Raw genomic sequence first — 115,343 nt, 5'->3', positions numbered from 1 at the left:
GACCGCCAAAAACATTGGCCCGGTTAAGCAAGTAGTAGAGCTGATAGACCGGCTGCCGTTTGCCGAAATCTTCCGGCAGAGGCCAGACCGACTGGTAGCCCGCCAGGATCTCCGCAGGAAGTTCGGGATGCCAGGCCAGCATGGCCAGATCGCACTCTCTGTCACCCCAGTAGCAGGCGGGATCGAAAATACAGGGTCCCTGGTCGCTGGCGGCACAGTTGGCGGGCCAGAGATCACCGTGCAGCAGCGAGGGTTGTGGGTTATGCGCAGACAAAACCCGCTGCGCGCAGCGAATAATCAGGTCGATATCACCGTAGAGTATCCCTTTTTCTGCCGCCAGCTGTAGCTGCCAGCCAATGCGCTGCTCGGCGAAAAAGAGTGACCACCGCTTAAGCCAGCTATTGGGCTGCGGGGAGGTGGTGATGTTGTTGTCGTAGTCCAGACCAAACTGAGGCTGCTCGCTCCACTGATGCAGACGCGCCAGCGCACTGCCAAGCTCCCGGGCATCCCGACCTTCAAGCGGGCGGAGTGGGAGGTATTCCAGCAGCAGAAAGCTAACGTCACGATCGCTGCCTGTGCCATACACGGCAGGGACGCGCACGGTTTTTGTTCGGGCCAGAAGCTGGAGCTGCTCGGCCTCCCAGGCGAAAAGATCCCGCATATCACGACTGTTGCACTTAACGAATACGTCATATTCGCCGTAGCGGATGCGCCACGCCGGGTGAATATCCCCACCGGGTAACTCGGTACGCTGGCTGATTTCGGCGTTACCCAACTGCTCATTTAACAGACGACCAATGGCTGACCACATTTGGGTTTCTCCCATTCGCTGTTTACTGCAGGATGCGCTGATGTTAACGCCTAAATAATAATCAAAACCTGCGCTTGCGCACGGCCAGAGCAACTTTTACCGGATTTATTTTTATTTATTGGTCCGCTTTTAAAAATTCCTGCCACGTCTGAATCACCACCTCAGGCTTGTCGCCCAGCGCCAGTTCACCCAGACCTTCAGCCTGTTCACGCACGGCATCCTTTTCCAGCGCGCTAACGATACCAAAGCTGTTCGTACCCAGTTCGTGTGGATGACCTTCTTTATCGTGCAACGTGGTGGTAAAACCCCCATTAACCAGCGCGCTGGTGAGTTCCAGCACGTCGGTCAGGCCTTCTTCCTGATAGTGAAAAGTTACCACATACTGCTCGACGTCTAATGCACTCATGATTCACCTCTTTGTTTAGCATAATGTTTTAGCATAGCCCACTGACGTAAAAGAGGAAGCCGGAAAGCGCTGATTGATAATGCAATTAATTATCATTATTATCTTCGCTCTTATCCCGAGAGTTATTGGAGTCTGATGTGCTGTCCGTTGCTCGTTTTGCTACCACCTTCGCCCTGATGGCCTGTGCCGCCCCAGCCTTTGCGACTACCTTCCCGGTCACGCTGACCGACAGCGACGGGCAGCAGGTCACCCTCACTCATCAGCCGCAGCGGGTTGTTCTGCAGGATGGCCGCGACATTCTCGCGCTGGCGCTGCTGGACCGTGATGACCCCTTTCAGCGTCTGGTGGCGTGGAATAACCTGCTGAAAAAAAGCGACCGCCCGACCTGGGAGCTGATGGCGAAGAAGTGGCCCGCTGCGCAGAAAATTGTTGATATGGGGTTCAGTGATAAAGGGGATGTCAATCTGGAAAGTGTGGTTGCCCTGCATCCCGATTTAATGATCGCCCAGCTTCGCGCCAAACCTTCACTCAGCCAGACCGGGGTGCTGGATAAAATGCATCAGCTTGGCATCCCCGTGCTGTTTATCGACACCTTTAAGGATCCGGTCAAAGATACCCCCAAAAGTATCACCCTGCTGGGCATCGCACTTGACCGTGAGTCGGAAGCCCGCGCCTACACGGATTTCTATCAGCGCCACTATCAGGCTATCCTTTCTGCAACCCGCCGTGTTACGCCACAGCCCCGGGTCTTTATTGAAGCTAAGGCCGGGTTGGGCGGGCTGGAATCATGCTGTTTTACCCATGCTAACGTCGGCTGGGGTGCAATGGTCGAAGCCGTAGGCGCGAAAAATATCGGTACCAGCCTGCTGCCGGGTGCCACTGGTGATATCTCCCTTGAAAAGGTGATTTCGCTTAAACCGGATGTCTATATCGTGTCGGGTTCGCAGTGGGCGAGTAAAAGTAATGCTGCCATTCCTTTCGGTTACAACGTCACGCAAAATCAGGTTGACGCCGCTTTCGACAAAATGAAGCAGCGGCCTGGTTTTTCACAGGTCTCCGCCATCAGCAACAACCGCTTTTACGGCATTTACCATAATTTTTATAACCATCCCTACAATATTGTTGGGCTGGAGTATCTGGCGAAGTTTATCTACCCGCAGCAATTTGCCACGCTCGATCCGGCCAATACCTGGAAAGAAATTGTCACCCGCTTTACCGCAGTCCCACTGGGGGAAGGTGTGTTAGGCGCACAGGCCCCGGCAAAATAGGGCAGCAATAGGGACGCGACAGGGCCAGTGGTGTAAAACGGGGGTTCTGCCGCGTCCATTTTAAACCCCAAACAGGGTGTGAGAATTATTCCGTCAGCCGAGACACCTTGTAACATCCTGACACTTTATTTTCACTTTTGCGGAATAAATCTTATTTACTGCTGGCTGTAAAGCAATCAATTAACCTTTATACTACGCGACGTTAATAAGACTTCTCTCATTCAGAACACCTTTTTGACAGGTTGCTTAGTTAAAAGAGTGATCTAACAAAATGTTACGATTATTTCCGTAAATTGCGTTGATCGTCTTTTAAAAATCTTCAGACTCACTCATCTCAAACTGTCGTACGGATCACATTTAATGAAAGCCTTTAACAAGCTGTCTGTAGCTCTTTTGCTCTCCTGCGGAACTTTGTGCCACCAGGCGCTCGCGGACAATAACGTCTTTACGGTCATGGATGATCCCTCCACGGCGAAGAAATCTTTTGACGGCAATGCCTCTGCGGGTTATCTGGCTCAGACCGGAAACACCACCAGCTCCTCGCTGACAGCAAATACCACCATGACCTGGTATCAGCCAAAAACAGCATACAGCCTGTGGGGCAGCGCCAGTAACACCTCTTCTAACGACGAACGCTCTTCTGAAACCTATCAGCTGGGTGGACGTACGCGTTACAACATGACTGACTTTGACTACCTGTTCGGTCAGGCAAGCTGGCTCAGCGACCGCTTTAACGGGTATGACGGCCGTTCAATTCTGGTAGCCGGTTATGGTCGCCAGCTGCTTAACGGTCCCGTGCATTCACTGCGCATAGAAGCCGGCCCCGGCGTACGCTATGACGACTACCACGACGGTGGCAGTGAAACGCAGGCCCTGGCATATGGCGCACTGAGCTATCAGTGGCAGCTGACAGATACCACTAAGTTCATACAGGGTGTATCGGTACTGGGCAGTGACGACACCACTGTTAACTCCGAAACGGGCCTGCAGGTCGCTATCAACCAGCACTTCTCGCTGAAGGTGGCTTACAACGTCACCTGGAACCAGAATCCACCTTCCTCTGCACCGGATAAAACGGATACCAAGACGACCGTCATGTTGTCATACGCCATGTAAACCGTCCCGGTTCGCTGTTTTTGTGACGGGCCGGCAGTGCCGGCCCGTTAATCTGTAGTCCGATCTTTCTCTGTTATTTCCCCTCACTGACTCTTTTTATTGCAAACTAAAAAAACTCTGCCTTCGCTTTCTTTGACCTGGGGGTCATAGCGTGTAAGATGTTCGCCCTTAAGGCGTTTTTGCTGAAAGAAACGTTTTACCCGTGTACCAGGCTGGGACCAAACTGACAACTGTGAGTCGGTTTCAAGTCACCATGGCCTGAAGTATATGAATTAACTCATTTTTGTATGTAGCCTTGCGTATGGGTTACCACTGCAATTAAGGATGTATGATGCCTGTTATTACTCTTCCTGATGGAAGTCAGCGGACTTTCGACCACGCCGTCAGCGTGATGGACATTGCCCAGGATATCGGTCCGGGCCTGGCGAAGGCCTGCATTGCTGGCCGCGTGAACGGTGAACTGGTTGATGCCGTCGATCCCATTACTGCCGATGCCAGTGTCGCGATAATTACCGCAAAAGACGAAGCGGGTCTGGAAATTATTCGTCACTCAACCGCTCACCTGCTGGGGCATGCCATCAAGCAGCTGTGGCCTGATACCAAAATGGCGATTGGCCCGGTGATCGATAACGGTTTCTACTATGACGTTGATATTGACCGCACTCTGACTCAGGAAGATATCGAACAGCTCGAAAAGCGTATGCATCAGCTGGCCGAAACGAATTACGACGTCATCAAGAAGAAAGTAAGCTGGCAGGAAGCGCGTGACGCCTTCGCTGCCCGTAACGAAACGTACAAGATGACCATTCTTGATGAGAATATCAGCCGTGATGACCATCCGGGCCTGTATCATCATCAGGAATACGTGGATATGTGCCGTGGCCCACACGTGCCGAATATGCGCTTTTGTCACCATTTCAAACTGCAAAAAATCTCCGGTGCCTACTGGCGCGGCGACAGCAATAACAAAATGCTGCAGCGCATCTACGGTACTGCCTGGGCGGATAAAAAACAGCTGGCGGCCTATCTGCTGCGGCTGGAAGAGGCTGCAAAGCGCGATCACCGTAAAATTGGCAAGCAGCTTGATCTGTATCATATGCAGGAAGAAGCACCGGGTATGGTATTCTGGCATAATGACGGCTGGACCATTTTCCGCGAGCTGGAAGTGTTTGTTCGCAGCAAGCTGACCGAATATGACTACCAGGAAGTGAAAGGTCCGCTGATGATGGACCGCGTGCTGTGGGAAAAAACCGGACACTGGGAAAACTACAAGGAAGCAATGTTCACCACCTCCTCGGAGAATCGTGAATACTGCATCAAGCCCATGAATTGTCCTGGTCACGTGCAAATTTTCAATCAGGGTCTAAAATCATACCGCGACCTGCCGCTGCGAATGGCTGAGTTTGGTAGCTGCCACCGTAATGAACCTTCCGGTGCGCTGCACGGCCTGATGCGCGTACGCGGCTTTACCCAGGATGATGCCCATATCTTCTGTACAGAAGAGCAGGTGCGTACCGAGGTGAATAGCTGCATCCGGATGGTGTACGACATGTACAGTACCTTCGGCTTTGAAAAAATCGCGGTCAAGCTTTCAACCCGTCCGGCGAAGCGTATTGGTACGGATGAACAGTGGGATCGTGCTGAAGCCGACCTGGCTGCCGCGCTGAAGGAGAACGACATTCCGTTTGACTATCAGCCGGGCGAGGGCGCGTTTTACGGTCCGAAAATTGAATTTACCCTGCATGACTGTCTCGATCGTGCCTGGCAGTGCGGCACGGTCCAGCTGGACTTCTCTTTACCGGGTCGTCTGAGCGCCTCTTATGTGGGCGAAAATAATGAGCGTCAGGTGCCGGTGATGATTCACCGTGCAATTCTGGGTTCAGTGGAGCGCTTTATCGGTATTCTTACCGAAGAGTATGCCGGTTTCTTCCCTACCTGGCTGGCTCCTGTACAAGTTGTGGTGATGAATATCACCGATGGCCAGTCCGAATATGTTGCAGAATTGACCCGAAAATTGCAGAATGCGGGCATTCGTGCAAAAGCGGACTTGAGAAACGAGAAGATTGGCTTTAAAATCCGTGAGCACACTTTACGTCGTGTCCCTTATATGTTGGTCTGTGGTGATAAAGAGGTGGAAGCAGGCAAAGTTGCCGTTCGCACCCGCCGTGGTAAAGACCTGGGAAGCATGGACGTAAATGACGTAATCGCGAAGCTGCAGGCAGAAATACGCAGCCGCAATCTTCATCAATTGGAGGAATAAGGTATTAAAGGCGGAAAAAGAGTTCAACCGGCGCGTCCTAATCGCATTAACAGAGAAATTCGCGCCACTGAGGTTCGTCTTACGGGCATCGATGGCGAGCAGATTGGCATTGTCAGTCTGGATGAAGCTTTGGAAAAAGCAGCAGAAGCAGGTGTTGATTTAGTTGAAATCAGCCCTAACGCCGAGCCGCCCGTTTGTCGTATCATGGATTACGGCAAGTTCCTTTATGAAAAAAGCAAATCTTCTAAAGAACAGAAGAAAAAGCAAAAAGTTATTCAGGTTAAGGAAATCAAATTCCGTCCTGGAACCGATGATGGCGACTATCAGGTAAAACTACGCAACCTGGTTCGCTTTCTCGAAGAGGGCGATAAAGCCAAAATCACGCTGCGTTTTCGCGGTCGTGAAATGGCGCACCAGCAGATCGGCATGGAAGTGCTTAACCGCGTCCGTAAAGATCTGTGTGAAGACATGGATTTGGCTATTGTTGAATCCTTCCCTTCAAGGATTGAAGGACGTCAAATGATCATGGTGCTCGCTCCGAAGAAGAAGCAGTAGGCCATAAAGTAATAAAAGCCGTCGCGGTTTCGTGCCGTGCGGTTTTTTATTCGCCTGTCTGATTCATTTTATTAACAATGCGAAGTGGATGTTTTAAATGCCAAAGATTAAAACTGTACGTGGCGCGGCTAAGCGCTTCAAGAAGACCGCCTCTGGTGGCTTCAAGCGTAAACACGCTAACCTGCGTCATATTCTGACCAAAAAATCGACTAAGCGTAAACGCCACCTGCGCCCTAAAGGCATGGTATCTAAAGGCGATCTGGGTCTGGTTATTGCCTGCCTGCCTTACGCATAAGTAGTCCCTTTTTTAGTACCCGAGTCACATCGGGTAAAACAGAATATTGAACAGGAGAGCTAAATGGCTCGTGTAAAACGTGGTGTAGTTGCTCGCGCACGTCACAAAAAAATCTTAAAACAAGCTAAAGGCTATTACGGTGCACGTTCACGTGTTTACCGCGTTGCCTTCCAGGCTGTTATCAAAGCTGGTCAGTATGCTTACCGTGACCGCCGTCAGCGTAAGCGTCAGTTCCGTCAGCTGTGGATCGCGCGTATTAACGCAGCGGCCCGCACTAACGGTATGTCTTACAGCCGTTTCATCAATGGCCTGAAAAAGGCTTCGATCGAAATCGACCGTAAGATTCTGGCTGACATCGCCGTATTCGACAAAGTGACTTTCACAGCACTGGTTGAAAAAGCGAAAACAGCTCTGGCGTAAGTCAGGTGGAAGAGGGAGCTCGTCTCCCTCTTTTATTATCCGCGATATCGTCACAAATTCCGTTCTCTGACCCCGGGCAGCCAGTATGGCGTGGGAACATGAGGCCCCTTAAATCCACAAGGTAACACCTGCATGAACGCTCATTTTCGTTTCTTTTTTTACTTTAGCACCTGAGCATCGGGGGCTGGCGCAAAGAGAAGAAACGAAAAATCGCGCTAAAAGCCTCCCTCGTGGAGGCTTTTTTATTTCTGGCGAAGCGAATAACGGACGACACCTCGTCCCCATAAAAACAAACCAGCTCTGATGGCTGGAAGAAGAGGAAAGCATGTCACATCTCGCAGAACTGGTGGCGAACGCGAAAGCGGCCATTACTGATGCCCATGATGTTGCCGCGTTAGACACGGTACGCGTTGAATATCTGGGGAAAAAAGGGCATCTGACGCTGCAGATGACCACGCTGCGCGAGCTGCCAGCAGAAGATCGACCTGCCGCCGGTGCGGTAATCAACGATGCCAAACAGCAGGTGCAGGAAGCGCTCAACGAGCGCAAAAACACGCTGGAGTCTGCTGCGCTCAATGCGCGCCTCGCGGAAGAGACCATTGACGTCTCGCTGCCGGGTCGCCGCATCGAAAACGGTGGTTTACACCCGGTCACCCGCACTATCGATCGCATCGAAACTTTTTTTGGTGAACTGGGCTTTGCAGTGGAAACCGGCCCTGAAATTGAAGATGACTACCACAACTTTGATGCGCTGAATATTCCGGGCCACCACCCGGCGCGTGCTGACCATGATACCTTCTGGTTTGATGCCACTCGCCTGCTGCGTACCCAGACCTCTGGGGTGCAGATCCGCACCATGAAAAATCAGCAGCCGCCAATCCGCATTATCGCCCCGGGCCGCGTCTACCGTAATGATTACGATCAGACCCATACCCCGATGTTCCACCAGATGGAAGGGCTGATCGTGGACAAAAACATCAGCTTCACCAATCTGAAGGGAACGCTGCACGACTTCCTGCGCAACTTCTTTGAAGAGGATCTCCAGATTCGCTTCCGTCCGTCCTACTTCCCGTTTACCGAACCTTCCGCAGAAGTGGATGTGATGGGTAAAAACGGTAAGTGGCTGGAAGTGCTGGGCTGCGGCATGGTGCACCCCAACGTCTTGCGCAACGTAGGCATCGATCCTGAAGTCTATTCAGGCTTTGCCTTTGGTATGGGCATGGAGCGTCTGACCATGCTGCGCTATGGCGTAACCGATCTGCGCGCCTTCTTCGAAAATGATTTACGTTTCCTCAAACAGTTTAAATAAGGGCGGGTAACACCAATGAAATTCAGTGAACTCTGGTTACGTGAGTGGGTTAACCCGGCCATTGATAGCGCGGCACTGTCAGAACAAATTACCATGGCAGGTCTGGAAGTTGACGGCGTAGAGCCGGTTGCCGGCGTTTTCCACGGCGTGGTGGTGGGTGAGGTGGTCGAATGCGGCCAGCATCCTAATGCTGATAAGCTGCGCGTGACAAAAATTAACGTTGGCGGCGACCGTCTGCTGGATATCGTCTGTGGTGCCTCCAACTGTCGCCAGGGCCTGAAAGTGGCCGTAGCCACCGTGGGCGCGGTACTGCCTGGCGATTTCAAAATCAAAGCCGCGAAGCTTCGCGGCGAGCCTTCCGAAGGGATGCTGTGCTCCTTTTCTGAGCTGGGCATTTCCGTTGAACAGGATGGAATTATTGAGCTGCCGCTTGATGCCGTTCCAGGCACGGATATCCGTGAATTCCTGCAGCTCGACGACAGCACCATTGAGATAAGCGTAACGCCTAACCGTGCCGACTGCCTGGGCATTATTGGCGTAGCGCGCGACGTGGCCGTGCTGAATAAAATATCCCTCACTGAGCCTGACATTACGCCAGTAGCGGCAACCCTCCAGGACAGCTTCCCCATCCGCGTGGATGCCCCGGATGCCTGCCCGCGCTATCTGGGCCGCGTGATCAAAGGGATCAACGTTAAAGCAGCCACCCCGCTGTGGATGCAGGAGAAGCTGCGCCGCTGCGGCATTCGCTCTATTGATCCGGTTGTGGATATCACTAACTTTGTTCTGCTTGAGCTGGGCCAGCCAATGCATGCTTTCGATCTGGATCGGATCGAAAGCGGTATTGTGGTGCGCATGGCGGAAGAGGGTGAGTCCCTGACGCTGCTTGACGGAACAGTGGCAAAACTGAACGCCGATACCTTAGTGATTGCCGATCATCAAAAAGCGCTGGCCATGGCCGGGATATTCGGTGGCGAACACTCCGGCGTGAATGAAGAGACGACTAATGTGCTCTTTGAGTGTGCATTCTTCAGCCCGCTGTCGATTACCGGTCGCGCCCGTCGTCACGGATTGCACACCGATGCCTCTCATCGCTACGAGCGCGGCGTCGATCCCCAGATGCAGTATCGTGCGCTGGATCGGGCAACGCGCCTGCTGCTGGACATTTGCGGCGGTGAGGCTGGCCCGGTTATTGATGTGTCCAGCCCGGACAGCCTGCCCGCGCGTGCCCCAATTATGCTTCGCCGTGAAAAGCTGGATCGTTTGATTGGTCACGTGATTGCCGATGAGGCCGTAACGGATATTCTCCGTCGTCTGGGCTGTGACGTAAGCGTTGCCGCCGGTGAGTGGAAAGCGGTGCCGCCGTCATGGCGTTTCGATATGGAAATCGAAGAGGACCTGGTGGAAGAGGTCGCGCGCGTCTATGGCTACAACAATATTCCTGATGTGCCGGTGCAGGCAGGTCTGATAATGACCCGTCATAATGAAGCCAGCCTGTCGCTAAAACGTGTTAAGACGCTACTGGTTGATAAAGGGTATCAGGAAGCGATTACCTATAGCTTCGTCGACCCTAAGATCCAGGCACTACTGCATCCCGGTGTGGAACCGCTGGTTCTGCCCAGCCCTATCTCCAGCGATATGTCGGCGATGCGCCTGTCACTGTGGACCGGCCTGCTGACGGCGGTGGTGAATAACCAGAATCGTCAACAGAGCCGCGTGCGTCTGTTTGAAAGCGGCCTGCGCTTTGTGCCTGATACAGCGGCACCTCTTGGGGTTCGCCAGGATGTTATGCTGGCGGGTGTGGTCACCGGTACGCGCAACGAAGAACACTGGGATCTGGCGCGTCAGGCGGTAGACTTCTATGATTTGAAAGGTGATTTAGAGTCGGTTCTGGATTTAACGGGCAAAATGGATGACATTCAGTTTCGTGCTGAAGCCACTCCAGCACTCCATCCGGGCCAGAGCGCGGCAATTTATTTGCACGATCAACGCATTGGTTATATCGGTGTGGTGCATCCGGAACTTGAACGGAAACTGGATCTTAACGGTCGTACCGTCCTGTTTGAGCTGGAGTGGAACCAGGTGGTAAACCGCGTCCTGCCTGACGCGAGCGAGATTTCACGCTTCCCGGCTAACCGCCGCGACATCGCCATTGTGGTGGCTGAAAGCGTCCCGGCAGCAGATGTTATTGATGTGTGTAAGAAAGTTGGCGTAAATCAGGTAGTTGGCGTAAACTTGTTTGACGTGTACCGCGGTAAGGGCGTTAAAGAAGGTTTTAAGAGCCTTGCTATCAGCCTGATATTGCAAGATACCGGCCGGACACTCGAAGAAGATGAGATTGCCGCTACCGTTTCAGGATGTGTAGAGGCACTGAAAGAGCGATTCCAAGCATCCTTGAGGGATTGAACCTATGGCGCTTACAAAAGCTGAAATGTCCGAATACCTGTTTGAAAAGCTGGGGCTTAGCAAGCGGGATGCCAAAGAGCTGGTAGAGCTGTTTTTCGAAGAGGTACGCCGCGCTTTGGAAAATGGCGAACAGGTCAAACTGTCAGGTTTTGGCAACTTCGACCTTCGCGACAAAAATCAACGTCCAGGACGTAACCCTAAGACCGGTGAAGATATTCCAATTACGGCACGTCGGGTGGTGACTTTCCGCCCGGGGCAGAAGCTTAAAAGCCGGGTTGAGAACGCCTCGCCAAAAGAAGATTAATTCCTGCACTATAAAAGGCCGCATTTATGCGGCCTTTTTCATTATCAGCCACGAACTATTTTCTGCGGATCCTGAATTACGCTGATGACATCGCTATCTCTACTGCGGGAACGTGCCAGACGGCACGATAAGCGCTGGCTGGGCGCGCTGGCTCTGATTGCTCTGCTAATGCTGATACTCAGCCTGTGCGCAGGCGACCGCTGGATTTTGCCTGACCGTTGGATGGATCCTGACACCCGGCTGTTCGTCTGGCAGCTGCGTCTGCCACGCTCGCTGGCAGTGCTGCTGGTGGGGGCGTCGCTGGCAGTCACGGGTGCAGTGATGCAGGCCCTGTTTGACAATCCGCTGGCCGAGCCGGGGCTGCTTGGCGTCTCTAACGGTGCCGGTGTCGGCCTGGTGGTGGCGATGTTTGCCGGCGCCGACGGCATCTGGCAGCTTAGCGTTGCTGCGGTACTTGGGGCGTTAAGCGTTACGCTTATCCTGCTGCACCTGTCGCGTAAACAGCTCTCCAACAGTCGGTTACTGCTGGCGGGCGTCGCGCTGGGTATCATAGGGAGTGCAGCAATGACCTGGCTGGTCTGTTTCAGTACCAGTCTGGACCTGCGCCAGCTTATGTACTGGATGATGGGGGGTTTTAGCGGTATTGACTGGCGAAACGGCTGGCTGATGGTGGCACAGGTGCCGGTTTTGCTCTGGCTATGCTCACGCTGGCAGGTGCTTAACCTGCTGGCGCTGGGCGAGATGTCTGCGCGCCAGCTGGGGTTGCCGCTGGTGCTCTGGCGTAACCTGCTGGTGGTCGCTATCGGCTGGCTAACCGGCACTGGCGTTGCGCTGGCCGGTGCTATCGGCTTTATTGGTCTGGTCATACCGCATATCCTGCGCCTCAATGGCATCAGCAATTATCGTATTCTGCTTCCTGCCTGTGCGTTGGGTGGGGGTAGCGTACTGCTGGCGGCAGATATCCTTGCTCGCCTGGCGCTCGCCTCCACAGAGCTTCCCGTTGGAGTGGTAACTGCTACGCTGGGCGCACCCCTATTTATCTGGCTACTATTGAGAAACCGTCCCTGAAATCAGGGCCTGAACCTTCCCACTTAAACAGGAAAAACTGATGAGTATTTTTGACACAAAACTGACCACGCTGGATGGCGAACAGACTTCACTGGCGAAATGGCAGGGTAATGTACTGCTGATCGTCAATGTCGCCTCTAAATGCGGCCTGACCCCGCAGTACGAACAGCTGGAAAACATTCATAAAGCCTGGCATGACAAGGGCTTCACGGTACTGGGCTTTCCCTGCAATGCGTTTTTGGGCCAGGAGCCGGGTAGTGATGATGAGATCAAAACGTTTTGCAGCACCACCTACGGCGTGACCTTTCCGATGTTCAGTAAAACGGAGGTCAACGGGCCCGATCGTCACCCGCTTTATCAGCAGCTGATCGCCGCCAAACCCGAGGCAGTTGAGCCGGAAAACAGCGGTCTTCTGGAGAAGTTAAGCAGCAAAGGGCAGGCACCCAAAGCCCCTGGCGATATCCTGTGGAACTTTGAGAAATTCCTGATTGGGCGCGATGGCACCATTGTGCAGCGTTTCGCACCGGATATGCAGCCAGAAGATCCCATCGTGATGGAGAGCATCAAGCTGGCGCTGGCAAAATAAGTGCTGCTTGAGTGTCAGGGCGTTGCGGTAGCGCAGCGCCTTGCTCCCTTTGATGCGGAGGTAGGGCAGGGGGAGCTGATCCACCTGCTGGGGCCAAACGGCGCAGGGAAGAGTACGCTGCTGGCCTGCCTGGCCGGACTGCTTCCCGCTCGTGGGCGGCTGATGCTGGCTGGCCGTCCAATAAGTGAATGGTCTCTCGCCATGCTGGCGCGTCAGCGTGCCTGGCTTTCGCAGCAGCAGGCACCTTCGGGCAGAATGCCGGTCTGGCATTATCTGAGTATGCACCAGTCCCACCCCCCCAGCCTGAAAGAACGAGACCGAACGCTGCTCGCCCTGTGTCAGCGCTTTCAGCTGGAACAGAAGCTGGCCTCCCCGCTGAGCAATCTGTCCGGTGGCGAGTGGCAGCGGGTCAGGCTCGTGGCAATATTAGCGCAGATATCACAGCCGGAAGGAAAGCTTTTGCTGCTCGACGAGCCAATGACCGGGCTTGATCTTGCGCAGCAGGCCGTTATGGATCGCTATCTGGCAGAACGGGTGGCGGAGGGGCTGACGGCGGTGGTTAGCGGCCACGACATCAATCATACGCTGCACCATGCCCAGCACGTCTGGCTGATGAAAGAGGGTAACATGATCTGCCAGGGTGAGGCGAAAGCGGTGCTTCAACCCGATCTGCTCAGCCAGATTTACCAGTTGCCTTTTCGTCGTCTGAAGGTTGAGAACCAGGAAATTCTCACCACATTCCTCTGATTAACCTTAGAATGTTGCCTGCAATACCCTTTTGCGAGTAGAGTAAAAAACAACACCCTAAGGATCCCCGTCTGATGCGCTTCTGGCTTCTGGTATTTATTCTCACCGTTGCGGGCTGTAGCCGCCATGCGCCTCCCCCGAACGGCCGACTTTCTGATTCGATTACCGTTATTGCACAACTCAACGAACAGCTGGGGCAGTGGCGTGGTGCGCCCTACCGCTATGGCGGTCTGGGACGCGGTGGCGTCGACTGTTCGGGTTTCGTCTATTTAACCTTTCGCGATCGCTTTGAACTTCAGCTGCCAAGGACAACGCGAGCGCAAACGGATATTGGTACGCGCATTGATAAAGACGATCTGCTGCCGGGCGATCTGGTGTTTTTCAAAACGGGGCGTGGGGAAAACGGCCTGCATGTTGGAATATACGATACGGATAACCAGTTTATCCACGCCTCGACAAACCAGGGGGTGATTCGTTCCTCGCTGGAAAATGTGTACTGGAAAAAGGTATTCTGGCAGGCGCGCCGTATTTAGGTCGCCCATTTATATAGCCTGCTAATAATTATAAGAAAAAGCCCATTTCTTCATCATTTGGTTTATGAGATGCTAATTAGCATAAACCCTAAGACTGCCGGGACTGAGGCACAATTGGGCTTAAGTTGGCAATACTCTCGCCGTTTACTCAAATTTTAGTAAAGATGTTGTAAAGTAATCAGAGGGCGAGGGATTTTTTGCGATATTATCTTTTTGACCAGGCACATATTTATCTGAGTTATGTGGTAGCGTAACGTTTTTTCCGGGCGTAGAGTCTCATTCCGGGTAAACGTGTAGAAACAACACCTTATAATGGCACTGTTGATTGTCGTATTTCGTTGATATAGGATGCGCAGATTGCCAATTCATCATGGCTGAATAAAATGAAAATCCATCTGGAAGCGGATTATAAAAGTTCCACCGCATTTTACCCGATCTATAGCTTCACGGGTCAGCTTATCTCCGTTGAGCTACTGACACACTTTTCTCACAGCACAGCAAATGTTGCTATTCCTCAGGATATGCTGCTGCCGCAGCTTGATGATGAACAACGCGTTTTACTGTTACAAAAACAAATAAATAGTATCGAAAAGCATCAGGATTTTTTCTGCCAGCACAATGTAAAGGCGACGCTAAATATCGACGCCACGCTCGCTGACACAATACTTAAAAGTGAATTTCTCGCGCGGAAAATGGAGTCGCTCGATTGGCTCGCCCTGGAGATTAATGAACGTTTTCCTGATTTAAGCCTGGGGAGAGAAAATCCTTCACTGCTGGCATTAAGTGAGCGTTTTGACTTAAGTCTGGAAAATTACGGCGCGGGACGTTCCTCGTCGAAAGCCATATACGACAACCTTTTCTTCAGAATAAAACTTGATAAGGGCTTTATTCAGCGAAATTTAAACCGACTCTCGTTTAAGCCGTTTATTAGCACCGTGCTGGAGCACATTAAACCTCACTGCGAACAGGTGATAGTACAGGGCATTGACGATGTATCAGGCCTGAAGAAAGTTAGCCGCTTTGATTTTGACGGCATACAGAGCCCTCTATTTTCACCGGTAGGTGAAAATTCCCTCTCTACGTTGATTGATCCCCCCGAGGGATTTGCGGAATTATTGCATTAATAACCCTTCACTGACTCCGTGTTAAGCACCCCCGCGGAGGTTTATACTCATCAATCTGTAGGTTGCATGCCGATTGGCCTTTATCGTTCATTCCCGATACTGCCCAGAGTCAGCTCCCGGGAGGGCTTGCCGCATTGTGCCGTCATGCAATTCTCATTATGTGAATATTGACAGAGCGTACTCAGGCGCCGCTGATAACGCAGCGTCGGGAGTAACGACCGAAGGTAACGCCATGCAATTTACTAATACCTGGCATCAGGAGCTTGAGGGATTCTACACCGCCCTTAAACCCACGCCGTTAAAGAATCCACGGCTGCTGTATCACAGCCAGGCACTGGCTGCCGATCTCGGCCTGGATGAAAGCTGGTTTGACGAGCAGCATGTTTCCCTTTGGAGTGGCGAAACGCTACTGGCGGGCATGCAGCCGCTGGCTCAGGTTTATAGCGGGCATCAGTTTGGCGTTTGGGCAGGGCAGCTTGGTGACGGGCGCGGCCTGCTGCTGGGGGAACAGCAGCTTGCTGATGGTCGCAAGGTAGACTGGCATCTGAAAGGTGCCGGACTGACTCCATATTCCCGCATGGGCGATGGCCGGGCGGTTTTACGATCGTCACTGCGTGAGTTTCTGGCTTCGGAAGCGATGCACCACCTCGGTATTCCCACCTCCCGTGCGCTAACGGTGGTAACCAGCGACGAGCCGGTGTGGCGCGAGACGCAGGAACGCGGTGCCATGCTGCTGCGCGTGGCAGAAAGTCACGTGCGTTTCGGGCATTTCGAGCATTTTTTCTATGCCCAACAGCCGGAAAAGGTTCGTCAGCTCGCTGAGTATGTTATCCGTCATCACTGGCCGCAGTGGCAGCAGGAAAATGACCGCTATCTGCTGTGGTTTAGCGATGTCGTGAAGCGCACCGCGCGCCTTATCGCTCACTGGCAGAGCATCGGTTTCGCCCATGGGGTGATGAATACGGATAATATGTCCATTCTGGGTCTGACGCTGGATTACGGGCCCTATGGTTTCCTGGATGATTACCAGCCTGACTTTATCTGTAACCACTCCGATTATCAGGGGCGCTACAGTTTTGAAAACCAGCCGATGGTGGGGCTGTGGAATCTTAACCGACTGGCCCATGCGCTGTCGGGTCTGTTAACGACCGAACAGCTGAAGCTGGCGCTATCCGGATATGAGACAGAACTGATGCGCTGCTGGGGCGAGCAGATGCGTGCGAAGCTGGGGCTGATGACGGCGGATAAGGACGACAATAATATTTTGACCGGGCTGCTGTCGCTGATGACGAAGGAGGCGAGTGATTATACTCTGACTTTCCGGCTACTGTGCGAGACCGAGCAGCAACAGTCTCACTCCCCGTTGCGCGATGAGTTTATCGATCGGGAGGCTTTTGACAGCTGGTACAACATTTATCGTCAGCGTTTGCTGCAGGAAGGTGTGAGCGATGCGGAGCGTCAGCAGAAGATGAAGCAGGCCAATCCGGCGATTATATTAAGAAATTATCTGGCGCAACAGGCGATAGAGCAGGCGGAGAAGGATGATATTAGCGTGCTGTCACGCTTGCACCGTGCGCTGAGCGATCCTTTCACCGACTCACCGGAGTTCGCCGACCTGATGCGTCGACCACCTGACTGGGGCAAGAAGCTGGAAGTGAGCTGTTCCAGCTGAGTGGTGCTTAGAGCCGTTGTTACAGGTGTAGGCTGCAATATCTGCTGAGTCGGAGGGCAATCCAGGCGCTCTCTGGTTAGTTGTTTGCGCTTTAATATCTGCGATACCGGTGGAGAATCCCAGCGTTTGCCGGTTAGTTGTTTGGGCTGTATACCTGCGATACCGGTGGAGAATCCCTGCGGGTGCCGGTTAGTTGTTTGGGCTGTAATACCTGCGATACCGGTGGACAATCCCAGCGGGTGCCGGGCGGTCCTCGCGCCACGCTTCGCGTGGTGCCTTTGGCTCCGACTCCAGGCCGGACGGCCCGGTCGCGAGCGGGCGTCCTGCCCGCCGCTCCCTGAGTGCAGCATCCCTGCTGCCCTCGCCTGGCCTTCCGTCTGCGCCGCAGCGCTGCGGATTACCCGTCAACCGCAGGGATTGTCCCCCTCTCGGGCTGCTGAGCTGCTTTGAGTAAAACCGTTTAGCTCTCCGCAGGTATCATCAGCACGACTTCCAGTTAAGCCATATTAACACTCAGGCTTTGTAGCCCGCCCGGCCCATTTGCAGGTAATTCGGTAATGTGCTTTTGATGGCGCCTGCCCAGCCGATAGCTCTGAGTTTTTTGCAGGGTTCTTCTTCTTCCAAACCTGCTGAAAGAGTTTCCTGTAACCCTGGAACCGATGTTACCCGCAGCCAGCACAATGCAATAAGCCGACGGGTGGGGCCCGGTGACAGGCAATCCGCAGCGCTGAGAGAAGAGAGGAAGACCCGGATGGGCCAGCAGGGAGGCTGGCACAAGGGCATGCCGGGTCAGGGATGTCCCGTCATGCCCGGTCCGAAAGGTCGACGAGCGGAGCGAAGGCACCGCGCCACGCGCGGCGTGAGGACCGCCAGGCACCGGGCCCCACCCGCAGGCGCCCCCTCAGGCCTGTGCAGCACCGGACCCCACCCGCAGGCGACCCCTCAGGCCTGTGCAGCACCGGGCCCCACCCGCAGGCGACCCCTCAGGCCTGTGCAGCACCGGGTCCCCACCCGTAGGCGATCCTCCAGCCTTAGCAGCATCGGGGACTGGCCTCAGGCGAAACCCATCGACCCTTTGGCATCAGTGAAACCGATCGCTATCAAAAACGTGAATCAACGGCCCCGGCCAGCAAAGCCAGCACTTCCTCGCTATCCTCCCAGCCCAGACAGGGATCGGTTACAGACTGACCGTACACCAGTGGAATACCCGCCTGCACCTTCTGCGTACCCTCCTGCAAAAAGCTCTCAATCATCACGCCGGCAACCGCCCGTGAGCCATCGCGAATTTGCTGAGCCACTGAGGCGGCAACCTCCCTCTGTCGACGATGCTGCTTAAGACAGTTGCCATGACTGAAATCTATCACCAGCTGTTCCGGTAACCGGGCCTCGCGTAGCAACACTGCCGCAGCAGCAATGTCCTCTGCGTGATAATTTGGCTGCCTGCCGCCGCGCATAATAATATGCCCCGAGGGATTCCCACTGGTCTGATAAATCGTCATCTGACCGTATTTATCGGGGGACAAAAACATATGGCTGGCGCGCGCAGCACGAATGGCATCCACGGCAATCTGAATATTGCCATCGGTACCGTTCTTAAAGCCCACGGGGCAGGAAAGGGCAGAGGCCATCTCGCGGTGTATCTGGCTCTCGGTGGTGCGTGCGCCAATCGCGCCCCAGCTAATCAAATCGGCGATAAACTGACCTACCACCATATCGAGGAATTCGGTGGCGGTCGGCATACCCAGCGCATTAATATCCAGCAGCAGCTTACGTGCGATCTCAAGGCCGTGATTTACCCGGTAGCTGCCGTCGAGGTCAGGATCGGAGATCAACCCCTTCCAGCCGACGACGGTACGCGGCTTCTCGAAATAGGTGCGCATAACAATTTCAAGTCGGGAGTGATATTTCTCGCGCAGCAGGTTAAGTCTGGCGGCATAGTCCAGCGCCGCCTGCGGGTCGTGCAGGGAGCAGGGGCCGATAACCACCAGCAGACGCGGATCGTCGCCGGACAGGATGCGGGCGATGCGCTGGCGTGAGGCGGTAACGTTGGAGGCTATTGCTGGCGTGATCGGATGCCGCTGCGCCAGCTCGTCAGGCGTAATCAGGCTCTCGATGCGCGCGGTCCGCAGTTCATCTGTTTTGTTCATTGCACTCTCTAAATTTTGTCTTCGCTGCGGCAAAAGTGCCGGGAAGTGATGGCGATCACAATAAACCAAATGGCGATGAATTCAACAGCAAACGGAGGCGAATCGGGCGTAACGCGATAAATATCACTTTTTACGCCCGCTGCTTTTGAGTGACTATCCTGATCTGCTACGTCAATACATGCGGCGCGTCAGCCCGGTGATATCCAGGATTCGGGTAGCGATCTCCTCTACCGAATAGTTCGTGCTGTTGAGGTAGCGAATTTTATGGGTACGGAACAGCGCTTCAACCTCACCGACCTCCAGCCGACACTGACGCATTGAGGCGTAGCGGGTATTCTCTGCGCGCTCCTGCCGAATGGCGGCCAGCCGCTCGGGGTCGATAGTCAGACCAAACAGCTTATGCTGGAAGGGCTTCAGGGCAGGGGGAAGCTTCAGATTATCCATATCATCGGCGATAAAGGGATAGTTGGCCGCGCGGATACCAAACTGCATCGCCAGATAGAGGCTGGTGGGCGTCTTGCCGCAGCGTGACACGCCCAGCAAAATAACCTGAGCATCTTCCAGCCCACGCAGAGAAATGCCGTCATCGTGTGCCAGCGTATAGTCTATCGCCGCAATACGCGCGTCATACTTACCCAGATTACCAGCCGTAAGGCCATGAGTGCGGTTGGCGACGGGCGAAGGCGCAATGCCCAGCTCCTGCTGTAGCGGGCCTACCAGCGACTGGACGATATCCTGACAGAAACCGTCGCTTTGCAGGATGATCTCGCGTATTTCAGGTGTGACAATTGAAATAAAAACCAGCGGACGTGCCCCGCTTGTGGCGTATAAAGCGTTGATCTGCGCCTTGACGGCCTGTGCGCGCTGCACGTTCTGCACAAACGGCAGGGTCACGCTGTTGATAGCAACGGGAAACTGTGAAAGAACCGCGTGACCCAGCACCTCCGCGGTGATAGCCGTACCATCTGAGATATAAAACACACTTCGTTCGTTATTCACGTCAGTTTCTCTCCCGTTATTATCATTCCTGCAGACTAAATTAAGCCGGTAGCAGAAAGCAAATTGTGATAACAACAGCAAAATAAAACAAATAGTTCACAATTATTTGATATGAACTATTTGTTTTTATAAAGTCCTTACATCTTCATAAAAGCTATTGCTGGTTAATAAAAACCGCTTTGTCATTCCTAAAAATAGCACTTTAAAAAGATATCATTCTTAAAGAGAATTAATGCGCGTTGCGCAACGGGTAAAATCCCATGAAATTCAGTTAAAGCCTATATTATTGATTAAATTAAGAATATTTTATTTATCCGTTGCGCAACGTCTGCGTGGGGCGCGGAGTTTTCCGAAAAGATGGACATTTTGGCTGCTTGATCGATTCAACAGTTTTATTCCGCGGTACGAATATGCCAGGCTCATAACGTCATACTCAGTCCTCATCATCTTAATTAAATCAAAAAGGATTGCTTCGATGTCCAATAATGGCGAACTGCCGCTCGTGCTTTGGTATAACCAGCTTGGCATGAACGATGTTGATCGGGTGGGGGGCAAAAATGCCTCTCTGGGAGAAATGATTACTAATTTGTCTTCGCTGGGCGTATCCGTGCCCAACGGCTTTGCCACGACGGCGGAGGCGTTCAATCAGTTCCTTGATCAAAGCGGCGTTAATCAGCGGATTTACGCGTTACTCGATGTGACCGATATTGATGATGTTGACGAACTGTCTAAAGCAGGCAAACAGATCCGCCAGTGGATTGTGGATACCCCATTCCAGCCTGCGCTGGAGCAGGCGATCCGCGAGGCTTACCAGCAGCTATCGGCTGATGATGCTGAGGCTTCCTTTGCCGTGCGCTCATCGGCCACGGCCGAAGATATGCCCGATGCCTCCTTTGCCGGTCAGCAGGAAACTTTCCTCAATGTACAGGGATTCGATGCCGTGCTGGTCGCGGTAAAACACGTCTACGCCTCGCTGTTTAACGATCGTGCTATTTCCTATCGTGTGCACCAGGGGTACGACCATCGTGGCGTGGCGCTTTCGGCGGGGGTCCAGCGCATGGTGCGTTCAGACCTGGCCTCTGCTGGTGTGATGTTCACCATCGACACGGAATCGGGCTTCGATCAGGTGGTATTTATTACGGCTGCGCTGGGGCTGGGTGAAATGGTGGTACAGGGAGCGGTAAACCCTGATGAATTCTATGTGCACAAGCCCACCCTGGCCGCTGGCCGCCCGGCCATCGTGCGCCGGACCATGGGCTCGAAAAAAATACGCATGGTCTATGCGGATTCGCAGGAACATGGTGAGCAGGTCAAAATCGAAGATGTGCCGGAGGCGGATCGCGATCGTTTCTGCCTGACTCAGGAAGAGGTAGAAGCGCTGGCTGCCCAGGCCGTGCAGATAGAAAAACACTATCAGCGACCCATGGACATTGAATGGGCCAAAGACGGTCACACCGGTAAGCTGTTTATTGTGCAGGCCCGCCCGGAAACCGTACGTTCTAACGGCCAGGTGATGGAGCGCTATACGCTGCAGGGTAAAGGTCAGGTCGTGGTCGAAGGACGCGCGATTGGGCACCGTATCGGCGCGGGGGAGGTCAAGGTTATTCACGATATCAGCGAGATGAATCGCATCGAAAAAGGTGATGTGCTGGTAACGGATATGACCGACCCGGACTGGGAACCGATTATGAAGAAAGCGTCTGCGATTGTGACCAATCGCGGTGGCAGAACCTGCCATGCAGCCATTATCGCCCGTGAACTGGGTATTCCCGCCGTGGTGGGCTGTGGTCATGCGACCGACGTGCTAAAAGATGGCCACAAGGTGACCGTCTCCTGCGCCGAAGGCGACACCGGCTACGTTTACAACGATCTGCTCGACTACGAGGTGAAAAGCTCGCAGGTCGATGAAATGCCGCCGCTGCCGCTAAAAATCATGATGAACGTAGGGAATCCGGATCGCGCGTTTGATTTCGCCTGCCTGCCCAACGAGGGCGTGGGACTGGCGCGACTGGAATTTATTATTAACCGCATGATAGGCGTGCATCCAAAAGCGCTGCTGGAATTTGACCAGCAGACGCCGGAACTGCAGCAGCAGATCCGCCTGATGATGAAAGGCTTTGACGATCCGGTTGAATTCTATATCGGTCGCCTGACTGAGGGGATTGCCACGCTGGGGGCGGCCTTTGCGCCTAAGCGCGTTATCGTGCGTCTCTCTGATTTCAAAACGAATGAATATGCCAACCTGGTGGGCGGTGAACGCTACGAACCTGAAGAGGAAAACCCCATGCTGGGCTTCCGTGGCGCGGGTCGCTATGTGGCCGACAGCTTCCGCGACTGCTTTGCCCTGGAGTGTGCCGCAGTGAAGCGGGTGCGTAATGATATGGGGCTGACCAATGTTGAAATTATGGTGCCCTTTGTCAGAACCGTAGACCAGGCGAAGGCCGTGGTTGAGGAGCTGGAGCGTCAGGGGCTGAAGCGCGGCGAAAATGGGCTGAAAATCATTATGATGTGTGAAATCCCATCGAACGCGCTGCTGGCGGAGCAGTTTCTGCACTATTTCGATGGTTTCTCCATTGGCTCAAACGATATGACGCAGCTGGCGCTGGGCCTCGATCGGGATTCTGGCGTTGTTTCGGCGCTGTTCGACGAACGCAATGACGCGGTTAAGGCGCTGCTGTCGATGGCGATCCGGGCGGCGAAGAAACAGGGGAAATATGTTGGCATCTGCGGGCAGGGCCCCTCCGATCACGAAGACTTTGCCGCATGGCTGATGGATGAGGGAATTGATAGTTTGTCACTTAACCCAGATACGGTAGTGCAAACCTGGCTCAGCCTGGCGGAAATAGCTGAAAAATAGCGTGATTTACGACCAAAACACCTAAAAGGCCAGATTATCTGGCCTTTTAGGTAGATAACGGGCAAAAAAAAGCCCACCACATGGGATGGGCAAAGACTACACACAGCAATTCTTTATTTAACCCGGGGTGTAAAAGGTTGTTTAAAAATCAGCAGCTTGATCGTAAGCGTATGATTCATAATATTCAGATGGGCCTGACGAGTCATTAAGAATCCTCTCATTAGTTTAAAAGCGATAATCTTTCGTAGCCCGGCAGCCACAGAAACGGAGTTAAAAGTGTATTAAAGGTAATCATTATGGGGAGTGAAGAATTGAAAAGGCTTAAAAAGAAGCTTTTATGATAAACGGCCCTAATCAAAGCGCGTTAAGCCCTGGGGCGATCATTTTAACCAGGTAGTGAGGGCGGTCACCAAAATGACCGCCCGGGGAAACTATTTTGCGTTAATGTGCGCTTCGTGCTCAATTTCTGCCAGTTCTTCCACCACTTCCAGCGGATCGTCTTCGGGAGCGGGGACATCATGCACCCACACCGACACCAGACGGTAAGAAACCGCCAGCACCACCGGCCCAATAAACAGGCCAATCATTCCGAATGCGACCAGGCCACCAATGACGCCGGAGAGGATTAAAATCATCGGCAGATCGGCACCCATACGGATCAGCATCGGACGCAGTACGTTGTCCAGCGTGCCGACCACGCAGCTCCATACCAGCAATACCGTTCCCCAGGTGGTATCACCACTCCAGTAGAGCCAGACGATGGCCGGCACCAGTACGACCAGCGGGCCGAGCTGCACCAGGCAGGAGAAAATCATCAGGACCGTGAGAATAGTCGCGTAGGGGATGCCGGATATGGCCAGGCCAATGCCACCCAGAATGCCCTGAACCAGCGCGGTGACCACCACCCCGAGCGCCACGGCGCGGATGGCCTGACCGGCCAGCAGCACGGCGGCGTCGCCCCGTCGTGAACCCAGGCGGAAGGCAAAATGGCGAATACCATGGCCAACCTGTTCCCCCCGTGCGTAGAGCAGTACGCTGAACAGCAGCATCAGACCCAGGTGCAGCATAAAGCGGCCAAAATGTCCTGCCTGGGCAAACAGGAATACGCTGGTGCGGCCGATATAAGGCTGAATGGTGGTCATCATCGCGCTGCCGCCGCCCTGGACCAGATGATGCCAGCCAGAGTAGAGCTTTCTGCCTACCAGGGGAATACTGGTCATCCAGTGCATATCCGGCAGTAGTAAATGGCCGGAGGTGGCCCAGGCTATCACCGGGCCACTGTTCTCAATCAGGCTGTTAACTAAAATTCCTATCGGAATAATGAACAGCAGGATCAGAATCAGCGTCATAGCAATCACTGCCAGTGAACGTCGCCCCCAGAGCCAGTGCTGAAGTTTGATCATCAGTGGCCAGGTAGCGATAACAACCATGCTGGCCCAGGCAAAACCCAGCACAAACGGCTGAACCACCCAGAAACAGGCAACAATCATCAGGGTTATAAACATCAGGGAGAAGACGATTTGCGGCAAATCCCAGCCTTTTTCTACGTTCTTCATGCGTAAACATTACCTCGGGTAAAATAAGAACGATGCGGAATAATGGTGCGGGCAGCGGCAGGCAGCCAGCGCGCTGCACCCGCCTCCTTATCATGATGTATTAAACGCATTTACGACAGATGCCGTGCAGGATTCTTTTATCCACGTTTTTTTGAAACCGCGACAGTTGATAAAAAAATATGATAAAACCGTTGAATCAACAGAAATGCATAATCTACATTTGGTCACCCGAAAATGATCCCACAAATTTCTCAGGCGCCAGGCCTGATTCAACTGGTGCTGAATTTTTTGCAGGCGTTAGAGCAGCAGGGTTTCACTGGCGATACCGCGACTCACTATGCCGATCGCCTTAGCGTCTCCACCGACAACAGCATTTACCAGCTTCTCCCTGATGCCGTTATTTTTCCCCGTTCCACCGCCGATGTGGCGCTAATAGCCCGCCTGGCGGGAGAGGCACGCTTTAGCGATCTCATCTTTACCCCGCGCGGAGGGGGAACCGGTACCAACGGGCAGTCGCTTAATCAGGGAATTGTGGTGGATATGTCCCGCCATATGAACCGCATTCTTGATATTAACGTTGAGCAGGGATGGGTAAAGGTTGAAGCGGGTGTGATTAAGGATCAGCTGAATGCATTTCTCAAACCCTATGGTTTTTTCTTCTCTCCTGAGCTTTCCACCAGCAACCGGGCCACGCTGGGCGGGATGATAAATACCGACGCGTCGGGTCAGGGATCGCTGGTGTACGGTAAAACGTCCGATCACGTGCTGGCCCTGCGCGCCATTCTGCTGGGTGGTGATATCCTTGACACGCGTAGCATTCCCGTCGCACTGGCAGAAAAGCTGGCAGCGGAGGCGACGGCGGAAGGAAACATCTACCGCACCGTGCTGGCAAGCTGCCGCGATAATCGCCAGCTGGTGCTGGATAAATTCCCGAAAATTAATCGCTTCCTGACCGGATACGACCTGCGCCATGTGCTGAGTGACGATCTGCAACAGGTTGACCTGACGCGACTGCTGTGCGGCTCAGAGGGAACGCTGGCCTTTATTACCGAGGCCCGGCTTGATATCACGCGTATCCCTAAAGTGCGCCAGCTGGTTAACATCAAATATGACTCTTTCGATTCCGCTCTGCGTAGCGCCCCCTTTATGGTGGAGGCAAAGGCGCTGTCGGTAGAGACGGTTGATTCAAAGGTGCTGAACCTGGCGCGGGAGGATATCGTCTGGCATTCGGTGAGCGAACTGATTACCGATGTGCCGGGCAGCGACGTGGCGGGACTCAATATTGTTGAGTTTGCCGGTGACGACGGCGCCGCGATTGCTGAACAGGTCGCGGCGCTTTGCCAGCGGCTGGATGCGCTGATCGCCGCCCATGAGGCAGGCATTATCGGCTATCAGATTTGCAGCGATCTGGACGGCATTGAACGTATCTATGCCATGCGTAAAAAGGCGGTAGGCCTGCTGGGCAATGCCAAAGGCGGTGCCAAGCCTATTCCCTTCGTGGAAGACACCTGCGTGCCCCCGCAGCATCTGGCCGATTATATTACTGAGTTCCGCGCACTGCTGGACGGACATGGCCTGAGTTACGGCATGTTTGGCCATGTGGATGCCGGGGTGCTGCACGTGCGCCCCGCGCTGGATATGTGCGACCCGCAGCAGGAGATGATGATGAAGCAGATCTCCGATGAAGTGGTGGCCCTGACGGCACGCTTTGGTGGCCTGCTGTGGGGCGAGCACGGCAAGGGATTTCGCGCGCAGTACAGCCCGGAATTCTTCGGCGAAGCGCTGTTCAATGAACTGAGGCGCATCAAAGCGGCATTCGATCCGGCCAACCGGCTGAACCCGGGGAAAATCTGCACCCCGTTTGGCCTTGATGCACCGATGATGGCTGTGGATGCGGTTAAACGCGGAACCTGGGATCGGCAGATCCCCATTAATGTCAGAACCGACTGGCGCGGGGCGATGGAGTGCAACGGTAACGGTTTGTGCTTCAACTTTGACGTCCGCAGCCCGATGTGCCCTTCGATGAAGATCACCGCTAACCGTATTCACTCGCCGAAGGGGCGCGCCACGCTCACCCGCGAATGGCTTCGCCTGCTGGCCGAGCAGGGGGTTGATCCGGTGGCACTGGAGAAAAACCTGCCGAAGGAGAAGGTCAGCCTGCGCGGGCTGATTGCGCGAACGCGAAACAGCTGGCATGCCCAGCGTGGGGAGTATGATTTTTCGCATGAGGTTAAGGAGGCGATGTCGGGCTGCCTGGCCTGTAAAGCCTGCTCGACTCAGTGTCCGATTAAAATTGACGTGCCCGGCTTCCGGTCGCGCTTTTTGCAGCTGTATCACACTCGCTATTTGCGTCCGGCCAGCGACTATCTGGTCGCCAGCGTGGAGAGCTATGCCCCGCTGATGGCGAAAGCCCCCAGGGTGTTTAACTTTTTTCTGCGTCAGCCGCTGCTGCGCGATCTGAGCAGAAAACATATTGGCATGGTGGATCTGCCCCTGCTCTCCTCTCCGTCGCTTAAAAAAGAGCTGGCGGGACAGCAGGCAATGACCACCACCCTCGAACAGCTTGAGGCGATGAGTAGCGTACAGCGCGAACGCTATGTGCTGGTGGTGCAGGATCCCTTCACCAGCTATTACGAAGCCCGACTGGTCGCTGATTTTGTCAGCCTGATCGAAAAGCTGGGCTACCAGCCAGTGGTACTGCCGTTTTCACCGAATGGTAAGGCCCAGCATGTAAAGGGATTCCTGCAACGCTTTGCGCGCACGGCCCAGAAAACCGCCGATTTCCTTAATCGCGTGGCGCAGCTGGGGCTACCGCTGGTGGGCGTCGATCCGGCGCTGGTGCTGTGCTATCGCGATGAATACCGCCTGACGCTGGGCGAGCAGCGGGGTGATTTCCATGTTCAGCTGGTGCACGAGTGGCTACAGCAGGCTCTCCCTCAGAGCAACCCCAGGCCGCAAAGCGGGGAGAGCTGGTATCTGTTCGGGCACTGTACGGAAGTGACGGCGCTGCCCGGCTCGACCAGGCAGTGGGAGAGCATTTTTGCCCGCTTTGGCGCCCGGCTGGAGAACGTCAGCGTCGGCTGCTGCGGCATGGCGGGGACCTATGGTCACGAAAGCCAGAATCTGAAAAACTCACTCGGTATTTATGAGCTATCCTGGCATCAGGCGCTGCAAAAGCTGCCCAGGCAGCGCTGCCTGGCGACGGGTTACTCGTGCCGCAGTCAGGTGAAGCGCGTGGAAGGGAATGGCGTGCGCCATCCCCTCCAGGCGCTGCTGGAGATTATTTAATGGCTATCTGGCAACGTAAGATGACCCTGGCAGAGCTAAACCAGCTGGGACGGGGCAATCTGGCTGAAACGCTGGGTATCGTCTTTACCGCTATCAATGAGGAGACGCTGGAGGCGACGCTGCCGGTCGATTCTCGCACCCGTCAGCCCTTTGGTCTGCTGCACGGCGGTGCCTCGGTCGCGCTTGCCGAGACGCTGGGGTCGGTGGCGGGTTATTTATGTACATCCGGGGAGGAGCGGATCGTCGGGCTGGAAATCAACGCCAGTCATCTGCGCCCGGTAAGGGAAGGGGAGGTGCGCGGCGTGTGTCGTGCGCTGCACACCGGGCGTAACCACCAGCGCTGGCAGATAGACATTTTTGACCCCCGACAGCGGCTGTGCTGCTCGGTCAGACTGACCACCGCAGTTTTGTCAGCCAGGGGCAAAGAGTGATATCATGCTGCCCCTTCTGAAAAGGGGGGGGCAGGCTGTGGGCATGGGGCCGGGCCAGAATAGCGGTAGGGTCGGGATGTGCTCACCGGGATAAGGCCGGATCGGGTTAAGGCAGCCCGGTTGTTAAATAATCCACGCGGCATGCTTTACAAAATCGCTCTGCAGGCGGGTGGCGCGATCCCAGTCGCCGGTTAGCGCCAGCTCGTGGCACAGACGGGTAAGGGAATGTCGGGCCAGCTGCCAGGCCTGCATCCGAAACAGCCTGTCGCGTTCGGGGTTACCCAGCTCGACCAGTAAGCGGTGATGGAGCTTACCCAGCGCGTGCAGGTAACTGCGGTCATCGCCGTTTAGCTGGCACAGCTCGGCCATGTCCAGGCAAATATCATTGAATCGACGCAGGTGTTCAAGGCTGCACTGTGGCCGGTTGAGTTTGGCCTGAGCCATGTAGAAATCAACGGTGATATCGCGAACTGAAAACGTGTAGTCGTCAATCTTCTGGTGCAGCCAGGCGCTTATCGAAAGATTCATCTCAGGGCTCGTTCGTGCTAATGATAATCATTATCATATTATAAATGACGCATTATTCAACGTTTCCGGCGGAAAATTTTTACCCATAAATGCTGCCTCTCATAAAAATTGGTAATAACGATACGCGGCATGTCTGAAAGCGGTAAAATATCTATAATTCACGGTCATCACAGCGTGGCCGTTATTTACTGGCCTTTTTTCAATGTGTTATAATTTCGTTAAATCGGAGTGTAATGCCGATCGTCATCCTCTTCACAGGGTCTAAACTGTATAAAAAGGGCTAAAAAAGTCCCGTTGGCCTTAATCCCTGCAAAACAAGAGGTTGAAGCGATATTCAATATCACTAACATAGAGACATTAGCCCTCAGGGCTATCGACTCGCGAGGTAACTTTATGCCATCAGCAACTACTGCTTCTTTTTCACCGGATGACTTCGTCTGGAAAGGCCTGACGCTCACTGATAGTGCAGCCCAGCAAATCATTGCGCTGGCAGCCAACGACCCGCATGTGAAGGGCCTGAAGCTGGGTGTGAAGACATCCGGCTGTGCTGGCTTTGGCTACACCATGGATCTGGTGAAAGAGCCCGCCGCAGACGATCTGGTCTTTACTCATCAGGGCGCGCATCTCTACGTGCCGTTACAGGCAATGCCTTTCATCGACGGAACGGAACTGGATTTTGTTCGTGAAGGCCTGAATCAGATTTTCAAATTTAATAATCCTAAAGCTCAACACGCCTGTGGCTGTGGTGAGAGCTTTGGCGTTGAGTAAACTTTATGTCCCGAATTACTGAAACATCGGATGATGTGCAGATCTGGGAAGGAAACCAGAAGTACAAAGAGGGTTTCTTCACCCAGCTGCAAACCGAAGAGTTCGAAAATGGCCTCAGCGAAGACGTTGTGCGCGCCATTTCCGCCAAGCGCAACGAGCCCGAGTGGATGCTGGAATTCCGCCTGAAAGCCTATGCTGCCTGGCTGGAGATGGAAGAGCCGCACTGGCTGAAAGCTAACTATAAGTCGCTGAACTATCAGGATTACAGCTACTATTCCGCGCCCTCCTGCGGCAACTGTGATGACAGCTGTGCCTCCGAGCCGGGTGCCACGCAGGCCTCGGGTTCACAGGCGCCCGACTATCTGACAGAAGAAGTGGAGAACGCTTTTAAACAGTTGGGTGTGCCGGTGCGTGAGGGGCAGGAAGTCGCGGTTGATGCGATTTTTGACTCTGTTTCAGTTTCAACCACCTATCGCGGCAAGCTGGCAGAGCAGGGCATTATCTTCTGTTCGTTCGGTGAAGCCATCCACGACCACCCGGAGCTGGTAAAACAGTATCTGGGTACGGTGGTGCCCGCGAATGACAACTTTTTCGCTGCCCTGAACTCGGCCGTCGCCTCCGATGGCACCTTTGTCTACATTCCTAAAGGCGTGCGCTGCCCGATGGAGCTGTCGACCTATTTCCGCATCAACGCGGCGAAAACCGGTCAGTTCGAGCGCACCATCCTGATTGCCGATGAAGGCAGCTACGTTAGCTATATCGAAGGCTGTTCAGCCCCGGTGCGTGACAGCTATCAGCTGCATGCGGCGGTGGTGGAAGTGATCATCCATAAAGATGCCGAGGTGAAGTACTCCACCGTGCAGAACTGGTTCTCCGGCGGCGAAACGGAAGGCGGTATTCTGAACTTTGTGACCAAGCGTGCGCTGTGTGAAGGTGAAAACAGCAAAATGTCCTGGACGCAGTCAGAAACCGGCTCGGCCATCACCTGGAAGTACCCGAGCGTGATCCTGCGCGGTGATAACTCTATTGGTGAGTTCTTCTCGGTCGCGCTGACCAGCGGTCATCAGCAGGCTGATACCGGCACCAAAATGATCCACATCGGCAAAAATACCAAATCGACCATTATCTCAAAAGGGATCTCGGCGGGTAAAAGCCAGAACACCTATCGGGGCCTGGTCAAGATCATGCCGACGGCGACCAACGCCCGTAATTTTACCCAGTGTGACTCCATGCTGATTGGTGCCGAGTGCGGTGCGCACACCTTCCCCTATGTTGAAGTGCGTAATAATACTGCCCAGCTTGAACACGAAGCGACAACGTCACGTATTGGCGAAGACCAGCTCTTTTACTGCCTGCAGCGCGGCATTAGCGAAGATAATGCCATTTCCATGATCGTTAACGGCTTCTGTAAAGACGTCTTCTCCGAGCTGCCGCTTGAGTTTGCGGTGGAAGCACAAAAACTGCTGGCGATAAGCCTTGAACACAGCGTGGGCTAATGGCCCACGCGTACGGTCACTGAGCGCAGTGCTGGACGGCACTGCCAGGGAAACACTATGTTAAGTATTAAAGATTTACAGGTTAGCATTGAAGACAAAGAGATCCTGCGTGGGCTGGATCTTGAAGTAAAACCGGGTGAAGTCCACGCCATCATGGGCCCTAACGGCTCAGGAAAAAGTACGCTCTCTGCCACGCTGGCCGGGCGCGAAGAGTATGAAGTGACCGGTGGTTCCGTTAGCTTTAAAGGTAAAGATCTGCTTGAACTCTCTCCGGAAGACCGGGCAGGGGAAGGCATCTTTATGGCGTTCCAGTATCCGGTTGAGATCCCGGGCGTCAGCAACCAGTTCTTTCTGCAAACCGCAGTGAACTCGGTGCGTCAGTATCGCGGCAGCGAAGCGCTGGATCGTTTCGACTTCCAGGACTTTATTGAAGACAAAATTCACCTGCTGAAAATGCCGGAAGACCTGCTGACGCGTTCAGTTAACGTTGGCTTCTCGGGTGGTGAGAAAAAGCGTAATGATATTCTGCAGATGGCAGCGCTTGAACCCGAGCTGTGCATCCTGGATGAAACCGACTCAGGTCTGGACATCGATGCGCTGAAAACGGTCGCTAATGGCGTTAACACGCTGCGTGACGGTAAGCGCGCATTCATTATTGTGACGCACTATCAGCGCATTCTGGACTATATCAAGCCGGACTTCGTTCACGTTCTGTATCAGGGCAAAATCGTCAAATCCGGCGACTTTACACTGGTGAAACAACTGGAGGAGCAAGGCTATGGCTGGCTTACCGACCAGGAGTAGTGACAACACCCTGCAGCAGTGGCATCACCTGTTTGAAAGCCACGGCGCAAGCCGTTCGCTTCAGGCACAGCACCACTGGCAGCAGGTATTGCGTCTCGGACTGCCGACGCGCAAGCAGGAAAACTGGAAATATACCCCGCTGGAGAGTCTGTTTGGGCAGAACTTTGTGCAAACGCACTCCCCTGAACTGAGCGCGGCTGATGTTACAGAACGCGCCCTCGAGATCGACGCCGTCAAACTGGTGTTTGTCGACGGGCGTTTCAGCAAAGCCCTCAGTGACAGCAGCTATGATCTGTTTGATATCCAGATTTCTCAGGCGGGTGAGCGCCGCGAACTTAACGCGCCGCTACAACCTGAGGTATTCCTGCACCTGACGGAAAGTCTGGCAGAAGAAGTGACGCTGGTGCGCCTGGCGCGCGGAAAACAGGCGCCGCGCGCGCTTTACCTGCTGCATATCAGCAGCGGCAGCGCCCAGGCAGAGATGAATACGTCACACTATCGTCATCATCTCCAGCTGGACGATGGCGCACAGGCCTCGGTGATTGAGCACTACGTCAGCCTGAACGAAGCCAGTCACTTTACCGGCGGCCGCTTTACCGCAGAAGTGGGCGACAATGCAGCACTGACGCACTACAAGCTGGCCTTTGAGCACAACAGCAGCTTCCACTTTGCCCATAACGATCTGGTTATTGGCCGTGACGCGCGCGTTCAGAGCCACAGCTTCCTGCTGGGAGCGGGTCTGACCCGGCACAATACCAGCGTTCAGCTGAACGGTGAGGGCAGTGAGCTGGGCATTAACAGCCTGATGCTGCCGATCGAGAAAGAAGTTTGTGACAGCCGCACCTGGCTTGAGCACAATAAAGGCTACTGCCAGAGCCGACAGCTGCATAAAACTATCGTTCGCGATAAAGCGCGCGCGGTTTTTAACGGCCTGATAAAAGTGGCTAAGCATGCGCTGAAAACCGACGGCCAGATGAACAATAACAACCTGCTGCTGGGCCGGCTGGCTGAGGTGGATACTAAACCCCAGCTGGAAATCTACGCTGACGACGTTAAGTGCAGCCACGGTGCCACCATTGGGCGTATTGATGACGAGCAGATGTTTTATCTGCGCGCGCGCGGTATTAGCGAAGCGTCAGCGCAGCGTATGATTATCTATGCGTTTGCCGCAGAATTAACCGAAGCCATTACGGATGACGTGCTGAAAGAGGCGGTAATGCAACGTATCGCACAGCGTTTTCCCGGAGGCATTCAATGAGTTTTGACCTGACACGCGTCAGGGCTGATTTTCCTATTCTGGCGCGAGAAGTGAATGGCCAACCGCTGGCCTATCTTGACAGTGCAGCCAGCGCACAAAAGCCGCAGGCGGTCATCGACGCTGAGAGTCATTTCTATGCGAATGGCTACGCAGCCGTGCATCGGGGTATTCATACCCTGAGTGCGGAAGCGACCACCGCAATGGAAGACGTGCGCATTCAGGCGGCACGTTTTCTGAATGCCGCGTCGCCGGAAGAGATTATCTTCGTCAAAGGCACCACCGAGGGGATCAACCTGGTGGCGAACAGCTGGGGAAGCCGTCAGCTGCAGGCCGGTGACAATATCCTGATCACCGGGATGGAGCATCACGCCAATATCGTTCCCTGGCAGATGCTGGCCGAACGTGTTGGCGCAGAAGTACGCTTTATCCCGCTGACCGAAACCGGTGAGCTGGACCTGTCCAACCTCTCCACGCTGATAGACAGCCGCACCCGTATGCTGGCAGTCACCCACGTCTCTAACGTTCTGGGCACGGTTAACCCGGTGAAAGAGCTGGTAGCGCGGGCAAAAGCGGCCGGGGTGACCACGCTGATTGACGGTGCGCAGGCGGTGATGCATCAGCAGGTCGACGTCCAGGATCTGGACTGCGATTTTTACGTCTTTTCCGGCCATAAAATTTACGGCCCCACTGGTATTGGCATCCTTTACGGGCGTAAGGCCCTGCTGGATGAGATGCCACCGTGGGAAGGCGGTGGGTCGATGATAGCCACCGTCAGCCTCACGGAAGGCACGCGCTTTGCCGCTGCGCCGTGGCGCTTTGAGGCAGGCACGCCCAATACAGGCGGTATTATCGCACTGGGCGCGGCACTTTCCTGGATAACCGCACTGGGTCTGGATGTGATCCACCAGCGTGAGCAGGCGCTGATGCGCTATGCGCTGGATAAACTGGCTTCGGTCCCTGGCCTGGTTATCTATGGTCCTCAGGCGCGTTCAGGCGTGATCGCGTTCAATCTGGGTCAGCATCATGCCTATGACGTCGGCAGCTTTCTGGATCGTTATGGAATAGCGATTCGCACGGGTCATCACTGCGCGATGCCGCTGATGACGCATTACGGCGTACCGGCAATGTGCCGCGCTTCTTTCGTTTTGTATAATAGCGAAGAAGAGGCCGATCGACTGGCGGCAGGCCTGACACGTATACACCGTCTGCTGGGCGGCTAAATAGCTGTTCCAACGCGCCTGACCGCTGAATGAAGCGGTCAGGCGCAGTTGTTCAGGGCTGCCCACCGATAAGGGAGAGAGTAATGGCAAGTTTGCCAGATAAAGAGAAACTGGTGCGCAACTTTACCCGCTGCGCGAACTGGGAAGAGAAATACCTGTATATCATCGAGCTGGGTGCCCTGTTGCCCGCGCTGCCTGATGCATTGCACCAGCCCGGGAATGCCATATCGGGCTGCCAGAGTCAGGTATGGATAATTATGGACACCGATAGCAGCGGCTACGTCACCCTGCAGGGCGACAGTGACGCGGCGATTGTTAAGGGACTGGTGGCGGTGGTTTTCATCCTCTATCAGAATATGACACCTGCTGATATCGTTGGCTTTGACGTTCGTCCTTTCTTTGAGCAGCTGGCGCTGGCGCAGCATCTTACGCCTTCCCGCTCACAGGGTTTAGAAGCAATGATCCGTGCAATTCGCCAGAAGGCCGCTACGCTAAGCTAATCACTACGCCTTCCCGGCAGGCTTCCCGCACTGCTGTCGGGAGGTTTCTCTCCTGCTCATCGAGAAGCCTCTATGAAACGCTGTCTGATGCATCTTTCATCGTTGTTGCTGCTCCTGTTCGCCTCATCCTGCGTCAATGCCACAGAATATCCGCTGCCGCCCGAAAACAGCCGTCTGATCGGCGAGAACACCATCTACGTCGTTCCCGATGATGGTCGCCCGCTTGAAAGCGTCGCGGCCGCCTATAAAACCGGGCTATTGGGGATGCTGGAGGCGAATCCCGGAACCGATCCCTGGCTACCTGCACCCGGTACAAAGCTGACCATACCTTTACAAATGCTGCTGCCCGATACCCGACGGGAAGGGATAGTGGTTAACGTCGCCGAGCTGCGCCTTTACTATTACCCTAAAGGCGGGGACCGGGTCATTGTTTACCCGATTGGTATTGGTCAGCTGGGGGCGAATACGCCACCGATGGTAACCCGCATCAGTCAGAAAATCCCAAACCCTTCATGGACACCGACGCCCAATATCCGTAAACGCTATGCGGCAGAAGGGAAAACGCTGCCCGTTACCGTGCCCGCCGGCCCGCAAAACCCGATGGGGCTTTTCGCTCTGCGCCTTGCCTGGGGGGCGGGGCACTATCTGATACATGGAACTAATGCGGATTTTGGTATTGGGATGCGCGTCAGTTCGGGCTGTATTCGTCTGCGGCCCGCTGACATTAAAGCCCTGTTTGACAGTGTTCCCACGGGTACACGCGTACAGATAGTCAACCAGCCGGTGAAATATGCCACAGAGCCGGACGGCAAGCGCTATATCGAGGTGCATCAGCCGCTTTCGCATAGCGACCGCGACGATCCGCAGACCATGCCCATTTTGCTCACTTCTGGCGCGAAAAAATTTATTAACAGTGGGCTGAGCGACGGGCAGGTTATCGGCGACGCACTGAAACGCCGTTCTGGAATGCCGGTGCTGGTGAATAGCGGCGAGCCAGAGCAGGGGACTCTGCCTTACAGCCGCCACCAGCAGGATTCAGACGCATCACCGTCACAATCGACACCCTGAGCCACCGCATGCCGCAGGCACGTTAGCATGGCTTGTGGAGCGTTTAAGCCGGGGCAGCATCTTAAGCCGCGTGATGAATAGTAACAGGTAGGTTTGCAGGACAGGGTATGGATAAGAAGCTTCGGGGCGTTACAGGGGGATTAATCAGCGGTAGCTGTACGGTAAATTAAGACGACTCACTACCGGCGGGCAGCTTAAGTGAGGGGGCATTTTAGACAAAAAAAATGGCGCACACTGTGCGCCATTTTCATAACCAGAACTCTTACTTACGGTAAGAGTGAGCCTGGTTGTCCAGACGCTGGTTAGCACGAGCTGCGTCATCTTTAGCAGCCTGAACGTCAGAACGGATTGCGTTCACGTCGTTGCTCAGCTGGTCAACTTTAGCGTTCAGAGTCTGAACGTCGGTAGACAGCTGGTCGATTTTAGCGTTGCTTGAGCAACCAGCCAGCAGAGTTGAACCCAGGATTACCGCGCCCAGTACCAGTTTAGTACGATTCATTATTTATACCCTCTAGATTGAGTTAATCTCCATGTAGCGTTACAAGTATTACACAAAGTATTTTCTAATGAGAATAAATTTTTGATGGGAAGGTGCTTAAATTTGATCGTTCGCTCAAAGAAGCATCGTCTTTGCACTTAAGTACAAAAAAATTAGCTAAAACAGGCGCGTTTAATTGGACACTTCTTAAGTTTGTAAAATTTTGAGGGGATAATTTCAGGCAGATGTTTTGTGGTGTTTCCAGATGATGACTATAAAAAAAGCGCCACTCGGGCGCTTTTTTAATCTCTAACCCTAATCTGAAATTACAGAACGTGTACGGATGCGGTATTGGTTGTTCCGCTTGGCACCAGGGCACCAGAAACCATCACCACCACATCGCCTTTTTGACCATAGCCGCTGGCAAGCGCGACTTCTTTACCCAGGCGGTAAAAGTCATCGGTTGAAGCAATTTCGTCGACGACGCTGGTCACAATGCCTTTGCTCAGCAGCAGCTGGCGAGCGGTGAGTGCATTGGTGGTCAGCGCGAGAATGGTGGCGTTAGGGAAGTATTTACGCACGGATTTGGCCGATTTACCGCCTTCTGTGGCAACCACGATCAGGGGGGCTTCCAGGTTTTCTGCCGTCTCTACCGCGCCACGGCATACTGCTTCAGTAATGCGCATTTTACGGTTGTCATGATGCGAATCGATACGGCTCTTCATAACGCGATCGGTACGTTCGCAGATGGTCGCCATAATGGTGACTGACTCCAGGGGATAACGTCCTTTCGCGCTTTCGCCCGACAGCATAACCGCATCGGTGCCATCGAGAATGGCGTTAGCCACGTCGCCTGCCTCCGCGCGGGTAGGGCGTGGGTTCTTGATCATCGAATCAAGCATCTGAGTGGCTGTGATAACCACCTTACGTGCGCGGTTACATTTTTTGATCATCATCTTCTGAGCGAAGATAACTTCTTCAACCGGGATCTCAACGCCCAGATCGCCACGCGCAACCATGATGCCGTCGGACGCATCAAGGATTTCGTCGAAGTTATTCAGGCCTTCCTGGTTTTCGATCTTGGAGATGATCTGAATATGCTCGCCGCCGTGCTGCTTAAGATGCTCACGGATCTCCAGCACGTCTGAGCGCTTACGGATAAACGACGCCGCGACAAAATCAACGCCCTGTTCACAACCGAAGATCAGGTCACGCTTGTCTTTTTCAGCCAGCGCAGGCAGCTGGATAGAAACGCCCGGCAGGTTAACGCCTTTGTTTTCACCCAGGTCACCATTGTTAAGGACTTTACAGACCACGGTGTTTTCTGTGACTTCAACCACTTCCATGCCGATCAGGCCGTCATCCACCAGCACGGTATTGCCGATTTTGAGATCTGATGCAAAACCCGGATAGGTGACCGCCACGCGTTCGGTGTTACCCACCACGGACTGGTCGGTGGTAAAGGTAAAGGTCTGGCCTGCTTTCAGCGCGGCGTCGTTGCCACCCTCCAGCTTCATGGTACGGATTTCCGGGCCTTTCGTGTCCAGCAGGATCGCCGCCTGGTGGCCGGTGTTACTCATTACGGCGCGCAGGTTGGCAATGCGCTTGCCGTGCTCTTCATAATCGCCGTGAGAGAAGTTAAGGCGCATTACGTTCATTCCCGCATCCAGCAGGTGAGTCAGCATTTCTTCCGATTCGGTTTTTGGTCCGATAGTACAAACAATTTTGGTCTTTTTCATGACGAGTTATCTATTAAGTTGTAATGGATGTGAGAGTGACAATCCCGGCGCCGGTAAAAAAAGCCCCGGAGAAGAATTTTTGCTTGAGTCGTAAACTGCGGTACAGATTAAGAATAGGTGACAGTAGGGTCGTTTGCAGAGGAAGTTGAGACGCAGTTTCAGCGCATGCGCAGCGAAGGGCGCAGGACGCTATCGTTTTTTGTAAAGGGCCAACCATACGCTGAAACCATTCAAATGAAACAACGTCGGTGATTATAGCGAGTCGGGTAGACGAAAACCAACTAAAAAGCATGATCTTATCAGTCAATTATTGCGTTAGCGCATAGTGTTGCGCAATAAAAACGGGCCCAGGGGCGTCACAGCAGGGGACGAGCACAGTGCAAAGCGGGAGATTCGTTGACGGAGAAACAGAGAAAAAGTTAACGCAGGAAGTGGCTGTCAGGAGTGGTGCGTTCTAGAGGACTCGAACCTCCGACCCCCACCATGTCAAGGTGGTGCTCTAACCAACTGAGCTAAGAACGCATAAATGCTGGTGCGTCCGAGTGGACTCGAACCACCGACCCCCACCATGTCAAGGTGGTGCTCTAACCAACTGAGCTACGGACGCACTGTGGTGCGTTCTAGAGGACTCGAACCTCCGACCCCCACCATGTCAAGGTGGTGCTCTAACCAACTGAGCTAAGAACGCATCATTACTGTATTACTAACAGCGGGGACGAATATTAACGACAGCGTTACCGCCTGGCAAGCAGAATCCGCTTTTTTCTGTGTGACTGCTGCGCAACTGTGCGAAGCGCAGCATATTTAAGCATGCCTGCACAAAAAATGCCGGAAAATTAGTGTGCTGCACGTGCCAGAATCTGCCCGGCTGGCTGACGCTGCAGGCGGCGGATACGCCAGACCATCATGATTGCCGCGGAGGTCAGACCGATGATAAACCCCATCCAGAAACCCGCCGGGCCCAGCGGTGCAACCACCCAGTCTGTCATCGCCAACACATACCCACAGGGCAGGCCGAGCACCCAATAAGCTGTAAAGGTGATAAAGAAGATCGAACGCGTATCTTTGTAACCGCGCAGAATGCCACTGCCAATCACCTGGATTGAATCGGAAATCTGGTATACCGCAGCCAGCAGCATCAGCTGAGCGGCCAGCGTAACCACGGCCGGATTATCGTTGTAAAGCAGCGCTATCTGCTCGCGAAACATCACGGTAAACAAAGCGGTCACACAGGCCATGGTTATCCCGACGCCCTGTGCCGTCCAGGCGGACACCCGTGCCGCGTCGGCCGATCCCTGCCCAAGCCGGAAGCCCACGCGGATCGTCGTCGCCACGCCCAGTGAAAGCGGCATAACGAACATTAGCGAACTGAAATTCAGCGCGATCTGATGCCCGGCAACCTCGACGATCCCCATAGGGGAGACCAGCAGCGCGACAACCGCGAACAGCGTGACCTCAAAGAACAGCGCAAGCGCAACCGGCAGGCCTAACGTAAACAGGCGCCAGAGCACCGACCTGTCTGGCGCGCTCAGGCGCGTCGGCAGGCGGATATCACGCAGTGAATGCGCGCGGCGGGTCCAGAGTTTCATTACCACAAACATTACCCAGTAGACCGAGGCCGTCGCCACGCCACAGCCCACGCCGCCCAGCGCGGGCATGCCAAAATGACCATAGATAAAGATATAGTTAACCGGGATATTTACCATCAGACCCAGGAAGCCAATAATCATGCCGGGCAGGGTTTTGGCCAGTCCTTCGCACTGATTGCGCGCCACCTGAAAAAACAGATAGCCTGGCGCGCCCCACAGCAGCGCATGCAGATAGCCTGTGGCTTTATCCGCCAGCGTCGGGTCAATATTGTGCATGCTGCGGATGACAAAACCGGCGTTATAAAGCAGCACCATCACCACGGCGGTAGCCACCGCCGCCAGCCAGTATGCCTGGCGTACCTGATGCGCAATACGGTCCCGACGACCCGATCCATTATACTGCGCCACCACCGGCGTCAGTGACAGCAGCAAACCGTGTCCAAAGAGAATGGCGGGTAGCCAGATTGAGGTGCCCACGGCAACCGCGGCCATATCCGTGGCGCTGACAGCGCCTGCCATAATCGTATCGACGAATCCCATAGCGGACTGAGCCACCTGAGCAAAGATCACTGGGATCGCCAGCGCTAATAACTGACGCGCCTCAATAAGGTACTTCTGCACACGAACACCTGTTTATATTTATGTAGGAGGGAGCCTGGCTGCCGCAATATCGCACTGAACACCACGTTTAACAGCAGGGCTGGCCGATCAGTGTAATGATCGCAGAGCAAATAGCCAATCTTAGCCGGAAAAATAGCGCAGACTGTCGGAGTAAAAAAACCGTGGGCGTTTGGATTTACGCGTAAGCCAGGGCAAACTAACAGGTAGAATACTCTATTTGAGGTGATAACCATGTTTACCGGTATTGTGCAGGGCACCGCCGAACTGCTCGCGATTAACGAGAAGCCTAATTTCCGCACCCACACCGTGCGACTTCCGCCCGACATGCTGCCAGGTCTGGAGTTGGGCGCGTCCGTTTCTCATAATGGCTGTTGTCTGACGGTGACGGGAATAAACGGCGATCGGGTAAATTTCGATCTGGTCAAAGAGACGCTGCGCATCACTAATCTGGGCGATCTCAGTACTGGCGATTATGTCAATGTCGAGCGGGCAGCAAAATTCAGTGATGAAATTGGTGGTCATCTCATGTCTGGCCATATTATGACCACGGCAGAGATTTGCAAAATTCTTATCTCAGAAAATAACCGCGAAATCTGGTTTAAACCGCGTGATGCGGAGCAGATGAAATATATCCTGCATAAAGGATTTGTTGGCATTGATGGAATAAGCCTGACGATTGGGGAAGTGACCAAAACCCGTTTCTGCGTACACCTTATTCCTGAAACGCTGGCGCGGACCACGCTGGGGGCCAAACGTCTGGGGGATCGCGTGAATATTGAAATCGATCCGCACACTCAGGCGATCATTGAAACCGTCGAACGCGTACTGGCACAGCGTGACGCCCTGCTTAGCCAGGCCGTCGCTCAGGACGCTCCAGAGCAACGCTAAACCGCCTCTGCGTTAAACAGCCTGTAAGCTTTAGCGGATAAAAGCGCCATAGCGAAATGCCAGGCATAAAAAGGCCGGCGTAAATTACGCCGGCCTTTTAGCGGAACAGGATTAATGCGGGACGCGAAGTCCCCCTTCAATTCCGTGCGTAAACATCACCTGCCAGAGCTGCATATGGCGCGCACGAAAGGCCCCTGCACAGGCATTAAGATAATAAATAAACATGCGTTTAAAGCGCTCACCGTACTTTTCAGAGAGCTCAGGCCACACTGCAAGAAAACGGTCAATCCACGCCATCAACGTGGTGTCATAGTCCGGGCCGAAATTATGCCAGTCTTCCATAACGAAGTGAGGTTCGCTGGCCTCAGCAATATGGCTTACCGAGGGCAGGCGACCATTAGGGAATATATATCTGTCCAGCCAGGGATCAACATTCTCGCCGGTCGTATTCGCCCCAATGGTATGCAGCAGGAAAAGCCCATCCGGCTTCAGATTTCGGTTCACCACGTTAAAGTAGGTGGCGTAATTCTTAGGGCCGACATGTTCAAACATCCCCACGGAAACAATCCGATCGTACTGTTCATTCAGATCGCGGTAGTCCTGTAACAGGATAGTGACATCCAATCCTTCACAGCGCTGCTGAGCCATTTTTTGCTGTTCGGCAGAGATAGTGACGCCAGAAACGCGAACGCCATAGTGACGCGCCGCATATTCTGCCAGCCCGCCCCAGCCGCAGCCGATATCCAGAAGGGACATACCGGGTGCTAATTGCAGCTTTTCGCAAATCATTTTTAATTTTGCATTCTGCGCATCCTCCAGCGTCCGGGCTTCCTTCCAGTAGCCGCAGGAGTACTGCATATGGGAATCAAGCATCAGAGAAAACAGATCGTTGCCGAGGTCGTAATGTTCCTTTCCCACAATCCACGCGCGCTTTCTTGACTGCTGATTGGTTAGTCTTGCGGCGGCAATACGTAAGGTATCTTTGAAATGATGGGGGAGTTTCTCATCGAGCTTCGCCAGTAATACGCGATGAAAGAACATGTCCATTCTTTCACACTCCCACCAGCCATCCATATAGCTTTCACCCAGCCCCAGTGAGCCTTCCTGTAGCACGCGCTTAAAAAAGGCAGGGTTGGTTACCTGGATATCCCACGGTCGGGTACCATTAATGTCGATATCTGCACTGCGCAACATCTCCTGAACGATTCTGTACCACTGATTCTCTTCCAGGCTCACTTCTTCTATACACGATGAACTCATAGTCTCTCCATCACCCTGTGTGGTTGATACCCGAGAAATAGAAAAAACAATTCCTACGGGATTTTGAGAATACGCACTCGCTAGCGTACGTTTGATTTCCGGCGTTACAGAGGATTGAATATAAATATTAGCAGAGTAGAGCAACGGGGATGCACGGATTAAAACCCAGACTACCCTGTCAGAATTGAAAATTTACCTTTTATTTCTCGTTTAACCGTCAGACTTGCTAAAAGCATAAGAGGCCTGGCAGGTATTCCCGATATCCTTCACCCTGCTGGCAGGTTATCTGCCAGCATAGCGGAGGGTTATCAGGCGGAAATTGTTATTTTTTTACCCAGCGAAACGAGTATATGCTCACCCCTGACAATATTCAAATGTTTATTGTTAGGTTGCTAACTAAAAGTATTCAGCAGGTTAACGACTACTTTCAGCGCGATGCAGTGACGTTTCTGCCGCTTTTGTACGCTGTAAAATATAGCCGATTATGGCAAATAGGACAGTCGACAGCATAACCAGCGAGGTAGACCACAGCGGGCGGGTAAGAAATGAGGAGATCAGCAGGCTGGCCACGCAGCAAAGCCCCAGCTGGAGCGTATTTTGCAGCGCCGCGGCCTTACCGCTGGCCTGTGGGAAGGGAAGCAGGGCATTCGAGACAACAATCGGATACAGCGCACCGTTCGCCAGGGCAATGCCGCAGAACGGCAGCAGCAGCGCATACACAGAGGGGATCGCCTGCTGAGCCGCGATAAAAAATGCAATAATGCTCAGGCTGTACAGGCCAAGCAGCCAGGGCAGAAGTGAGCCGCCTTCCGTACGCTTAAGCAGGGTTCGGCAGCCATAGCCGCCGGTCAGAAAGGCCAGCGTCTGAGGGAAGTAGCTCAGGCCAATGCTGCCAGGTGACATGCCCAGCGCGGATAAGATAAACGGCGAACCGGTCAGCCAGGCAAAGAAGCTGGCAGAGCAGGCGGCGTACATCAGCACGTTACCGCTGTAAACAGGAGATTTCAGCAGGGTTAGAAAACCCGTCTTCTTATCGCCGTTTTTTGGCATAACGCGTGGTGTTGCTGTCAAAAAGAGCGTGCAAACCAGCAGTAGTAGCGTAATGACCATCAGGGCAATAAAAATTGCGCGCCAGCCGAAATGGTTGAGCAGCCAGGCGCCTAGCAGGGGAGCCAGTGCCGGAGAGAGTGCTACCAGCGGCATGATTGTGGCAAAAACCTTGCTGGCCTGGGTGGCGGAATAGCGGTCAATCACCAGCGCCTGCCAGGTTACGGCGGCCGCGCAGATGCCAATGGCCTGCACAAAGCGCAGCACCAGCAGCAGGGTGGCATTGTGCACCCACCACATTCCGGCACAGCTGATGGCAAACAGGCTCAGACCCATTAGCAGCACCGGACGACGGCCGATTCGATCGGAGAGAGGGCCCCATATCAGCTGCGCACAGGCAAAGCCCGCCAGAAAGAGACTCAGGCTGGCACCGATCGCTCCCGCGTCGGTTTGCAGATCCTGCTGCATCAGCGTAAAGGCAGGCAGATACATATCGGTGGCCAGAAAGCCGATGACGCTAAGCAGCGCCAGGTAAAGGGTAAAAAGTTTTGCAGGCATTTTTTTGCTCTTAATTTCAGAAGAATATAACGGCGCAGAGTGTAAATGCGTGCCAGAGTCGTTGTGAAACGCTAATATTTGTCCATTGCGTTCAAAAAATTTGCAGGCAAAAAATGTGGTCAGAACATTCCCTCGAAGTGATTGATGCCGTTGCCCGAAACGGCAGCTTTACCGCCGCGGCTGCTGAGCTGCACCGGGTCCCCTCCGCTATCAGCTATACCGTACGTCAGCTGGAAGAGTGGCTGGCCGTTCCGCTGTTTACACGCCGTCATCGCGATGTCGAACTGACCGAGGCGGGACGCTACTTCATTCAGGAGGGGCGGAGCGTAATCAAAAAAATGCTTGCCACCCGGCGTCAGTGCCAGCAGGTAGCAAACGGCTGGCGCGGGCAGCTAAATATCGCCGTAGACAGGATAGTGAAACCCCAGCGCACCCGGCAGCTGGTTGTCGATTTCTACCGTCATTTCCCGGATATGGAATTACACCTTTCCCCGGAGGTGTTTAATGGCGTGTGGGATGCGCTGGCGGATGGCCGGGTAGATGTAGCGATTGGCGCAACTCAGGCAATACCCGTTGGCGGGCGCTTTGCCTTTCGCAATATGGGCGCGCTGAACTGGCGCTGTGTGGTTAGCGCCCGCCATCCTTTGACAGAAATCTCAGGACCGGTCAGCGAGGAAGCCATCCGCGAATGGCCCTCTCTGACGCTGGAAGACACATCCCGCGCGCTGCCCAAGCGCACTACCTGGACGCTGGATAATCAGCGTCGGCTGGTGGTGCCCGATTGGGAGAGCGCTGCGGACTGCCTGCTGGGCGGGCTTTGCGTCGGAATGGTGCCAGGACATTTTGCCCGTCCGCTGCTGAGCAGCGGCGCATTAACTGAACTTGTGCTTACCGCGACATTCCCCGACAGCCCCTGCTGCGTCAGCTGGTCGCAGCAGCAGGCCAGCCCCGCGCTGGGCTGGCTGCTCGACTATCTTGGCGACACCGGGACGCTCAATAATGAGTGGCTGAACGAGGGGGCAGAGGAATGAGCAGGCGGCTAATGGCGTTAGCGGCGATAGTCTACAAAGGGACCATCCGCCACTGAACGACGCTCGATCAGGCTGGGATGAACTTCAATCGTCTGTGGCTCCTCACGCTTGCTGGTAATACGATCCAGCAGCATTTCAAAGGCCGTTTCGCCCAGCCTCTCTTTTGGCTGGTGAACGGTGGTCAGGGCCGGGGTGAAGTAGCGCGCGTTGCGCACGTTATCATAGCCGATGACCGAGATATCCTGGGGAACGCGCAGACCCATCTCATCAGCGGCACAAATCGCCCCCATCGCCATAATATCGCCGCCGCAGAATACGGCGGTAGGCCGCTGCTTCTGGGATAAAATTTGCTGCATGGCACGATAGCCAGATTCGGGTTCGAAATCACCCTGTACCAGCCACTCATCGCGCAGGGTGATCCCCGCTTCGGATAGCGCCTTTAGAAAACCGGCATGACGGCCACCGCCGGTGTTACGCTCCAGCTGACCGGGAATGACGCCAATATCGCGATGGCCGCGCTCAATCAGATAGCGGCCTACCAGATAACCGCCCTCAAAGGCGTTATCCAGCACCGTATCCGTAAAATCACCGCGTGACTCGCTCCAGTCCATGACGACCATAGGAATATTTCGGTTATCTTCAAGCATCTGGATCAGTTCATCAGGATACTCGGAGCACATCACCAGCAGGCCATCGACGCGCTTTTGCGCCATCATTGACAGATACGCCTGCTGTTTGACCAGATCGTTGTGCGCATTGCCCAGAATCAGGGTGTAACCGCTGGCAAAGCAGCTGTTCTCCACGGCTTCAATAATCTCGGCAAAGTAGGGTGCCTCGCTGGACGTTGCCAGCAGGCCGATGGTCCGGGTGTGATTAACCTTGAGACTGCGGGCGACCGCACTTGGCGAATAATGCAGTTCGCGGATGGCAGTCCATACTGCTTCCCGCGTGGCTTCGGCCACAAAGCGCGTTTTATTAATGACGTGGGACACCGTGGTGGTCGACACCCCGGCGCGTTTAGCCACATCTTTGATTGTTGCCATGAAATCACTACTCCTGTACTTACCGCAACTTGCTGATAAGTATATTGTTAAACGATTGCCTGAAACGGCAAAATCCGTCGCCGTTTTTTATGAATATTCGGTGGCGTCAGTAAGGAAAAGGGGGCAGTCAGCCAGGCCTGTTGCGTCGGTTGCAGACCGCGAACGCAACCCGTTGCGCAACGAAATGGAATTCTAACAAGGCTGAGCAGAGAAAACGAGATTTTTACCGCCGGGTGTGGGAAAATTGATGGTGACACAAACTGTAAGGGTATAAAGGAGTATCTGTGGACACCGATCTGAAATTGTCTCTGCTAACCACCGTTAGCGCGCTGTTAATGATTATTATTTTCAGCTTTACCGCCGTCATGCACTAAAAAAAAAGGCCGATCGTCAGATCGGCCTTTTTATATTCACTACGCGACGCGGAGATTAGCGGATCGTTCTGGGTGTCATCACCCGACGTGCGCCGATGTAGTGACTTTGCCAGTATTCATCAGCCAGCGCGCTAACCTGAATATCTTTTCCGGTACGAGGCGACTGAATAAATTTCCCGCCGCCAAGATAAACGCCTACGTGATCCGCTGTGCCGCGTCCGTTAATGCGGAAGAAAACAAGGTCGCCTTTCTCCAGCTCGCCGCGTTTGATGTTCGCCGCATCGCGCAGGTGATACATCTCATTGGCGGTGCGGGGGATCTTAAACTTAACCAGATCCTTGTAGGCATACCACACCAGGCCGCTACAGTCGAAGCCCGTTTTAGGCGATGTTCCGCCCCACTGGTAGGGTTTACCCAGCTGGCCCATCAGCTTGTTCATCGCCGTCTGACGCGCTTTTTGATAACGCGCCCGGTGTGCCTTGCTCATTTTTAGTGGGGCGCTAAGTACCTCGGCGGTCAGTTCTTCACCCTGCTCGACGGATTTGCCACGACGGTGACCATAATGCTTTTTACCCAGACTGGCCTGCAAAGCGGCTTTGTGCCTGAGGCCAGATTTCCGGGAGTGGGACGATACAGGCTGCGGCGCGAGCGTTTTTTTGGCCTTAAGGCGGGTGGCGGGTATACGGCGTGACTTGCGGGTGGACTCTTTAACTTTTTTCGTTACGCTACCCTTCACCTGCCGCCGCTTACGACGATCGTCCTCACGGGCGGCACTGCCTTCCACCTTATGGTGGTTTGCATTAACTGGAGCATGTGGCGATGCGTGCGCCACATTAAAAAAGAGCTGCGCGAAGGCCAGCATCAGGAGCGTGATAAGTAAACGCATCGTTACCATTAACTGTTTATGCTCCCGCCAGAGGCAGAAGCTCGGCTAAATTAGGATATCTGCTATACGGCAGACAAGTGAGCGCAATTCTAATCTAACTCTTTAACAAAAGGTAAGGTCTTTTTTGTTTCAATGATGTACAACAAGTAATTGTTGGCAATTTCAGCATAATCAGCTGGTTATGTGCTCATCAACCCGGGGTAAGCCGTGACAGCAGCGGCGTCAGGCTCAGGCAAATGTTATTTTGTTGTTTTTACCGCTGGATAATTCGCCACGCGGAACCCCCAGGATAATTCCCTTACTGAAAATGTCGTTTTCATCAGGGGGCCAGAGTCGCTACAATAAATAAACACGAAGTATCCGTTATAGGAAGGCATTTATGAGTACTGTTGAGAAAATTGAGCGCCAGATAGCAGAAAACCCGATTCTGCTGTATATGAAAGGTTCTCCGAAACTGCCAAGCTGTGGCTTTTCAGCACAGGCCGTTCAGGCGCTGTCAGCCTGTGGCGAACGTTTTGCCTATGTTGATATCCTGCAGAACCCGGATATTCGTGCCGAGCTGCCTAAATACGCTAACTGGCCGACCTTTCCACAGCTGTGGATCGACGGTGAGCTGGTGGGCGGATGCGATATCATCATCGAGATGTATCAGCGCGGTGAACTGTTGCAGCTAATTAAAGAGACGGTGCAAAAATATCCGTCTGACGCGGCTGAGTAAGTTTTCGCTGGGTTTGCAAAGCGGGGATCGACGATCCCCGCTTTTTTTATGCCTCGCTGTCGGCAATGGGCAGCGGCCAGCCACCCAGTCGCTTCCAGCGGTTAACCAGCTCGCAGAACAGATCGGCGGTTTGCAGGGTGTCGTACAGCGCGGAGTGCGCCTGGCTGCTATCGAAAGGCATACCGGCCGCGAGGCAGGCTTTAGCCAGCACCGTTTGTCCCAGCACCAGCCCGCTCAGCGCAGCGGTATCAAAGGTCCCGAAGGGATGAAACGGATTACGCTTCAGGCCTGACCGCTCCGCCGCCGCATTCATAAAGTTAAGATCAAAGGTCGCATTATGGGCCACCATAATGGCGCGATTGCAGCCCCGCTCTTTGATGCCCTTACGCACCATCTTGAAAATGGCATGCAGCGCCTCATATTCACTGACCGCGCCGCGCAGCGGATTGCCGGGGTCAATGCCGTTAAACGCCAGTGCTTCTGGCATCAGGATAGATCCTTCAAACGGCTCAACGTGGAAGTGAAGCGTTTCGTCTTTCTCCAGCCAGCCATCCTCAGTCATTCTCAGCGTGACGGCGGCGACTTCCAGTAGCGCATTGGTTTTAGCGTCAAACCCGGCGGTTTCCACATCAATGACCACCGGATAAAAACCGCGAAAACGGCTGCTCAGGGCGTTAAGTTCGTTCGATTCAGACATCAGGATCTCACAGGCGAAAAAATGCAGCGCGTATTATGGCAAATTTCAGTACGGGATGCAGCAGGGGAAGAGGGGGAGAGGGTGCCCGAAAGCACCCGCGGGTATCAGTTACCCAGGCCGTGGCCGGCGTGCTTGTTCTCAATCAGCTCGATTTTGTATCCGTCCGGATCTTCAATAAAAGCGATAATGGTTGAGCCACCCTTTACCGGGCCGGCTTCACGCACCACGCTGCCGCCTGCTTTACGAAGGCGATCGCAGGTGGCGGCAACGTCATCAACGCCCAGCGCGATGTGACCATAAGCATCGCCGAGGTCATATTTTTCAACGCCCCAGTTCCAGGTCAGCTCAAGCACTGCCCCTTCGCTCTCTTCCTCATAGCCCACAAAAGCCAGCGTGTATTTGTATTCTTTGTTTTCGCTGGTGCGCAACAGGCGCATGCCCAGAAGGTTGGTGTAAAAATCTATTGAACGCTGCAAATCGCCAACGCGGAGCATAGTGTGAAGTAAGCGCATAACATCCTCTTGTGGTAAGCGTTATCATCCGATAACGGTAAATATGTGGTAAGCGTTATCATCCGACAACGGTAAATATTCAGTATAGCGGCGTTCGCAGCCGGACGTAATCCAGGCAGCCCTGAGGCTAAAGCCTTAATCCCCGAGCGCAGGGTAATCCGTGTAACCCTCAGCGCCGCCGCCGTAGAAGGTCTCCGGGCGAGGCTCATTCAGGGGCGCGCTGGACTTTAGTCGCGCCACCAGGTCGGGATTGGCGATATAGCTGCGGCCAAAGGCAGCCGCATCTATCAGCCCCTGCTCAATCAGCGTTTCGGCTTTCTCCGCCGTATAGGCGCCGGCACCGACGATCACTCCCGGATAGACGGCGCGAATGGCCTTGCGGAACGCCTCGCTGTAAGGCTTGCCGCCTGCCCAGTCAGGTTCGGAAATATGCAGGTAGGCTAGCTTACGTTTGGCCAGTTCGCCAATATAGTACAGCGCCGCCTCTTCCTGATCTTCTCCATTGTCCAGTCCATTAAAAGGACCCAGCGGGGAGATGCGGATGCCGATACGATCGGCGCGCCAGCCCGCAATCGCTGCATCCACCACTTCCAGCGCAAAGCGGGTACGATTTTCTACGCTGCCGCCGTAGCCATCCGCGCGCTGATTAGAAGCCGGGGAGAGAAACTGATGGATCAGATAACCATGGGCAGAATGCAGTTCCACCAGGTCAAAATCCGCTTCACGGGCGTTGATGACCGCCTGACGGAAATCATTCACAATGCCCGGGATTTCATCCAGCGTCAGTGCACGGGGCGTGGAGGTCGCCGCGCGGATGGTCGCGCCGGTATCATCACGTAATGAAGTACGGGTATCGGCATTAATAGCTGAAGAGGAGACCGGGGCCTCGTCACCGGGCTGTACGCTGGTGTGAGAGATGCGGCCGGTATGCCACAGCTGAACGGCGCTGTGGCCGCCCTCATCGCGGATACCCTGATTGATACTCTTCCAGGCTGCAATCTGTTCAGATGAGTGTAAACCCGGCGCGCCCGCATAGCCTTTTGCCTGAGCGGAGATCTGGGTCGCTTCGGTGATGATAAGGCCAGCGCTGGCGCGCTGGCGATAGTACTCGCCCATCAGCGGGGTAGGAATATCACCCGGCTCGATACTGCGAAGACGCGTCAGCGGTGCCATAAACACGCGGTTCGACACGGTAATCGCGCCGGTTTTTAAGGGGGTAAAAAGCGTCTTAAGTTCCATTATTACTCCTGGTAGACCGGTCGACTAGTTGAGGTGTTTTTTTTTAAGCGGGCGCGGGCAGCATTCTTTTCATTTCCTGCCACGCACTGAAGAGTGGCGCGCTGTCGCGGGAAACTTTGCTTTGCAGGCTTGCGCCGAGCCAGAGCGTATAGACATTTTGTGCACAGTCTCTGGCGGGATAGTCAAGGCACAGTGTGCCCTGGTGTACGGCACGCTCAAGCGCACCCGCCAGGGTAGATATCAGCGCCTTTGAGCCCGCATCCAGTGCATTACGCATCGGTTCAGAGAGATCGCAAACTTCGGCAGAAAGCTTCACTGACAGACAGCCGGTAAAACCCATCTCCTGACTGCGGGTCAGGGAATGATGATAATAATCCAGCACGGACTGTCGCTGATTGCCCGGTTGTGCGTCAAGCGCATCGCGCAGGTGAGCATGTCCGGCCGCAAAATAACGCTCCAGCATGGCCACGCCAAAAGCCTCTTTCGAGGGGAAATAGTAATAAAACGACCCTTTAGGCACCTCAGCCACTTTCAGCAGCTCAATCAGTCCCATACCGTTAAAGCCGCGCTGCACGCAAAGCGCTTCGCCAGTGGTCAGGATATGTTCACGTGTGTCATGTCGGGCCGTTTTCATCTTTCTACCTTAACAGACCGATCGGTCTGTTACAAACCTGACTGCACGTCCGATCCGCAGGCGGGGGCAGGGAATGATTTATCCGCCCCCGCGCAAACGTTAAGACTGACAGGCTTTTACCATATCCAGCGTCGGCTGATATTCACGGGTCTGCACATTCATCATCCCCAGCAGCGTGTGGAAAATATTATCCTGTGAAACCGCGTCAGACTTTGCTTTCTGCCGCAGGCAGGTCTGGTTAATGTCATAGGTGCGGGCATAGTCGTCTGACATCCACAGCAGGAAAGGGATATGAGTTTGCTGGCTGGGCGCAAAAACGTAGGGTGTGCCGTGCAGATACATGCCATGCTCGCCGAGCGATTCACCGTGATCGGAGAGATAAACCAGCGCCACATTGTATTTGCTGCTCCACGACTTTAGCAGGGTGATGGTGCTGTCCAGCATCGAGTCGGTATAGAGGATCGAATTGTCGTAGGTATTAACCAGCGCCTGATGATCGCAGTCCTGGATCTGATTACTGTCGCAGGTGGGCGTAAACCGGCGCATCTCTGCGGGATAGCGCTGATAGTAGGCCGGGCCGTGGCTACCCATCTGATGAAGCACAATCACCGTGTCGTCCTTTACGCTGTCGATATAGTTATTCAGGCGGTGAAGCAGCACGTCGTCGAGGCAAAAATTGCTCCGGCACAGTTCACTGACCTTCCATTTCGTCATATCGGTATGCGGCACGCGGTCGCAGGCACCCTTGCAGCCGCCGTCATTTTCGCGCCACAGTACGTTAACGCCTGCATGGGCCATAATATCCAGTACGCCCTCCTGGTGATGGGCCAGACTGGCGTCATAGTGGGCGCGCGGCATATTGGAGAACATGCAGGGCACGGAGATAGCGGTTTCCGTGCCGCAGGAGCTGGCATTGGGATAATAGATGACATTATCACGCGCCAGCTTCGGATTGGTCTCCCTGGCATAGCCGCCAAGCGAAAAGTCTTCGGCGCGGCCCGTCTCGCCTAAGACAAACACCACCAGCGTTTTCTTTTGCTCCGCCTTAATTAGCGGGCCTTTGTGCGCGTCCAGGCCGATTCTCACCAGCTTTTGATCGCCCGCAAACCAGCGATTATCCGCATAGTGGCTGACGCCGCTAATAACGTTGGCAGGCGTAATCATCTTGACCAGCCCTTTGTTATTACGAATAAGCGACGCGTAGTCTTTATAAAACAGCGCAGCCACCAGCAGGATAATAACAACCGACGCGAGGGCAGTGACCACGCGATGCACCGCATTCATCCAGCCAGGGCGGCGGGTGCTGATACGTACCAGGGTAAAAATTGCCGCCGGGAGCAGGCCAAAGGCTGCCATCCATACCATATAGCGCAGGGTGAAGAGAGCGGTCGCCTCCTGAGCGTCGGTTTCAAAAACGTTTTGAATCATATTGGTATCAATGACGGTACCAAAGCTGTAAATAAAGTAGTTGGCCGCCGCGCTGGCCAGCACCAGCACCACTACTAACGGTTTTCGTATCCACGGCAGCGCGATCAGACTGAAAATGAACAGGAAGGCACAAAACAGCACCAGCGGCAGCGTCGCCGCGAAAAGGTAGTCATGCAGGGTGATATACGGGATGGTTTCCCAGGCATGACTCATAAAAACGGCATTAAGCACGACGGTAAAAAAAAGCGCAGCGTAGATATTAAATGCATTTTCGTTACAACGTAACCGGGACAGGAGTTTCATGATTATCCGATAACAAATTAAACTGCCGGGATAATATCGCTGCAAACTTAGTGAAACCTTAACTAATATCCAGCGATAACAAGGCCCGGCATAAAAAGTGGCGTTAGCATTCTGGCAGACTGGACCGGGAATATCGCGAAAAACATCAGATTTACGACTATTTTTTTCCCGCTGCTTGCGAAGCTGCGATAACCGATCTTCAATTGAGACAGGTTTATCATCAGGAGGTGCGGTGTCAGAACAGCTGGAACTCTTTCCCGTTCCCTCGCCGTGTCGGGGTATTTGCCAGGCAGACCGGCTGGGGTATTGCACAGGCTGCCTGCGCAGCCGCGACGAACGCTTCAACTGGGGACGGATGAGCGACGCGCAGAAGCGCGAGGTGCTGCGCCTCTGTCGTCAGCGCTATTTACGCGCGCAGCGCGCCGGAAAACGTGACGAACCCGACGAGCCTGAACAACCCACATTATTCTGAGCGGGAATATTTCGGGCGGACATCTTCCCTGCAGGCAGGCGGCGGCAGAGGCTACCTGTTCCGTAAGCTTATGCGCTGTTGGCACTGGCCTGTTCAGGCAGGGCCTGCTGTAGCTGTGAAAGTGAGCAGTAAAGGCGCCAGATAATCCCCGCCAGCACCGTCTCTTCCCGCCCGCCCTCCGCCGCCAGCGTGGTAACGCGTTCTTCCAGGCCGGCGAGCGTCTCAGCCAGCGAGCGATGGCGTACGCCGCGCGCGCTGATTATGCTCTGCAAATCCTGAAGTGTTGCCTCCCGCTCCCGGTTTAAGCCAGCCGACGCGGTTTGCCACTCCCGGAGCTGCCAGAGAATATGTGAGCAGTTAAGCAGCACCACCCCCCAGCGCAGCAGCCACAGCCGGGCATTTTCGTCGCGACTGGCACTCAGCTGGTTCACCCGATGGTAGATAAGCGACTCAAAGCGGTTCTGACTGAGTCGGGGGCGACGGCTGAGCTGATCGAGAAAATCGCGGCGCAGCGCGCGAATATGACGACGACTGCGTCGCTTATCCGAGCTGGGGCGCAGGATCTGAAAAGCCAGCCATGCCAGCATCACCCCGCACACTTTCGCCAGGTTATTATTGATAAATTGCTGGTAATCCCAGGAGGGGGGATTGGTGACGGAGATAAAGGATCCCATAAACACAATCAGCTGGCCCCACAGCGCGGCCCGCTCCTTCTGCTGGAGCTTAAAGAGCTGTAGCGTAATCAACAGGGGGAAAAGCAGCAGCAAAAACTGCCACAACACATCAATCTGCACCATAACGCCAAATTTTATGACAAAGCTGAACACGCTCAGCAACAGCAGCGTTTTCAGCAGCAGCGAGACGCTGCTGGCCGGTGAGGGCACCGAGGAGTACAGCACGCAACTGATTGCCGCGAGCGTCAGTGCCGCCTCGCCCGATTCCCACTGGGTAGCGATCGTAAACGCGCAGCCGAGAACAATAACCACAAAGGTACGGAAGGCGCTCCAGCCCGCCTCTGCGCTGTCCGTGTGACGCGCCAGCGAGGGGACGGGAGGGGGGGAAAGGCGCGCATCCCTATCCGCATGCTCAAACTGTCGCAGCCAGCGGCTGATATTCAGGTACATCCAGCAGAAGTAGCGCAGACGATGCCAGAAAGCGTGATGGCGATAATCCGCCGGGTCGGCAGGCGCGGCGGACTGGAGAATGCGCGCCAGGCGAAATTTGTCACAGTCTGACTTTGCCAGCTCGTTTAGCAACTGTTGCAGGGCACTGAACAGCCCGGGGGGCGCGTCCGGCCAGTTCAGCAGCATGCGCCGCAGGCTGGAAATCACGCTGGTCAGCCTGAGCTGCTGGTGCAGAACATAGTTAAGCACGTTGTTCTGCCGTCGAAAGCGATAGTGACTCCAGAAGGCCTGAATGCGCAATACGTTAAGCGTCAGGATCTGGCCGATAACTTTTTCATGGGCGCTGCGCACGTTATCGGTCGTTTCGCGTTGCAGCAGGAGCCCGGCGTGTTCCAGTAGTCGGTCATGCATCTGCCTGAGCGAGGTGATCAGCGTGTCGCCATCGGAGGTGCTGGGCAGGATCATCATCATCAGCCCCCCGCACAGAATGCCGGAAATGACTTCGCAAACGCGCGCCTGGGTAATATTCCACAGTTGGGTAATATCGGTAATATTGACCGTGGTAAAGGCGATGATCGCCGCCGTATAGCCCGCCAGCGAAAAGGCGTAGGCAACGTTATTCTGATAGTGATTCGCGATCCATGTGCAGAGGGCCAGCCAGGCGGCAATCGACAGCGAGAACAGCCAGGGCTCGTTGAGCGTATGCCCGGCAATAAGCATCGCGGCCCCCGCGCCGATCAGGCTACCGGCAATGCGCCCCAGACTTTTACTGATGACGCCGCCCACCGTAGGGAAGCTGACGACGGCAGCGGAGGTCATTGCCCAGTAGGGTTCATCCAGATCCAGTCCGTAAGCAATGCTGAGCGCCAGACACATGGCAATGCTGTTACGCAACGCATAGCGCCACTGCCCGCCGGTGGCTTTGATCCACGGCAGCTGCTGCCACTCCAGCCAGCGCAGATTCATGGCTGGATGGAAAGGGTGCAGGTTGTGCCCGCGACCAGCGGCAAATCCGCTGGAACCGCGGTCAGATGAATGCGAACCGGTACGCGCTGGGCCAGACGAACCCAGGGGACGTTAGGTTTGATGTCGGCTACCAGTCCACTGTCCGTTTCCACGCTCTGGTCATAGATTGCCCGTCCGATGCTTTCAACCACGCCAGTAAGGGGGCGATCGTCGCTGTACAGGCGGATAGAGGCTTTGTCGCCGGGACGAATATGCCGCAGCTTGGTTTCTTCAAAGTAGCCGACGACATAAAAAGAGTGACTGTCTACCATGGCAAACACCGGCGTACCGCTGGTGGCATAGTTGCCGGGGCGCACGGTCAGATTGGTTACCCAGCCGTCCGCTGGCGCCAGGATCTGCGTCTGCGCCAGGTTCCATTTTGCCCGATCCAGCTCCGCCTGAGCCGCTTTGGCACTGGCCGCCATCGCCTGGGCGTTCAGGTTAACGGCATCCAGATCTTCAGCGGAGATAACATTATGCGGCAGGCTGGCGCGGCGACGTGCCTCGTGCTGGGCTTTCAACAGATCGGACTGCGCCTTTGCAAGCTCCGCTTCGGCGTTAAGGACGGCGATGCGATAAGGCTTATCGTCCAGTGTCATCAGCCGGGTGCCCCGGGTGACGTATTGATTATCCCTGACCCACAGCTGTTCAATGCGTCCTGAAACCTGCGGCGTAATGTTCACCAGCTCTGCGCGGACCTTGCCGTCTCGGGTCCAGGGCGACTGCATATAGTAGTTCCACAGCCACCAGCCAGCGCACAGGGCGGCGGCAAAAAAGATCAGGGTAGAGAAATATTTTAATGTGCCAAGTTTCATGGTGTCACCAGGCGATCAGCAGCCACTGCGAGCCGCTGACGCACAAAATAAAAAGAGAAAGATCCAGAAGGGTGGGGTGCCAAATCTCCCCCGAGTACATCCAGTCCCTCAGGAGGGGATGCAGCAGCAGCCAGATGAAAAAGCCGAGCAGCACGGCCTTAAACAGGGGAGGAAAGTAGAGAGAAGCGCCGAACAGTAAGTCAGTCAGCGGCGATGTCGGGGTAAATAGCACGTTGCTCACGGATTAAGTCTTCCTTCTGGATCCGCACGGGTGAACCGGGAAACCACGGTTACGATGATGAATTTGTAATTTGTCCTGTAAACTCGCAGAATAGTCTAGAATCAAGCTTGATAGGTAGCAAGCTAATTATAAGGAGATGAAATTGGATACACCCCTGGGAACGGATCTCGCACGATTAGTACGCATATGGCGTTCATTGATTGATCAGCGCCTTAAGCCGCTTGAGCTCACACAGACACACTGGGTTACGCTGCACAATATTCATCAGCTTCCACCCGAGCAGTCGCAGATTCAACTGGCGAAAGCGATTGGTATTGAACAGCCCTCGCTGGTACGTACCCTCGACCAGCTGGAAGAAAAAGGCTTAATCACCCGCACGACCTGTGCCAGCGACCGACGGGCCAAACGCATTAAGTTAACCACCGAAGCGGCGCCCATTATTGGTCAGGTTGAGGATGTGATTGACGCCACGCGGGATGATATTTTATCCGGTATCTCTTCGCAGGAAGTGGAAAAGCTGGTGACGCTGATAGCCCGGCTTGAGAAAAATATTCTCGAACTGCAAAACCGCGACGAATAAAAAAAACCGGCAACTGCCGGTTTTTTCATCGTGCTTCTTAACGAGGGGAAACGGTGATCTGGCTGCCGTTTGACGCCATGGATACGCGCTGACCCACGGCATAGCGGCTTGCGGCCTGCTTCTGCACAACGATGATCGTGTTGCCATCATCTTTGCGAATTTCCAGCTCAACGCCCTGCGACTTGTTCATCGCACCCTGCACGCCCTGACCGGCTACGCCGCCGGCAACGGCACCTGCAGCGGTCGCGAGGCTACGACCGGCACCGCCACCCACGGTATTCCCGAGGAAGCCCCCCAGTACGGCACCGCCGATGGCACCAATCACATTGCTGTCATCACCGCCCTGAATCTGAACCGGTCTTACGGAAACCAGCGTACCGTAGGTCACGTTTTGAACCTGCTTCGCTTCGGAGGCGCTGTAAACATCACCGGACAGCGTATCAGTATTGGTGCATCCTGCTAATGTCACACCGGTCAGTGCCACGATTAATAAACGCTTTATCATCGTTAAAACTCCATTCTTATTTACCTGCCGCACCCACTGGGCAGCAATCGATAACATTATTATATGGCACAAGCCACGCCCGGTTGCTATTTCTGGAAAAAAAACTGCATAAGAGCGTAGCCCAGGCAAATTAAACCAGAAATCAATCAAACGCAGAAGACCAAAACAGACGCCCGCGTCGCGGGCTTACGTAAAATCGCACAGTTAATCATAGAATTGCCGGGCTATTTTTGCGAGTCTGTATCCATGATTCTCCATTAACCCACCGTGGGTAAGGCCAGAAAAGATGAAGTCAGGACGATATATCGGTGTCATGTCCGGTACCAGCCTGGATGGCGTTGATGTTGTACTGGCGGCCATTGACCAGCAGATGGTGGCGCAGCAGGCCAGCTACTGCCACCCCTTTCCGGCCGATTTGCGCCAGCAGGTTCTGGCGATATGTCAGGGACAGGCGCTCAGTCTTTCACAGCTTGGGCAGCTTGACACCCGACTCGGCCGCCTCTTTGCCGAAGCCGTAAATACACTGATGAAGCGTGAGGGGCTGGAAAAAGACGATATCACTGCCATCGGCTGCCACGGGCAAACCGTCTGGCATGAGCCGGGGGGCGATGCGCCGAACACGCTACAAATCGGCGATAACAACCAGATCGTCGCCGCAACGGGGATTACGGTAGTTGGGGATTTTCGCCGACGTGACATGGCGCTGGGCGGGCAGGGGGCCCCGCTGGTGCCCGCCTTTCACCAGGCCGTGCTGATGCATCCTGGCGAACGCCGCATGGTGCTGAATATTGGCGGCATCGCCAATCTGTCTCTGCTGATCCCCGGTCGGGCGGTGGGCGGCTACGATACCGGGCCAGGCAATATGCTGCTTGATGCCTGGATTTGGCGTCAGCGCGGGGTGGGCTATGATAAAGACGGCGCCTGGGGCGGTAGTGGCCGCGTGATCTTACCGCTGCTTCAGCAGATGATGTGCGATCCGTGGTTTTCCCTGCCCGCGCCAAAATCGACCGGCAGAGAGTATTTTAATCTGGGCTGGATTGAGCGAAATATTGCCTCTTTTCCCGGCGTTCAGCCACAGGATGTACAGGCTACGCTGGCCGAACTGACGGCGCTGACCATCGCGGAACAGGTAATGCTCAGTGGCGGCTGCGAGCGACTGATGGTCTGCGGCGGCGGCAGCCGTAATCAGCTGCTAATGACCCGGCTTGCGGTACATCTGGCCGGTACACAGGTGATGTCCACTGACGAAGCGGGTATCCCCGGGGATGATATGGAGGCGCTGGCCTTTGCCTGGCTGGCTTACCGCACGCTTTCCGGTCAGCCAGGCAATCTGCCTTCGGTGACCGGCGCGCGCGCTGCGTCGGTTATCGGCGCTATTTTCCCTGCCAGCCGGGCCGAATGATGATCTCCCGGTATTTTAGCCGGGCGTAAACAGACGATAAATTAGGAGATCCTGTGAAAAAGTGGCTTCCGGGCTTTACTCTGGTCCTGCTATCGGGTTGTAGCATGTTTCATGCCCGTCCGGATGAGCAGAAAACCCTGCACTACACCTGCGGAACTCTGCCGCTAACGGTAGTGCTGGATAATGCGCGGGAGGAAGTGAACCTGATACTGGACGGCAATCCGGTCACGCTTAAACAGCAGGTGGCGGCCTCCGGTACGCGCTACAGCGATGGCACCTATACGTTCTGGTCCAAAGGGGATGAGGCGTTTATCGAACGAAACGGTAAACTTATCATCAACGATTGCCGCCTGTCCGGCAGTTAGTCCATTAATATTCAGCAGGATAAAGCGCACACACTCCTTTTCCTGCCAGCCGAGTCTGAGCGATGAACAACGATAATCTTCAGCAAATTTCCCATCTGCGCCGCGAATACACCCGCGGTGGCCTGCGTCGTAAGGATCTGCCTGCCGACCCGCTGGCCCTGTTTGAACAGTGGCTGAACCAGGCCGTTGAGGCCGGGCTTCCCGATCCGACGGCCATGAGCGTGGCAACAGTGGACGAGCAGGGTCAGCCTTATCAGCGTATCGTGCTGCTTAAGCATGTGGATGCGCAGGGTATGGTGTTCTATACCAATCTGGGCAGCCGCAAGGCGCATCAGCTGGCGCAAAACCCGCGCATCAGCCTGCTGTTCCCGTGGCATATGCTGGAGCGACAGGTCATGGTGCTCGGCAGCGTAGAAAAGCTGTCAATGCTGGAGGTGATGAAATACTTCCACAGCCGACCGCGCGAAAGCCAGATAGGCGCATGGGTCTCGAAACAGTCGAGTCGCATCTCCGCACGCGGCGTGCTGGAGGGTAAGTTCCTTGAGCTTAAGCAGAAGTTTCAGCAGGGCGAAATCCCCCTCCCCAGCTTCTGGGGTGGATATCGCATCACCATTAACTCAATGGAGTTCTGGCAGGGGGGCGAACATCGCCTGCACGATCGCTTTTTCTACCAGCGAGACGGAGCGGGCTGGAAAATCGACCGTCTGGCGCCCTGAAGCGACGAAATAATCCCGTTAAGCGCTGGTACAGAGTGCGTCAGGGCTTTATTCTATAGGCCTTAATTTTCTCCGCACGTCAGCGGAAAGCGGTGTACCAGTAAGGTACCGACGTTTCTACATGGAGCCTCAGATGGACAGCAGTAACCTGATTAAACAATTGCAAGAGCGGGGCCTGGTTGCCCAGGTAACGGATGAAGAGGCGTTAGCGGAACGTCTGGCGCAGGGGCCAGTCGCACTCTATTGCGGCTTTGATCCCACCGCAGACAGCTTGCATTTGGGCCATCTGGTGCCGCTGCTTTGCCTGAAGCGCTTTCAGGACGCGGGTCACCGCCCGGTTGCGCTGGTGGGTGGCGCGACCGGCCTGATCGGCGACCCCAGCTTCAAGGCTGACGAACGCAAACTGAATACGGCCGAAACCGTGAATGAATGGGTTGATAAAATCCGTCATCAGGTCGCGCCGTTTCTTGACTTTGACTGCGGCGAGAACAGCGCAGTCGCGGCGAATAACTACGACTGGTTTGGCAGCATGAACGTGCTGACCTTCCTGCGCGATATCGGCAAGCACTTTTCGGTCAATCAGATGATCAACAAAGAAGCCGTTAAGCAGCGTCTGAACCGTGACGATCAGGGCATCTCCTTTACCGAGTTCTCCTATAACCTGCTACAGGGCTACGACTTCGCCTGCCTGAATGAGCGTTACGGCGTGGCGCTGCAAATTGGCGGCTCCGATCAGTGGGGGAATATCACCTCAGGCATCGACCTCACGCGTCGTCTGCATCAGAACCAGGTATTTGGCCTGACCGTTCCGCTTATCACCAAGGCAGACGGCACCAAATTCGGTAAAACCGAGGGTGGGGCCGTCTGGCTTGACGCGAAGAAAACCAGCCCGTACAAGTTTTACCAGTTCTGGATCAATACCGCGGATGCCGATGCTTATCGCTTCCTGAAATTCTTCACCTTTATGAGCATTGAAGAGATCAATGCGCTGGAGCAGGAAGATAAAGCGAGCGGCAAAGCGCCGCGTGCGCAGTATGTGCTGGCTGAAAAGGTCACCCGACTGGTGCACGGTGAGGAAGGCCTGGCGGCCGCACAGCGCATCACCAAAAGCCTGTTCTCCGGTGCGCTGAGTGATATGACCGAAGCCGATTTTGAGCAGCTGGCGCAGGATGGCATGCCGATTATCTCCCTTGAGCGCGGTCAGGATCTGCAACAGGCGATGGTGGACGGTGAACTTGCCCCGTCTCGCGGTCAGGCCCGCAAGCTGATTGACTCAAAAGCGGTCAGCATCAACGGTGAGATCCAACTTAGCGCAGAGTATGCTTTTATTGACCAGGATCGCCTCTTCGACCGGTTTACCCTGCTGCGCCGCGGCAAGAAGAATTACAGTCTGATTGTCTGGAAATAAAAACGCTCCCCTGGCCGGTCTCTCTGATCGGCCTTTATTTTTGGTAAGGTTGTCTGGGTTCTGCTATGAAAAATATTCTTTCGATTCAGTCGCACACCGTGTTCGGCCATGCGGGCAATAGCGCCTCTGAATTCCCTATGCGTCGTATGGGCGCAAACGTTTGGCCTCTTAATACCGTCCAGTTCTCAAACCATACCCAGTATGGACACTGGACCGGTATGGTGATGCCCGCCACCCATCTGACCGATATTGTGAAGGGCATCGCCGAAATCGATCGCCTGAAAACCTGTGACGCCGTGCTGAGCGGCTATCTTGGCTCGGCAGAGCAGGGCGAAGAGATCCTCGACATCGTTCGCCAGGTGAAAGCGGCGAATCCTGACGCCTGGTACTTCTGCGATCCCGTGATGGGGCATCCGGAGAAAGGCTGCATTGTTGCCCCCGGCGTGGCTGAATTTCATACGCAGTCTTCACTGCCCGCCAGCGATATTATCGCGCCTAATCTGCTGGAGCTGGAAATGCTCAGTGGAAACACAGTGGCCAATCTGGAGCAGGCCGTCGCCAGCGCACGCGAGCTTGTCGCTAAAGGGCCGAAAGTGGTGCTGGTCAAACATCTGGCGCGCGCGGGGCTGCGCAGCGATCGGTTTGAAATGCTGCTGGTGACGGCCAGCGAGGCCTGGCATATCAGCCGTCCGCTGGTGGATTTTGGCGTGCGTCAGCCGGTCGGCGTTGGCGATCTGACCAGTGGTCTGCTGCTGGTGGACCTGCTGCACGGTAAGCCGCTGCGGGAAGCGCTGGAGCATGTCACTGCCGCGGTCTATGCGGTGATGCTGAAAACCCATGAGATGGGCGAATACGAGCTACAGCTGGTGGCGGCGCAGGAGGGCATAGCCCATCCGCAGCAGCTTTTCGAGGCGGTCAAACTCTAGCAGCACGTGCAGTCTGGCTGCCAGAAAGACACAAAAAAGGGCGATACCCGGTATCGCCCTTAAAGAGGGAAGGACGCATAACCGCTGCTATCGCCCTTATCGTAGCCGTCAGCGGCGCGTTTATTTCGCCTCTGACTCTACGCCCTGCGTCATGCGATTCAGCTTCGGCGCAATCAGCATCATCAATACTGCGATAACCCCGGTCACAATCCCGATTTGCATAAACACATGCGCGTAAACCTGTAGTGACTGATGGGCATCGGTAATATCGCCCGGCACCGCCATCAGGTTGGCCACTTTACCGGCGACCATCGCGGCACCCGCCGTGGTCAGGAACCAGGAACCCATGATAAAGCCCATCAGGCGCTGAGGCACCAGCTGCGCGACCATCGCCAGACCCAGACCCGAGATCATCAGTTCCCCCACGCTTTGCAGGGCGTAGCTCAGAATTAACCAGTTGACCGAGACAATACCCAGCTCGCTGGCAAATTTGGCGCCCAGCGGCAGCACCAGAAAGGCCGCAGAGCAGAGCAGCATGCCGAAGGCAAACTTATGCGGCATCGGCATGCGATCGCCCATCTTATTGTAGAGCGCGGCTAACAGCGGGCTGAACAGCATAATCCAGAAGGGATTCAGCGCCTGAAACTGCTCGGGCTGAAAGGCGATGCCCAGAATGCTGTGTTCGACGTTGCGAATGGCAAAGAAGTTCAGCGAGGTCGGCATCTGCATATAAAGGACAAAAAAGACGACCGCTTCAACCATCATCAATAAGGCTACAATCATTTTGCGGCGGGCCGCCCCTTTCAGCGCAAACGTCTCTTTGGCGAAGACCAGCAGGATACCGATAGCAATGACGGCCAGCACGCCCCGGGCAATACCCTGATTATGCAGCAGCCAGGTAGCCATCGCGATCAACACCGCGATGCCGACCAGCGTGGCCAGCAGCTTACCAATATGCAGGGGGGCGAAGTCAGGTTTAGAACCATAGTTTTTCACCCATTTTCGGCACAGCATAAAGTTAACCAGCGTAATCAGCATTCCGACGAACGACAGCGAAAAAGCCACGCTCCAGCCGTAATGCGCCGCCAGCCAGGGGGTAGCCAGCATGGAGAAAAACGAACCAATATTGATCGCCATATAATACATGGTGAACGCGCCATCAAGACGCGGGTCGTCCTTCTCATAGCAGGTGGAGAGCAGGGAGGAGGGGTTCGCTTTGAACAGGCCGTTACCCACAGCGATGGTCGCCATACCGATATAGACCATCGACACATCGTGGCCCGACCAGGCCACCAGGGCGTAACCGAGCGCCAGAACCAGCGTACCGAGCACGATCACGCGCCTGGTCCCCAGCACCTTATCACCCAGCCAGCCGCCCACGGCGACCAGACCGTAGACCAGGGCGCTGAAAGAGGAGAACAGCGTGATGGAACCGGCTTCAGACATACCCAGCATTTTAACCAGGTAGACCGCCATAATGCCTTGCAGGCCGTAATAGCCGAAACGTTCCCAAAGCTCAATTGAAAAAATCAGGTAAAACGATCCTGGTTGCTTAAATGCATTGAGGCTGATGGCCTCTGAATGTTTGTTTGCAGTTGACACTGATACCTCTGAATTTCAAATCCTGATTCGACCGGAAAATTAAGTCGCCATCAGAGTTAAGTGGGCATTCGCCGCATGGTTATAAGATGGGAAAAGCGGCGGTTAATTTCGCCGATCAGCAGGTCTCAGGCAAGTCTTTTTTCATCTGTTGTTCATGGAGTGTGACACAGAATGAGAATAGGGTGTAAGTCGTGCATTTTGGGGTTATATATCGTTATAAAGCAAAATATTAGTATTAATTGCTTAAATGAGACGATCGTTTACTTCTGTTGCAGAACACTCTCCTGTTCGTCTGAGTCAGATTAATATAGTATGGAGTGAATATTAACCAATATAAAACTCTGTAAAACGCAGTTTAACCGGATATTAATAGACAAAATCACTCCGAAGGCAGCATCGGGCTGACCTGCGGGCTGTTATTTATGACATAGATCACTTAAATGCACGTTAATAATATCATCAAAATAACTCACCGTAGCCGCCGTTAAGGGAAGGAATAAGGGCGCACAGAGGGGCCGATATTTTCACTATCCGCCAGCCATGCGCTTTTAACCCTGGCTTGTGCTGCTAATATCTCTCAGGGTAATAAATATGCGACAGGGGCATTTTTATTGATTGAACGTTCAATATAAAAACGTTACAATTACCTCTATTCAATCGTTGAAACTAATCAAGCCATGCCAAAAGTTGGAATGAAAGCGATTCGTCAGGCGCAGCTGATCCATGCAACGCTGACGGTGATTGATCGGGTAGGGCTGGCCGACGCCAGTCTGGCCCTGATTGCCAAAGAAGCCGGCGTATCGACCGGAATTGTCAGCCACTACTTTGGTGACAAAAACGGTCTGCTGGATGCCTGTATGCGGCGGATACTTTATGAACTTTATCTGGCGGTGGAAACGCACCGGCAGCAGGCCTCACCGCAGCCTGAGGCACAAATCAGGGCAATCATTGACGGTAACTTCGATGTTTCTCAGGTTACTGCTCCGGTGCTGAAGACCTGGCTGGCGTTCTGGACTAACAGCCTGCATCAGCCGGATCTGCAACGTTTGCAACGTATTAACGACCGGCGGCTGTTTTCCAACCTGACGGCGCAGTTTGCCCGGGTATTGCCCCCACAGCAGGCCCGCGACGCAGGGGCCAGCATGGCCGCATTAATAGATGGACTGTGGCTTCGCATGACGCTTGCGCCACAGCCAATGACGCAGGGCATCGAGAAAGCCCGTGCGCTTTGTTATCACAATCTCGCGCTGTGGCTTAACCGCCCGGCAGACTAACCCCCTAAGGAGGAGGTATGGCAGATATGCAACGCCGTGGACTTTACATTAATGGCCGCGAAGAAGCGGGTCATGGCGAAACATTTACCACCATCAATCCCGCCAACGGTGAGGTTCTTGCAGAAATTACCTCGGCCAGCCAGCAGGATATTGATCGTGCGGTCAGCACGGCAGAGGCCGGCCAGCGCATCTGGCGCGGTTATACGCCTGTTGAACGCAGCCGCGTGCTGTTAAAAGCGGTTGCGCTGCTGCGCGATCGCAATCAGCAGCTGGCCGAACTGGAAACCGCCGATACCGGTAAGCCGCTTAGCGAAACTACCGCCGTCGATATCGTGACCGGTGCTGACGTGCTGGAGTATTACGCGGGTCTGGCGGTAGCGGTGGAAGGTGAATCCATCCCCCTGCGTGACAGCGCGCTGGTTTATACCCGCCGCGAACCGCTGGGCGTATGTGCCGGTATTGGTGCATGGAACTACCCGATTCAGATCGCACTGTGGAAAAGCGCCCCGGCGCTGGCCACTGGCAATGCGATGATTTTTAAGCCAAGCGAGGTTACTCCTCTCAGCGTACTCGAGCTGGCGAAAATTTTCACCGAAGCAGGCCTTCCCGATGGCGTATTTAACGTGGTTCAGGGGGCAGGTGCAGTCGGTCAGGGTCTGAGCCAGCATCCGCGGATCGCAAAAGTCTCCTTCACCGGTGAAGTGAATACCGGTAAGCGCGTGATGGCGGATGCGGCGCTGGCTAACCTGAAGTCAGTCACCATGGAACTGGGTGGGAAATCGCCGCTGATCGTGTTTGACGATGCCGACCTTGAACGTGCGGTGGATGGTGCCATGATGGCCAATTTCTACAGCAGCGGTCAGGTATGCACCAACGGTACGCGCGTGTTCGTACAGCGTTCGCTGCTGCCGGCTTTTGAACAGCGTCTGAAAGAGAAGGTCGCGGGGATCCATATTGGCGATCCGACCCACCCGGAGGTCAACTTCGGTCCGCTGGTGAGCGAAGAGCACTGCCAGAAAGTGGTCTCTTACCTCGATCTTGGTAAAGAAGAGGGCGCACGCCTGCTGGCCGGCGGCTCACGCATTACCGAAGGAGCGATGGCAAAAGGCTGCTACGTTGAGCCAACGGTATTTACCGACTGTCGCGACGATATGCGCATCGTACAGGAAGAGATCTTCGGTCCGGTGATGAGCATCCTGGCCTTTGATGACGAAGAAGAAGTCATCGGGCGTGCTAATGATACGCAGTACGGCCTGGCCGCAGGCGTGTTTACCACCTCGCTGAACCGTGCACATCGCGTTATTCATCAGCTTGAGGCGGGCATCTGCTGGGTAAACAGCTGGGGTGAATCACCGGCTCCGATGCCGGTGGGTGGCTACAAACAGTCGGGCGTTGGGCGTGAGAATGGGCTGGAAACGCTGCACCATTATACGCGCACCAAATCGATCCTGATTGAAATGGGCGACTATCCGTCCGCATTCTGATTTATTGCCGCGGCCGGTATGGCCGCGGCTATCTGGAGGTTTAATGCAGAAATTTGATTATATTATTATTGGGGCGGGTTCAGCAGGTAATGTGCTGGCAACGCGACTGACTGAGGATGCTGACGTATCGGTACTGCTTTTGGAAGCTGGCGGGAAAGACCATCGCCTGGACTTCCGTACCCAAATGCCAGCCGCTTTAGCTTACCCGCTACAGGGTAAACGCTACAACTGGGCATTTGAAACCGATCCAGAGCCTAAAATGAATAACCGCCGCATGGAGTGCGGACGCGGTAAAGGGCTGGGTGGCTCTTCACTGATTAACGGCATGTGTTACATTCGCGGTAACGCGATGGATTACGATAACTGGGCAAAAAAAGAGGGGCTGGAGAACTGGTCCTATCTCAACTGCCTGCCGTACTTCCGCAAGGCGGAAAAGCGCGATATCGGTGAAAATGACTACCACGGCGGCGACGGTTATCTGAGCGTTACGACCCCTAAAAAGGGCAACAATCCGCTGTTCCGGGCGTTTATTGACGCCGCGAAGCAGGCAGGGCACCACGAGACAGACGATTTGAATGGCTATCGTCAGGATGGGTTTGGCCCGATGGACAGAACCGTGACTGCGCAGGGTCGGCGTTCCAGCACCGCGCGCGGTTATCTGGACGTGGCGAAACAGCGCTCCAATCTGACCATCATTACCCATGCACAGACCGATCGGATTTTGTTTAGCGGCAAAACGGCGACGGGCGTTTGCTGGCTGCGTAACGGTAAAGAGGAGCAGGCTGAGGCCACGCGTGAGGTTCTGCTGTGCGGCGGTGCAATTGCTTCTCCACAGATCCTGCAACGCTCTGGCGTTGGTCCGGAAGAGTGGCTGCGCGAGCTGGATATCCCGGTTGTGCATGCTCTGCCGGGCGTGGGACGCAATTTGCAGGACCATCTGGAAGTGTATATGCAGTTCCGTTGTAAAAAGCCGGTCAGCCTCTATCCATCGCTCCAGTGGTGGAATCAGCCTGCTATCGGTGCTGAGTGGCTGTTTAAAGGCACCGGCATTGGCGCGAGCAACCAGTTCGAAGCGGGTGGGTTTATCCGCAGCGATGATAAGCCGGACTGGCCGGATTTGCAGTATCACTTTTTGCCGGTCGCCATTAACTACAATGGCAGCAGCCCGGTTAAAGAGCACGGCTTCCAGGCTCACGTTGGCCCAATGCGTTCAAAGAGCCGGGGACGCGTGAAGCTGACCTCCAGGCATCCGTATGCTGCGCCGTCAATTTTCTTTAATTACATGTCCGAAGAGCGGGACTGGGAAGAGTTTCGCAGTGCGGTTCGTCTGACGCGCGATATTATGCGTCAGTCCGCGCTGGCAGAATACTGTGGTGAAGAGATCCAGCCGGGTGCCGCCGTGCAGAGCGATGAGCAGATTGACGCCTTTATCCGCGATCATGCTGAAACGGCTTATCATCCGTGCGGAAGCTGCGCGATGGGTAACGATGAGATGGCCGTTGTGGATGCAGAAGGGCGCGTGCACGGAATGCAGAATCTCCGCGTGGTCGATGCTTCAATTATGCCGCAGATTACTACCGGTAATCTGAATGCGCCGACGGTAATGATCGCCGAGAAGATGGCCGATCTGATCCGGGGCCGGGCGCCATTGAGCGTTTCCACTGCCGAGTATTACCAGCTTAAGCGTGAGAAAGCGGAAGCTGAGCAGGATTAATCCCCTTCTGTAAGCCGGGCCAGAGGCCCGGTGCACGACAGCCCGGATAAATGTTACCTGCGCGCTGAAGGTTAAGTTTCGTCGCTTACGGGTGGGGTACGGTGCCTGGCGCGCTGAAGGTTAAGTGCCGTCGCTTACGGGGCGGGCGCGGTGCCTGGCGCGCTGAACGTTAAGTGCTATCGCCGACGGGGGGGACCCGGTGCCTGGCTCGCTGAAAGCTAAGTGCTGTCGCCAACGGGTGGTGCCCGGTGCCTGGCGGTCCTCACGCCGCGCGTTGCGCGGTTCCTTCGCTTCGTTCGTCGACTTTCCGGACCGGGTATGACGGGACATCCCTGTCCCGACATGCCCTTGTGCCAGCATCCCTGCTGGCCCATCCGGGTCTTCCTCTCTGCGCTCAGCGCTGCGGATTGCCTGTCACCGGGCCCCACCCGTCTGCTTATTGCATTGTGCTGGCTGCGGGTAGGAGCGGTTCCGGGGGTTACATAAACTCTTTAGGCTGGTTTGGAAGAGGAAGAACCCTGCAAATAAGAAAATCTTTGTGTTAAAGACTCAGAGCCATCGGCTGGGCAGGCGCTATCAAATGCACATTATTAAATTACCTGCTAGTGGGCCGGGCGGGCTACAAAGCCCGAGTGTTAATAGGGCTTAACTGGAAGTCGTGCTGATGATACCTGCGGAGAGCTAAACGGTTTTACTCAAAGCAGCTCAGCAGCCTGAGAGGTGGATAATCCCTGCGGGTGACGGGCATTCCGCAGCGCTGCGGCGCAGACGGAAGGCCAGGCGAGGGCAGCAGGGATGCTGCCCTCAGGGAGCGGCGGGCAGGGATGCCCGCTCGCGACCGGGCCGTCCGGCCTGGAGTCGGAGCCAAAGGCACCACGCGGAGCGTGGCGTGAGGACGCCCGGCACCCGCAGGGATTATCCACCGGTATCGCAGGTATTGCAGCCGACACAACAACCGACAAGCACAGGGATTATCCACCGGTATCGCAGGTATTGCAGCCGACACAACAACCGACAAGCACAGGGATTATCCACCGGTATCGCAAGTATTGCAGCCCAAACAACTAACCGACACAGCAGATATCACCCCTGCACCACTAAAACCTAAAGCTCGACCTTCTCTTTATACTCGCACAGATCTTCAATAATGCATGACCCGCAGCGGGGTTTACGTGCGATACAGGTATAACGGCCATGCAAAATAAACCAGTGATGGCAGTCAACCCTGAACTCCTTCGGCACCACCTTCAGCAGCTTATCTTCAACCTGCTCAACGTTTTTGCCGGGAGCAAAGTTCGTGCGGTTACAAACGCGGAAAATATGCGTATCGACGGCAATAGTCGGCCAGCCAAAAGCAGTATTCAACACCACATTGGCGGTCTTACGGCCTACGCCAGGTAGTGCCTCCAGCGCCTCGCGATCCTCTGGAACCTCGCCCTGATGCTTTTCCAGCAAAATACGGCAGGTCTTAATCACGTTCTCTGCCTTACTGTTAAACAGCCCGATAGTCTTAAGGTAGGTTTTTAACTGATCTACCCCCAGCGACAGAATGGCAGCCGGGGTACTCGCCACCGGATAGAGTTTCGCGGTGGCTTTATTGACGCTGACGTCGGTGGCCTGCGCAGAGAGCAGCACCGAAATCAGCAGTTCAAAAGGGGTGGTGAAAACCAGTTCCGTGGTCGGGTGGGGATTGTTTTCTCGTAGCCGACTCAAAATCTGCTGTCGTTTATCCTTGTTCACAGCGGGCTCGCTTCTCCTTCAGGCAATGTCTTCGCTTCCTTTTCTGCAGCCAGCGCTGCGCGCGCTTTCATTTTATTATCAATAAGATACTTCGCTGCCAACAGCATGCCCAGACCGATAAAAGCGCCAGGCGGCAGCATGGCAAGCAGCATGGGCGAATCAAAATGCACAACCTGGACGCGCAGCACTTTCGCCCAGGGGCCCAGCAGCTGATCGGCGCCGTTAAAAATGGTGCCGTTGCCAATGATTTCGCGAATTGAACCCAGTACCACCATTACGCTGGTCGCACCCAGCCCAATCGCCATGCCGTCGAGCGCAGAGAGCGGGACGCTGCTTCTTGAGGCCACCGCCTCCGCACGGCCAACTACAATGCAGTTGGTAACAATTAGCGGGATGAATATGCCTAAAGACTGATAGAGGCCATAGGCATAGGCATTAATCAGCATCTGCACGCAGCTGACCACGGCGGCAATAATCATCACATAAATGGGAATGCGGATATCGGCAGGCACCCAGCGTCGTGAGGCGGAAATTGCGCTATTAGTACAGGTCAGCACCAGCGTGGTCGCCAGTCCAAGTCCGAGGGCGTTAGTCGAGGTCGATGTCACCGCCAGCAGCGGGCAAAGTCCCAGCAGCTGTACCAGCGCCGAGTTATTTTTCCACAGTCCGCCGATAAGTAGCGTTTTTGCTTCACTCATTGGAATCTCCACAGGCTGGCAGCGAGCCTATCTGCTCGGGCAGCGTTTCAATATATAGCGTGGTGCGTTTTACCGCATTCACCACGGCGCGGGGCGTAATGGTAGCGCCGGTAAACTGGTCGAAATCCCCGCCATCTTTTTTAACCGCAAAGTGAGGATCGTCCTGACCATGCAATCGCTTACCGTTAAAACTGTTTATCCAGTTAGAAATACGCAGCTCTATTTTGTCACCCAGGCCCGGCGTTTCATGGTGCTCCACCACCCGGGTTCCCAGTACAGTGCCGCTAAAATCTGCACCCACTATCATCTGAATAGCTCCAGAATACCCGTCCGGCGCGGTGGTCTCAACCGCTGCGGCCACGGGCTTGTCATCTTTTCGCGCCAGATAGAGGTGGTGAGGACCATTACCCAGTGCCGCATTCGTCACGATATAGCACTCATGCTGAATGGCATTATTGTACATTTCCGGCGGCACCACCTGATCGAGCAGTATTTTCTGCTGCACCGCAGTCTGGTGTTCAATGGTCGGCTTCGTCACCGCATTAATAACCGCCGTCAGGCCGGTAGTGACCGCAGCAAACAACGCCAGCGTCACGCCGTTTTTTCTTATGGCATCCAGCATCATTTCTCCTTGCGGTGGCCGTATACGCGTGGCTGCGTATAGTAGTCGATCAGCGGTACGGTAATATTCGCCAGCAGAACCGCAAAGGCCACGCCGTCCGGATAGCCGCCAAAGCTGCGAATCAACCAGACCAGCAGGCCAATCAGCACCCCATAGACCAGCCGACCTTTATTGGTCGTCGAAGCCGTAACCGGGTCGGTGGCGATGAAAAAGGCACCGAGCATGGTCGCGCCGGAAAACAGATGAATAACCGGGGACACCAGGCTGTGAGGTGAGAAGAGCCAGCCAAGGGTAGAAAACAGCGCCAGTGAGAGCACGATGCTAACCGGAATATGCCAGCGAATGGTGTTGGTCCACAGCAGGAACAGTCCGCCCAGCAGATAGCCAACGTTTACCCACTGCCAGCCCAGGCCAGCGATAACGCCGCCGTAGACAGGCTGCGCCAGCAGCTGTTCGGCGTGATGTCCGGCGCGCAGGCCCGTTTTGAAGGTATCCAGCGGCGTAGCCTGACTAATGCCGTCAATCCCCACCTGCAACTGCTGCATGCTATGGCCATCCAGCGTATGGGCGTGGAAAATCATACTCAGGGTATCCATAAAGCCCGGCGTGATTGTCTGCAGCGTATCGGGCGGAAGCCAGCTGGTCATCTGTACGGGAAATGAGATTAGCAGAACCACATAACCGACCATCGCCGGATTAAACGGGTTCTGGCCCAGGCCACCATAGAGTTGCTTAGAAATCACTACGGCAAACACGGTGCCGATAACAATGATCCACCAGGGCGCAAGGGGCGGAATACTGACGCCCAGAAGCAGGGCGGTCAGTAAGGCTGAATTATCACCCAGTGTTTTTGCCAGGGGCAGGCGGCGCAGCTTCAAAATAATCGCTTCTGCTCCCATCCCGGCCGCGGCGGCAATGATCACCTGAATAATGTTGCCCCAGCCAAAAAAATACCACTGTGCGGCAAGGCCAGGGATCGCTGCGAGGAGCACCAGCAGCATAATCGTACTGGTGCTGCGTTGATTGTGTGTATAGGGCGAACTAGCGATGCGAAAAGCCATTTAATCCTCTTGCGTAGAATGCTGCGCTTTGCGCGCTTTAGCGCGAGCGATGGCGGCCGCCACCGCCGCTTTACGGGGATCGTCAGCGTGTTCTGCCGCTCCCTGGGTGTTATTTACCGCATCGGTTTGCTCCGCAGCGGCGGCTTTCTTCGCTTTGGCGCGCGCAATGGCGGCTTCGACGGCGGCCTTACGCGGGTCGACGGGCGCGTCCCCGGAAGCGTCGGGCGCGTCATCGGAAGCGACGGGCTGCTCCGCAGCGGCGGCTTTCTTCGCTTTGGCACGCGCAATGGCGGCTTCGACGGCGGCCTTACGCGAGTCGACGGGCGCGTCGGGCGCGTCATCGGAAGCGACGGGCTGCTCGGCGGCGGCGGCTTTCTTCGCTTTGGCGCGCGCAATGGCGGCTTCGACGGCAGCCTTACGTGGGTCATGCGCCTGTCGGGTGGCAGGTTCGGTTTCCGCCTGGGTCTCTGCCTGATGCGCACGCGCCTGCGCTTTACGCGCATCCCGCTGCATACTGGCTATCTCAGGCGTCGTTTCGCCAGCCGCATGCTGCGTTGTGGTATCGTCGGCAGCCAGTTTCTTCGTATTCACCCGCTCAATCGCGGCCTCAATCTCAGTTTGAGCGCTGTCGCTGACGGTGCGTTTCGCCTGCTGATGTCGGGCTTCACGCGCCAGTTTTTCACGCTCAAGACGCTGCTGACGGGCTTCAAAGCGGATTTTCGCCTGGGCGGTACGCTCAGCCTCAAGGTCAATGGCACGAATTTCGGCCTTCTCCTGACGATAATACTGCACCAGCGGAATATTGCTGGGGCAGACCCAGGCACAGGCGCCGCATTCAATGCAGTCGGCAATATTATGCTCGCGCGCTTTGTCGTGATCGCCCCCACGGCTGTACCAGTAAAGCTGTTGCGGAAGCAGGGCAGCGGGGCAGGCATCGGCACAGGCGCTACAGCGTATGCATGATTTCTCGGGTTCGCTATCGCCCATTTCACTAGCTGAAGGGGCCAGAATGCAGTTGGTGATTTTCACCACCGGCACGTTCAGCGCGGGGAGGGTAAAGCCCATAAGCGGACCGCCCATGACCACCATCTGACCAGGACCGGGCGTGAAGTCGGCGTTATGCAGCAGATGCGCGATCGGCGTGCCGATGCGGCCCCACACGTTACCCGGCTGTCCCACGGACTCGCCAGTCAGCGTGACCACCCGCTCCGTCAGCGGCTCGCCGTCGATAATGGCGCGCTTCACTGCATAGGCGGTGCCCACGTTCTGCATAAGCACGCCAATATCCGTCGAACGACCGCCGTGAGGCACCTCAATGCCGGTCAGGATCCTGGTCAGCTGTTTGGCACCGCCGGACGGATACCGGGTAGGAACGACGCGGATTTCCATATCCGTGGCACTGCCCAGCGCTTTTTTCAGCGCGGCTATCGCGTCAGGTTTGTTGTCTTCAATACCAATCAGCACGCGTTCAGATTGCAGCACCCAGGCGAGAATGCGGCTGCCTTCAATCACCTCGTCGGCGCAGTCCTGCATCAGCCTGTCGTCAGCGGTAATATAGGGTTCGCATTCGGCGGCATTGATAATCAGCGTTTTAACGCCGCGCAGGCCGCCTTTCAGCTTGGTCGCGGTCGGGAAGCCCGCACCGCCAAGTCCCGCCACGCCAGCCTGATGAATACGCTCCACCACTGCGCTGCGCTCCGCCTGGCGGTAATCGGCCAGCGGCTGACGCTCACACCAGCGGTCTTCGCCGTCGGCGCGAATGAAAATGCACATCTCGGCCAGCGCGGAGGGGTGCGCGGTCATATGTGGCGCAATGCTCTCAACGGTGCCCGAGGTGGGCGCATGGACCGGCAGCATTCTGCCCCGGCCAAACGTCAGCGGCTGACCGCGCAGGACGCGATCGCCGGGGCTGACCAGCAGTTCACCTTCATGACCAATATGCTGCTTAATGGGAATGATGAACTGCTCAGGCAGCGGAAGCTGACGCAAAGGCGACCCGTTTGACTGGGTTTTCATTTCCGGCGGATGAATACCGCCCTGGAAATCCCAGATCGGTTCTTTTTTAAAGAGTTTGAACAGATTACGCATGGTTTTCCACAGGGATAGTCCTGATCGGGATGCTGTGCAGATCCCACTTCCAGTTTGCCGTGGTGGTGGCAACAGGCCTCATCTCGATACAGTCAGTAGGGCAGGGAGCAACGCAGAGATCGCAGCCGGTGCAGACGTCGCTGAGCACGGTGTGCATGGCGCGTGTCGCGCCGACGATAGCGTCAACCGGGCAGGCCTGGATGCATTTGGTACAGCCAATGCAGTTCGCTTCATCAATCCAGGCAACCTTACGCTCAGGCTCGCGGGCGGCCTCATCGCCGAGCGGCTGAGGCTCCACGTTCAGCAGCGTGGCCAGCTTAAGCATGGTTTGCTCACCGCCGGGCGCGCATTTGTTGATCATCTCTCCGTTGTTACCCACGGCGTCAGCGTACGGGCGGCAGCCAGGGTAGCCACACTGACCACATTGACTCTGCGGCAGGATGGCATCGATCTGCTCAACGATCGGGTCCTCTTCCACCTTAAAACGGCGTGAGGCGTAGCCCAGCAGCGCGCCAAACAGCAGGCCGAGTGCGCTCAATACGGCAATAGCAATCCAGACTGCGCTCATCAGAACTTCACCAGCCCGCTAAAGCCCATAAAGGCCAGCGCCATCAGGCCCGCTGTGACCAGCGCAATAGAGGATCCTTTGAACGGGGCGGGCACATCGGCCAGCACCAGGCGTTCACGGATCCCGGCGAACAGGACCATCACCAGTGAAAAGCCAAGCGATGCGCTAAAGCCATACAGCGCGGCCTGCAAAAACGTGTGGTTGAGGTTAACGCTAAGCAGCGGAACGCCCAGCACGGCGCAGTTAGTGGTGATTAGCGGCAGGAAAATACCCAGCAGGCGGTAGAGGTCGGGGCTGGTTTTACGCACCACCATTTCTGTGAACTGAACCACCACCGCAATCACCAGGATATAAGCCATGGTGCGCAGATAAACGAGATCCAGCGGCAGCAGAATAAGGTGGTTTACCAGCCACGCGCAGATTGAGGCCAGGGTGATAACGAAAGTGGTTGCGAGTCCCATGCCAATAGCCGTCTCCAGTTTTTTGGAAACGCCCATGAAGGGACAAAGGCCGAGAAACTTCACCAGAACGAAGTTATTCACCAGCACTGTACCAATAAAAAGAAGCAGGTAATCGGTCATTATTACGCCTGATAAAAATGAAAAGCCGCCTATTATCGGGTATAGACGGCAGCAGAACAACCTCTCATCACTAAGGATATCCTCTTAGCGCACGGACGATTAAATTTCTGACGTTTTTTTCCGCATCAGGATTCAATAAAGGTGTTTTTGACGCGCGCTGAGCGTTTGAAATAGGGCACAAATAGCGCCGCCGCCAGCAGCGAAAGCAGAAGCGCGCGCAGAGCCGCATCGTCGCTCACCGGTGAGAACGCAAAGGTTTTCATTGCCAGCACCACGGTTAGCAGCAGCCAGATTATATAGTGGCGGGGCAGACGGCGCGATCGTCGGCAGAATATCCACGTAACCCAGAGGCTGTAACCCAATACAACCAGCGACGTTAACAGCGAAATACTCCACTGCAGCGCAAAAGCATGGGTGTTAGTGAAAAGCGCAGCGCGCAGCGCCGGCGTGAGCAATGCGCTCAGATACATGGCAACCATCAGGCCGCTGGTGAGCATGGTCATAATCAGCCAGGCAAGAGGGACCAGAAGGAGTCCGGAGATTCGCACTTTACTGTCATCAGACACAATATTTCCTTAGCAAAACGGCGATGCGCACCCCCGATATTATCCCCAGCTGGGCGCCGGGGCAGAGGTAAAAACAGGCCAGTTCATTGACAGGTGAAACTTACACCACATAGCGCCAGACCGATTTAGGCACCTGGCCCAGGTCAAACAGGCGGCCACCGGACGCCAGCTCGGCCCGTCGATGGTCGGCAGCACGGTACATATTTATGATGTCGGCACTGTTGGTCAACGAGTAGTTCAGATGATCAAACAGTTTTTCCAGGCTTTCCAGCGAGCTAACTTTACGAAATTTTAACAGATAATCGTGGACAGTCATGATGATCGTCAGGGGGTAATAATTATGAGGGAACCAGTATAAAGATCGGTGGGCAGCTGTCCAGAGAGTGACGGGGCAATTACCTGTAAATTCTGAATAAAACCTGCAATAAGGCCGAAATTTTGCTCAGCGATGGCTGCTATTTACTCATCCCCCGTTTCAGATGGCCGTGCTGGCTGCGGCACAGCTCACAAAACATGAAAATAACTGCTTTCCTGCCGGACTAAAATAGCTATTTAAAATCCCACACTTCATCTGTAATCGTTTCCATCACGCGAAGTGATAAATGATTCTCTTTATTACATTTATTTAACATTACCTTCAGTGTGCAGCCGCATTTGTCCATAGAGACAGCAGATAAATGCAGCTGCCGATCCCGACGTAACGTCTTTTATTAAATGCGTTTTGTGAGCATTGTCGAAAATGTTTTTTCGACTTTAGTCCAGGCTTAAGCCGGGTTTTATCCTGGACAACGACATCCCCTCAGAGGAAAGAAAACATGTGGAAGCGTTTACTTTTAACCACCCTTATCAGTGCCAGCCTGTCCGCTTATGCCGCGGCAGAGTCGATGACGGTGGGCTTTTCGCAGGTGGGCTCCGAATCGGGCTGGCGTGCGGCAGAAACCAGCGTAGCGAAAAGCGAGGCTAAGAAACGCGGGATTACGCTAAAAATCGCCGACGGCCAGCAGAAGCAGGAAAATCAAATTAAGGCGGTACGCTCTTTTATCGCGCAGGGTGTAGACGCAATTTTTATCGCCCCGGTGGTACAGACGGGCTGGGAGCCGGTGCTGGAAGAGGCGCGCGAGGCGAAAATCCCGGTTTTCCTGCTGGACAGGGCCATTGTGGTTAAAGATAAGTCGCTCTATATGGCCGTGGTCACCGCAGATAACGTTTACGAGGGCAAACTGATCGGCGACTGGCTGGTAAAAGAGAGAAACGGCAAACCCTGTAATGTGGTTGAGCTACAGGGTACGGTCGGGGCCAGCGTAGCCATTGACCGGAAAAAAGGCTTTGCGCAGGCCATCGCCGGCGCGCCGGGTATTAAAATCGTGCGTTCGCAGTCCGGCGACTTCACCCGCAGCAAGGGTAAGGAAGTCATGGAGAGCTTTATCAAGGCGGAGAACAACGGTAAAAATATCTGCATGGTGTTCGCCCACAATGATGATATGGCAATTGGTGCCATTCAGGCGATTAAGGAAGCGGGTCTTAAGCCCGGTAAAGATATTCTGACCGGTTCCATTGACGGCGTGCCGGATATTTATAAAGCCATGCTGGCGGGGGAGGCCAACGCCAACGTTGAACTGACACCGGATATGGCAGGGCCGGCCTTTGATGCGCTGGAGAAGTTCAAAAAAGAGGGGACCGTGCCGCCCAAAATCATCAAAACGGAATCCCGTTTATTCCTGCCTGCCGATGCACAATCTCAGGCCGACAAGAAAAAAGGAATGAGTTACTGATCCCCGAGCCGCCCGCATCAGGGCGGCTTTTTTATGGTAGAGGCGAAGCCGTATGACTCTGCAACACTCTTCTCCATCGCCGCTGCTGAGCATAAGCGGCGTCAGTAAACTTTTTCCCGGCGTTAAGGCACTGGATAACGTCTCCTTTGACATCCGGCCCGGCGAAATTATGGCGCTGCTAGGCGAAAACGGCGCCGGAAAATCGACCCTGATTAAAGTGCTGACCGGCGTTTATCAGCGTAATGCGGGCACTATTCTGCTGTCAGGCCGGGAGATTAGCCCACACAGCACGGCAGATGCGCAGGCCATGGGCATTGGCACGGTTTATCAGGAAGTGAATCTGCTGCCGAATATGTCGGTCGCCGATAACCTGTTTATTGGTCGCGAGCCACGCCGGCTGGGGTTCATCAACCGGCGTGCGTTAATACAAAACGCCAGAACGCTGCTGCGCCGCTATGGTTTTGAACTGGATGTCACCCGTCCTCTGGGTCAGTATTCGGTGGCGATGCAGCAAATCATTGCCATCTGCCGCGCCGTCGATCTCTCGGCTAAGGTACTGATCCTTGATGAACCGACCGCCAGCCTGGATGCCAGCGAGGTGACAATGCTCTTCACGCTGATGCGGCAGTTGAAGGATCGCGGCATGAGCCTGATTTTTGTTACGCATTTCCTCGATCAGGTTTACAGGATCAGCGATCGCATCACCGTGTTACGCAACGGACAGTTTGTTGCCAGCCGGGACACTGACGGGCTGGCACAGATTGACCTGATAAAACTGATGCTGGGGCATGAGCTGCTGGAGACTGCCCTGCAGCGCGCAGGAAGCACCCTGAAAAGCAATCAGCCCGTGGTCGAATTCAAAAATTACGGCCGGAAGGGAACGATTGCACCCTTTACCCTCAGCGTGCGCCCCGGCGAAGCGGTGGGGCTGGCAGGGCTGCTCGGCTCCGGACGTACCGAAACGGCCGAGCTGCTGTTTGGCATCAGACGTGCCGACAGCGGTAGCGCTTTCGTTAAGGGTAAAAAGCGGACGATCCGCACGCCAGCGCAGGCGTCCCGTCTGGGGATCGGTTTCTGCCCCGAAGATCGTAAAACTGACGGTATCATTGGCGCGGCATCGGTGCGTGAAAATATCATCCTCGCTCTGCAGGCACAGCGTGGCTGGCTCAGGCCGATAAAAAAACGGGAGCAGCAGGAGATTGCCGGTCGCTTTATCAAAAGCCTGGGCATCAGGACGCCTGATGCGGAACAGCCCGTTGAATTGCTCTCCGGCGGCAATCAGCAAAAGGTGCTGCTGTCGCGCTGGCTGGTGACCCGGCCACAGTTTCTCATCCTGGATGAGCCCACGCGCGGGATTGACGTCGGCGCGCATGCCGAAATCATCCGTTTGATCGAGTCACTCTGTGCGGACGGGCTGGCCCTGCTGGTTATCTCTTCCGAGCTGGAAGAGCTGGTGGGCTATGCGGATCGGGTGGTGATCCTCCGGGATCGCCAGCAGGTGGCTGAAATTGGGCTGGAGCACCTTTCGGTTTCGTCAATCGTCGGGGCCATTGCAGCCGGAGGACACCAGCATGCCTGAATCCTCTCCCGTCCCGGCTAAGATGCAACGGTATAAACGCAGACTGCCTGCGGGGATGCCGCAAATTGCCGCGTTAATTCTGGTGTTGATTGTCGACAGCCTGGTTGCCAGTAACTTTTTTGCGATTCACCTGCAGGATGGCAGGCTGTTCGGTAGCCCGGTCGATATTCTTAACCGCGCCGCTCCGGTTGCACTGCTGTCGATCGGTATGACGCTGGTGATCGCCACCGGCGGGATCGATCTCTCCGTCGGTGCCGTAATGGCCATTGCGGGTGCCACGGCGGCCACGCTGACCGTTTCCGGCCACGGGCTGCCAACGGTTATTCTGGTGACGCTCGGCAGCGGGGTACTTTGCGGATTATGGAACGGCATGCTGGTTGCATTACTGAGAATTCAGCCGTTTGTCGCGACGCTGATTCTGATGGTGGCCGGGCGTGGCATTGCGCAGCTGATTACCCAGGGGCAAATCGTCACGTTTGACAGTGAGTCACTGGCGCGGATAGGGAGCGGCACGCTTTTGCTGCTGCCGGTGCCGGTCTGGATAACGCTGGCCGTGGCGCTGCTGGTCTGGCTGTTCTGTCGTAAAACGGCGCTGGGGATGTTTATCGAGGCGGTGGGGATCAACCTGCGCGCTGCGCGCAATGCCGGCGTCAACGGCTGGCTGATTGTGATGTCGACCTATGTGATTAGCGGGCTGTGCGCGGCGGTGGCGGGGCTGATTGTTGCGGCAGATATCCGTGGTGCCGATGCGAATAATGCGGGGCTTTGGCTGGAGCTGGATGCCATTCTGGCAGTGGTAATCGGCGGGGCATCGCTCATGGGTGGCCGCTTTAACCTGCTGCTCTCGCTGGTGGGCGCGCTGATTATTCAGGCGATGAATACCGGCATTCTGCTGTCAGGTTTCCCGCCGGAATTGAATCAGGTGGTGAAAGCCGTGGTGGTGATGGTGGTGCTGCTGATTCAGACGCCGCGCGTTATTCAATTATTTAAACGAGGGGGCAAAGGTGATTAAACGTCATCTGCCGTTGATGATTACTTTGCTGGTATTCGTCGCAGGTTATCTTTTTTGTCTGGCGCAGTTTCCCGGCTTTGCTTCCACCCGGGTGATTGCCAATATCCTGACGGATAACGCCTTCCTCGGCATTATTGCGGTCGGTATGACGTTTGTAGTTCTCTCTGGCGGCATCGATCTGTCGGTTGGGGCGGTGATCGCCTTTACCGGCGTTTTTCTGGCGCGGGCGATTGGAGATTATCATCTGGATCCCTGGCTGGCATTCGCGCTGGTGATGGTTATGGGGGCCGCATTTGGCGCCATGATGGGCTGGCTGATTGATGCCCTTAAAATTCCGGCTTTTATTATTACCTTAGCCGGGATGTTTTTTCTTCGCGGCAGCAGTTATCTGGTGGCGGAGAGTTCAATACCCATCGACCATCCGCTGTATAGCACGCTGTCGGGCATGGCGTGGAGGCTTCCCGGTGGCGGGCGGTTAAGTCTGCTGGCGGTGATTATGCTGGTGGTGGTGGGGTTCGGCATTGTACTGGCACACCGCACCCGCTTCGGGAATGAGGTTTATGCGATTGGCGGGAATGCGACGTCAGCGCGGCTGATGGGAATTTCGACCCGTAGCACCACGATTCGTATTTATATGCTTTCCTCGGCGCTGGCCACTCTGGCTGGGATCGTTTTTTCCGTCTATACCTCGGCGGGTTACGCGCTTGCGGGCATGGGGGTGGAGCTGGATGCGATTGCCTCGGTGGTGATTGGCGGTACGCTGCTGTCGGGTGGCGTAGGCACGGTGCTCGGCACGCTGTTTGGCGTGCTGATTCAGGGGCTGATTCAGACATGGATTAATTTCGACGGCACGCTGAGTTCGTGGTGGACCAAGATCGCCATCGGGATCCTGCTGTTTATTTTTATTGCGTTGCAGAGGTTGCTGACGGTGATGTGGGACCGCCAGCAGAACGCGCCGGTGAAGCGGGTGACGCCTCAGGCAGGCGTAGGTGAATGAGTAGGGCAGTGATATGTGCTGAGCCGATGGACGCCCGTCACCCGCAGGGATTGTCCCCCTCCCGGGCTTCTGCGCTGCTTCAGGTTAAGCCCAGTAATTGCGCAGGTTTTTGAGCTGCATTAAGCTAACTCAGCCGCTATTTCCTGCATACTTTAGCGCCCGGGATGTGGTCACCTGGCTGCAAAAATTACTGTGTATGGGGGAAAACTCCAGTGCTTGCCAGTTGGTTTTGCCGGCTGCAATATCTGCGGTGTCGGTGGATAATCCCAGCGTTTGCCGGGCGTCCTCACGCCACGCTTCGCGTGGTGCCTTTGGCTCCGACTGCGGGCCGGACGGCCCGGTCGCGAGCGGGCATCCCTGCCCGCCGCTCCCTGAGTGCAGCATCCCTGCTGCCCTCGCCTGGCCCTCCGTCTTCGCCGCAGCGCTGCGGATTGCCCGTCAACCGCTGGGATTGTCCACCTCCCGGGCTTCAGAACCGCTTCAGGTCAGGCCCTGTAAACTCGCAGGGTTTTGAGCTTCATTAAGCTATCCCAGCCGCTATTTCCTGCATACTTTAGCGCTCGGGATGTGGTCACCTGGCTGCAAAAATTACTGTGTATGGGGGAAAATCCCAACGCTTGTCGGTTGGTTTTGTCCGCTGCAATATCTGCGGTGTCGGTGGATAATCCCAGCGGTTGCCGGGCGTCCTCACGCCACGCTTCGCGTGGTGCCTTTGGCTCCGACGCCAGGCCGGACGGCCCGGTCGCGAGCGGGCATCCCTGCCCGCCGCTCCCTGAGTGCAGCATCCCTGCTGCCCTCGCCTGGCCTTCCGTCTGCGCCGCAGCGCTGCGGATTGCCCGTCAACCGCAGGGATTATCCTCCTCTCCGGCTTCGGAGTTGCTGCAAAGCACACCGGTTTCCTTATTTGCCTGGTTCGGTCGTAATCAAACCTAACAAAGAGTTTCATGTAGTACTCTGAACCGCTTTTACCCGCAGCCAGCATAATGCAATAAGCAGGCGGGTGGGGCCCGGTGACAGGCATTTCGCAGCGCTGAGCGCAGGGAGGAAGACCCGGATGGGCCAGCAGGGATGCTGGCACAAGGGCATGCCGGGACAGGGATGTCCCGTCATGCCCGGTCCGAAAGGTCGACGAGCGGAGCGAAGGAACCGTGCGAAGCGCGGCGTGAGGACCGCCAGGCACCGGGCCCCACCCGCAGGCGACACCCACCAGGCCTGTGCAGCACCGGGCCCCACCCGCAGGCGACACCCACCAGGCCTGTGCAGCACCGGGCCCCACCCGCAGGCGATCCCTCAGGCCTGTGCAGCATCGGGCCCCACCCGCAGGCGACCCCTCAGGCCTGTGCAGCACCGGGGACCACCCGCAGGCGACCCCTCAGGCCTGTGCAGCATCGGGCCCCACCCGCAGGCGACCCCTCAGGCCTGTGCAGCACCGGGGACCACCCGCAGGCGACCCCTCAGGCCTGTGCAGCACCGGGGACCACCCGCAGGCGACCCCTCAGGCCTGTGCAGCACCGGGCCCCAACCGCAGGCGACCCCTCAGGCCTGTGTAGCACCGGGCCCCACCCGCAGGCGACACCCACCAGGCATCAGGCCCCGATCCAGTGACCCTCCGACCTGAAAGATCTAACGCTGATTCAGCCGATAATAAGCCTCGTTCCAGCGCAGCGCATCCTTGAAACCATGCAGCGTAGTCTCGTCATCAATGACCAACACCTCGATACCGTGCATCTCGCCGTACTGACGCATATCCTCAACCGTCAGAGCCTGACTGAACACCGTATGATGTGCGCCGCCGCCCAGAATCCAGGCTTCAGATGCCGTTGCCAGTGAAGGCTGGGCACGCCACAGCGCTCGGGCAACCGGCAGCTTCGGCAGCGGTTTCGGCTGCTCAATGGCATCCACCACATTCACCAGCAGACGAAAACGATCGCCCATATCAATCACGCTGGCGTTAACCGCGCGACCCGCCGGGGTGGAAAAAATCAGCCTTGCGGGATCGGCCTTGCCGCCAATGCCCAGAAACTGCACGTCGATCAGCGGGCGCGTCTCTTTCGCGATAGACGGGCAAACCTCCAGCATATGCGAACCCAGCACCAGCTCGTTACCCGGTGAAAAGTGATAGGTATAATCCTCCATAAAGGAAGTGCCACCGGGCAGGCCCGTCGACATCACCTTAAAGATATGCAGCAGCGCCGCCGTCTTCCAGTCCCCCTCACCGGCAAAGCCATAACCCTGCTGCATCAGCCGCTGTACCGCCAGCCCCGGCAGCTGCGTCATACCGTGCAGCGTCTGAAAATTGGTGGTAAAGGCCATGCAGCCCTCGGCCTGTAGAAAACCTTTAATCCCCAGCTCAATGCGTGCCGCATCGAGAACGTTCTGACGCTTCTCGCCATTCACTGCGGCGGCGGCAGTAAAGTCGTACAGACTTTCGTACTCATCCACCAGAGCGTTAACGTCACCGTCGCTTACGCCATTAATCACCTCGACAAGATCGCCAACACCCCAGCCGTTAACCGCGTAGCCGAACTGAATCTGCGCCGCAACCTTATCCCCCTCGGTAACGGCCACCTCGCGCATATTATCGCCAAATCGCGCCACCTTCAGCTGCTGGCTGGCCTGTTTAGCCGCGGCGGCACGCATCCATTTGCCGATGCGCTCACGCGCGGTCTTATCCTGCCAGTGACCGGTTATCACGCTGTGAGGAAGGCGCATCCGCGCGCCAATAAAGCCAAACTCACGGCCACCGTGCGCGGTCTGATTCAGATTCATAAAGTCCATATCCATGCTGTCCCACGGGATCTCCGCGTTAAACTGGGTATGAAACTGCAACAGCGGTTTATTCAGCACCGACAGGCCGCCAATCCACATCTTCGCCGGAGAGAAAGTATGCAGCCAGGTGATAATACCCAGACACTCTTCGGCGTAATTAGCCTCACGACAGAGCGCCAGCGCTTCATCCGGACTTTTCACCAGGGGCTTCAGCATCAGCTGGAAGGGCAGCCCTCCGTCGCGATTCAGGCCGTCAACAACCTGGCGAGCATGATCCTCTACCTGACGAAGCGTTTCTGCGCCGTAGAGATGCTGGGTACCAATGACAAACCAGACTTTAAGCGCATTGAGTGAGGACATATCATTCTCCTTTAAAAGTAGAGGGGCGTGAGGCGAACATCGGTTCCGCGACGTCACACCACTGAAGGTAACGCTGATAAAGCTGTTGATAGCGGGCAACGCGTGAAGCATCGGGTTGCAGGGTAACGGCAACCGGACTGGCCATCTTCTGCTGTGCCGTGGCGACGTCGGGATAAACGCCTGCGGCAACGGCGGCAAAAATGGCCGCACCCAGTGCGCAGCATTCGTCAGAAGCCACGATATCCAGCGGACGATTCATCACATCGCAGCAGACCTGCATAATCGCCGGTGACTTACGGGCAATGCCCCCCAGCGTCAGAATGTTCTCCACCGGCATTCCCTGCTGTTCAAAACACTCCATAATTGCGCGGGCGCCAAAGGCGGTCGAGGCGATAAACCCACCAAACAGGGCAGGCGCATCGGTGCCCAGATTAAGATCGGTAACAACGCCTTTCAGCCGCTGATTCGCAAAAGGCGTACGGCGGCCGTTAAACCAGTCCAGCACCACCGGCAGATGTTCAAGTTGCGGATCGTTGACCCAGGCCTGAGTCAGGTCGTTGAGTAAGTCTCGTCTAACCTGGTCTATTTCTTCCTTAAGGCGAGGGTGGCGGGCAGTCGCCTGCTCCAGCGGCCAGCACAGCAGGCGGCTGAACCAGGCGTACATATCGCCAAATGCCGACTGACCGGCCTCCAGGCCGATAGCACCCGGCATGACGCTGCCGTCAACCTGGCCGCAAATCCCGCTAATGGCGCTGTTTCCTACCCGCTCGGTATCGGCTATCAGGATGTCGCAGGTTGAGGTACCAATCACTTTAACCAGCGTCCAGGGTCTGGCGCCTGCTCCGACCGCGCCCATATGGCAGTCAAAGGCGCCTCCGGCAATCTGGATACCCGCAGGCAGGTTTAGTCGCGCCGCCCACTCCGCCGTAAGGGTGCCAACGGGCACATCGGCGGTCCAGGTATCGGTAAAGAGGGGGAAATCGAGCTGCGTGGTAAGCAGCGGATCGAGGGCATTTAAAAACTCCCGGTCCGGCAGCCCCTGCCAGTCAGGATGCCACAGCGATTTGTGGCCCGCGGCGCAGCGCCCGCGGCGAATCGCCTCGGGGGCCGTTGTGCCGCTCAGCAGGGCGGGAACCCAGTCACAGAGTTCAATCCATGACACTGCCGCCTCACGCACGGCGGCATCTTCCCGGCTGACATGCATGATCTTGGCCCAGAACCACTCTGATGAATAAATCCCCCCGATGTAACGCGAATAATCGTTGAATTTCCCGCTGTGGCAGAGGGTGTTGATCTCTTCGGCCTCTTTGATGGCCGTATGATCTTTCCACAGCACAAACATGGCATTGGGGTTATCAGCAAATTCGGGACGCAGTGCCAGTACTCTGCCTTCCCGGTCTATCGGCGCGGGCGTTGAACCGGTTGAATCCACCCCAATACCCACCACCTGCTGACGCTGTTCAGGTGTGAGAAGGGTGACAACGTCACGTATCGCTTTTTCAAACGCGTCAATATAGTCCTGCGGATGGTGGCGAAACTGATTAATACGGCTCTGGCTGTACTGGCCCTGCTGCCAGCGCGGATAGGGAACGACCTGCGTATGGAGCTCTTTGCCACTGGCACAGTCAACCGCCAGGGCCCGAACTGAATCGCTGCCGAAATCCAGACCTAATGTAATTGCACCTAACTGCATTCTCTTCTCCAGGCAGTTTGAGTGAACGGTGTGAATAGCCTAAGAACTCCCTTCCCTGGGCGTTAGACCAGGGACGCTGTAGATATGCACTTTTCTGCCATCTCCCAGCGGATTGTGACGCGGTTCAAAACTTTAAGCGGGGTAAATTTGGCTGAATATATGGACTATCTGGTCGTAATTACAGGGTGTGATTGCGCTCTCCCTTTCTCAATAAGGTTCCCGATAAAAATAGCGCCCATTAACAGACTGGCCGGCATGCATCCCGAAAATGCCGGTGTTTTAGGCCCTTAAGCAAATAACCTTCACGTTGTTAACATTTACATAACCCTGCAAAAAGCGGGAACCGAGCCGGAGAGCCTTATGTTTAAAATGACCCATGTACTTGCCGCTGTTGGACTTGCCGCCGTTATGTCACATTCGGCTATGGCCGAAACCATGAAGCTGGGTTTTCTGGTCAAGCAGCCTGAAGAGCCCTGGTTCCAGACGGAATGGAAATTTGCCGATAAGGCCGGGAAGGAGATGGGTTTTGAGGTAATAAAAATTGCCGTCCCCGACGGTGAGAAAACCCTCAACGCTATTGACAGCCTGGCCGCCAGTGGGGCGAAGGGCTTTGTTATCTGTACACCCGATCCCAAACTCGGCTCGGCAATCATCGCCAAAGCCAAAAGCTACGACCTGAAGGTGATTGCCGTTGACGATCAGTTTGTTACCGCAAAAGGAAAACCGATGGATAGCGTACCGCTGGTGATGATGGCGGCTACGAAGATCGGGGAGCGACAGGGGCAGGAACTGTATAAAGAGATGCAAAAGCGCGGATGGGACGTCAAAGAGACCGGTGTGATGGCGATTACAGCCGACGAGCTGGATACCGCCCGCCGCCGCACCTCCGGCTCGATGGATGCGCTCAGGGCGGCTGGCTTCCCGGCGGCGCAGATTTATAAAGTGCCGACCAAATCCAACGATATTCCCGGCGCATTCGATGCGGGTAACTCCCTGCTGGTCCAGCATCCCGCCGTTAAGCACTGGCTGATTTTGGGCATGAACGACAACACCGTTCTCGGTGGCGTGCGCGCGACGGAAGGCCAGGGATTTAAGGCACCCGACGTTATTGGCATCGGCATTAACGGCGTTGATGCCGTCAGCGAGCTGTCAAAAGGCCATGCGACCGGCTTTTACGGCTCCCTGCTGCCCAGCCCGGACGTACACGGCTATAAAAGCATTCAGATGCTCTATAACTGGGTGAGCAAAGGTGCCGAGCCGCCTAAGTTCACCGAAGTGACCGATGTCGTGCTGATCACCCGCGACAACTTCACCACCGAACTGGCTAAAAAAGGGCTGAAATAGCCGCGAAGCCTGTCGGTACGGGAGCGTCATCGGGCGTTCCCGCTGGTGTGGAAAGCAACGTTTGCAGGAGTTAACGATGAATACGCAACCCGCCTGGCTCAGCTTTCACGCCATCGGCAAAACCTTTCCCGGCGTAAAGGCGCTGCAGGATATCAGCTTCGACTGTGCAGCAGGTCAGATACATGCGCTGATGGGCGAAAATGGCGCAGGGAAATCCACGCTGCTAAAAATCCTGAGCGGCAGCTACCAGCCTACCAGCGGAGAGATCCGGCTACAGGGCAAGCCCGTCAGCTTTACGCACACCACTGCGGCGCTCGACGCTGGCGTGGCCATCATCTATCAGGAATTGCATCTGATACCGGAAATGTCGGTAGCAGAGAATATTTATCTCGGCCAGCTACCTCAGCGTGCCGGACTGGTGAACCGCAAACTGCTGCGCTATGAGGCAGGACAACAGCTCAAAAATCTGGGGATGGATATTGACCCCGATATGCCGCTGAAGTCGCTTTCTCTGGGCCAGTGGCAGATGGTGGAAATCGCCAAGGCGCTGGCGCGCAACGCCAAAGTTATCGCCTTTGATGAGCCGACCAGCTCACTCTCTGCCCGGGAAATTGAACATCTGTTTCGCGTTATCCGCAAACTCAGGGATTTGGGGCGGGTGGTGCTGTATGTCTCCCACCGCATGGAGGAGATTTTTGCGCTCAGTGATGCCATCACCGTGTTTAAGGATGGGCGCGTGGTGCGTACCTTTAATGACGTCGCGAACACCACGCATGACCAACTGGTCGAGGCGATGGTAGGCCGGGAAATCGGCGATATTTATGGCTACCGGCCACGCGAAACCGGTGAGGTCCGCCTGCGGCTTGATAACGTGCAGGCCAAAGGGGTGCGGATGCCTATCTCCCTTAGCGTTCGTGCCGGGGAGATTGTTGGTCTTTTTGGCCTGGTCGGAGCCGGGCGCAGCGAACTGATGAAAGGATTATTTGGTGCAACCCGGCTGACCGGCGGGGCGCTGTGGCTTGACGGCGAGCGGCTGACCATCCGCGAACCGGCGCACGCGATTCGTGCCGGGATCCTGCTCTGCCCGGAAGATCGTAAGGCAGACGGCATTATTCCGGTTCACTCCGTGCGCGACAATATCAATATCAGCGCCCGCCGCAACAATATTAAAGCGGGCTGCCTGATTGACAGGCAGTGGGAAAATCATAATGCCGCCGTCCATATCCGTTCGCTAAACATTAAAACGCCCTCTGCCGATCAACTGATCATGAACCTGTCGGGAGGCAATCAGCAGAAGGCCATTCTCGGGCGCTGGCTGTCGGAAGAGATGAAAGTGATCCTGCTCGACGAACCGACGCGCGGCATTGATGTCGGCGCAAAGCATGAAATCTATAGCCTGATCTACGCGCTGGCGGAGAAGGGCATTGCGGTGCTGTTTGCCTCCAGCGACCTGCCTGAGGTGATGGGGCTGGCGGATCGTATAGTGGTCATGCGCGAAGGCGAAATAGCCGGTGAACTGAGCCATGATCATGCCACTGAAGCGCTGACGCTTGGCATGGCCATGCCAAAAACAACTCAACAAGCCGCAGTCGTGGCCTGACTGGAAGGAGCACTTTGATGACTACAACAACCTCTCCCGCCGCTGCGCCAAAGCGATCACAGCGTGCCAGGCTGGGCCACATCTGGGATAATTTCGGCATGCTGGTGGTGTTTGCCGTATTGTTTATCGGCTGCACAATATTTATTCCTAACTTCGGCACGCTCATCAATATGAAAGGGCTGGGGCTGGCCATGTCAATGTCCGGCATGGTGGCCTGTGGCATGCTGTTCTGTCTGGCATCAGGTGATTTCGATCTCTCCGTCGCCTCGGTGATTGCCTGTGCCGGCGTCACGACGGCGGTAGTGATTAACCTGAGCGAGAGTTTGTGGTTAGGTATCGCCGCCGGACTGCTGCTCGGTATGCTTTGCGGACTGGTCAACGGCTTCGTGATTGCCAGACTGAAAATAAACGCGCTGATCACCACGCTCGCGACGATGCAAATCGTGCGTGGGCTGGCCTACATCTTCTCGGATGGCAAGGCCGTTGGGATCGAGGATGAACGCTTTTTCGCACTGGGTTACACCAACTGGCTGGGCGTACCTGCACCGGTCTGGCTGACCGTGGCAACCCTGATTATTTTTGGCTTTCTGCTGAATAAAACCACCTTTGGCCGCAATACCCTGGCTATCGGCGGTAATGAAGAGGCCGCACGACTCGCCGGGGTGCCGGTCGTACGGACACGCATCATTATATTTATCCTCTCCGGGCTGGTTTCTGCCGCCGCAGGTATCATCCTGGCCTCACGTATGACCAGCGGTCAGCCCATGACGTCGCTGGGCTATGAGCTGATTGTGATTTCGGCCTGCGTACTGGGCGGCGTATCGCTGAAGGGCGGAATTGGCAAAATATCCTACGTTGTTGCAGGCGTGCTGATACTTGGCACGGTTGAGAACGCCATGAATCTTCTTAATATTTCACCTTTTTCACAGTATGTTGTGCGGGGGCTGATCCTGCTGGCAGCGGTGATTTTCGACCGCTACAAACAGAAAAGTAAAGTGGCTTAAGAACGGAGGCGCGTATGTATCATCGTTTAGCACCGGTAGCGCAGTTGAATCCGTTGCTACCAGGCTATCAGTTTAATGCCTGGCTGGTGGCAGGGCTGACGCCGGTTAACGTCGGCGACTCGCTGGATTTTTTTATCGACAGGCCCGCAGGTATGAAGGGCTACATTATCAACCTTACCGTCCGGGGGCGCGGACAGGTATTTAGCGGCGAACGGGCATTCGACTGTGAACCCGGGGATTTACTGCTGTTTAAGCCGCAAACCCAGCACTATTATGGGCGGTCACCGGAGAGCGACTGCTGGCACCACCGCTGGGTCTACTTTCGCCCGCGTGCCTACTGGAATGACTGGCTGGACTGGCAGGATGAGAAGCAGGGCGTGGGGCGGCTCAGGCTGGATGAAGCGCTGCGGGCTGAATTCGAGGCGCTATTTGCCAGTATCGAGCAGACCCATACGTCGGGGCAACGCTATGCGGAAGAGCTGGCGATGAATCTGCTTGAACGACTGCTGCTGCGCGCCATTGAAGAGGATCCCCGCAGTCATCAGCAGGTACGCGATCCGCGGGTTATTGAGGCCTGCCAGTTCGTGACCCGTAACCTGGCCGGTGAGCTAAAAATTGAGGAAGTGGCAAATCACGTCTGCCTTTCCCCTTCGCGACTGGCACACCTTTTCCGCGATCAGATGGGCGTCAACCTGCTGCGCTGGCGGGAAGATCAGCGTGTAATCCGCGCCAGAATGCTGCTGCAAACGACGCAGGAGCCCATCGCGACGATTGGTCGGCTGGTGGGCTACGACGATCAGCTCTACTTTTCCCGCGTATTTCGTAAACGGGTCGGCGTCAGCCCCAGCGATTTCCGACGGCGCTCTCTGGAGGCGAGCGATGACCTTGTGGCCCAGGAGACATGGTAACAGTCCGGGCTAAAGCTTAAGATTTCATCAGCATTTCAGGTAAATCCCGCTTGTTCTTACCCCGTTGATCGACTTAAATCAACGGGGTAAGAATAACGAGGAACCCTCAATGAACGATAAAATTCGCGTAGGGCTGGTCGGCTACGGCTTCGCCAGTAAAACTTTCCACGCCCCGCTAATTGCCGGGACGCCCGGGATGGAACTGGCCGCTGTTTCCAGCAGTGATGCTGATAAAGTCCACGCCGACTGGCCATCAGTGACGACGGTCACGACACCCCAGGCGCTATTCGACGATCCCTCTTTGCAGCTCATTGTTATCCCCACCCCCAATGAAACCCATTTCCCGCTGGCAAAAGCCGCGCTGAATGCGGGTAAGCATGTGGTGGTAGATAAACCCTTTACCGTGACGTTGTCACAGGCGCACGAGCTTGATGCGCTGGCAAAAGCGAAAGGCTTACTGCTTTCGGTATTTCACAACCGCCGCTGGGACAGTGATTTCCTGACGTTAAAAACCCTGCTATCGGAGGGTGCGCTGGGTGAGGTGCGTTATTTTGAGTCGCATTTTGACCGGTTCCGTCCGGAGGTCCGCAACCGCTGGCGTGAGCAGAAGGGTGCCGGCAGCGGTATTTGGTACGATCTGGGACCGCATCTTATCGATCAGGCGTTACAGCTGTTTGGTTCGCCGGTGGCGATTAACGTTGATATGGCGGAACTGCGGCCTGGCGCGCAGACGACCGATTATTTCCATGCGGTACTGACCTACCCACAGCGGCGCGTGGTGCTGCATGCCAGCATGCTGGTCGCTGCGGAATCTGCACGTTATCAGGTGCACGGGACGGGCGGGAGTTTTGTAAAGTTTGGCCTTGATCCGCAGGAAGCGGATCTTAAGAGCGGTGCGCGTCTGCCGGTGGAGGGCTGGGGTGAGGACAGTCGTGATGGCGTGTTGACGCGGGTTGAGGGTGACAGGCTGGTGGAAACGCCGCTGCCGACCCTGCCGGGGAATTATCCGGCGTACTATGCGGGGATCCGTGATGCGATTAAGGGTGAGGGCGCGAATCCGGTGACGGCGGAGGAAGCCATTCAGGTTATGGAGCTGATCGAGCGGGGTTTGCAGTCCGCCGAGAAGCGTCAGACGATGTCGCTTAAGTAGCCCCAGTCGGGCGGTGTGGGCATCGTCGCCCGCCTGGCCTCGGGCGACGTAGACGCTGCTAAAAATCTCTCCATGCCCAGCCTGGCATCTGGGATGTTTGCTGTCATTGCGGTGATACGGTGCAAAGCCCTGCGGGGACCGTTGTCACGCGGACACGCCGCAAGCACGTCCGTGTGGGCTCGGCTCGCGCATCCCTGCGCTCGACGGTCCGCTCTGCCAACGGTCCCCGCCTGGCCTTGGGCTACGTCGTCGCTGTTAAAAAGCTCTTCAAGTTATCCGGCCCCGGCCTGCAAAATTTTCGACAGGTAAGGCCGTCGTGATCGGAACATGTTTTGACCTTAACCACTCTGCCAGAACACTAACAGCCCACTCCGCAGCCAAAAGGCGGTGTTGCGGAGCAGATAAGCCGGGTCTCTGCCGCAGGGATGCGGCAGTGAAGCCTCCAGGGAAGGATTTACGGCGCCCCGGCGTTCTGACCCGCAACATAGCCCTGTCACCGGAGCCGGTTTTGACCTGCCTGCAAGCAATACCGTTGTATTACCGGAGTAGGTTTTAACCTGGCTGGCAACTGTAACGTTTGCCGTCATTGCGGTGATGCGGTGCAAAGCCCTGCGGGGACCGTTGTCACGCGGACACGCCGCAGGCACGTCCGTGTGGGCTCGGCTCGCGCATCCCTGCGCTCGACGGTCCGCTAAGCCAACGGTCCCCGCCTGGCCTCAGGCTACGTAGACGCTGTTAAAAACCTCTTCAAGTTATCCGGCCCCGGCCTGCAAAATTTTCGACAGGTAAGGCCGTCGTGATCGGAACATGTTTTGACCTTAACCACTCTGCCAGAACACTAACAGCCCATTCCGCAGCCAGAAGGCGGTGTTGCGGAGCAGATTAGCCGGGTCTCTGCCGCAGGGATGCGGCAGTGAAGCCTCCAGGGAAGGATTTACGGCGCCCCGGCGTTCTGACCCGCAACATAGCCCTGTCGCCGGAGCCGGTTTTGACCTGCCTGCCTGCCTGCAAACATCACAACCCTTTCACAGCAGCGGGTTTTGACCTGGCTGGCATTTGTAACGTTTGCTGTCATTGCGGTGATGCGGTGCAAAGCCCTGCGGGGACCGTTGTCACGCGGACACGCCGCAGGCACATCCGTGTGGGCTCGGCTCGCGCATCCCTGCGCTCGACGGTCCGCTCAGCCAACGGTCCCCGCCTGGCCTCAGGCTACGTAGTCGCTGCAAAAACCTCCCCGCGTCCGGCCCCGGCCTACAAAATTTTCGGCAGGTAAGGCCGTCGGAAACACATCAGGTTTTGACTTTAGCCACTGCCAGAGAACCCGCAGCCCATTCCGCAGCCAGAAGGCGGTGTTGCGGAGCAGATAAGCCGGGTCTCTGCCGCAGGGATGCGGCAGTGAAGCCCCCAGGGAAGGATTTACGGCGCCCCGGCGTTCTGACCCGCAACATAGCCCTGTCGCCGGAGCCGGTTTTGACCTGCCTGCCTGCCTGCAAACATCACAACCCTTTCACAGCAGCGGGTTTTGACCTGGCTGGCATTTGTAACGTTTGCTGTCATTGCGGTGATGCGGTGCAAAGCCCTGCGGGGACCGTTGTCACGCGGACACGCCGCAGGCACATCCGTGTGGGCTCGGCTCGCGCATCCCTGCGCTCGACGGTCCGCTCAGCCAACGGTCCCCGCCTGGCCTCAGGCTACGTAGTCGCTGCAAAAACCTCCCCGCGTCCGGCCCCGGCCTACAAAATTTTCGGCAGGTAAGGCCGTCGGAAACACATCAGGTTTTGACTTTAGCCACTGCCAGAGAACCCGCAGACCACTCCGCAGCCAGAAGGCGGTGTTGCGGAGCAGATAAGCCGGGTCTCTGCCGCAGGGATGCGGCAGTGAAGCCCCCAGGGATGGGTTTACGGCGCCCCGGCGTTCTGACCTGCAACATAGCCCTGTCACCGGAGCAGGTTTTGCCTTACTGCAAACAACATAGCTGTGTCACCGGGCGGGTTTTGACTTTAGCCACTGCCAGAGAACCCGCAGCCCATTCCGCAGCCAAAAGGCGGTGTTGCGGAGCAGATAAGCCGGGTCTCTGCCGCAGGGATGCGGCAGTGAAGCCCCCAGGGATGGGTTTACGGCGCCCCGGCGTTCTGACCCGCAACATAGCCCTGTCACCGGAGCAGGTTTTGCCTTACTGCAAACAACATAGCTGTGTCACCGGGCGGGTTTTGACTTTAGCCACTGCCAGAGAACCCGCAGCCCATTCCGCAGCCAGAAGGCGGTGTTGCGGAGCAGATAAGCCGGGTCTCTGCCGCAGGGATGCGGCAGTGAAGCCCCCAGGGAGGGGTTTACGGCGCCCCGGCGTTCTGACCCGCAACATAGCCCTGTCACCGGAGCCGGTTTTGACCTTCCTGCTAACAACATAACTGTGTCACCGGGCGGGTTTTGACTTTAGCCACTGCCAGAGAACCCGAAGGCCATTCCGCAGCCAGAAGGCGGTGTTGCGGAGCAGATTAGCCGGGTCTCTGCCGCAGGGATGCGGCAGTGAAGCCTCCAGGGAAGGATTTACGGCGTCCCGGCGTTCTGACCCGCAACATAGCCCTGTCGCCGGAGCCGGTTTTGACCTTCCTGCAAGCAACATAGCCGTGTCACCGGAGCAGGTCTTGACCTTCCTGCAAGCAACATAGCCCTGTCACCGGAGCCGGTTTTGACCTACAAACCGCGGGCGTGACCCACAACCCGCGCACGGATGGCCGCTTTCTCCGCTTCGCTCAAAAAGGCAATCTTCAGGCCATTCTCCTGCGCGGTGCGGATCTGAGCGCGACTCAAACCGGCCGCTGGCGCAGCAACCTCATACTCATAGGCCAGCTCAATACCCTGCACGGCAGGGTCGTCAGTATTGATAGTCGCCAAAATGCCATGATCGAGAAACGCGGCCAGCGGGTGGTGGGCCAGAGTAGAAACGGTGCTGGTCTGAATATTCGAGGTCAGACAGGACTCAATGCCAATCTGATGCGCCGCCAGAAAATCCATCAGCGCGGGATCTTCTACCGCCTTAACACCGTGCCCAATACGCTCCGCGCCCAGCTCGCGAATGGCCTGCCAGATACTCTCGGGGCCGGCCGCTTCACCTGCGTGAACGGTAATGCGCAGACCAGCGTCACGTGCCCGGTTAAAGTGACTCAAAAACTGGCTGCCGGGGAAGCCCAGCTCATCACCTGCCAGGTCAAGTGCGGTAATGCCGTCGCGACAGGCCAGCAAACCGTCCAGCTCGCTCAGACACGCTTCCTCTCCGAAAGTACGGCTCATAATACCGATCAGTCGCACCTGGATATCATGCCGCTGACAGCCGCTGCGAACTCCGTCAATTACCGCTTCCACCACGCCTGCAATCGGCAGATTATGGGTCATCGCCATATAGCCCGGTGAAAAACGCAGCTCGGCATAGTGGATACCCGCCTTCGCAGCATCTTCAACGTTCTCCTGCGCCACCCGACGGCAGGCCTCCAGCGAACCCAGAACTTTCACGCCCCAGTCCAGCTTTTGTAAAAAGCTCACCAAATCCGGCTCGGTCTGGGTTACCTGCACGTGTGGACGCAGCGTCTCTAAGGTGGAGGCGGGCAGGGTAAGGTTAAACTCGCGGCCTAAATCCAGAATAGTCTGTGCACGAATATTGCCATCAAGGTGGCGGTGAATATCAGTAAGGGGGAGCTGGGAATCGATCATCTGGGTGCACTCAGTTAAGTCATATAAAGTGCATAACAGTATAAAAACAATTTGCGCAACTTCGCCAGTGAATTGCGCAAACTGCTCCGCGAATGATGGTTATTTGTGCTGTGCAGCTACGCAGCGTGCGATCCCCGCAATTAACCGGTCGAGGCCGTCATCCAGCTTACCCCGTGGACAGCCTGCATTAAGGCGTAAAAACCCCGTCCCTTCGCGACCATAGGTTGAGCCGGGCATCATTGCCACCTGCTGATGACTGATCAACTCCTGCTGAAGCTGCCGCTCGTCCAGTCCCAGCGGATTGAGATCAATCCAGGCAAGATAGGTTGCCTGAGGAGGGGTCCAGTTAAGCTGCGGAAACGCCTTGTTAAGGCGATGCGCAATGTGATGAAGATTGGCAGCCAGATAGCACCGTAACGCATCCAGCCATGCGCCGCCCTCGCGGTAGGCCGCTATGTGCGCCGCCACTGCAAGCACGGCCGGTGAGGAAAGCCCGTCGGTATTTTTTAATGCCTGAAACCAGGTCGTGCGGTCCTGCTTATCGCTGATAAGCCCCCAGGCCCCGGTGAGCGCCGGGACGTTAAAGCTCTTGGAGGCCGAGGTGAACAGCGCCCAACGCTCGCCTGCAACCTCACTCCAGGGTATATGTACCGCCTCGCCCATCACCATATCCATATGGATCTCATCGCTTACCACGCGCACGCTGTAGCGCTGACACAGGGCCGACATCTGCTCCAGTTCGGCGCGCGACCAGACTTTGCCGGTCGGATTATGCGGACTGCATAACAACAGGATGCGGCACTGCGGCTGCGCCAGTAACACTTCCAGCGCCGTCATATCACAGTGCCACTCTGCGCCCTGTTTTTGCAGCGGCATGGCCATCATCCGACGTTGATTACCCGCGATGGTTTTGTAAAACGCATCATAGGCTGGCGTGTGGACCACCACGCCGTCACCCGGTGAGGACCAGCTACGGATCATCTGAGAAATCATATAAATAACCGACGGGCCATACACAATCTGCTCGCGGTCAATGCTTAGCCTGAAGCGTTGCTGATACCAGTATTCAATCGCGGAAAGAAAGTCGTCGTGCTGCCAGCGGCTGTAGCCCAGCACCGCGTGTGCCACGCGCTGTTGCAGCGCAGTAATAATGCACGGCGCGGTAGGGAAATCCATATCGGAAATCGTGAAGGGCAGCAGATCGTCGCGACCAAAACGGTCTGCCACAAAGTCCCACTGGGTGCACCAGCTGCCATGTCGGTCCGTGACCCGATCAAAATCAAACATAACGTCCCCGGTTAAATACGGCGGCCAGGCCGCCGGTTGCAATTCAGGCTGATGCGGACTGCATCATACTGGCCATTTCATCCTTCACCGACTGAACCTGCGGGCCAATCACCACCTGCAAACTATGCTGATTCAGATGTACCACACCGATCACCCGATTAGCCTTTAGCGCGGCGTCATCGACCTGGCTCATATCCTTAACCGACAGACGCAGGCGGGTCAGGCAGTTGTCCAGCGAGGTTATATTCTCCCTGCCGCCCAGCGCCGCCAGAATGGCTGGCGTGTCATAGCCGGATTTCCCCACCGTCGCAGTGGACGGGCCTTTATCGGTTCGCGGCGCCTCCCTGTCGCGCCCGGGGGTCTTAATATCAAAGCGGCGGATGGCGAAGCGGAATATCACATAGTAGGCCGCGAACCAGATCGCTGACACCACCGGCACCAGATACCATTTCGTTTGCAGGCCGTGCAGGATGCCAAACACCACGAAATCAATCACGTTGCCGTCGGTATTGCCGATGGTCACGCCCAGCACGGCCATCAGCGTAAAGCCCAGGCCGGTAAGCAGCGCATGGATCACATACAGGAAGGGGGCAACAAACAGGAACAGGAACTCAAGCGGTTCCGTTGTGCCGCCCACCACGCAGGCCACCACGCCGGAGATCAGCAGCCCCTTAATTTTATGTCGATTTTCCGGACGGGCGCAGTGATACATCGCCAGCGCTGCACCGGGCAGGCCGCCGAGGAAAGCGGGCATTTTACCCTGAGAAAGGAAGCGGGTTGCACTCTCCGCAAAACCACCGCTGGTGGGGCAGGAAAGCTGCGCCTGAAATATGGTCAGGGCACCGCTGACGCTATGACCGCAGACTTCCAGCGTGCCGCCCGCGTCGGTAAAGCGGATAATCGCCACCAGAATATGCTGCAACCCGAACGGCAGCAGCAGGCGCTCACCGGTCCCGAAGATCATGGGGCCAAAGTCCCCGGCACCGTTGATCACCCAGCCCAGGCCGGCGATGGCGGCGGCAAAGCCCGGCCAGATCAGCGGGATCAGTAATCCTACCAGCCCCATCACCAGCGTGGTGATAATGGGCACAAAGCGGGTGCCGCCGAAGAACGCCAGGGCATCAGGCAGGCGGATGGTATGAAAGCGTTCATGCAGCCAGAAAACAATGATCCCGGCAAATACCGCGCCGAGGATCCCGGTATCAATCGACTGAATGCCGATAATATTTTGGATATTATTGGCCTTTAATACCGCAGCGTCGGTGGTTGGCAGAATCCCCCGGGCATGAAGCCAGAAATTAACGGCCAGATTCATCACCGCAAAGCCGACAAAGCCGGAAAATGCGGCCACGCCTTTATTCTCCCGTGCCATACCCAATGGAATAGCGATGGCGAACATCACCGGCAGATAGCTAAAGGCGAATGAACCGGTGCTGCTCATCCACATAAAGATCAGCTGCAAAACCCGGTTACCCAGAAAGGGCAGCAGCGCAATGACGTCGTGGCTGCTCAGGGAACTGCCGATGCCCATCATAATGCCGCAAAACGAGAGCAGCGCGACCGGCAGCATAAAGGTCTTACCGAGGCTTTGGAAAAACTCCCACAGGGTGATTTTTGGTTTACTGGCCGACATAGTGACTCCTGGCTGGAAAATGTTCAGCGGCTGCTGAAAACGGAATGATAAAACGTTTTACCAACGATGAATGCGGCTGTTATCACAGTATTTACCCATTCAAACATTTTCTTCCCCGGCGGCAGGGTGTAACGTTTCACCTGGGGCGCTATAGAGGGCGCGAGGGAATAACCGAACAAAACCGGCCAGCTATGTCACAAAAGAAAATAACCATTAACGATGTTGCCGATGAGGCGGGCGTCTCCGTCACCACGGTTTCGCTGGTGCTTTCCGGTAAGGGGCGCATTTCAGCGGCCACTGCGGAACGCGTGAGCCAGGCGGTGAGGACGCTGGGGTTTATTCCTAATCGTTCAGCATCCATGCTGCGTGGTGGAACCAGCGGCGTGATTGGCGTGATCGTCCGGGATATCAGCCACCCTTTTTACGCGGAAATGATCGCCGGTCTGAGCGAGGTGCTGGAACAGCAGGGCAAAGTGCTGTTTCTGACGCAGAGCGGCCAGCGGGGGGAACATATCGATCGCTGTTTTGATGCGCTGGTGGCGCAGGGTGCGGAGGGGATCGTGCTGGGCGGCGGGGCGGAGAATGCCTCGCACCTGGCCGCTAAAGCGCGCGAGCTGGAGATGGCAATGATTTGTGCTTCGAGAGCCAGCAGCCTGGACGAGCTGGACGCTATCCGGCCCGATAACTTTCATGCGGCCCAAATGGCTACCGAATATCTGATCAAGCGAGGACACCACTGCATAGCCTGGATCGGCGGGGCGGGATCCTCTCTGACGCGGGCTGAACGCATTGGCGGCTACTGCGCCACGCTGTTGCAGTACGGGCTGCCGTTTCGCAATGAGTGGATTATCGAGTCTGCGCCTGAGCAGCGGGATATGGCGACGTTGACGGAACGGCTGATGCATCAGCATCCCACGCTTACCGCTATCCTTTGCCACAATGCGACGGTCGCGCTGGGCTGCTACTTTGGTTTACAGCGCAGCGGCAGGACGCCGGGCAACGGGGCGGTGGACAGTTATTACGGTCAGCAGGTCGCGCTGGTGGGATTTGGCGATGTGCCCGCGGCTGAAATGACCGATCCGCCACTGACTTTCGTCACCAGTTCAGCGCGTGAAATAGGCCGGAGTGCGGCAAAGAAGCTATTGCAAAGAATGGTCGATCCCGGCGGCCCGATTCAACATACCATCGTGCCGCCGGTGCTGATCGAGCGCGGTTCAGCCTGAAACGCGCCCTTAATACCTACTGTTGTGGCACTTCCTGAGGTGCAACGGTGCCCCCTGCGCCCAGCATATAGCGGGCCAGGAACTGGTCGAGCGGCGTCTTAACGCCGTTCAGGGTAACCTGTCCGGTAGCATACTGCAGACTGGTGACAATGTTATTGTCCTGCTGCGTGGTCAGCTTAAACATCTGTCCCATAGCCGCCAGCCCTTTGACCTGCTGATCGGCAAGCTTCGCCGCGTCATCCTGCTTATACCCTTCAGCCATGGCGACATGCGTCATCATTTCCGTGGCCATATCCATCGAAATAGAGAGCTTACCATCCAGGGTTTTCAGCACGTTATCAACGGCCTGACCGATATCCTGCGGCTGGCTGCCGGTAGCCGGATCTTTAAAGTGAACCGCAAGATTAAAGCTGCTCTCACCTTTGTCGTTTTTCCAGCTCAGCGGCGCGATATTGATGACCGGGTCACCTTTCAACAGCAGCGGCAGGTTTTCACTGAGGATTTGGCTCATACGCTGCTGATAAATCGGAGGATTGTTACTGGCAGCCGGATCGTTAAGCAGGGCCTGAACCTGCTTGTTATAGTTCTCCGAGAAGGCTTTCATGGCGTTGGCATCAAACTGCGAAAGTTTAACCACCAGTTTGCCCTGACCAAAGTTCTGATTTTGCAGCTTCAGGGAATCCAGCGAGTAATCGATATTGCCGGAAATCAGGCTCTTTTCAGAATTAAAAGATGATTTACCGTTCAGGCCTTCCGCAATAAAGGCTTCCTGACCGTTAACGGCGGCCGAGAGTTTTTGCAGCTGGATGCTCTGGTCGCCAATGCGCATCCCTTCCGGGCTGAGATGGCTGTCAGCATCAATTTTCAGGCCGTTTGCGGTAAAGAGGACCGGCATATTCAGCTGATTTTTCGTGGTTAATACCACGCTGTCCAGCTGACCGTTTACGCTGACTTTGTCGCCATTGTCATCGGCGCTGACCCTGAAGTCGCCGCCGTTTGACGCGAAGCGCTCACTGGTCTGCGCATTGTTGTAGTCCAGCGGCAGCAGATGAATGGCCGAGACGGTCGCACCACCGTAGCCAACACGGGTATCAGCCTGAACGATCGACTGCCCTTTGGTCATCTCGAACAATTTTTTAACTGCGTCGGTATTTTCCAGCTGGGTATGGACGGAAGCCATGCTGGGAATAAGGTTGAATTTTTTCAGCTGAGCCAGCGGGAAGGGGCCGTGGTCGATCTTTTCGTCAAAGACGATGCTCTGACCGGGTTTGATAATCGAGTTGTCTTCGGTCTGCGAGCTGGATTGCAGCACCAGGCGCGTTTTGCTGCTGAACACGCCGCGCTGGAAGTCCTGGTAGCTTAATTGCAGGCGGCTCTCAGGAGAGAGCGTGTTGAGCTGGGCGTTGGCGTTCTGTACCAGCTTGTCCATGTTTTTTTCCAGCTGCTTGCCGGTAAACCAGGCCGCGCCAGTCCAGATTACGCCGAGCGCAACCACCACGCCGACCGCTATCTTTGTCTTTTTCATCTGTAACTTCGTCCTTTCAGGTTACTGGTGCCGGCAAATCCGTTCAGCTGGCAAATGCCCGGCGAATAAAAAACGCCGCGTGGGCGTTTTTTGCTTAATATCTGGATAACTATAGCAATTGCAGCAGTTGACGTCAGCCGCATTTGGCTCATTCGTTATAAACGCGTGCAACACGGCCGCTGCCCGCCAGGCTGACGGGCGATTCGCAGGCCGGGATAAAGCAGGACTCGCCGGGCAGCAGCGAAAGCTGCTGTTGACCCGCCTGTACCGTCGCCTGCCCCTCAAGGCAGAACAGGATCGCGGCACTCTGCTGGCTGACCGTGAGCGGAGAGGCATCAAGCTGATGCAGGGAGAAGGCAAAGTCCTCAACCGGTACCGGGAAATAGCGCGTGTGTCCGTCTGTCACCGGCTGCGTAAGCAGGCTGGCACAGGGTTTTGCTTCAAAGCGCAGGTTACTCATCAGCTCCGGAATATCAATATACTTAGGCGTCAGGCCCGCCCTTAAGACGTTATCTGAGTTAGCCATCACCTCAAGCGCCACGCCCTGAAGGTAGGCATGAGGGGTTTCAGCAAACAGAAACATCGCCTGACCCGGCTGGAGTTCAATGACGTTTAGCAGCAACGGGGAAAACAGACCGCTGTCGTCGGGGTACTCAGCCGCAATAAGGTGAATGGTGTCCCAGGGCTCGCCGTGCTGGCCCTGACCTGCGGCTCGCAGTACGTCCAGCGCCAGGCGCTTCTCATCGCCGCTCATCGACAGCAGGGCGGTAAACAGCGCCGACAGCCCTTTCATCGCCGGTGAGAGCAGGAAGTGGGCGATTGCGGGGTGCGCCCCGGAAACCGGTTGCAGCAGTGAGACAATCTCATGCAGTTCGCGAAAGCCGTTGATCGCCTTGAAGGGCGTCAGGGCGAAGACAAGTTCTGGCTTATGATTAGCATCCTTATAGTTACGTTCGGCCGCTGCGAGATCGATACCGGCGGCGTTCTCCCTGGCGAAGCCGGCTTCTGCGGCTGCTTTGCTGGGATGTACCTGGATGGAGAGGGGCCTGTCGGCACAGAGCACTTTGAACAGAAAGGGCAGCTCGCCAAACTGTTTTGCTACCTTCTGGCCCAGAAGCCGCTCTTTATCGGCCTCGATGACCGTCCGCAGGGAGCAGGACTGGCCGTTACTCTCAATATGGGAGGGGCTTTTAGGATGGGCACCCATCCAGAGTTCAGCCATTGGTTCGCCCTGAGGGTTGGCGAAGCCGTAGAGCTCGGTTAGCGCCGTGGGGCTGCCCCAGGCATAGTTTTGTACCGAGTTAATTAATTTTTTCATCAATACTCATCCCTAATTTGATCATCACTGGGCGTATTAAAGCAGAAAACTACTGGAAAAAAACAAGGTTAAAGGCAATAAACAGAATTTTTTGCTGCGCGGAAATCCGCTATAGCCGACCCCGCAGCCGCGCTATTTTCTATGCCATCATTGCAAAAGTAAAACGATCGGTTTACTTTTTAATGATGAGAAAAAAACAGGCAATTATCAGCACGGCGGAACGACTGTTCTATACCAACGGTTTCCATGCCACCAGTACGGACCGTATCTGTAGCGAGGCGGGCGTTTCAACGCGTACCCTCTATCGCTACTTTCCCTCGCGGGAGGCGCTGACCGCAGCGGTGATGACCGAACGCGATGACAGGTTTTTTCAGGCGCTGCTTCCGCCTCAGGAGCCGGAAGCCATCGGGCAGCTGTTCAGTGTACTCGGACAGTGGATGGAGGAGCAGGGCAGCATGGGCTGTTTCTTTCTGAAGGCCTGGGGGGAATATGCCGGACAGGATGTGATGCTGTCAGCGCAGGCGCTGGGCCATCGCTACCGGATGCGTGAGTATATTGCATCCAGCATCAGGCACTGGGCGGGCAGTGGGAGCGCGTCGCTGGCGGATGCCGTCTGGATGCTGTTTGAGGGCGCGGTGACCTCGGCGCTCATCATCGGGCCCGTCGCGGCCCTCAGAGCGGGGGAGGCGGCGGCACAGCTGGTTGCCGGAGCGGGTGAGCCATCATGAAACCCACAGTGGTATTAGGCGTAACGGGGTTTGCGCTGATTGCGGTCACCTATGGGATGGCGAGATTCGCATGGGGACTGATGCTACCCGCCGTCACCCGGGATATTCCCTTTAGTCCACGTATGGCGGGCGTACTGTCGGCCTGTAGCTTTGCGGCTTACTGCCTGTCCGTCACGGCGGCATCCCGGCTGGCGGAACGTTTTGGCCCTAAACTCCCCGCGGCCGCGGCGGCAGGCTGCGCGGCGATTGGCTTGCTGCTGCTCGCCCTCTCATCCGGCCCCCTCATGCTTGCGGCAGGGCTGTTTATTGCGGGCACAGGGCCTGGCCTCGCCTCGCCGTCCCTCGCCGCAGCGGTTAGCCAGCGCGTGGCGGAGAAAAAACAGCCACAGGTAAACACCATCATCAATGCCGGGACCGGCTGCGGCATTATTCTCAGCGTTCCGATATTACTCTACCTGCCAGGCGGCTGGCGCGCAGCCTGTGTGGTGTTTGCCGCTTGTGCACTGGCCTGTCTGATCCCCGTTATCCGCTCTCTGCCCGGCGAGGGCATCAGGCGCGACGGGGAGAAACCGGGCTGGCGCGAAACGCTGGTGCAACGCCCGGTGATACGGCTGGTGATTATCGCCTTTGTCAGTGGCATGGCCAGCGCGGGCTGGTGGAGCTTTGGACCCGAGATCCTGCGACATCATAGCGGCGTGGACGCGGATACCACCAGTTTACTCTGGCTGGTAAGCGGCGGGGCGGGAATAGCGGGCGCGCTAACGGGGCCGGTGGCATCGTTAATCGGCATGAACCCGGTCTACCGTCTTTCGCAGCTGTTTATGGCGGCACCGCTGCTGCTGCTGGCATTTCTCCATCATTTCTCCTGGTGGCTGTTACCGGCGGTTGCGCTCTGCGGGGTGGGCTACATCACCCTCTCTGGCGTGCTGCTGGTGTATGGCGCGTCCGCCACCAAAGCAGCGCCGGCATCCGGCGTTGGCGTGGTGTTTTTCACCCTCGCAGCGGGTCAGGTGGCAGGCTCGCTGGTTTTCGGTACGCTCTATTCCTCGGCAGGTGCCGGTATTGCCCTGACGCTTTTCGCGGCGCTGGGCGGGGGAGTGATGCTAGTCCTGCCACAGGGAAATGACGGCAGCGGCAGATAATGTTAATTTATTGTATGTAACTTTGCCGCTCCGGTTGTTACCTGGAAGGCAAAGTAAGGTCGATAAATGACAGAGTGCTAAGGAGACAGTGATGGCCGCCACACGCATTGAAAAAGATTCAATGGGATCGATAGAGGTTCCGGCAGATAAACTCTGGGGTGCGCAGACGCAGCGCTCACTGGAACACTTCCGCATTTCAACCGAAAAAATGCCTGTTGAACTGGTACACGCGCTGGCGCTGACCAAGCGGGCAGCCGCGCAGGTGAATAACGATTTGGGGCTGCTGCCCGCTGAGCGCGCCAACGCCATTATCAGCGCGGCTGATGAAGTGCTGGCAGGGAAACACAGCGAAGAATTCCCGCTGGCTATCTGGCAAACCGGTTCCGGTACGCAGACCAACATGAACATGAATGAAGTGCTGGCGAACCGGGCGAGTGAACTCCTGAATGGTGAACGCGGTATGTCCCGTCTGGTGCACCCTAACGATGATGTCAACAAGAGCCAGAGCTCGAATGATGTCTTCCCCACTGCGATGCACGTTGCTGCGGTGGTGGCCGTTCAGGAAAAGCTTATTCCCCAGCTTAAAGCGCTACAGGTGACGCTTGATAATAAGGCTAAAGCCTTTAGCGACATCGTGAAAATAGGGCGTACGCACCTTCAGGACGCCACGCCGCTCACCCTGGGACAGGAAATTTCCGGCTGGGTTGCCATGCTGACTCACAACCTCAGGCATATCGAACAGAGCCTGCCTCACGTGGCGGAGCTGGCGCTGGGCGGAACAGCGGTAGGCACCGGACTGAATACCCATCCTGAATATGCCGTGCGGGTCGCGAAAGAGCTGGCCGATCGGACTGGCTTGCCCTTCGTCACCTCACCAAACAAGTTTGAGGCGCTGGCGACCTGTGACGCACTGGTGCACGCACACGGCGCTCTGAAAGGGCTGGCGGCCTCGCTGATGAAAATTGCTAACGATGTGCGCTGGTTATCCTCCGGGCCTCGCTGTGGTATCGGTGAGATAGCGATCCCTGAAAATGAGCCAGGCAGCTCGATTATGCCCGGTAAAGTTAACCCGACCCAGTGTGAATCCATGACTATGCTCTGTAGCCAGGTTCTGGGCAATGACGTTGCCGTCAACATCGGCGGCGCTTCCGGTAACTTCGAGCTGAATGTTTACCGCCCGATGATTATTCATAACTTCCTGCAATCGGCACGCCTGCTCGCTGATGGTATGGACAGCTTTAATCATCACTGCGCGTCAGGAATCGAACCTAACCGCGATCGCATCAGCCAGCTTTTAAATGAATCGCTGATGCTGGTGACCGCGCTGAATACGCATATCGGTTACGACAAGGCAGCGGAAATCGCCAAGAAGGCGCACAAAGAGGGTTTAACCCTCAAGGCGTCGGCCCTGAAGCTGGGCTATCTGAGCGAGGAACAGTTTGATGAGTGGGTCCGTCCGGAAGAGATGGTTGGCAGCATGAAGGCCTGATCGCCCCCGAACGGGCCATGATGTTCGTGTCATGAAAAACGCCTGATGCAGTCATCAGGCGTTTTAAAAGGGTAAGTCGCCGCGCGCACCACCTGTGGGTCAATTTCCGCTACAGTTAACCTACCTGTTCTCTTTAAGCTACCTGAAATCATGACTTTTTCTTCGCCACTTTGGCTACGCGGCCGTCTTCGGCTGCTAATTTCCATTGCCGCCGGACTGATCTGTTTCTTTAATCTTCCACCCCATCTGGGCATATTACAGCGCCTGCTCATCGGCTGGAACGTGCTGGCCTGGCTGTATCTCTTCTTCCTGTGGTTTCGCATGCTGCGTACGGAGGCAAAGGATATTCCGCATATTGCCAAAACGCAGGATGAGGGGGCCACGCTGGTACTCAGCATGGTTACGATCACCTGTCTGGTCAGTATTATGGCCATCCTGATGGAGCTGGCGTCGCTTAAGCATCTCGAAGGAACACCGCGTGTACTGCATCTGCTGCTGACGGCGGCGACGCTGATTGTCTCCTGGGCGTTATTGCCGACCTCTTTCGCCATTCATTATGCCCATCATCATTATCTGCACCGCAGTGACGATGTCACGCCAATGATATTTCCTGAAAAGCCCGCAGAGCCAGGCTATTGGGATTTTCTCTATTTCTCATTTACCATTGCCGTTGCGTCACAAACGGCCGATGTGGCGACGGGCACAACCGATATGCGGCAAATAGCTCTCCTCCAATCGGTTATATCATTTGTGTTTAATCTGGCCATTTTGGGATTGTCGATTAACGTTGGCGCCGGCTTATTAAGCTAATACGCACAAACGACACCCTGTGGCTTAGCAGGGGGTCACGAAGACCGCCCTACGCCTGATTGTTATCGCGTGGTCTTATATATCCTGCAGGCATAAAGCAGCAAAATGTGAGGCTTAATTAACCTGCTTTGAGACGGTCCGAAAGAATGATTTTTGTTCAGTCTATTCTGTCGCTGTAAAGATGCAGACGGGAAATGACCGGGAACAGGGGTTTAGCCTCTGGCTTAAATCGATGCGTGATGTTACCGACATTGTAATTCAGCAGCTCACCTATTTTAGGTACGCTTGCACTATCCGGGCAAAGCACCAGCAGCGGGGAGGGGCAGGCAAGCTGAGTTTGTTTTTGCTGCTGCTTATTCCAGACTCTGGCAATTGGCTGGACCTTAACGGGCCGTTTAATCTTCAGTACTGCTGAAGTCGGCAGGGAATTAATTGTCGCCATTTCCTGCTCAATTTTTTCGGCCCATTGCTCCCGGCTCCATGGAGCCTGGCTCCTGCCAGAGGTGAGGCTCTTTTTTAGCTTCTCCAGCATCTCATCACGGCTTACCTTTTTTATAATATGCTTATTCGCCCAGCCAAACCGGACGGAGTCGGGCGCATGGAGCAGGGTGATAGCACGATAAGCATTTAGCGTAATAAGCCCCCGTAAATGCGTATGGACAAATTCGAAACGTTCTTCGCTGGGCACGCCGGAATCGACGGTAATAATTTGCTCAAGTCGCTGCTTAAGATTATTAACCGCTGAGACGTTTTCAGTGATTAATGAGGTTATTCCCTCAGAAGCCTCCAGACATATTACGCCGGGCAGCCGCACGGCCGCTTTTGTGCTGGTGGTTTCGGACTGATGTTGCATAAACAGCCGACAGTAGTGCGCCAGGGTGCGAGCAAGTGCAGGCTGAGCCAGGTGCTGCTGCACGGCGATCTCGCTCAGCGGTTCGTGCTCTTCACCTTTTTGTATGAGTGGAAGCTCAAACACGCGGGCCGCCAGCAGGCGCTGTCCGGACAGCAGGGCGGTAAGATTGCTTAGCTCAGCCTCCAGCTGGCCGACACAGCGATGAAGATTTTCTACGGCATCATAATACTGGCTCATCTGAATTACCTTAGTTACAACATATTATTTACCCGTCAGGATAGGGAATATTATCAACAGGGATGGCGTAATGAAAGCTGGAAAATATAACAGGGCAGGGGAATAGTGGGACAACGCAGGCAGAGTATACAGCAGAAACTCACCGCGCCAGCCGGGCCAGCGCGGTGTCAGAAGATTAAATCAGGAAATCTTCCAGTTTTTTACCCTGGTCAAGCGCCTGCTTAATTATTGCTGGCGTACGGCCCTGACCGGTCCATGATTTAGTTTCGCCATTCTCATCCTTGTACTGGTATTTCGCTGGACGAGGTGCACGCTTAGAACGTGATTTGCCGGAGGTATTCTCGGCTGACGTCAGTTCGCTTAAATCGATGCCGTCGTCTAATAGCATCTGGCGATATTTTGCCAGTTTTTCTTCTTTTTCTTTGATTTCAGAAGCGATGGCGGCTTCTGCATCACGGCGTTCGTTAACGACCGCTTCTAGCTTTTCCAGCATCTCTTCCAGTTCAGATAATGAAACTTCACGAGCCTGAGCACGAAGGGTTCGAATGTTATTTAGTACTTTCAGAGTTTCGCTCATAAAGGGATCCGTAGTGTTAGAGTGGTTTAAAATTAATCAGTGTACGTTTCGGAAACCAGTGTACAGGCAAATTCGGCGGTTAAAAACACCTAAATATAAAAAATAGCGATTTTATTTTATTTATTTTGCTTTTTTGCCATTCTCCAGCCGAACGGGGGAGGCTAATTAGAGCCTCATTGTTAAGAACATTCCTGGTGACCATGGATAAAAGAAGATGGTGAAAGCATAAATCCGGCGAAGGATTTCCTCATTCCCCCTATCGAAAAGCGCAATAGCAGGACGCTTATTCACCCTCCGGGTCAACATGACGCATTATTATCTGAGAGTCTTGCAGACAATCTGCACAGCGTTTTTTAAATCAGCGCAACCGCTCACTCCGCTGATGGGTTACGACCGACAATGCTAAATTTTAATAAAGACAGCTTAAAAAAAGGTCATCATTTTTAACTGATATTATTAGTTACAACATACTGTAAGCGAAGAAACACAGCGCGTTGCTTCAATATACAGCCCATCTTCACTCGGTAGTTGCTGAAAATACCGTTCAGGCATCACCACAAAAAAAGGGCCAGACCTGAAGTCTGACCCTTATGATTTAACACCGGTTAATTATGCCTCGGGGAAGGGCATTGAGTTACCGGGTGCTTCACGGTGAATATGCAGGAAGGTCAGGTGACGCTCGTACTGATCGAGAATGTCATTAATCACCTGCTCTTTGGTGTAGTCCATCAGATCGTTACCCTGCGTACCTTCCAGCAGGAAGGTCTCAAGCCGGAAATAGTCTGACTTACCGCTGCGGGCGCGGTAGGTAAAGGCCGGCACCGAATAACGTTGCGGCCAGATCTGGTACAGGAAACTCTGCTCCTCGCCGAGATTGACCAGCATCTCAAGATGGTTCAGACGTTCGTCTTCCAGCGGAGGCAACTCACTGACCTGTACCTGGGCGCCGCGGCGCTCCAGCTCAACCGCCACCTCTTCCATCGCCGGGCGACAGACGTTATCCAGCATCTTTTTCGTATGGGTGCTGCCCGGATAGTTCATCACGCGTGAAATGCGCTGTTTCCAGTTAAGGCGATCCTCACGTGACACCGGCACCGGTGGCGTGCTGACCGCGCTGCTGGCCCGACGGTGATCTTCCACCTTCAGAGACTTATACAGCCCGGCCATCACAAAGAAGATCACAAAGCTAAAGGGCAGGCCCATAATCACCGTGGTCTTCTGCAGGGCGCTCACGCCATTTACCATCAGCATGCTGAGCGTCAGCAGTCCAATAGCGATTGACCAGAAGATACGTATCCAGTTGGGGGCATCGTTATTGATATCGCTCAGCTGTGACGTAAAGTTACCCAGCACCAGCGAACCTGAATCCGCCGAGGTGACATAGAACAGCAGGCCGGTGATCGTGGCGACCGAAGCACTAAAGGTAAACGCCGGATACTGTGCCAGCAGGCTGTAAAAACCGCGCTCCGGGTGCGCCAGCGTTTCCTGGGCCAGCGCCAGATTACCGTGAATAATTTCATTCAGCGCGCTGTTGCCAAAGACAGACAGCCACAGCAGGGTGAAAATAAAGGGTATGGTAAGCGTACCGACCACAAACTGACGAATGGTTCTTCCGCGTGAAATACGGGCGAGGAACAGGCCCACAAACGGCGACCAGGCAACCCACCAGGCCCAGAAGAACAGCGTCCAGTTGTTCATCCATTCGGTTGGGCGATCGAAGGCGAAGCTGTTCAGCGTCATGCTCATAAAGCGGCTAATATAGTCGCCCACGTTCAGCACCAGTGCATTAAGCAGGAAGCTGGTATCGCCCATAAACAGCACAAAAAGAATCAGCCCCAGCGCCAGCAGCACGTTTATCTCTGACAGGATACGTATACCCTTGTTCACGCCGGAGGTCACCGAGATGGTCGCCATAATCACCGATAGCGCAATCAGCCCGGCCTGCGCCGTTAAGCCTTCAGGGACGTCAAACAGTACCTTCAGGCCGTAGTTAAGCTGTACCACCCCAATCCCCAGCGTCGTGGCGATACCAAAAATGGTGCCCACCACGGCGGCGATATCCACGGAGTGGCCGATCGGCCCGTTAATACGTTTACCAAAGATAGGGTAGAGCGCAGAGCGAATGGTCAGCGGCAGCCCATAGCGGTAGCTGAAGTAGCCCAGCGCGATGCCCATCAGGGCGTACATTGCCCAGCCGGTCAGGCCGTAGTGGAACAGCGTCCAGACCATCGCCTGTCGCGCGGCTTCCATCGTCTGGCCCTGGCCTTCCGGCGGCATCATATATTGCGTGACGGGTTCGGCGACGGAGAAAAACATCAGGTCGATACCGATCCCCGCAGCGAACAGCATCGCGGCCCAACTCATCAGGCTAAATTCTGGTTTTGACTGTTCCGGCCCCAGCTTAATTGAGCCAAATCGTGAGGCGGCGATGGCTACCACAAATACGATATATACCGTCGCGGCCAGCAGGTAATACCAGCCGAAAGTGGCGGAAACCCACGCCAGCGTTTTATTAATCCAGCGGTCGGCAAAATCGGTAAAAAGAATGGTGGTCACTGAGAAAAGCAGGATCAGGGCGGCGGAAGTATAAAAAACCACCGGGTTAATGCGGTCCTGCTGTGGCTTTTTAGGTAATTCTGTCGTCGGCATATCGTCTCCGAAAATTGCACAAGGAGTATCCCGATCTTCGCAAAGCGTCCCTTAGCGCATACTGGGAAAAAGGCCGTATATCCGCTAATTACACTGGGGAAGGTATCAGGTGTAATTTTCTTGATGATAATGAGTAAGTTAATTCATATTTCTACTGCCCCCGGCGAGTGAAGTTTCATTTATAATCCACTATCATAGGTTTTATTGATTGAGCATTCAATTAAAAATAATTTCACACTCGTTTACCGCTAAATACCATCATGAGTGGTGGGGTTTTATTAGCGGACAGAACAGTATAGAAGACAAATAGAAGACCAGTGAAATTTATAATGGGAAGGGTAATTATTATCTGAGCGCTGGAGGTATTTTATTCGTGTGCGACGGACAACGGCTAAAATAATGCCGCCATAACGTCTCCGTATGGCGGCTGGCAGAAAGATAATCATGATTTAAGGATGGCGGTGCCATACAGGCTGCTGTGGCCAGAGGTCAAAATGATGCATAAAGATCATGTGCCCGCCAGTACCGGCTTCTCCGAGAGCTGTACTCCTAATGGCGTCAGGCTGGTGCTGCCGGTCGAGATGACGCCCGTATCCTGCTGACCGGTGGGAGTGCTTTCAACTAAATGAGCCGCGACTCCGTTAAAGGAGGCTAAGCCCAGCACAAGCGCAGCTGCTGTCATAATCTTTTTCATCATCAAGCCTTATCGGTTCTGTATTGTGAATCACAGGCAACGACGTGATGGTTACTGGTAAATAACGGCCGTGGCATGCATACGATTATTGCCGGTGGTTGACGTGATGCGAAATGCCGATGCACCTGCGGCGTCCGCTTTAGCAGACAGCCGTGATTCCAGCGTTGAGAGATTACTCCCCGAGGCGGACACCACGCCAATGGCCTGCTGATTGCCGGGCTGTGAGCCCACAATGTCGGCGGCAAAACTGCCGAAGGAAACGGTCGCCAGTAGCAGGGCGGCCAGGGTGATTGTGCGGTTTTTCATGGTCTGTTCTCGTGTATGTTTAATGTTATTAAGGGTGTTGAGCGCTATTAGTTAACGATCAATAACTAAATGCTAGGCTCGTTAAAGGCCTCCGTCAATGCTATTTTATTATCGTTCGTTAATTAATTTGATAAGCATCTGATTAGATTGTTTTTAAAGTGACCATTTTTTTATTTCTCAGCGCAGTGTTTTCGAGAGGTGACGTCGTCAGGCGGCGACAGAACGCGGCCCTCGACAGCGAGGGGGAATGTTTTTATAATGATCGGTAATTTATTTCATGCTGCCGATAAGCTAAGAGAGGAGCTATGACCGAACGGGAAATCTGCGCGCCGAAAAGTCGGGGTAGACCCAAGACCTTTGATCGTCAGGCAGCACTGGATAAAGCCCTGGATCTGTTCTGGCGTCATGGGTATGAAGCGACCTCTCTGTCTGACCTGGTCGACGCAACGGGCGCCAAGGCACCCACGCTTTATGCGGAATTTACCAATAAAGAGGGTTTATTCCGCGCCGTGGTCGATCGCTATATTGAAATCTATGGTGTTCAGCGTCAGGACGCGCTTTCCTGCCCGGAAAGCAGCGTCGCGCAGGGAATTGAGCGCTATTTCCGCTCAACGGCCGCCTGCTTTACCGACGGTAAAAATCCCGCGGGCTGTTTTTTTATTTGCACCTCAACGGCGCTCTCCGCTGACTCCGCTGCCGTAGCGGATATGCTACGCTCACGGCATAAAAATCTGGAAAATCAGCTAAAAGCCTTTCTGCTCTCGCGCCAGGCCAGCGGTGAACTGGACGCGCAGACCGATATTTCTGCGCTGACAACCTTTCTGGGATGCATCTTACAGGGCATGTCGGTTCAGGCGCGCGAAGGGGCCACTCGCCACCAACTGGATAGTATTATTGCTACTCTTATGCTGCAATGGCCCGTACTGAGCCGAACAGGCTGCGATAAAGCCATTGTCGAAAACTAAATAAGGAGTTTTGATGACAACTGAATACGCAATCATCGCCGGAGGCTGTTTCTGGTGCACCGAGGCCGTTTTTAAACAGATTAACGGCGTTGTTTCAGTCGAAAGCGGCTATATTGGCGGCCACGTTGCTAATCCGACCTATCGCCAGGTGTGCAACGGTGATACCGGTCATGCAGAGGCCATCCGCCTTGGTTTCGACCCGGAAAAAATCAGCTATGGCGATCTGCTGGACATCAGCTTTGCCACGCACGATCCAACTCAGCTTAATCGCCAGGGTAACGATATCGGCCCGCAGTATCGTTCGGCTATTTTCCCGCTGAATGAGGCGCAGGCTATCGAAGCTAAAGCCGCCATTGCGCGTGCGCAGCTGGATAACAGCGACCCGATTGTGACGACGGTTGAAGCGGCGACGGAGTGGTATCCGGCTGAAGATTATCACCAGAACTACTGGGCTGGCGAAGGTCAGGAGAATCGCTACTGCATGGCAGTGATCCCTCCAAAACTGCAGAAGCTGAAGAAGCGCTTCGCCGATCGTACCCTGTAATTCGTTGTAACCGGGCAGCAGGCACGTGGCCTGCTGCCTGCTTTTATTTCTAAACAGCCTGACTTCTTAAACGCATACCTACCGCCAGCGCGACGGCGAGTAACAGAATAATAAACCCTGCAATGCCATTCCAGCCGAAGTGATGCCAGAAAACCCCTCCCAGCGTGCCTGCCAGACTCGAACCCAAATAGTAGCTAAAGAGATAAAGCGAAGATGCCTGGCCTTTAGCCCGCCTGGCTCGTGGGCCGATCCAGCCGCTGGCCACCGAATGGGCAGCAAAAAAGCCTGCGGCAAAGATCATCATACCGAGGCAAATCAGCCACATGTTGCTGAACAGGGTGATCGCCGCACCAGATAGCATCATTGAGGTTGAAAAAAGTAGCACGCTGGCGCGGCCATATTTGGCGGTCATTGCGCCCGCCTTAGGCGAGCTCCACGTCCCGGTCAGATAGACCACCGACAGCAGACCGACAATGGCCTGGCTGAGCGAATAGGGCGGAGCCAGCAGACGGTAGCCAATATAGTTAAACAGGGTGACAAATGCCCCCATCAGCAGGAAACCCTCGGCGAAAAGCAGGGGTAAGCCGCTGTCGCGCCAGTGGAGCCGAAAGTTAATAAACAGACTGCGTGGCCTGAGGGAAGCGGGACGGAAATGGCGCGATGGCGGCAGGATTTTCCAGAACATCAGCGCCGAACCGAGCGCGAAACAGCCAATCACCGCCAGCGCGACCCGCCATGAGCTGAAATCGGTGATCACCCCACTCAGCAGACGGCCACTCATCCCGCCAATCGAGTTACCGCTGATATACAGGCCCATTGAGAACGCCACGACGCTGGGGTGGATCTCCTCACTCAGATAGGTCATTCCTACGGCAGCGACGCCGCTCAGCGCCAAACCGGTCAGCGCCCGCATAATCAGAATGCCGTGCCAGCTGCTCATGGTGGCCGAAATCAGGGTAAAGATCGCCGCCAGCAGCAGGGCGGTGACCATCACCGACTTACGGCCAATGGCGTCAGAGAGCGGACCGGTGATCAGCAACCCCAGTGCCAGAAGGGCAGTGGAAATGG

At 55.4% G+C, this 115,343-nt stretch carries 102 protein-coding genes, 3 tRNA genes and 1 pseudogene (2 of these 106 cut by a window edge); 57 read left to right on the top strand and 49 right to left on the bottom strand.

Annotation, left to right across the window (positions count from 1 at the left end; all coding sequences use genetic code 11):
• Together AC4PCC_RS11925 and ghoS are read right to left on the bottom strand one after the other, a co-directional pair.
• Positions 1 to 811 carry the 5' portion of a fructosamine kinase family protein gene (locus tag AC4PCC_RS11925; RefSeq protein ID WP_492127506.1) on the bottom strand. Its footprint begins 74 nt before the window's first position, so 811 of the gene's 885 nt are visible here — the first part of the coding sequence; the start codon lies at positions 809 to 811; its stop codon lies beyond the left edge, outside the window.
• A gap of 115 nt (positions 812 to 926) precedes the next feature.
• Positions 927 to 1,217 (bottom strand): type V toxin-antitoxin system endoribonuclease antitoxin GhoS, encoded by a 291-nt coding sequence (gene ghoS / locus AC4PCC_RS11920; RefSeq protein ID WP_067703500.1) that lies wholly within the window; start codon positions 1,215 to 1,217, stop codon positions 927 to 929.
• Positions 1,218 to 1,393: 176 nt separating this feature from the next.
• Between ghoS and AC4PCC_RS11915 the strand changes: the two genes are divergently transcribed.
• From AC4PCC_RS11915 to AC4PCC_RS11840, 16 genes and pseudogenes are all read left to right on the top strand, one after another.
• Positions 1,394 to 2,485 (top strand): ABC transporter substrate-binding protein, encoded by a 1,092-nt coding sequence (locus AC4PCC_RS11915; RefSeq protein WP_492127505.1) that lies wholly within the window; start codon positions 1,394 to 1,396, stop codon positions 2,483 to 2,485.
• A gap of 360 nt (positions 2,486 to 2,845) precedes the next feature.
• Positions 2,846 to 3,601 (top strand): DUF481 domain-containing protein, encoded by a 756-nt coding sequence (locus tag AC4PCC_RS11910; protein ID WP_067703503.1) that lies wholly within the window; start codon positions 2,846 to 2,848, stop codon positions 3,599 to 3,601.
• A 331-nt stretch (positions 3,602 to 3,932) separates the two neighbouring features.
• Positions 3,933 to 5,861 carry a threonine--tRNA ligase gene (thrS, locus tag AC4PCC_RS11905; RefSeq protein ID WP_492127504.1) on the top strand — a complete coding sequence of 643 codons (1,929 nt, stop codon included), beginning with the start codon at positions 3,933 to 3,935 and terminating at the stop codon, positions 5,859 to 5,861.
• 3 nt (positions 5,862 to 5,864) lie between these two features.
• Positions 5,865 to 6,416 carry a translation initiation factor IF-3 gene (gene infC / locus AC4PCC_RS11900; protein WP_073980966.1) on the top strand — a complete coding sequence of 184 codons (552 nt, stop codon included), beginning with the start codon at positions 5,865 to 5,867 and terminating at the stop codon, positions 6,414 to 6,416.
• A 97-nt stretch (positions 6,417 to 6,513) separates the two neighbouring features.
• Entirely contained in the window at positions 6,514 to 6,711 is a 198-nt protein-coding gene (gene rpmI / locus AC4PCC_RS11895; RefSeq protein ID WP_004157374.1) for a 50S ribosomal protein L35, read from the top strand.
• A 63-nt stretch (positions 6,712 to 6,774) separates the two neighbouring features.
• A complete protein-coding gene (gene rplT, locus AC4PCC_RS11890; RefSeq protein WP_013201905.1) occupies positions 6,775 to 7,131 on the top strand; it encodes a 50S ribosomal protein L20 in 357 nt (118 codons plus the stop codon).
• A 132-nt stretch (positions 7,132 to 7,263) separates the two neighbouring features.
• A pseudogene (locus AC4PCC_RS11885) lies at positions 7,264 to 7,305 on the top strand (hypothetical protein).
• Positions 7,306 to 7,456: 151 nt separating this feature from the next.
• Positions 7,457 to 8,440 (top strand): phenylalanine--tRNA ligase subunit alpha, encoded by a 984-nt coding sequence (pheS, locus tag AC4PCC_RS11880; protein ID WP_067703510.1) that lies wholly within the window; start codon positions 7,457 to 7,459, stop codon positions 8,438 to 8,440.
• Between the two features lie 15 nt (positions 8,441 to 8,455).
• Positions 8,456 to 10,843 (top strand): phenylalanine--tRNA ligase subunit beta, encoded by a 2,388-nt coding sequence (pheT, locus tag AC4PCC_RS11875; RefSeq protein ID WP_492124649.1) that lies wholly within the window; start codon positions 8,456 to 8,458, stop codon positions 10,841 to 10,843.
• A gap of 4 nt (positions 10,844 to 10,847) precedes the next feature.
• A complete protein-coding gene (gene ihfA / locus AC4PCC_RS11870) occupies positions 10,848 to 11,147 on the top strand; it encodes an integration host factor subunit alpha (protein ID WP_017802142.1) in 300 nt (99 codons plus the stop codon).
• 84 nt (positions 11,148 to 11,231) lie between these two features.
• The gene (btuC, locus tag AC4PCC_RS11865) at positions 11,232 to 12,215 is read left to right on the top strand and encodes a vitamin B12 ABC transporter permease BtuC (protein ID WP_492124648.1); all 984 of its coding nucleotides are present in this window, start codon (positions 11,232 to 11,234) and stop codon (positions 12,213 to 12,215) included.
• Positions 12,216 to 12,255: 40 nt separating this feature from the next.
• Positions 12,256 to 12,801, top strand: coding sequence for a glutathione peroxidase (locus AC4PCC_RS11860; RefSeq protein WP_067703519.1), 546 nt, complete (start codon positions 12,256 to 12,258; stop codon positions 12,799 to 12,801).
• Entirely contained in the window at positions 12,802 to 13,548 is a 747-nt protein-coding gene (gene btuD, locus AC4PCC_RS11855) for a vitamin B12 ABC transporter ATP-binding protein BtuD (protein ID WP_492124647.1), read from the top strand. It begins immediately after the preceding gene.
• 74 nt (positions 13,549 to 13,622) lie between these two features.
• Positions 13,623 to 14,081 (top strand): NlpC/P60 family protein, encoded by a 459-nt coding sequence (locus AC4PCC_RS11850; RefSeq protein WP_492124646.1) that lies wholly within the window; start codon positions 13,623 to 13,625, stop codon positions 14,079 to 14,081.
• A 383-nt stretch (positions 14,082 to 14,464) separates the two neighbouring features.
• Entirely contained in the window at positions 14,465 to 15,205 is a 741-nt protein-coding gene (locus tag AC4PCC_RS11845) for an EAL domain-containing protein (RefSeq protein ID WP_492124645.1), read from the top strand.
• A gap of 232 nt (positions 15,206 to 15,437) precedes the next feature.
• Complete coding sequence (locus AC4PCC_RS11840) at positions 15,438 to 16,877, top strand: protein adenylyltransferase SelO (protein WP_492124644.1); 1,440 nt, start codon at positions 15,438 to 15,440, stop codon at positions 16,875 to 16,877.
• Positions 16,878 to 17,977: 1,100 nt separating this feature from the next.
• Here AC4PCC_RS11840 and AC4PCC_RS11835 read toward each other — a convergent pair.
• A complete protein-coding gene (locus AC4PCC_RS11835; RefSeq protein WP_492124643.1) occupies positions 17,978 to 19,024 on the bottom strand; it encodes a 3-deoxy-7-phosphoheptulonate synthase in 1,047 nt (348 codons plus the stop codon).
• 171 nt (positions 19,025 to 19,195) lie between these two features.
• Complete coding sequence (gene ppsR, locus AC4PCC_RS11830; RefSeq protein WP_067703533.1) at positions 19,196 to 20,023, bottom strand: posphoenolpyruvate synthetase regulatory kinase/phosphorylase PpsR; 828 nt, start codon at positions 20,021 to 20,023, stop codon at positions 19,196 to 19,198.
• A 475-nt stretch (positions 20,024 to 20,498) separates the two neighbouring features.
• On the opposite strand from ppsR, the gene ppsA reads away from it, so the two are divergent.
• Positions 20,499 to 22,880, top strand: coding sequence for a phosphoenolpyruvate synthase (gene ppsA / locus AC4PCC_RS11825; RefSeq protein WP_067703536.1), 2,382 nt, complete (start codon positions 20,499 to 20,501; stop codon positions 22,878 to 22,880).
• Positions 22,881 to 23,311: 431 nt separating this feature from the next.
• Here the strand turns inward: ppsA and ydiK are convergent, their stop codons facing one another.
• Positions 23,312 to 24,436, bottom strand: a complete 1,125-nt coding sequence (gene ydiK, locus AC4PCC_RS11820) for an AI-2E family transporter YdiK (RefSeq protein WP_492124642.1) — start codon at positions 24,434 to 24,436, stop codon at positions 23,312 to 23,314.
• Positions 24,437 to 24,670: 234 nt separating this feature from the next.
• On the opposite strand from ydiK, the gene ydiJ reads away from it, so the two are divergent.
• Together ydiJ and AC4PCC_RS11810 are read left to right on the top strand one after the other, a co-directional pair.
• Positions 24,671 to 27,724 (top strand): D-2-hydroxyglutarate dehydrogenase YdiJ, encoded by a 3,054-nt coding sequence (ydiJ, locus tag AC4PCC_RS11815; RefSeq protein ID WP_492124641.1) that lies wholly within the window; start codon positions 24,671 to 24,673, stop codon positions 27,722 to 27,724.
• Positions 27,724 to 28,155: a hotdog fold thioesterase gene (locus AC4PCC_RS11810; RefSeq protein ID WP_492124640.1), complete on the top strand. Its 432-nt coding sequence runs from the start codon at positions 27,724 to 27,726 to the stop codon at positions 28,153 to 28,155. The genes ydiJ and AC4PCC_RS11810 overlap by 1 nt, the downstream gene beginning before the upstream one ends.
• Before the next feature lie 123 nt (positions 28,156 to 28,278).
• Here the strand turns inward: AC4PCC_RS11810 and AC4PCC_RS11805 are convergent, their stop codons facing one another.
• A complete protein-coding gene (locus AC4PCC_RS11805) occupies positions 28,279 to 28,683 on the bottom strand; it encodes a hypothetical protein (RefSeq protein WP_492124639.1) in 405 nt (134 codons plus the stop codon).
• 393 nt (positions 28,684 to 29,076) lie between these two features.
• On the opposite strand from AC4PCC_RS11805, the gene sufA reads away from it, so the two are divergent.
• From sufA to AC4PCC_RS11770, 7 genes are all read left to right on the top strand, one after another.
• Positions 29,077 to 29,451 (top strand): Fe-S cluster assembly scaffold SufA, encoded by a 375-nt coding sequence (gene sufA, locus AC4PCC_RS11800; RefSeq protein ID WP_492124638.1) that lies wholly within the window; start codon positions 29,077 to 29,079, stop codon positions 29,449 to 29,451.
• Positions 29,452 to 29,456: 5 nt separating this feature from the next.
• A complete protein-coding gene (gene sufB / locus AC4PCC_RS11795) occupies positions 29,457 to 30,947 on the top strand; it encodes a Fe-S cluster assembly protein SufB (RefSeq protein ID WP_345831395.1) in 1,491 nt (496 codons plus the stop codon).
• A 57-nt stretch (positions 30,948 to 31,004) separates the two neighbouring features.
• Positions 31,005 to 31,751 carry a Fe-S cluster assembly ATPase SufC gene (gene sufC, locus AC4PCC_RS11790; protein ID WP_067703554.1) on the top strand — a complete coding sequence of 249 codons (747 nt, stop codon included), beginning with the start codon at positions 31,005 to 31,007 and terminating at the stop codon, positions 31,749 to 31,751.
• Positions 31,726 to 33,009 (top strand): Fe-S cluster assembly protein SufD, encoded by a 1,284-nt coding sequence (gene sufD / locus AC4PCC_RS11785; protein ID WP_492124637.1) that lies wholly within the window; start codon positions 31,726 to 31,728, stop codon positions 33,007 to 33,009. Before sufC ends, sufD begins: the two co-directional genes overlap by 26 nt.
• Positions 33,006 to 34,229: a cysteine desulfurase SufS gene (gene sufS, locus AC4PCC_RS11780; RefSeq protein WP_492124636.1), complete on the top strand. Its 1,224-nt coding sequence runs from the start codon at positions 33,006 to 33,008 to the stop codon at positions 34,227 to 34,229. The genes sufD and sufS overlap by 4 nt, the downstream gene beginning before the upstream one ends.
• An 83-nt stretch (positions 34,230 to 34,312) precedes the next feature.
• Positions 34,313 to 34,729 carry a cysteine desulfuration protein SufE gene (gene sufE / locus AC4PCC_RS11775; RefSeq protein WP_492124635.1) on the top strand — a complete coding sequence of 139 codons (417 nt, stop codon included), beginning with the start codon at positions 34,313 to 34,315 and terminating at the stop codon, positions 34,727 to 34,729.
• Positions 34,730 to 34,801: 72 nt separating this feature from the next.
• Entirely contained in the window at positions 34,802 to 35,797 is a 996-nt protein-coding gene (locus AC4PCC_RS11770) for a L,D-transpeptidase family protein (protein WP_492124634.1), read from the top strand.
• A gap of 262 nt (positions 35,798 to 36,059) precedes the next feature.
• Here the strand turns inward: AC4PCC_RS11770 and AC4PCC_RS11765 are convergent, their stop codons facing one another.
• The 6 genes from AC4PCC_RS11765 to AC4PCC_RS11740 form a co-directional block, all read right to left on the bottom strand.
• Positions 36,060 to 36,296, bottom strand: a complete 237-nt coding sequence (locus AC4PCC_RS11765; RefSeq protein ID WP_016169824.1) for a major outer membrane lipoprotein — start codon at positions 36,294 to 36,296, stop codon at positions 36,060 to 36,062.
• Between the two features lie 305 nt (positions 36,297 to 36,601).
• Entirely contained in the window at positions 36,602 to 38,014 is a 1,413-nt protein-coding gene (pykF, locus tag AC4PCC_RS11760; RefSeq protein ID WP_492124633.1) for a pyruvate kinase PykF, read from the bottom strand.
• Between the two features lie 445 nt (positions 38,015 to 38,459).
• Positions 38,460 to 38,536 (bottom strand) — tRNA-Val (locus tag AC4PCC_RS11755).
• Between the two features lie 8 nt (positions 38,537 to 38,544).
• Positions 38,545 to 38,621, bottom strand: a tRNA-Val gene (locus AC4PCC_RS11750).
• A gap of 4 nt (positions 38,622 to 38,625) precedes the next feature.
• Positions 38,626 to 38,702 (bottom strand) — tRNA-Val (locus AC4PCC_RS11745).
• Positions 38,703 to 38,850: 148 nt separating this feature from the next.
• A complete protein-coding gene (locus AC4PCC_RS11740; protein WP_492124632.1) occupies positions 38,851 to 40,224 on the bottom strand; it encodes an MATE family efflux transporter in 1,374 nt (457 codons plus the stop codon).
• A gap of 231 nt (positions 40,225 to 40,455) precedes the next feature.
• On the opposite strand from AC4PCC_RS11740, the gene AC4PCC_RS11735 reads away from it, so the two are divergent.
• Positions 40,456 to 41,112: a riboflavin synthase subunit alpha gene (locus AC4PCC_RS11735; RefSeq protein WP_492124631.1), complete on the top strand. Its 657-nt coding sequence runs from the start codon at positions 40,456 to 40,458 to the stop codon at positions 41,110 to 41,112.
• Between the two features lie 111 nt (positions 41,113 to 41,223).
• Here AC4PCC_RS11735 and cfa read toward each other — a convergent pair whose 3' ends face one another.
• Entirely contained in the window at positions 41,224 to 42,372 is a 1,149-nt protein-coding gene (cfa, locus tag AC4PCC_RS11730) for a cyclopropane fatty acyl phospholipid synthase (RefSeq protein WP_492124630.1), read from the bottom strand.
• 414 nt (positions 42,373 to 42,786) lie between these two features.
• Positions 42,787 to 43,977 carry a purine nucleoside transporter PunC gene (gene punC / locus AC4PCC_RS11725; RefSeq protein WP_492124629.1) on the bottom strand — a complete coding sequence of 397 codons (1,191 nt, stop codon included), beginning with the start codon at positions 43,975 to 43,977 and terminating at the stop codon, positions 42,787 to 42,789.
• Between the two features lie 113 nt (positions 43,978 to 44,090).
• On the opposite strand from punC, the gene punR reads away from it, so the two are divergent.
• Positions 44,091 to 45,008, top strand: coding sequence for a DNA-binding transcriptional activator PunR (gene punR / locus AC4PCC_RS11720; protein WP_492124628.1), 918 nt, complete (start codon positions 44,091 to 44,093; stop codon positions 45,006 to 45,008).
• A 17-nt stretch (positions 45,009 to 45,025) separates the two neighbouring features.
• On the opposite strand, the gene purR is transcribed toward punR, so the two are convergent.
• Positions 45,026 to 46,051, bottom strand: a complete 1,026-nt coding sequence (gene purR, locus AC4PCC_RS11715) for an HTH-type transcriptional repressor PurR (protein ID WP_416250994.1) — start codon at positions 46,049 to 46,051, stop codon at positions 45,026 to 45,028.
• Between the two features lie 284 nt (positions 46,052 to 46,335).
• Here purR and cydH point away from each other — a divergent pair, with 284 nt between their 5' ends.
• The gene (cydH, locus tag AC4PCC_RS11710; RefSeq protein ID WP_492124627.1) at positions 46,336 to 46,425 is read left to right on the top strand and encodes a cytochrome bd-I oxidase subunit CydH; all 90 of its coding nucleotides are present in this window, start codon (positions 46,336 to 46,338) and stop codon (positions 46,423 to 46,425) included.
• Positions 46,426 to 46,480: 55 nt separating this feature from the next.
• Here the strand turns inward: cydH and AC4PCC_RS11705 are convergent, their stop codons facing one another.
• Positions 46,481 to 47,311, bottom strand: coding sequence for a C40 family peptidase (locus AC4PCC_RS11705; protein ID WP_492124626.1), 831 nt, complete (start codon positions 47,309 to 47,311; stop codon positions 46,481 to 46,483).
• A gap of 379 nt (positions 47,312 to 47,690) precedes the next feature.
• Here AC4PCC_RS11705 and AC4PCC_RS11700 point away from each other — a divergent pair, with 379 nt between their 5' ends.
• Positions 47,691 to 48,029 carry a Grx4 family monothiol glutaredoxin gene (locus tag AC4PCC_RS11700; protein ID WP_492124625.1) on the top strand — a complete coding sequence of 113 codons (339 nt, stop codon included), beginning with the start codon at positions 47,691 to 47,693 and terminating at the stop codon, positions 48,027 to 48,029.
• A gap of 46 nt (positions 48,030 to 48,075) precedes the next feature.
• Here AC4PCC_RS11700 and rnt read toward each other — a convergent pair whose 3' ends face one another.
• The 5 genes from rnt to eptA all read right to left on the bottom strand — a co-directional run bounded on the left by rnt (position 48,076) and on the right by eptA (position 52,842).
• Complete coding sequence (rnt, locus tag AC4PCC_RS11695) at positions 48,076 to 48,726, bottom strand: ribonuclease T (RefSeq protein WP_067703599.1); 651 nt, start codon at positions 48,724 to 48,726, stop codon at positions 48,076 to 48,078.
• Positions 48,727 to 48,830: 104 nt separating this feature from the next.
• Entirely contained in the window at positions 48,831 to 49,238 is a 408-nt protein-coding gene (gene gloA, locus AC4PCC_RS11690) for a lactoylglutathione lyase (protein ID WP_492124624.1), read from the bottom strand.
• Between the two features lie 135 nt (positions 49,239 to 49,373).
• A complete protein-coding gene (locus AC4PCC_RS11685) occupies positions 49,374 to 50,477 on the bottom strand; it encodes an alkene reductase (protein WP_492124623.1) in 1,104 nt (367 codons plus the stop codon).
• Positions 50,478 to 50,520: 43 nt separating this feature from the next.
• Positions 50,521 to 51,111 carry a TetR/AcrR family transcriptional regulator gene (locus AC4PCC_RS11680; protein WP_492124622.1) on the bottom strand — a complete coding sequence of 197 codons (591 nt, stop codon included), beginning with the start codon at positions 51,109 to 51,111 and terminating at the stop codon, positions 50,521 to 50,523.
• 99 nt (positions 51,112 to 51,210) lie between these two features.
• On the bottom strand, positions 51,211 to 52,842 hold the full coding sequence (gene eptA / locus AC4PCC_RS11675; RefSeq protein ID WP_492124621.1) for a phosphoethanolamine transferase EptA: 1,632 nt from the start codon (positions 52,840 to 52,842) through the stop codon (positions 51,211 to 51,213).
• Positions 52,843 to 53,074: 232 nt separating this feature from the next.
• Between eptA and AC4PCC_RS11670 the strand changes: the two genes are divergently transcribed.
• The gene (locus AC4PCC_RS11670) at positions 53,075 to 53,314 is read left to right on the top strand and encodes a DUF1289 domain-containing protein (RefSeq protein WP_067703613.1); all 240 of its coding nucleotides are present in this window, start codon (positions 53,075 to 53,077) and stop codon (positions 53,312 to 53,314) included.
• Between the two features lie 68 nt (positions 53,315 to 53,382).
• Here the strand turns inward: AC4PCC_RS11670 and AC4PCC_RS11665 are convergent, their stop codons facing one another.
• From AC4PCC_RS11665 to AC4PCC_RS11655, 3 genes are read right to left on the bottom strand one after another with little or no spacing between them, the layout of a single operon-like run.
• Complete coding sequence (locus AC4PCC_RS11665) at positions 53,383 to 55,404, bottom strand: FUSC family protein (RefSeq protein WP_492124620.1); 2,022 nt, start codon at positions 55,402 to 55,404, stop codon at positions 53,383 to 53,385.
• Positions 55,401 to 56,258: an efflux RND transporter periplasmic adaptor subunit gene (locus AC4PCC_RS11660; protein ID WP_492124619.1), complete on the bottom strand. Its 858-nt coding sequence runs from the start codon at positions 56,256 to 56,258 to the stop codon at positions 55,401 to 55,403. Before AC4PCC_RS11660 ends, AC4PCC_RS11665 begins: the two co-directional genes overlap by 4 nt.
• A 4-nt stretch (positions 56,259 to 56,262) precedes the next feature.
• Positions 56,263 to 56,499, bottom strand: coding sequence for a DUF1656 domain-containing protein (locus tag AC4PCC_RS11655; RefSeq protein WP_067703620.1), 237 nt, complete (start codon positions 56,497 to 56,499; stop codon positions 56,263 to 56,265).
• A 136-nt stretch (positions 56,500 to 56,635) separates the two neighbouring features.
• On the opposite strand from AC4PCC_RS11655, the gene slyA reads away from it, so the two are divergent.
• Entirely contained in the window at positions 56,636 to 57,079 is a 444-nt protein-coding gene (gene slyA / locus AC4PCC_RS11650; protein WP_304439236.1) for a transcriptional regulator SlyA, read from the top strand.
• Positions 57,080 to 57,116: 37 nt separating this feature from the next.
• Here slyA and slyB read toward each other — a convergent pair whose 3' ends face one another.
• On the bottom strand, positions 57,117 to 57,584 hold the full coding sequence (gene slyB / locus AC4PCC_RS11645; protein WP_067703743.1) for an outer membrane lipoprotein SlyB: 468 nt from the start codon (positions 57,582 to 57,584) through the stop codon (positions 57,117 to 57,119).
• Positions 57,585 to 57,870: 286 nt separating this feature from the next.
• On the opposite strand from slyB, the gene anmK reads away from it, so the two are divergent.
• The 5 genes from anmK to pdxY all read left to right on the top strand — a co-directional run bounded on the left by anmK (position 57,871) and on the right by pdxY (position 62,401).
• On the top strand, positions 57,871 to 58,986 hold the full coding sequence (anmK, locus tag AC4PCC_RS11640; RefSeq protein ID WP_492124618.1) for an anhydro-N-acetylmuramic acid kinase: 1,116 nt from the start codon (positions 57,871 to 57,873) through the stop codon (positions 58,984 to 58,986).
• 53 nt (positions 58,987 to 59,039) lie between these two features.
• Positions 59,040 to 59,351, top strand: coding sequence for an MliC family protein (locus tag AC4PCC_RS11635; RefSeq protein WP_492124617.1), 312 nt, complete (start codon positions 59,040 to 59,042; stop codon positions 59,349 to 59,351).
• Positions 59,352 to 59,413: 62 nt separating this feature from the next.
• Positions 59,414 to 60,067 carry a pyridoxamine 5'-phosphate oxidase gene (pdxH, locus tag AC4PCC_RS11630; RefSeq protein ID WP_492124616.1) on the top strand — a complete coding sequence of 218 codons (654 nt, stop codon included), beginning with the start codon at positions 59,414 to 59,416 and terminating at the stop codon, positions 60,065 to 60,067.
• Between the two features lie 133 nt (positions 60,068 to 60,200).
• Complete coding sequence (tyrS, locus tag AC4PCC_RS11625; RefSeq protein ID WP_492124615.1) at positions 60,201 to 61,475, top strand: tyrosine--tRNA ligase; 1,275 nt, start codon at positions 60,201 to 60,203, stop codon at positions 61,473 to 61,475.
• 65 nt (positions 61,476 to 61,540) lie between these two features.
• Entirely contained in the window at positions 61,541 to 62,401 is an 861-nt protein-coding gene (pdxY, locus tag AC4PCC_RS11620) for a pyridoxal kinase PdxY (protein WP_067703632.1), read from the top strand.
• Between the two features lie 120 nt (positions 62,402 to 62,521).
• Here pdxY and dtpA read toward each other — a convergent pair whose 3' ends face one another.
• Positions 62,522 to 64,003, bottom strand: coding sequence for a dipeptide/tripeptide permease DtpA (dtpA, locus tag AC4PCC_RS11615; protein ID WP_492124614.1), 1,482 nt, complete (start codon positions 64,001 to 64,003; stop codon positions 62,522 to 62,524).
• 677 nt (positions 64,004 to 64,680) lie between these two features.
• Here dtpA and betI point away from each other — a divergent pair.
• From betI to AC4PCC_RS11595, 4 genes are all read left to right on the top strand, one after another.
• Positions 64,681 to 65,277 carry a transcriptional regulator BetI gene (gene betI / locus AC4PCC_RS11610; protein WP_492124613.1) on the top strand — a complete coding sequence of 199 codons (597 nt, stop codon included), beginning with the start codon at positions 64,681 to 64,683 and terminating at the stop codon, positions 65,275 to 65,277.
• Positions 65,278 to 65,303: 26 nt separating this feature from the next.
• Positions 65,304 to 66,761, top strand: coding sequence for a betaine-aldehyde dehydrogenase (gene betB / locus AC4PCC_RS11605; RefSeq protein WP_492127503.1), 1,458 nt, complete (start codon positions 65,304 to 65,306; stop codon positions 66,759 to 66,761).
• A gap of 43 nt (positions 66,762 to 66,804) precedes the next feature.
• Positions 66,805 to 68,475, top strand: coding sequence for a choline dehydrogenase (betA, locus tag AC4PCC_RS11600; RefSeq protein WP_492124612.1), 1,671 nt, complete (start codon positions 66,805 to 66,807; stop codon positions 68,473 to 68,475).
• Between the two features lie 795 nt (positions 68,476 to 69,270).
• Positions 69,271 to 69,543 carry a hypothetical protein gene (locus tag AC4PCC_RS11595; RefSeq protein ID WP_492124611.1) on the top strand — a complete coding sequence of 91 codons (273 nt, stop codon included), beginning with the start codon at positions 69,271 to 69,273 and terminating at the stop codon, positions 69,541 to 69,543.
• 36 nt (positions 69,544 to 69,579) lie between these two features.
• On the opposite strand, the gene nth is transcribed toward AC4PCC_RS11595, so the two are convergent.
• The 9 genes from nth to ydgT form a co-directional block, all read right to left on the bottom strand.
• Positions 69,580 to 70,215, bottom strand: coding sequence for an endonuclease III (nth, locus tag AC4PCC_RS11590; RefSeq protein WP_492124610.1), 636 nt, complete (start codon positions 70,213 to 70,215; stop codon positions 69,580 to 69,582).
• Positions 70,212 to 70,913: an electron transport complex subunit E gene (locus AC4PCC_RS11585; RefSeq protein ID WP_345831415.1), complete on the bottom strand. Its 702-nt coding sequence runs from the start codon at positions 70,911 to 70,913 to the stop codon at positions 70,212 to 70,214. Before AC4PCC_RS11585 ends, nth begins: the two co-directional genes overlap by 4 nt.
• Positions 70,906 to 71,535 (bottom strand): electron transport complex subunit RsxG, encoded by a 630-nt coding sequence (gene rsxG / locus AC4PCC_RS11580; protein ID WP_492127502.1) that lies wholly within the window; start codon positions 71,533 to 71,535, stop codon positions 70,906 to 70,908. The genes AC4PCC_RS11585 and rsxG overlap by 8 nt, the downstream gene beginning before the upstream one ends.
• Positions 71,535 to 72,596, bottom strand: a complete 1,062-nt coding sequence (gene rsxD / locus AC4PCC_RS11575) for an electron transport complex subunit RsxD (protein ID WP_492124609.1) — start codon at positions 72,594 to 72,596, stop codon at positions 71,535 to 71,537. The genes rsxG and rsxD overlap by 1 nt, the downstream gene beginning before the upstream one ends.
• Positions 72,597 to 74,684, bottom strand: coding sequence for an electron transport complex subunit RsxC (rsxC, locus tag AC4PCC_RS11570; protein ID WP_492124608.1), 2,088 nt, complete (start codon positions 74,682 to 74,684; stop codon positions 72,597 to 72,599).
• Positions 74,677 to 75,252 carry an electron transport complex subunit RsxB gene (gene rsxB, locus AC4PCC_RS11565; RefSeq protein WP_067710435.1) on the bottom strand — a complete coding sequence of 192 codons (576 nt, stop codon included), beginning with the start codon at positions 75,250 to 75,252 and terminating at the stop codon, positions 74,677 to 74,679. The genes rsxC and rsxB overlap by 8 nt, the downstream gene beginning before the upstream one ends.
• Positions 75,252 to 75,833: an electron transport complex subunit RsxA gene (rsxA, locus tag AC4PCC_RS11560; protein ID WP_067710437.1), complete on the bottom strand. Its 582-nt coding sequence runs from the start codon at positions 75,831 to 75,833 to the stop codon at positions 75,252 to 75,254. Before rsxA ends, rsxB begins: the two co-directional genes overlap by 1 nt.
• Before the next feature lie 125 nt (positions 75,834 to 75,958).
• Positions 75,959 to 76,402, bottom strand: a complete 444-nt coding sequence (locus AC4PCC_RS11555) for a DUF2569 domain-containing protein (protein WP_492127501.1) — start codon at positions 76,400 to 76,402, stop codon at positions 75,959 to 75,961.
• Between the two features lie 97 nt (positions 76,403 to 76,499).
• On the bottom strand, positions 76,500 to 76,715 hold the full coding sequence (gene ydgT / locus AC4PCC_RS11550) for a transcription modulator YdgT (RefSeq protein ID WP_067710441.1): 216 nt from the start codon (positions 76,713 to 76,715) through the stop codon (positions 76,500 to 76,502).
• Positions 76,716 to 77,214: 499 nt separating this feature from the next.
• On the opposite strand from ydgT, the gene ytfQ reads away from it, so the two are divergent.
• Genes ytfQ through yjfF form a run of 4 tightly spaced genes read left to right on the top strand, consistent with a single transcriptional unit; the run spans position 77,215 to position 81,759 of the window.
• Positions 77,215 to 78,171 carry a galactofuranose ABC transporter, galactofuranose-binding protein YtfQ gene (gene ytfQ / locus AC4PCC_RS11545; RefSeq protein WP_492124607.1) on the top strand — a complete coding sequence of 319 codons (957 nt, stop codon included), beginning with the start codon at positions 77,215 to 77,217 and terminating at the stop codon, positions 78,169 to 78,171.
• A 52-nt stretch (positions 78,172 to 78,223) separates the two neighbouring features.
• The gene (locus AC4PCC_RS11540) at positions 78,224 to 79,750 is read left to right on the top strand and encodes a sugar ABC transporter ATP-binding protein (protein ID WP_492124606.1); all 1,527 of its coding nucleotides are present in this window, start codon (positions 78,224 to 78,226) and stop codon (positions 79,748 to 79,750) included.
• On the top strand, positions 79,743 to 80,762 hold the full coding sequence (ytfT, locus tag AC4PCC_RS11535) for a galactofuranose ABC transporter, ATP-binding protein YtfT (RefSeq protein WP_492124605.1): 1,020 nt from the start codon (positions 79,743 to 79,745) through the stop codon (positions 80,760 to 80,762). Before AC4PCC_RS11540 ends, ytfT begins: the two co-directional genes overlap by 8 nt.
• On the top strand, positions 80,755 to 81,759 hold the full coding sequence (gene yjfF, locus AC4PCC_RS11530) for a galactofuranose ABC transporter, permease protein YjfF (RefSeq protein WP_492124604.1): 1,005 nt from the start codon (positions 80,755 to 80,757) through the stop codon (positions 81,757 to 81,759). The genes ytfT and yjfF overlap by 8 nt, the downstream gene beginning before the upstream one ends.
• A gap of 129 nt (positions 81,760 to 81,888) precedes the next feature.
• Here yjfF and AC4PCC_RS11525 read toward each other — a convergent pair whose 3' ends face one another.
• The 4 genes from AC4PCC_RS11525 to AC4PCC_RS11510 form a co-directional block, all read right to left on the bottom strand.
• Entirely contained in the window at positions 81,889 to 82,143 is a 255-nt protein-coding gene (locus tag AC4PCC_RS11525; RefSeq protein WP_492124603.1) for a hypothetical protein, read from the bottom strand.
• Between the two features lie 101 nt (positions 82,144 to 82,244).
• Positions 82,245 to 82,544, bottom strand: a complete 300-nt coding sequence (locus AC4PCC_RS11520) for a hypothetical protein (RefSeq protein WP_492124602.1) — start codon at positions 82,542 to 82,544, stop codon at positions 82,245 to 82,247.
• 838 nt (positions 82,545 to 83,382) lie between these two features.
• Positions 83,383 to 84,888, bottom strand: coding sequence for an L-arabinose isomerase (gene araA, locus AC4PCC_RS11515; RefSeq protein WP_345831421.1), 1,506 nt, complete (start codon positions 84,886 to 84,888; stop codon positions 83,383 to 83,385).
• Between the two features lies 1 nt (position 84,889).
• A complete protein-coding gene (locus tag AC4PCC_RS11510; RefSeq protein WP_492124601.1) occupies positions 84,890 to 86,581 on the bottom strand; it encodes a ribulokinase in 1,692 nt (563 codons plus the stop codon).
• Between the two features lie 360 nt (positions 86,582 to 86,941).
• On the opposite strand from AC4PCC_RS11510, the gene AC4PCC_RS11505 reads away from it, so the two are divergent.
• The 5 genes from AC4PCC_RS11505 to AC4PCC_RS11485 all read left to right on the top strand — a co-directional run bounded on the left by AC4PCC_RS11505 (position 86,942) and on the right by AC4PCC_RS11485 (position 92,587).
• Positions 86,942 to 87,925, top strand: coding sequence for an arabinose ABC transporter substrate-binding protein (locus tag AC4PCC_RS11505; protein WP_067710458.1), 984 nt, complete (start codon positions 86,942 to 86,944; stop codon positions 87,923 to 87,925).
• A 76-nt stretch (positions 87,926 to 88,001) separates the two neighbouring features.
• Positions 88,002 to 89,525: an L-arabinose ABC transporter ATP-binding protein AraG gene (gene araG / locus AC4PCC_RS11500; RefSeq protein ID WP_492124600.1), complete on the top strand. Its 1,524-nt coding sequence runs from the start codon at positions 88,002 to 88,004 to the stop codon at positions 89,523 to 89,525.
• 17 nt (positions 89,526 to 89,542) lie between these two features.
• Positions 89,543 to 90,529 carry an L-arabinose ABC transporter permease AraH gene (araH, locus tag AC4PCC_RS11495; RefSeq protein ID WP_067710461.1) on the top strand — a complete coding sequence of 329 codons (987 nt, stop codon included), beginning with the start codon at positions 89,543 to 89,545 and terminating at the stop codon, positions 90,527 to 90,529.
• A 14-nt stretch (positions 90,530 to 90,543) separates the two neighbouring features.
• Positions 90,544 to 91,437: an arabinose operon transcriptional regulator AraC gene (gene araC / locus AC4PCC_RS11490; RefSeq protein ID WP_492124599.1), complete on the top strand. Its 894-nt coding sequence runs from the start codon at positions 90,544 to 90,546 to the stop codon at positions 91,435 to 91,437.
• Positions 91,438 to 91,546: 109 nt separating this feature from the next.
• Positions 91,547 to 92,587 (top strand): oxidoreductase, encoded by a 1,041-nt coding sequence (locus AC4PCC_RS11485; protein WP_492124598.1) that lies wholly within the window; start codon positions 91,547 to 91,549, stop codon positions 92,585 to 92,587.
• A gap of 2,694 nt (positions 92,588 to 95,281) precedes the next feature.
• On the opposite strand, the gene add is transcribed toward AC4PCC_RS11485, so the two are convergent.
• From add to malX, 3 genes are all read right to left on the bottom strand, one after another.
• Positions 95,282 to 96,295 carry an adenosine deaminase gene (add, locus tag AC4PCC_RS11480; protein ID WP_492124597.1) on the bottom strand — a complete coding sequence of 338 codons (1,014 nt, stop codon included), beginning with the start codon at positions 96,293 to 96,295 and terminating at the stop codon, positions 95,282 to 95,284.
• 99 nt (positions 96,296 to 96,394) lie between these two features.
• Positions 96,395 to 97,582, bottom strand: a complete 1,188-nt coding sequence (locus tag AC4PCC_RS11475) for a MalY/PatB family protein (RefSeq protein WP_492124596.1) — start codon at positions 97,580 to 97,582, stop codon at positions 96,395 to 96,397.
• Positions 97,583 to 97,625: 43 nt separating this feature from the next.
• Positions 97,626 to 99,215, bottom strand: coding sequence for a maltose/glucose-specific PTS transporter subunit IIBC (gene malX, locus AC4PCC_RS11470; RefSeq protein ID WP_067710355.1), 1,590 nt, complete (start codon positions 99,213 to 99,215; stop codon positions 97,626 to 97,628).
• Between the two features lie 191 nt (positions 99,216 to 99,406).
• Here malX and malI point away from each other — a divergent pair, with 191 nt between their 5' ends.
• Complete coding sequence (malI, locus tag AC4PCC_RS11465; protein WP_492124595.1) at positions 99,407 to 100,438, top strand: Mal regulon transcriptional regulator MalI; 1,032 nt, start codon at positions 99,407 to 99,409, stop codon at positions 100,436 to 100,438.
• 16 nt (positions 100,439 to 100,454) lie between these two features.
• On the opposite strand, the gene AC4PCC_RS11460 is transcribed toward malI, so the two are convergent.
• Together AC4PCC_RS11460 and manA are read right to left on the bottom strand one after the other, a co-directional pair.
• Positions 100,455 to 101,963, bottom strand: a complete 1,509-nt coding sequence (locus tag AC4PCC_RS11460; protein WP_492124594.1) for a YdgA family protein — start codon at positions 101,961 to 101,963, stop codon at positions 100,455 to 100,457.
• Between the two features lie 148 nt (positions 101,964 to 102,111).
• Entirely contained in the window at positions 102,112 to 103,281 is a 1,170-nt protein-coding gene (manA, locus tag AC4PCC_RS11455; RefSeq protein WP_492124593.1) for a mannose-6-phosphate isomerase, read from the bottom strand.
• 185 nt (positions 103,282 to 103,466) lie between these two features.
• Here manA and AC4PCC_RS11450 point away from each other — a divergent pair, with 185 nt between their 5' ends.
• The 4 genes from AC4PCC_RS11450 (at position 103,467) to AC4PCC_RS11435 (ending at position 107,450) form a co-directional block, all read left to right on the top strand.
• Positions 103,467 to 104,009 (top strand): TetR/AcrR family transcriptional regulator, encoded by a 543-nt coding sequence (locus AC4PCC_RS11450; RefSeq protein ID WP_492127500.1) that lies wholly within the window; start codon positions 103,467 to 103,469, stop codon positions 104,007 to 104,009.
• On the top strand, positions 104,006 to 105,151 hold the full coding sequence (locus AC4PCC_RS11445) for an MFS transporter (RefSeq protein ID WP_492124592.1): 1,146 nt from the start codon (positions 104,006 to 104,008) through the stop codon (positions 105,149 to 105,151). The genes AC4PCC_RS11450 and AC4PCC_RS11445 overlap by 4 nt, the downstream gene beginning before the upstream one ends.
• Positions 105,152 to 105,242: 91 nt before the next feature.
• Positions 105,243 to 106,640 carry a class II fumarate hydratase gene (fumC, locus tag AC4PCC_RS11440; protein ID WP_492124591.1) on the top strand — a complete coding sequence of 466 codons (1,398 nt, stop codon included), beginning with the start codon at positions 105,243 to 105,245 and terminating at the stop codon, positions 106,638 to 106,640.
• 150 nt (positions 106,641 to 106,790) lie between these two features.
• The gene (locus tag AC4PCC_RS11435; protein ID WP_492124590.1) at positions 106,791 to 107,450 is read left to right on the top strand and encodes a DUF1345 domain-containing protein; all 660 of its coding nucleotides are present in this window, start codon (positions 106,791 to 106,793) and stop codon (positions 107,448 to 107,450) included.
• A 157-nt stretch (positions 107,451 to 107,607) separates the two neighbouring features.
• Here AC4PCC_RS11435 and tus read toward each other — a convergent pair whose 3' ends face one another.
• From tus to bhsA, 4 genes are all read right to left on the bottom strand, one after another.
• Entirely contained in the window at positions 107,608 to 108,540 is a 933-nt protein-coding gene (gene tus, locus AC4PCC_RS11430; protein WP_492124589.1) for a DNA replication terminus site-binding protein, read from the bottom strand.
• Positions 108,541 to 108,715: 175 nt separating this feature from the next.
• A complete protein-coding gene (locus AC4PCC_RS11425; RefSeq protein WP_067710373.1) occupies positions 108,716 to 109,117 on the bottom strand; it encodes an H-NS family histone-like protein in 402 nt (133 codons plus the stop codon).
• A gap of 609 nt (positions 109,118 to 109,726) precedes the next feature.
• Positions 109,727 to 111,766: a choline transporter gene (locus tag AC4PCC_RS11420; protein WP_492124588.1), complete on the bottom strand. Its 2,040-nt coding sequence runs from the start codon at positions 111,764 to 111,766 to the stop codon at positions 109,727 to 109,729.
• 745 nt (positions 111,767 to 112,511) lie between these two features.
• Positions 112,512 to 112,766: a multiple stress resistance protein BhsA gene (gene bhsA / locus AC4PCC_RS11415; protein WP_492124587.1), complete on the bottom strand. Its 255-nt coding sequence runs from the start codon at positions 112,764 to 112,766 to the stop codon at positions 112,512 to 112,514.
• Positions 112,767 to 113,071: 305 nt separating this feature from the next.
• On the opposite strand from bhsA, the gene AC4PCC_RS11410 reads away from it, so the two are divergent.
• Together AC4PCC_RS11410 and msrA are read left to right on the top strand one after the other, a co-directional pair.
• Positions 113,072 to 113,731, top strand: a complete 660-nt coding sequence (locus AC4PCC_RS11410) for a TetR/AcrR family transcriptional regulator (RefSeq protein ID WP_492124586.1) — start codon at positions 113,072 to 113,074, stop codon at positions 113,729 to 113,731.
• 13 nt (positions 113,732 to 113,744) lie between these two features.
• Positions 113,745 to 114,275 (top strand): peptide-methionine (S)-S-oxide reductase MsrA, encoded by a 531-nt coding sequence (msrA, locus tag AC4PCC_RS11405; RefSeq protein ID WP_492124585.1) that lies wholly within the window; start codon positions 113,745 to 113,747, stop codon positions 114,273 to 114,275.
• Between the two features lie 49 nt (positions 114,276 to 114,324).
• On the opposite strand, the gene AC4PCC_RS11400 is transcribed toward msrA, so the two are convergent.
• On the bottom strand, positions 114,325 to 115,343 hold the 3' portion of the coding sequence (locus AC4PCC_RS11400; protein ID WP_492127499.1) for an MFS transporter. Its footprint extends 208 nt past the window's final position; only the last 1,019 of its 1,227 coding nucleotides appear in the window; its start codon lies off the right edge, out of view — the gene reads right to left on this strand; the stop codon is at positions 114,325 to 114,327.

Source organism: Erwinia sp. L03-1, assembly GCF_058686115.1.
This window is presented reverse-complemented; position numbering and strand designations above follow the sequence as displayed.

Bases quoted from the DNA above. Each gene is read 5' to 3' on its own strand.
- ghoS (WP_067703500.1), bottom strand. From the start codon at position 1,217: ATGAGTGCATTAGACGTCGAGCAGTATGTGGTAACTTTTCACTATCAG.
- AC4PCC_RS11915 (WP_492127505.1), top strand. From the start codon at position 1,394: ATGGCCTGTGCCGCCCCAGCCTTTGCGACTACCTTCCCGGTCACGCTG.
- AC4PCC_RS11910 (WP_067703503.1), top strand. From the start codon at position 2,846: ATGAAAGCCTTTAACAAGCTGTCTGTAGCTCTTTTGCTCTCCTGCGGA.
- thrS (WP_492127504.1), top strand. From the start codon at position 3,933: ATGCCTGTTATTACTCTTCCTGATGGAAGTCAGCGGACTTTCGACCAC.
- rpmI (WP_004157374.1), top strand. From the start codon at position 6,514: ATGCCAAAGATTAAAACTGTACGTGGCGCGGCTAAGCGCTTCAAGAAG.
- rplT (WP_013201905.1), top strand. From the start codon at position 6,775: ATGGCTCGTGTAAAACGTGGTGTAGTTGCTCGCGCACGTCACAAAAAA.
- pheS (WP_067703510.1), top strand. From the start codon at position 7,457: ATGTCACATCTCGCAGAACTGGTGGCGAACGCGAAAGCGGCCATTACT.
- pheT (WP_492124649.1), top strand. From the start codon at position 8,456: ATGAAATTCAGTGAACTCTGGTTACGTGAGTGGGTTAACCCGGCCATT.
- ihfA (WP_017802142.1), top strand. From the start codon at position 10,848: ATGGCGCTTACAAAAGCTGAAATGTCCGAATACCTGTTTGAAAAGCTG.
- btuC (WP_492124648.1), top strand. From the start codon at position 11,232: ATGACATCGCTATCTCTACTGCGGGAACGTGCCAGACGGCACGATAAG.
- AC4PCC_RS11860 (WP_067703519.1), top strand. From the start codon at position 12,256: ATGAGTATTTTTGACACAAAACTGACCACGCTGGATGGCGAACAGACT.
- AC4PCC_RS11850 (WP_492124646.1), top strand. From the start codon at position 13,623: ATGCGCTTCTGGCTTCTGGTATTTATTCTCACCGTTGCGGGCTGTAGC.
- AC4PCC_RS11845 (WP_492124645.1), top strand. From the start codon at position 14,465: ATGAAAATCCATCTGGAAGCGGATTATAAAAGTTCCACCGCATTTTAC.
- AC4PCC_RS11840 (WP_492124644.1), top strand. From the start codon at position 15,438: ATGCAATTTACTAATACCTGGCATCAGGAGCTTGAGGGATTCTACACC.
- AC4PCC_RS11835 (WP_492124643.1), bottom strand. From the start codon at position 19,024: ATGAACAAAACAGATGAACTGCGGACCGCGCGCATCGAGAGCCTGATT.
- ppsA (WP_067703536.1), top strand. From the start codon at position 20,499: ATGTCCAATAATGGCGAACTGCCGCTCGTGCTTTGGTATAACCAGCTT.
- ydiK (WP_492124642.1), bottom strand. From the start codon at position 24,436: ATGAAGAACGTAGAAAAAGGCTGGGATTTGCCGCAAATCGTCTTCTCC.
- ydiJ (WP_492124641.1), top strand. From the start codon at position 24,671: ATGATCCCACAAATTTCTCAGGCGCCAGGCCTGATTCAACTGGTGCTG.
- AC4PCC_RS11810 (WP_492124640.1), top strand. From the start codon at position 27,724: ATGGCTATCTGGCAACGTAAGATGACCCTGGCAGAGCTAAACCAGCTG.
- AC4PCC_RS11805 (WP_492124639.1), bottom strand. From the start codon at position 28,683: ATGAATCTTTCGATAAGCGCCTGGCTGCACCAGAAGATTGACGACTAC.
- sufA (WP_492124638.1), top strand. From the start codon at position 29,077: ATGCCATCAGCAACTACTGCTTCTTTTTCACCGGATGACTTCGTCTGG.
- sufB (WP_345831395.1), top strand. From the start codon at position 29,457: ATGTCCCGAATTACTGAAACATCGGATGATGTGCAGATCTGGGAAGGA.
- sufC (WP_067703554.1), top strand. From the start codon at position 31,005: ATGTTAAGTATTAAAGATTTACAGGTTAGCATTGAAGACAAAGAGATC.
- sufD (WP_492124637.1), top strand. From the start codon at position 31,726: ATGGCTGGCTTACCGACCAGGAGTAGTGACAACACCCTGCAGCAGTGG.
- sufS (WP_492124636.1), top strand. From the start codon at position 33,006: ATGAGTTTTGACCTGACACGCGTCAGGGCTGATTTTCCTATTCTGGCG.
- sufE (WP_492124635.1), top strand. From the start codon at position 34,313: ATGGCAAGTTTGCCAGATAAAGAGAAACTGGTGCGCAACTTTACCCGC.
- AC4PCC_RS11770 (WP_492124634.1), top strand. From the start codon at position 34,802: ATGAAACGCTGTCTGATGCATCTTTCATCGTTGTTGCTGCTCCTGTTC.
- AC4PCC_RS11765 (WP_016169824.1), bottom strand. From the start codon at position 36,296: ATGAATCGTACTAAACTGGTACTGGGCGCGGTAATCCTGGGTTCAACT.
- pykF (WP_492124633.1), bottom strand. From the start codon at position 38,014: ATGAAAAAGACCAAAATTGTTTGTACTATCGGACCAAAAACCGAATCG.
- AC4PCC_RS11735 (WP_492124631.1), top strand. From the start codon at position 40,456: ATGTTTACCGGTATTGTGCAGGGCACCGCCGAACTGCTCGCGATTAAC.
- cfa (WP_492124630.1), bottom strand. From the start codon at position 42,372: ATGAGTTCATCGTGTATAGAAGAAGTGAGCCTGGAAGAGAATCAGTGG.
- punC (WP_492124629.1), bottom strand. From the start codon at position 43,977: ATGCCTGCAAAACTTTTTACCCTTTACCTGGCGCTGCTTAGCGTCATC.
- punR (WP_492124628.1), top strand. From the start codon at position 44,091: ATGTGGTCAGAACATTCCCTCGAAGTGATTGATGCCGTTGCCCGAAAC.
- purR (WP_416250994.1), bottom strand. From the start codon at position 46,051: ATGGCAACAATCAAAGATGTGGCTAAACGCGCCGGGGTGTCGACCACC.
- AC4PCC_RS11705 (WP_492124626.1), bottom strand. From the start codon at position 47,311: ATGCGTTTACTTATCACGCTCCTGATGCTGGCCTTCGCGCAGCTCTTT.
- AC4PCC_RS11700 (WP_492124625.1), top strand. From the start codon at position 47,691: ATGAGTACTGTTGAGAAAATTGAGCGCCAGATAGCAGAAAACCCGATT.
- rnt (WP_067703599.1), bottom strand. From the start codon at position 48,726: ATGTCTGAATCGAACGAACTTAACGCCCTGAGCAGCCGTTTTCGCGGT.
- gloA (WP_492124624.1), bottom strand. From the start codon at position 49,238: ATGCGCTTACTTCACACTATGCTCCGCGTTGGCGATTTGCAGCGTTCA.
- AC4PCC_RS11685 (WP_492124623.1), bottom strand. From the start codon at position 50,477: ATGGAACTTAAGACGCTTTTTACCCCCTTAAAAACCGGCGCGATTACC.
- AC4PCC_RS11680 (WP_492124622.1), bottom strand. From the start codon at position 51,111: ATGAAAACGGCCCGACATGACACACGTGAACATATCCTGACCACTGGC.
- eptA (WP_492124621.1), bottom strand. From the start codon at position 52,842: ATGAAACTCCTGTCCCGGTTACGTTGTAACGAAAATGCATTTAATATC.
- AC4PCC_RS11665 (WP_492124620.1), bottom strand. From the start codon at position 55,404: ATGAATCTGCGCTGGCTGGAGTGGCAGCAGCTGCCGTGGATCAAAGCC.
- AC4PCC_RS11660 (WP_492124619.1), bottom strand. From the start codon at position 56,258: ATGAAACTTGGCACATTAAAATATTTCTCTACCCTGATCTTTTTTGCC.
- slyA (WP_304439236.1), top strand. From the start codon at position 56,636: ATGAAATTGGATACACCCCTGGGAACGGATCTCGCACGATTAGTACGC.
- slyB (WP_067703743.1), bottom strand. From the start codon at position 57,584: ATGATAAAGCGTTTATTAATCGTGGCACTGACCGGTGTGACATTAGCA.
- anmK (WP_492124618.1), top strand. From the start codon at position 57,871: ATGAAGTCAGGACGATATATCGGTGTCATGTCCGGTACCAGCCTGGAT.
- pdxH (WP_492124616.1), top strand. From the start codon at position 59,414: ATGAACAACGATAATCTTCAGCAAATTTCCCATCTGCGCCGCGAATAC.
- tyrS (WP_492124615.1), top strand. From the start codon at position 60,201: ATGGACAGCAGTAACCTGATTAAACAATTGCAAGAGCGGGGCCTGGTT.
- pdxY (WP_067703632.1), top strand. From the start codon at position 61,541: ATGAAAAATATTCTTTCGATTCAGTCGCACACCGTGTTCGGCCATGCG.
- betI (WP_492124613.1), top strand. From the start codon at position 64,681: ATGCCAAAAGTTGGAATGAAAGCGATTCGTCAGGCGCAGCTGATCCAT.
- betB (WP_492127503.1), top strand. From the start codon at position 65,304: ATGCAACGCCGTGGACTTTACATTAATGGCCGCGAAGAAGCGGGTCAT.
- betA (WP_492124612.1), top strand. From the start codon at position 66,805: ATGCAGAAATTTGATTATATTATTATTGGGGCGGGTTCAGCAGGTAAT.
- AC4PCC_RS11595 (WP_492124611.1), top strand. From the start codon at position 69,271: ATGCTGCCCTCAGGGAGCGGCGGGCAGGGATGCCCGCTCGCGACCGGG.
- AC4PCC_RS11585 (WP_345831415.1), bottom strand. From the start codon at position 70,913: ATGAGTGAAGCAAAAACGCTACTTATCGGCGGACTGTGGAAAAATAAC.
- rsxG (WP_492127502.1), bottom strand. From the start codon at position 71,535: ATGCTGGATGCCATAAGAAAAAACGGCGTGACGCTGGCGTTGTTTGCT.
- rsxD (WP_492124609.1), bottom strand. From the start codon at position 72,596: ATGGCTTTTCGCATCGCTAGTTCGCCCTATACACACAATCAACGCAGC.
- rsxC (WP_492124608.1), bottom strand. From the start codon at position 74,684: ATGCGTAATCTGTTCAAACTCTTTAAAAAAGAACCGATCTGGGATTTC.
- rsxB (WP_067710435.1), bottom strand. From the start codon at position 75,252: ATGAGCGCAGTCTGGATTGCTATTGCCGTATTGAGCGCACTCGGCCTG.
- rsxA (WP_067710437.1), bottom strand. From the start codon at position 75,833: ATGACCGATTACCTGCTTCTTTTTATTGGTACAGTGCTGGTGAATAAC.
- ydgT (WP_067710441.1), bottom strand. From the start codon at position 76,715: ATGACTGTCCACGATTATCTGTTAAAATTTCGTAAAGTTAGCTCGCTG.
- ytfQ (WP_492124607.1), top strand. From the start codon at position 77,215: ATGTGGAAGCGTTTACTTTTAACCACCCTTATCAGTGCCAGCCTGTCC.
- AC4PCC_RS11540 (WP_492124606.1), top strand. From the start codon at position 78,224: ATGACTCTGCAACACTCTTCTCCATCGCCGCTGCTGAGCATAAGCGGC.
- ytfT (WP_492124605.1), top strand. From the start codon at position 79,743: ATGCCTGAATCCTCTCCCGTCCCGGCTAAGATGCAACGGTATAAACGC.
- AC4PCC_RS11525 (WP_492124603.1), bottom strand. From the start codon at position 82,143: ATGCTGCACTCAGGGAGCGGCGGGCAGGGATGCCCGCTCGCGACCGGG.
- AC4PCC_RS11520 (WP_492124602.1), bottom strand. From the start codon at position 82,544: ATGCTGCACTCAGGGAGCGGCGGGCAGGGATGCCCGCTCGCGACCGGG.
- araA (WP_345831421.1), bottom strand. From the start codon at position 84,888: ATGTCCTCACTCAATGCGCTTAAAGTCTGGTTTGTCATTGGTACCCAG.
- AC4PCC_RS11510 (WP_492124601.1), bottom strand. From the start codon at position 86,581: ATGCAGTTAGGTGCAATTACATTAGGTCTGGATTTCGGCAGCGATTCA.
- AC4PCC_RS11505 (WP_067710458.1), top strand. From the start codon at position 86,942: ATGTTTAAAATGACCCATGTACTTGCCGCTGTTGGACTTGCCGCCGTT.
- araG (WP_492124600.1), top strand. From the start codon at position 88,002: ATGAATACGCAACCCGCCTGGCTCAGCTTTCACGCCATCGGCAAAACC.
- araH (WP_067710461.1), top strand. From the start codon at position 89,543: ATGACTACAACAACCTCTCCCGCCGCTGCGCCAAAGCGATCACAGCGT.
- araC (WP_492124599.1), top strand. From the start codon at position 90,544: ATGTATCATCGTTTAGCACCGGTAGCGCAGTTGAATCCGTTGCTACCA.
- AC4PCC_RS11485 (WP_492124598.1), top strand. From the start codon at position 91,547: ATGAACGATAAAATTCGCGTAGGGCTGGTCGGCTACGGCTTCGCCAGT.
- add (WP_492124597.1), bottom strand. From the start codon at position 96,295: ATGATCGATTCCCAGCTCCCCCTTACTGATATTCACCGCCACCTTGAT.
- AC4PCC_RS11475 (WP_492124596.1), bottom strand. From the start codon at position 97,582: ATGTTTGATTTTGATCGGGTCACGGACCGACATGGCAGCTGGTGCACC.
- malX (WP_067710355.1), bottom strand. From the start codon at position 99,215: ATGTCGGCCAGTAAACCAAAAATCACCCTGTGGGAGTTTTTCCAAAGC.
- malI (WP_492124595.1), top strand. From the start codon at position 99,407: ATGTCACAAAAGAAAATAACCATTAACGATGTTGCCGATGAGGCGGGC.
- AC4PCC_RS11460 (WP_492124594.1), bottom strand. From the start codon at position 101,963: ATGAAAAAGACAAAGATAGCGGTCGGCGTGGTGGTTGCGCTCGGCGTA.
- manA (WP_492124593.1), bottom strand. From the start codon at position 103,281: ATGAAAAAATTAATTAACTCGGTACAAAACTATGCCTGGGGCAGCCCC.
- AC4PCC_RS11450 (WP_492127500.1), top strand. From the start codon at position 103,467: ATGAGAAAAAAACAGGCAATTATCAGCACGGCGGAACGACTGTTCTAT.
- AC4PCC_RS11445 (WP_492124592.1), top strand. From the start codon at position 104,006: ATGAAACCCACAGTGGTATTAGGCGTAACGGGGTTTGCGCTGATTGCG.
- fumC (WP_492124591.1), top strand. From the start codon at position 105,243: ATGGCCGCCACACGCATTGAAAAAGATTCAATGGGATCGATAGAGGTT.
- AC4PCC_RS11435 (WP_492124590.1), top strand. From the start codon at position 106,791: ATGACTTTTTCTTCGCCACTTTGGCTACGCGGCCGTCTTCGGCTGCTA.
- tus (WP_492124589.1), bottom strand. From the start codon at position 108,540: ATGAGCCAGTATTATGATGCCGTAGAAAATCTTCATCGCTGTGTCGGC.
- AC4PCC_RS11425 (WP_067710373.1), bottom strand. From the start codon at position 109,117: ATGAGCGAAACTCTGAAAGTACTAAATAACATTCGAACCCTTCGTGCT.
- AC4PCC_RS11420 (WP_492124588.1), bottom strand. From the start codon at position 111,766: ATGCCGACGACAGAATTACCTAAAAAGCCACAGCAGGACCGCATTAAC.
- bhsA (WP_492124587.1), bottom strand. From the start codon at position 112,766: ATGAAAAACCGCACAATCACCCTGGCCGCCCTGCTACTGGCGACCGTT.
- AC4PCC_RS11410 (WP_492124586.1), top strand. From the start codon at position 113,072: ATGACCGAACGGGAAATCTGCGCGCCGAAAAGTCGGGGTAGACCCAAG.
- msrA (WP_492124585.1), top strand. From the start codon at position 113,745: ATGACAACTGAATACGCAATCATCGCCGGAGGCTGTTTCTGGTGCACC.